Here is a 115,343-nt window from a genome sequence, read left to right as displayed (position 1 = left end):
CTAAGTATCGATCAGCAGCATAACAATCTTTTTATTGCTCATGGCAACCAGGTAAATATATTAAACAAGAATAATGGCGATTCGGTTGGCGTAATTTACAATACACCTGGTGTGCACGGCATTACAATTGCCAATCCATTTGGTAAGGGCTATACCACCAATGGTAAGGCAGGAACCTGCACGATTTTCGACTTGAACAATTTTAAAGTTTTAGGACAGGTTAAGGTAGGGCAGAACCCCGATGCCACCTTTTTTGATGATTACAGCAAGAAAGTAATTGTATTTAATGGCAAAAGTAACGATGCCAGCATTATCGATCCCCAAATGGATAAAGTTATTGCTACGATTGCTTTAGGTGGTAAACCAGAGGCAGGCGTATCAGACGGGAAAGGAAAAGTATATGTAAATATCGAAGATACCGGAGAAATTGTTTGTTTTGATATCACCAGCTATAAAGTTTTATCAAGATATAAATTAAAAGGAGGAGAAGAACCATCTGGCCTGGCTATCGATCGTTTAACATCGCGGCTGTTTACTGTTTGTGCCAACAAGCTGATGTTTATTCTGGATGCCAAAACAGGTAAACAGATTGCTTCGTTACCGATTGGCGATAACTGTGATGGTGTAGTTTTCGATCCGGCTACTAAATTGGCTTATAGTGCGAATGGGGCAGGCAGCATTACTGTGGTGAAAGAAATCTCGGCAAATAAATTTGTGGTGCAGGAAACTGTGAGTACAGCAGTAGGTGCCAGAACTATTGCCATTGATTTGACAAATCACCATCTTTTTTTACCTACTGCAAATTTTGAAAAAAGTATAGATGCAAGCCAACGTCCACATCGCATTGCCGGCAGTTTTAAAATCCTGGAAGTAGGTAAATAAAACTATTGTTTCTAAAATCTGAAGGTGCCGGGAAGCATATGGTGTTTCGCCCGGCACCTTTTTTATTCAATCTGGTCGAGGTTTTTAATGCAATGAGTGAATGAGTGTCTGTAACCACCTCATTATCTTAATGAAATTCTGATGATTTAAAGTGCAGTTCTGATAAACTAAAGCGCGGTTCTGATAAACTAAAGTACAGTTATGATAAACTGAAGTGCGGTTCTAATAAACTAAAGTGCAATTCTGATAAACTGAAGTGCAATTCTGATAAATTAAAGTACAGTTATGATAAAATGAAGTGCAGTTCTGATCATTGCAGGTCCAGGTTTGCAAATCTTGACCCTTCCTAAATAGCTTGACAGTTTTGGTAGTTAATTACTAAGGTTTTTTACACCAATTTATTTGATTTACTGATACAGTATAAGGTTTAAATTTTATTACTTGTAACAGTTCTTTACAATTTGTTGGAAGAACTTGGATATATTAGAATTTTAAAATAAAATGGACTTATTGGAGTTGAAAGATAGACTATATTGGGCTAATGTCCCCGATCGATGGTACTCGTTAAATGAGGGTTTAAAACCTGATGCATGTATCTTATATAAAAATTATTCTAGCTGGGAGTTTTTTTATTTGGACGAAAAAGGAGGAAGAAATGATTTTAAAATTTTTAGTAATGCAGAAGAAGCTTATGATTATCTATGGAGTAAGATGGAGTATTTACTACAGTCTTCTAAGATAGGACCTAGAAAGCCTAGCAGCTAGCTAAATTATTAAGGGTATGTGGAATAAAGTTACAATTTTAAGTAGCAGTTAGTTCATGCTGTCTGCTACTTTTTCTTTTATAAGTCTTGATTTTGATTTTACTCTGTCTGAACTTACCAGTCAAAAATTATCAAATGAATATTTATATCAAATAGCGGGGTTAGCAATAGCATGCGAGGGTCTACGGCATATTAATATTAAATTATTGTGTATAGAACTGGTGGCATTCAACACGCTTGATGAATGCTTTATACAAAGTTGTTTCAAAGTATTTGAAAAATACAAGATTAAGATTATTGATTATTTAATCTGCAATCCAAATAGTTAATTGAGTTTAAAGGAACATTGTAAAGGATAAACTAAAACAAGGTTGCCATGTTTGTGACCACCTTGTTTTAGTACATAACAAAAGCAAACATTTACAAATTAACTCTGCTGAAATTTAGTGCTAAAATATGTTTACGTTGCGGATGATCGTTTTTTAACGATGCTTTAATGTAGTTCTTAACGTCTAATGCAATATCAATTAAGCCTGTTTGTTCAGTATAAAAAATGTTGAATCGTTTTTTGCGTGCATCATCAAGAGGTGTTTTGGCCAGAGCAACAGCTGTAATGTTGGCTTCCATACTCTAAGCAGGCTTTGGAAAGATGCGATATTGATATCAGCTTCTGTAGGCTCGTAAACTTTGCTTGTTATCAATACATCAATATACTGCTTAAAATTTTCTATTCTGCCATCGTAAGATACCTGGGGTTGATGCGGGTATTCGTATCGGCCAGTGTTTTAGCTGTTTGTAGTTCGGCCGGGTTATCAATAGCAACCTTAAGATAATTGTAGCTGCGGGTAATTAAATGGTTAAAAGGTTTAAAAATAAGCTCCTGTTCATCCACAGCTTTGCTGTAAACAGGTAAAACCTGGCTAACAATACGTATGGCCTCATCAGCATTTGTAGATAACTGTTCTAAGTTTTCGATCGAAAATTTAAGTTTGGGTGGCTGGTAGTCTGCACCAAGGGGTTTTAAACGGATAATTAAATCTTTTAAGTTGGCCGCATTTTTTGCGAAGTCGCTTTCGGTTGTTGACATTGGTTTGTTTCTTTAGGTAAATAAAAAAATAGCGCAAAATAGACTGATCATTTTAGCTGCTTATCAAAATAACTTAGGCAAATGCCAAACCAGTTTGTTTTTAGCCAAGTCGTTTTAGCTTTTAAGGTGCGGGAGTAGATATAAAATAATGCTTTATTAAAGCCTTGTTTATCGCCTATAATATCATATGGAAAAATAGATGTTTTCCTCAAACCGGCTATAAATGGGGAGTATGGAATGGGGTTAGATTTTCCCATTTTGTAGAAAGTGGGGAAATATTTCTACAACTATATAGAATATGAGTGGTAAGCGTATTGTCATTGTTTGCAAGCCCGGAAGATTAATAATTCTCTGTGTAAATCGGCTATAAGCTATAAGAGTTAGTGAATATATTTTATCGTTAGTAATGACCGCGCCACTGTAATGTAACCTGATTCGAAACCTTTTAATCAAAAGACTTTCATTAATCACTCTATTTCTTTAAAAACTGATCAACCCAACATTGCAAAGCAGGCAGCTGGTTTATGCTGGAATAAAAAGGCAATGTAAAATTAGACAATCGTTTGCGCTGACATTTATGTTGTTTTGCTCATTTGCTTGTTCTATTTTTAAAAATACAAATCAACAAAACCAAACAGAAGCTTAACCAATGCACATCCCACTGTTTAAAAAAATATTTGCGTTATTGCTGTTAATCAGCCTGTCAGCGGGTAGTTGGGCTCAAAAAGCAACCACCTTTGCTATAGGTGCCGAATCTTTTGAGCTAAATGGCAAGCCTTATATTATCCGTTGCGGCGAAATGCATTTTGCGCGGATTCCTAAAGCCGAGTGGAAAAAACGTTTGCAAATGGCAAAAGCCATGGGGTTAAATACCGTTTGTGCTTACCTTTTTTGGAACATGCACGAAAAACAACCCGATCGGTTTACCTGGACCGGGCAAAGTGATGCTGCCGAATTTTGTAAACTGGCAAAAGAGGTAGGTTTGTACGTAATATTAAGGCCTGGGCCATATTCTTGTGCCGAATGGGAGTTCGGTGGTTTCCCCTGGTGGCTGCTTAAAGATAAAAACATCCGTTTGCGCACACAAAATCCATATTTTTTAGCCCGATCGAAAAAATATCTGCTTGAAGTAGGTAAGCAGCTCGCGCCTTTGCAAGTTAGTAAGGGCGGCAACATTATTATGGTGCAGGTAGAGAATGAGTATGGTAGCTATGGTAACGATAAGGATTATATGAACATTATTAAAGCCAATTTACAAGAAGCTGGCTTTACCGTTCCTTTGTTTCACTGCGACGGACCTACACAATTAAAGAACGACCACCCCGAAGGATTATTTGCCGTGGTAAACTTTGGCAGTGATCCGGAGGCCAATTTTAAAGCTTTAAGGGCTATACAACCAACTGGCCCATTAATGTGTGGCGAATATTATCCAGGCTGGTTTGATAGCTGGGGCAGGCCGCACCACAAGGGTAATACGCAGCGAATTGTTGATGAGCTTAAATATATGCTCGATCATAAGGCATCTTTCAGCATTTACATGGCTCACGGCGGAACCAGCTTTGGTACTTACAGTGGTGCTAATGCACCTCCATACCTGCCGCAAACCAGTAGTTACGATTACGATGCACCTATTGATGAAGCCGGCAATACAACCGAGAAATTTTATGCCATCCGTAAGTTATTTGCAAATTACCTGCAGGAGGGCGAGGTTTTACCTGATGTTCCGCCGGTAAACAAGATCCAGAAATTACAGCCCGTTCATTTCACATCGGTAGCTGTGCTTTCTAAAAACCTGCCAAAAGCTGTTTTAACCGATACAGCATTATTAATGGAAGATTTAAACCAGGATTTTGGTTGTGTATTATACGAAACTACTTTAAAAGCGGGTAAAAAAGCTAACCTGATTTTTAAAGATATACATGATTATGCCTTGGTTTACATAGATGGAAAAAAGATTGGCGAACTGGATAGAAGAAAAGGCCATTTTAACATTGAAATACCTGCAAGGCTAAGTAAAAGCATATTGAGAATATTGGTAGAGGCAACCGGTAGGGTAAACTACGGTTACCAGATGCACGATTGGAAAGGCATACATGGTGCGGTTTACCTTGGCGAAAACGGAAAACAAACTGAATTAAAAGGCTGGAAAAATTATCCGGTGAGATTGGGTGAGGTAAATATCCCGCTTCGGTACGAAAAACTTAATCGCCAGCAAGCAGCTACCGCATTTTACAAAGGCAGTTTTACGGCCGATAAACTAGAAGATACTTACCTGGACATGGGTAAATGGAATAAAGGATTAGTTTGGTTAAATGGGATGTGCCTGGGCAGATACTGGAATATCGGCCCAACGCAAACCATGCTTGTACCAGGCAGCTGGTTAAAAAAGGGTAATAACGAAGTTGTTGTTTTCGACCTGTTCGGTACCTCAACACCGAATTTAAGCTTTTTAGATAAACCTATTTTGGATGTTGTAAACGAAAAGCAACCTCAGTTGCACCGTAAGGCCGGTCAAAAATGGTTGGCAGATGCACAGCAACCATACGCCGAAGGTACTTTTGCAAACGATAACAAATGGCAGACGGTAAATTTTAAACCCGTTACCGCTCGTTATTTCTGTTTGGAAGCACTTACCGAACAAAAAGGACAAGCTTATACATCGGTAGCAGAAATTGTACTGGTTGATGATAAGGGCAATGAAATACCACGTAGCGACTGGAAAGTTGTTTATGCTGATAGTGAAGAGCTAGGTGGCGATGATGGAAATGCAGCAAATGTTTTCGATTTGCAGTTTACCAGTATCTGGCATACCCAATGGGAAAACCAGTCACCAAAACCACCGCACCAGATTGTGATAGACCTGGGCAAAAATTACAGTATTAAGGCATTGAAACTTTTACCAAGGCAGGATAATGCCAATGGCAGAATTAAAGATTACAGATTATATTTTAACCAGAAACCATTTAAAAATTTATAAGCAGGTGCAAGCGAATGAGCTACCGGAAGTTAAGCCAATGTAAACTTAAAAACGGCAAAATAACTGCAAGTAAAACGTTTGTTCAATAACAATTACTATCAATTAAACTTAAATAATAAACATAAAAAACACAAATGGAACGTAGAGATTTTATCAAAAGTGGTGCAGTCACAGCGGCGGGTTTAACCATTCTGCCAACAGGAAGCTTATTTGCATCATCAGACAGTGCCAAAGTAAGAGTAGGCTATATTGGTGTAGGTGCACGTGGTATGAGCCATATTTCTGAGGGTGCATTGAGAGACGATGTAGAAATTGTAGCTATTTGCGATACTCAGGAAAGCTCACTTAAAATTTGCCGCAATTTCATTGCTAAAAAAGGAAGACCTGCAGCTACTGAATATACTGGTGGGGTAGATGCTTATAAAAAACTTTTAGATCGTAAAGATATCGATGCCGTAATTATTTCTACACCATGGCAGTTTCACCGCGATCAGGCAGTTGATGCCATGAAAGCTGGTAAATATGTAGGTTGCGAAGTTATTGCAGGTTTAACCGTTCAAGATCACTGGGATATTGTAAATACTTCTGAGAAAACCGGAATGCCTTACATGACTTTAGAGAATGTTTGTTACCGTAGAGATGTAATGGCAGCTTTAAACATGGTACGTCAGGGTTTATTTGGTGAGTTAGTTCACTTAGAAGGCGGTTACCAGCACAACTTAAGAAACGTATTATTTAATAACGGTAAAGATTATTATGGAGGCGGTGTAGAATACGGACCAAAAGCTTTAAGTGAGGCTCAATGGCGTACGCAATTCAACATCGATCAGGATGGTGATTTGTACCCAACCCATGGTGTAGGTCCAATTATGCAATATGCCAATATCAACAGAGGTAACAGCTTTACCAATCTGGTATCGTTCAGCTCGAAAGCAAGAGGATTGGCCGCATACGTAGAGGAGCTTTCTCCAGGTCACCCAAATGCAAAAATCAATTATAAAAATGGTGATGTTACCACTACCTTAATTAATTGTGCAAACGGTGAAACTGTAATGTTAAGCCACGATACGCACTTGCCTCGTCCTTACTCTATCGGTTTCAGGGTTCAGGGTACAAACGGACTTTGGATGGATGTAAACAAATCGGTACACATCGAACATAAATCGAAAGATCATGCATGGGATAAAGCTGACGAATGGTTCGAAAAATATGATCACCCGCTTTGGAAAAAATATGAAGCAGAAGCTGTAGGCGCAGGTCACGGTGGTATGGATTGGTTCGTATTTAATGGTTTTATTCAGGCGGTAAAACAGAAAAAACAAACGCCAATTGATGTTTATGACTCGGTAACCATGAGTGTAATTACTCCACTTTCTACCAAATCGTTAAAAGAAGGAAATATGCCACAAAAATTCCCTGATTTTACCAAAGGTAAATGGAAAGACCGTAAAAATACTTTCGCTTTAGACGATAGCGGATTTTAGTCCTTTTTGTGGGTAGTACTGCAAGGTATTACCCATATACTTTTAACTAGAACTTTATTCAGGATGGGATTTAATAACCTGCCTGACACACTTATATATATTATTACCATCTTATGTTTCAAGAAGTCTTAGGTGCTTATGGACTTAACGTAGAAAAATTAAAAACAGAACCTTTTGGCTCTGGCCTGATTAACCATACCTGGAAAGTGTATGGCGAAGGTGTTGCCTATATTTTGCAAGAGGTGAATACCGAAGTTTTTAGAGAGCCCCTAAACATAGCCCGGAATATTGAGGCAATAAAAAAATATCTGGATCAAACCGCTCCTAAATATTTATTTGTTGCACCCATCACCGCAAAAAGCGGCGATGATTTTGTAGTGATCGACGATCATTTTTACCGTATTTTTCCTTTTGTAGAAAACTCTTGTTCTGTTGATTTTGTACAAGAACCGGAGCAGGCTTACCACGCCGCAAAGCAGTTTGGTAAATTTACAAGGATGCTTGGCGCCTTTAATGTAAATCAATTAAAAGCTACCATTGAGGATTTTCATAACCTACCCCTGCGTGTTGAGCAGTTTAAAGTGGCTTTAGAAAACGCAAGCGACGCCAGGATTGCAGAAGCGAAATTTCCGATTGAAGAAATTATCAGGCTTTATGAAATAGAAGAACAATATGTACACATGGTTGATAGTGGAGCGCTTAACCTCCGTGTAATACACCACGATACTAAAATAAGTAATGTATTGTTGCAGGTAGAAACAGGTGTGGGCCTTTGCGTAATCGATTTAGATACCGTAATGCCCGGCTATTTCATTAGTGATGTGGGCGATATGATGCGTACCTATCTTTCAGAAGCGAATGAAGAAGAACGCGATTTTAATAAAATAGCGATCAGGGAAGATGTTTTTGCCGCTATACACAAAGGCTATATGGAAGAAATGGATTCGGTTTTAGGCTTTGCCGAAAAACAGTTCTTTATTTACGCGGGTAAGTTTATGATTTATATGCAAGCCGTTAGATTCATTACCGACTTTTTAAATGGCGATGTTTATTATAAAACGAGTTATGCGGAACATAATCTTGTTAGGGGCTTAAACCAACTCGATTTGTTAAATAAATACATGGCTAAAGAAGCCAAATTTGAAGAAATTGTTAAGCAGATTAATGCTGATAGGGTAAACGAACCCAAGATATTAAACTAATAAGGTAAAGGTAAGATGTTCAGTTTTTTATGCTTCATCGTTTGAGCTGGACATCACTTTTTACCTTTGTTGCCTAAATTTTAGCGCAAACGTTTGTTATTTAAGGTAAACGAGTGGTTTGGGCTGCTATTTATTTGTTTTTAAGCCTGTTATTGACGTTTTTTCTGTTAAGTAAGCGTTTCGCCTTCTTCAGCGTATTGGCAACTGATGTTATTTGCCTTAAATACCCAGTATTTCATTAATGGATAGTTAAAACCATAAGATACTATACTATCTATCAATAAGCGGCCAATTTTATAATCTATATTTAAACTGCTGTGGAGCAAATAGGTTCCGGCTGATTTGAGGGAAATGCTGCCTAATACCACCATAAAAAAACGAATAAACTGACTATTGGCCGAACCATGATAACCACCGGTACTTTTAAAGGCCCAAAAACGGTTAATACAAAAATTTACTATTCCACCTATCGTACCCGAAATGATGATGGATATGGTGAAATGAATATGCAGTAATTCAGTTAACAGAATCATCAGGCCATAATCGGTAAGCCCGCCAGAGAATGCAGATACCTGCGCTTTTAAGAAAAGTTTAATCGATTCCCAGGTCATCGGCTTCCTTTATCTGCTTTATCTCTGGCATCGCCATCTTTAAGCAGTTTTAGCGTATCGGTAATATTAATAATCGAAAGCAATACACAAATGGCAATGGCAAAGTAGCCGATTGTTCCGGTAATAATAGTTTCGGCCAGTAGAATTAACGCTATAATTACCCGCAGTTCGGTTGGTCCGAGGCGCCCGGTATCAATCTGGTAAGCACCTGTAATTTTATACCTCAGCAAAGCAATAATCATCGACCAGCCATACAACACCACAAATAAAAAGGCCAGTATTTGTTGCACGTTATTGGCATAAAAATAATAACCCAGGCCAATTAAAACGATACTTAACCAGTCCATAACGATATCGAGGGTAAAACCATACCACTTTCGTGGAATGTTGCGGTAATAGGCTAATCTACCATCCAGCGAATCGCCCAGCCAGTTAATCAACAAGCCCGAAATTCCAGTCAGTAACCAACTAGTGCCGTAAAAGTGAGCCAATATAAATGCTGCGAAAACGAGTACCGAACCAAACATGCCAATACCAGTCATAAAATTAGGCGACACCCATGTTGGGAGTTTTTTAAGCAGAAAAAGGATCAGTTGTTGCTCGCCACCACGTAAAATATTAGTTCTCTCTCTATCGCCAAAAAGTTTGGGGTTGGCAACAACCACTTTTTCTCTTTTAATATTACACTCCATTTAGGCTCCAGCTACAATAAACCCGAATATGATGGCCGTTTCGGGACGATAAAATTTTAAACCAATTTTTTTGGGCGCAGCCTTAACAAAAGTACTGGCGCGCTTTAGCTTCCCTGATCTGACCAGGTAGCTGAAAAGTAAAACAAACAGCATAATTTATTTTACAATTCCGGCAAAGCGTTGATAAAATACAGTAGGGCTGTTTTCGTGCTTTGGTGCATATTTACCGGCAATAATAGGCACATAAATAACACGGCGCCTGCTTTCCTCACCTCTAATAGCCGATTCAGCTACCCGGTGCCAAAGTCTGCCATCGTGTATCGTTAAATCGCCAGCTTGCGGTAGTATCGATACCTCTTGCGCATCGGGCTTGTTATCCAAAAAGTATTTTTTGCGAAAAAGCATCTGGTATATACTTTGCTTGTGTGTACCTGGTATAATCTTTAAACCACCATTTTCAGGTTTTAAACTACTTAAGTGTATCCCTACATTTAGCATTGGATTTAGTTTGGTGCCGTAAAATATATCCCTCAAACCATCCGTATGCCAGCCCATTTTGCTAAACTTACTTTCAGGTCCGTTGATGTAATGGTTAAATACCATGCCATCTTTTTCTTCTGTTCCCAAACGTGCACCTTCGCCTGCCAGCTGAAGCAAGGCATTAAAGCGCGGATCGAGCAGCAAACCGCTTAATGTTTGGTGGTGCTGGTTAATAAAGGCAAAGCGCTGCACAATGGCCGAGCCATCAAGGTCTTTGCCGTATTTAATGGGCACCCCGTTAATTTTCTTAATATCTTGTTGCAGCCATTTTTGTTCCACCTGTTTAGAAGCTTCAACAATGGCAGAAACCGTTTCGGGTTCAATAAAATTTTTGAAATGGATAAATCCATGAGTATTAAAAAAATCGAGCTGTTGTGCTGTTAATTGTTCGGATAGGGTAAAGGTTGGATACGATGTTGCCATGTGTCAAAAAAAATTAAAGGTTTAAGAAAAAGATAAATTGGATTTAGTATTATGCGCAACAACAGCACATTCGCATGGGCGAGTGGTTCGGTACTGGAAGAAAATAAAACAAAAATGTTTTATTCGACATAATCTATAGATTTAGTAGTGTTTAATACAAACGTAATATATTTTTAACATTCCAAAGAATTTTATTTCATTTTTTTATTTTTTTTGTGCTGATTCAGAATCTAATACCGTTTGGTTGGCAGAAAAAGCCTGTTACAGTTGATGATAAAAGGCTCATCATAGGGACGATACTTACCGCTTTGAAAATGGGTTGTGGGCAATTGGCACCCGGAAATTAGGAATTGCAAACTGGTTATTGGTTCATTAATACTGCAAACCGCTAATTGAAAATTGCAAACTGTTAACTGAAAAAACTTAAATACTAGGTTTTATAAATCCCGGCGGCCATTTTCTCAATAAAAGCTTTGGGCAAAATCCTGTTGGCATAAACGCTGATGATATTGGTAAAGCCAGGAATGATTTCTGATTTTTTGGCAAACATGCCTTTGAGCGCAATTTCTGCAACTTCATCGGGTTTCATGTTAAATTTTTCGGCCATTTTGCTAAAGGCATCTAATCCGGCACGTTCGGCAAAGCCCGTATCAACAGGTCCCGGGCTTAAACAAGTAACCGAAACAGGACCAGATTTAAGTTCGAACCTTAAGGCCCTTGTAAACGATAACACAAAAGCTTTTGTTGCCGAATAAATAGCAAGGGTAGGCACAGCCTGGTATGCGGCAGTGCTGCAAACATTCAGGATATAAGCCTGTTTTTGTTTTTGCAGCATTGGAAGAAAATAATGGCAAAGTGAAGTAACCATGTTCATGTTCAACTGGCACATTTCCAATTGTTCGGTCAGGTTAAGTTCTCCGAATTTACCCCACAGGCCGTAGCCTGCATTGTTAATGAGTATCGAAATATTTATCTGTTTATTTACAACCCAATGATAGAGGTCAGGAGCAACGTTTGGTTCGGTTAAATCGATTGCTAAACTATGCACCTTTATCTCATATTTAGCTTGAATTTCCAGTTGCAAATCATCAAGTGCAGTAACAGAACGGGCAACAAGCAGGAGGTTAATTTTTCTCTTTGCCAGGGCAATGGCCATTGCTTTTCCTATTCCTTTACTTGCGCCGGTAATGAGCGCAAAAGTTGGATTTGTTTCAGACATATTGTATAACAGGTAGTTTTTTGGCTAATATCCATAATTAGTGATGAACAAAGGAAATTAAAGTATCTTTTTTATTTTATTATTTTTAACAAGTCTAAATAATGTTAGCTTTGCCGAAATTTAATTTTAATGAAACACACATACCTCAGATTACTCGCGCTAACCCTCTCTATTTTATCAGCATTACCGCTTTTTGCACAAACCGATAAGGGTGCAATCAGAGGCAAAGTAGTAGATTCGTTGGGCAACAGTATTCCATTTGCCAATATTCAGGTTAAAAAACAGAACGTTAAAACTACTTCCGATAAGATTGGGGCATTTGAATTACTGGCGGTACCTGCAGGGAATCAGCAAATCAGGGTTTCGATTACGGGTTATAACCAAATTGAACAAAGTGTATTGGTAAAAGCAAATGATACCACTACAGTTACTATTACTTTAAAGGAGCAACAATCAGATTTAAATGATGTGATTGTTTCGGCCAGCAGAAGACCTGAATCTTTATCACAAACGCCATCATCGGTAACCGTGCTTACCGCTAAAGAACTGGCTACACAATCAACCATTAGCCCTAATTTAGCCAATATACTTTCTTACAGTGTACCAGGATTAGGCTTTTCTACTAATCAAACAGGCAATTCGGGCCAAACTTTACGCGGTCGTAACGTGCTGGTTTTGATTGATGGAATTCCACAATCTACGCCACTAAGAGCAGGTGGAAGGGATATCCGCAGTATCGATCCTTCAGTTGTAGAACGTGTAGAAGTAATTAAAGGGGCAACAGCCATTTATGGTAATGGTGCCGAAGGTGGTTTAATCAATTACATTACTAAAAATGGTGATAAAGGAAAAGCTTTTGGTGGTTATACACAAGCCGGCTTAACCGGAAACCTGAAAGGCGACAGTACCATAGGTTACCGTTTTTCACAACAGTTTTATGGTAAGGTAGCTAAATTCGATTATCTGGTAAGCGGGATGTACGAAAAAACAGGTGTTTACCGCGATGCGGAAGGCTTGGTTATCTCGCCCGAATATGGTCTTGGTGAAACCAAATCTTACAATGGTTTTGTGAAATTGGGTTACAATTTCACCGCAAAGCAACGCCTGCAATTGATGTATAATTATTTCAGCTCGCGCCAGCATTCACTTTACACTACAAAAGAAGGTGTGTTTGGGCAATCTCCTGCCATTGGTGTTTACGGTACGCGTTTAGGCGTTGATGAAGGTACACGCTTTAACCACAATGCCAATTTACAATATACCAGTCAGCAGATTTTTGGTAAAACCGATTTAACAGCCAATGTATATTATCAGGATTTCTATACCATTTATTCTAACTCTGCTTCATTTTTCGGCGGAGGACAGTCGGCCATTACTTCTACTAAAAAGGGAGCAAGGGTAAATTTAAATACACCTTTCAGCATTACAGCAAATGTGCCGGTAACCTTAAACTATGGTTTAGATTTAATGAACGATAAAACGGCCCAGAGCTTAACCGACGGACGTTTATGGGTACCTAATATGAACATGGTTAACTTTGCCCCATACTTACAGGCATCAACCACACTCTTTAACGATTTAACCATCAAAGGAGGTTTAAGGGCCGAGAACATCAATATCGATGTTGATGATTTTAACACCCTGGCCACAGGTGCAAACGGAGCAGGCAGTATTGCTGTACAGGGCGGGAAGTTAAACTATAACGCATTTGTATTTAATGCAGGAGCAAGGTATTCTAAATTCAAATTTTTTAACCCTTTTATCAGCTATGCACAATCGTTTTCGGTTTTCGAACTGGGCAGGGTATTAAGAGCGGCTAAAAGCAATACTTTATCGCAGTTAGAAACAAAACCCATCATTGTAAATAATTATGAAGCTGGTTTTAGCAGTACTGTAGGTAAATTAAACTTCAGTGCAGCTTACTATTACAGCACTTCTAAACTTGGTGCCAACCTGTTAGAAGTAAACGGAACTTATATTTCGCAACGCATTCCGGAACGTGTTTACGGTTTCGAGCTACAGGCTGATTACCAGATACTACGCGATTTGAGCATTGGCGGTAACTATGCACAGGTAGAAGGAAAAGGCGATGTAGATAACGACGGTAATTTTAATGGTGATAAAGATGTGTATTTAAATACTACCCGCATCCCGCCTTCTAAAACAACGGTTTACTTAAAGTATTCGGGTGTTAAAAACCTGACTTTAGATGTAAACTGGATGCGTGTGGGGAACAGGGATCGCTTTAAAACCAATGCAGCAGGTAAATATTTAATCGGCGAGGGACCGGTAAAAGCGTTTAACTTATTTAATTTAGCAGCGGCTTATCAGGTTACCCAGCCATTAAGGTTATCGCTGGGTGTAGAAAATCTGTTAAACAAAGTATATTATCCCGCTATATCTCAGTTTTATGGCAGTAACATAAATTATGTGAGGGGAAATGGACGTCGTTTTAACCTATCGGCTGGTTATGCATTTTAATTGATGAGAAAAAAGAATTTTAAAAATACCATCAGGAACATTCACTTATTGCTTGGCCTGGCAACTGGCCTGGTGGTATTTATAATTAGTATTACCGGATCGATTTATGTATTTGAGGAAGAGATAAGAGAATTTACACAAAAAGATTTCCGCTATGTAGGGCTTCAACAGAAGCCATTTGTGGGTTTAGACCGGGTAATTACTGCTTTTGAAAAGCTCTCTCCCAAAGATCCCATTAGGCTCATCCGTATGGAAGAGGCTTTCCCGAATGCGACCGTTGAAATTACAACTAAAAAAGGAGCCGCTTATTACTTTAATCCTTACAATGCTGCGTTGGTAAAGAAAGGAAAAGAAGATTGGTTGGCTGTGGTAGAGCATATTCATACTTCACTTTTACTGGGTAAAACAGGCGAATTTATCATGCAATGGTCGGTAGTGATCTTTGTAATTATGCTCATTAGCGGTCTTGTACTTTGGTTTCCGGGGCAAATGCGTTTATTAAAGCAATCGCTTACCATTAAACGGAAAGCTTCTTTTAAGCGGTTAAATTACGATTTACATAATGTTTTGGGTTTTTATGCATCAATTGTTCTGCTGGTAACGGCGTTAAGCGGTTTGTACTTTGCTTTTAAAGGTGTTAAAAATGCTGCCAGTTTCTTTACAGGAAGCAAACTAAGCCAGGGCAAAGCGGTGGTGGGACCAAAGATTATTCCTGTCGCTCCATTAGCTATCCGTTACAATAAAATTTATACTGAAGCGAAATCGCAATACCCTGGAGTTGTATCGAGTAGTTTATCGGTACGTGGTAAAGGCGAACTGCGCCTGCGGATGATTTACCCTTATCGCTGGGCACGCAATCAGAATACCTTTTTCTATGATGAGGCTACGGGGGCGATGCTCAGGTCGAAACTTTATGCCGATTTTAATGGTGCCGATTTGATTGAAGCCACCAATTACGACTTGCATACAGGAAGACTGTTTGGTTTACCGCATAAAATTGTATCGTTTTTGGCCAGTTTAATTGCAGCAAGTTTACCGGTTACGGGTTTGATTATCTGGTGGAAGAAAAGGAAGAAAAAACCTAAACAAGTAATGCGTGTTGCTTAGGCTTGAATCTGTATAGGGTATCGTCATCCTGAACTTGTTTCAAGATCTATCAATTTTTTTAACCGCAGAGTACACAGAGAAAAAGCGCAAAGGGCACAGAGCAGGGTGCATGTTGTTTCTCGCAGAAACGATTTGCTCGAATTATCTTCGGACTTTGGACACCGGACCTCCGACTATTTTAACCGCAGAGCACATAGATGAATGCGCAAAGGGCACAGAGCAGGGGGCAGGTTGTTTCCCGCAGATTACGCAGATTACCGCTGAAAGGATTTGTTGGAATTATCTTCGGACCCCGGACTTCCGACTTTTAACCGCAGAGCACACAGAGGAATGTGCAAAGGGCACAGAGCGGGGCGCAGGGTTTTTCCTGCAGAAAGGATTTGTTCGTATTATCTTCGGACCTCCGACCCCGGACTTCTGATTTTTAAATCATCTTCAGACTTCTGACTAACCAGTCTTATTTTTTGTATGATAATCAAGACTTGGCAAACAAAAAGCGTTTCAATATTGTAATAATAATTCCTCTAACACGGGAGTAATTGGAAAGGGATAGCTATGGATGTAGTTATCCTTTTCTTGTTTAATGAACGTAATGGGGGGTAATTTGTTTAGTTCATTTTGTTCAGTATTAGCTTTTCATAGTTGTGCAGGTTGTGTGTTTTTACACAACTATTTGGTGTGCATGCTGTTGTTTAGGTATGGATGATCGGTTGAATTTTATTTTAGGTGTTGTATTTTTATTGGCAGGAGTGATTGTTTTCTATTTCGTTTTTAAACCAGACAGGGAAAAAAAGCGTTAGTATTATTGTTCCATTTTATTTTTTATTACCCTTGTAAAAAATAAAATGGACAAACCACTCATACATATCACCTATTGCCCTAAATGTGGCTGGATGTTACGTTCAGCTTATATGGCACAAGAAATTTTAACCACTTTTGTCAATGAAGTAAAAGGAGTAGCGCTTTTACCTAGCGAAACATCTGGTGTTTTCACTGTATACGTTGGCGAAAAGCTAATTTTTGACAGGAAGCAGATGCAACGTTTCCCTGAAATTAAGGAGTTGAAACAACTTATCCGCGATGAGGTAAATCCTGCAATGAGTTTGGGGCATTCGGATGTTAAGTAGTTATCTGTCTGCCAAAACACAGCTAAGCTTATTCAGTTTTTCTGCTCAAATTACTAAAATAATTGTGGAAATAATTATCCCTAAAAGCTAGAATAAAATATTTTTATCATTAAAGTATAGTAATTCTATAGATTTTGTATATATTTGAATTATCAATGTTATTTTAATACATCAGGCAATAGAAAGTCATGTGGCCGAGTGGTTAGGCAGAGGTCTGCAAAACCTTTTACAGCGGTTCGAACCCGTTCATGACGTCAGGTTTTAAACTTATAAAAGCTCAATGCGTAATTGGGCTTTTTGTTTTTTAGCGTTTCAGTAACAAGAGTTTTATGATTTGCTAAAAAATAAATCCTCAAATTTAAGTTTAAAACAATTGCCTAAGCCAGAAAATATGCTTTTGTTGCGACACCTAACCTTTGATTATGAATAAGTTGATCTCCGTTTTTAGCTGCCTGGCCTTCTTGCTCTTTTTTAGTGGAACAAACCCACAGTTTCCTGCACCAGTAAAGGCACCGAATATTTTGCTAATTATGGCCGATGATATGGGCTTTGCAGATATTGGATGTTATGGCAGTGAGGTGGCTACACCCAATTTAGACCGGCTGGCGGCAAATGGTATCCGTTTCAGACAATTTTACAACAATGCCCGGTGTTGTCCTACGCGGGCATCTTTGCTTACGGGGCTGTACCCGCATCAGGCAGGCATCGGACACATGTCTAACGATCCGGAAGATAGTACCAGCTTCAATTATAACCTGCCGGGCTATCAGGGCAGTTTAAATAATAAATGCGTAACCATTGCAGAGGTGCTAAAAACAAAAGGTTATCAAACTTTAATGAGTGGTAAATGGCATGTTGGTTATCATGGTGAACAGAAATGGCCCATGCAAAGAGGATTTGATAAATATTATGGCTTATTAGCTGGCGCAACCAATTATTTTAATCCTTCTGGCGGGCGCGGATTAATGTTGATGAACGAAAAAATACAACCCGAAGGGGAGCATTTTTACCTTACCGATGCCATTACCGATTATGCAGTTAAATTTTTGGATGAAAATAAAAAAGAAAGTAAAGCGTCTTTCTTTATGTACCTGGCTTACACCAGTCCGCACTGGCCTTTAAATGCTTTGGCTGCCGATGTTAAAAAATACCGTGGCCAATATAAAAAAGGCTGGAAGGTACTTCGCCAGGCCCGTTATGAAAGGATGAAAGCTTTGGGGGTAATTGATCAGAACGCGCTGCTTAGCGCGGCCGACGGTGCAGATTGGGATAAGCTTTCGCCAGCCAAACAAGATGAAATGGATTACCGTATGGCACTTTATGCTGCTCAAATCGATCGCATGGACCAAAACATTGGCCGTGTAATTAAACAGTTAAAAGCCTCGGGCGAACTGGATAATACGTTCATCTTTTTCCTGTCTGATAATGGGGCATGCGCAGAAGGAGGCTTGCTTGGTGGCGGTTTGCCCCAAAACCTGGGCACAAAATTGGGTTATTTGCTCAGTTATGGTCAATCGTGGGCTAATGTTTCAAATACACCCTTTAAAAAATTTAAGCACTGGATTAACGAAGGTGGAATAAGCACGCCGCTGATTATACATTGGCCTAAGGCTATACCTCAGGCGCGTTTGGGAAAATTTACCAATCAGTACGGTTTTTTGCCTGATATTATGGCCACCATCGTTGACGTAAGCAAAGCAAAGTATCCTGCCAACTATAAAGGTAATACTATTATCCCCTTACAGGGAAAGAGTTTGTTGCCATTGATTTATGGAAAAGAAGCTCCCATTCATACAGAACCTATTTTTTGGGAACACGAAGGTAATGCAGCTGTTAGGCTGGGTAACCTAAAGCTGGTAAGTGAGTACCGCACGGGGCTGCCAACCCAATGGGAGTTGTACGATATCAGTAAAGATCGTTCTGAGTTGAACAATCTGGCAGCTACCATGCCTCAAAAAGTTACCGAATTAACCACGGCTTATCAAAACTGGGCCCGGTATGCCGGGGTTGTACCTTACACCGAAATCATTAAAATAAGGGAGGGAAATAAGAACACTCCGAAGGCTGGAATTTAACCCTAAAACCTATTTGTAAGTAGTACTTGTATGGATTAACATACAGCCTAAAACAAGGGCAGACAGTGGGCTTTTTAGGAAAATATGTATATTCGTTTCCTGCCAAGTATATCCAGGTACTGATTTTTCTATGTTCCCTATCCATAAAACTACTATATGCTCCATATTTTACTTATGGCTAAGTATCAGTGTTTGCTTTTCACAAACGCCTGCCTTTACCATAAAATATTTGGGGGTAGAAAACGGATTGTCGAACAACGTAGTAAACTCCTTATATCTTGATGGTTTTGGTTTTATGTGGATGGGCACCTATGATGGCCTGAACCGTTATGATGGTTACCATTTTAAGGTATTCAGAAATGGCTGGGGCGATGAAAACTCGTTAGTTAATAATCACATTACCGTACTTAACGGCGACCAGAAAAACCGCGTTTGGGTAGGCACGCAAAAAGGTATTTCGTATTACGATTACGCCGATTCAAAATTTCATCAGCTATTTTATCAGGAGCGGGGCAAAAGAAATGAAGTAGGCTACTCTATTAATGCCATTGCGGTAAGTAAGGCCACCTCTGTTTATGTGGCTACTGATGAAAAAGGACTTTTTTTACTTAAAAAGGATAGCCCTCTGGCCGAACAAATCCCCTTTGGTAAGAGCTTGAACTATACCGTAAAAGCTTTATATGTTGATGATAAAGAAACCCTGTGGCTTTTTATTAAAGATGTTGGTTTATGCCGGTACAATGCCGGGAGAAATACCATCCGCTTAGTTACCCCTGTATTACGCTCAGTAACCAGCATTACCGCGGGCACTAACCAAACTTTGTGGGTTGGAACAGAACGAGGACTTTTTCAATTTAATCCTATCAGCAATAGTTTAACACGGTTTAGCCAGCATTTGCCCAACGAGAATATTATGGGATTGGTGTTAGATAAACAGCAGAAGCTCTGGATATCGACAGATGGGGGAGGAATAGCGATTTACGATACACGGAGCCAGAAAATAAGCTACCTGGCAGCCGGAAAAGAAAAAGATGTATTGAGCAGTAATTCGGTTGCACAGGTTTACGAAGACCACGAATCGAGAAAATGGATAGCTACACTGCGTGGCGGGGTGAATATTATCGACCAGGAAAACGAACAGTTTAAAACCATAAAACACGATCCCTTAAAAAGCAATTCGCTCATTAACAATTTTGTACTTTCTTTCAGTGAAGATGAAAATAAGAACATTTGGATTGGTACCGATGGGGGCGGTTTAAGCGTTTGGAACCAAAAACAGAATACCTTTACCAATTATGCTAAAACAGCCGATCCGGGATCGTTAACCAGTAATTTTGTAACCAGTGTTTTAAACGATGCCAGTCACAATACCTGGGTAGCCACTTTTAGCGGCGGAATTGATCGCTATGACCGAGCAAAAGGGAAATTTATTCATTACAACTGTTACAACACCGTTAAGGGTGTAGATGAGGTTAACCTTTGGAAATTGTACCAGGATAAACAGCAAAATCTGTGGGCTGGTACTACCAAGGGCGGGGCATTGTATCGTTACAATAAAGCGCTCGATAAATTCGACCTTTTCGATAACCGTCTTAAGGACATTCATACGCTTTTTCAGGATTCGAAGGGAAGGCTCTGGGGTGGCAACTATGCCGAGCTGATTAAGATCGATCCGGTAAATAAAAAACACGAGTACTTTAAGGTTAATTTCGCTATAAGGGCCATTCACGAAGATGTCAGTCACCGGTTATGGGTTGGTACCGAGGGAGGTGGATTACTGCTTTTCGATCCTGAGAGCAAAAAAATAAAGCGCTATATCCAAAGCGATGGTCTTCCCGGTAATTCGGTCTTAAATATCCTGGAAGATAAGCAAGGCAATTTATGGTGCAGCACCTACAATGGTTTATCCAAATTTGATGTTAAAAACAACAGCTTTAAAAACTATTATGCCACCGATGGGCTGCAAAGCAATCAATTTAATTATAATGCAGCCCTAAAATTATCTAATGGAAACCTTTTGTTTGGTGGTATTGGCGGTTTTAACCTGTTTTCGCCCGATAGCATTAAAAAGAACAAGCGGATTCCGAAAATTGTGCTTACCGATTTCAGAATCAATAATGTGCCGCTCGATCAGGATTCCAATTACAGGGATGTTTCGGTCGTTAATCTCGAACGTATTTCCATTCCTTTCAATTCTGCAGTAATTTCGGTTGATTATGCTGCCGTGGAGTTTTCTTTTCAGGATCAAATTTCGTACGCCTATTATCTGGAGGGCTGGGATAGAGACTGGAATTATGTAAATAAATTAAGTACGGCCTATTATTCGAGGTTAAACGAAGGCAAATACAAGTTGCACATTAAAAGTACCGATACCGAAGGCGCCTGGAGCAACAACGAAAAAATTGTAATCATTACCATTTTGCCGCCATGGTACCGTACCTGGTGGGCTTATACCATTTATTTAATTATTGGTTCGTCCTTATTTTATCTGTTCCAAACTTACCGTAACCGCCAAAGAAGGCTAAAACATGAGGTCGAAATTACCAATCTGAAAATGGAACGTGAAAAAGACCTGAACGAAAAGAAGCTTAACTTCTTTACCAATATTTCGCACGAGCTAAGAACACCTTTAACCTTGATTGTTAACCCAATTAAAGATATTCTGTACAAAAAAGAAGCCGGTCAGGAAAAGAACGACCTCAATGTAGTTTACCGTAATTCGAGGCGTTTGTTGAGTTTGGTAGACCAGTTATTGCTTTTCAGGAAAACAGAGAGTGAAAATGATATCCTTAAAATCGTCAGGATTAACCTGTTTAAGTTTACTAACGAAATTTTTCTTTGCTTTAATTACCTGGCCAAGAACAACCACATCAATTATATTTTTGAGTGCGAAGAAGAAGAGCAGGATATTTACGCAGATAAGGATAAACTCGAAATCGTTTTGTTTAACCTGCTTTCTAATGCGCTAAAATTTACACCTAAAGGCGGTTATGTGAAATTTAGCGTTAAAACTGACGGTACACGCGTGCAAATCGAGGTGCGCGATAGTGGTCCGGGTATTCCTGCTGATGTGGGCGAAAAGCTTTTTGATAAGTTTTATAAGGTAATGAACAACGAATCATTAAAAATGGGCTTTGGTATCGGACTTTATTTGGCTAAAAACTTTGTAGAGCTGCACAAAGGTAAAATCTCTTTCAGTGCAAATCCGGGCATGGGTACTACCTTCTTGGTCGATATTCCGGTAGGCGAACCACATTTGCCGCAACACAGTGGTACTTTACAAAATGAGCTTACCTACGTTAACGAACTGATTGCACAGGAGGAAGAAATAGAAAATAACGAAGCCGAAAATGTGGGTAACCTCGAATTATTGATTTCCGACCTACATTCTATCCTCATAATAGACGATAACCCTGAGATTATAGATTATATCAAACATATTTTTCAGGATAGCTTTAAAGTGTATAAGGCCGAAAATGGCACCGATGGATTGCGTTTATGTAAAGAATACCTGCCTGATATTGTGATTTCGGACGTAAACATGGATGGACTTAATGGTATTGAGCTTTGCAGGGCCATAAAAGATGATTCGGCATTGAGCCACATCCCGGTAATCTTGTTAACTGGCGATCCAAGCCCTGAAATTAAGCTAAAGGGTATAGAAGTTGGAGCTTACGATTTTATCAGTAAACCTTTCGATAAGGAGCTGTTTACGGCAAAAATTAACGGTATTATTAAGAACCACACCAATTTGCAATCCTATTTTTATAATGAGATCACCCTGAAATCTGATACCCACAAAGTATCGCAGGAGGATAAAGGCTTTTTACAGAAATGCATTACCATTATAGAAGAAAATTTAATGGAAGATAGTTTCAATGTAAAAACGCTGGCTTCTGATTTGGGGATGAGCCATTCTAACCTCTACAAAAAGATTAAAACTACTTCGGGGCAAAGTATTAACGGTTTTATCCGCTTTATCCGTTTACGCAAGGCAGCCGAGTTGCTTATTAATACCAATTTGAATATAAACGAAGCCGCATTCAGAGTGGGTATAAACGATAGCAAATACTTTAGAGAACAGTTTCAAAAGCTCTTTAAATTAACCCCTTCGGAGTTTATTAAAAAGCACCGCAAAAGTTTTCACAAATATTATAATATCAATGCTACCACATAAAAGTTACGCTAAATTGGGGTTTAAAGGGTGTTTTTCTTAAAACGCCCCCTTCAAAGTATGATTTAGCCCCCTGTTTATGGCGTAAAAAAAGCGGTACTTCGGCATTACCAAATAAAACTGAGCAGCCTAAATCTTTATATGTACCAAGCGCCTTTTAAAAGTATATTTTTTACCTGTTTATGCTTCATTGCAAGTTTTACGTGTTTTGCACAAGAAACGCAGTTGAGTACCATTGCCGCTAATGGCTGGGCCAATAATTCAGTGAATACGGTTATTTTTCGCAAAAACGCACTTGTTACTTTTAAAAATACGCAGTATGCAGCCTATTACGATCAGGAACAATATGTAGTACTTGCCAGCCGCAAATCAGGTACCCAAAAATGGGAAGTACAGAGAACTGCTTATAAAGGAGATGCTACCGATGCCCATAAATCCATTAGTATTATGGTTGATGGTGATGGTTTCCTGCACCTGGCCTGGGGGCAGCACAACAACAATTTAAACTATGCCAAATCTGTAGCAGCAGGTTCGTTAACCATGGGTGATAAAACGCCTATGGTTTCGGCAAAAGAGAATAAGGTGAGTTATCCTGAATTTTATAAACTTGCCAATGGCGATCTGTTGTTTTTTTACCGCGATGGGGGCTCGGGCAATGGAAACCTTATGATTAACCGTTATAGTTTAAAAACTCAAAAATGGACACGTGTACAAGATGGGATGATTGATGGTGAAGGGCAGCGTAATGCTTACTGGCAGGTTGCGGTAGATCAGGCTGGTACCATTCATTTATCGTGGGTATGGCGCGAAAGTTCGGATGTGGCCAGTAACCACGATTTAGCTTACGCCAAATCCACGGATGGCGGCCTTACCTGGTTCAAATCTACCCATGAAAAATATACCCTCCCCATTACAGCCGCCAATGCAGAATATGCACTTAAGATTCCGCAGAAAAGCGAGCTGATCAACCAGACCTCGATGTTTGCCGATGCACAGGGAAAAGTATTTATTGCCGGTTACTGGCGCGAAGCTAATGAAAGTATCCCACAATATCACCTCGTTTTTAAAACGGCAGGAAACTGGAAAGTAAGTAACCTTAATTTTAGGAAAACGCCCTTTAGTTTAAGTGGGGGCGGAACCAAAAAGATTCCCATTTCGCGGCCACAAATTATAGTTTGGCCCAACGGTAAAAATTATGCAGCAGGTTTACTGTTTAGAGATGTCGAACGCGGAAATAAAGCTTCAATTGCTTTAAGCAACAATTTAGGTGAAGCCAACTGGACAATTAAAGACCTCACCGAAACCAGTGTGGGCGATTGGGAACCCACTTACGATACGGAACTTTGGAAAAGCAAAGGCACTTTGAGCTTGTTTTTACAAAATGTAACACAGGTTGATGGCGAGGGTAGGGCCAATCAGGCACCAACCGCCGTCCAGGTATTAGATTGGAAACCCAAAAACAAATAGCGAAGTCAACACATATATGATACATCCCCTTTTAAAATATCTTTCCCTGGCCGGTATAGCGCTGTTGGTTTCGGCCAATAGTGTACAGGCACAAACTAAAAAAAGTGCTGCCAATGCAGCCGGAAACAGCGCCTATCTGTTTACTTATTTCACAGGCAATTCGAAAGCAGAAGAAGCCATTCGTTTTGCCATTAGCAGTGATGGCTATCACTACAGGGCTTTGAACCATAACAATCCTGTAATTTCTTCCGAGAAAATCAGCAGCACAGGTGGCGTGCGCGATCCGCATATTTTGCGCGGGGCCGATAACAAAACCTTTTATATGGTGGCTACCGATATGGTTTCGGCGAAAGGATGGAATTCCAACCGGACGATGGTGCTGTTAAAATCAGCTGATCTCATCCACTGGACCTCCAGTATTGTGAATATTCAGCAACGTTTTCCGAACAACGAAAACCTGTTGCGCGTATGGGCACCACAAACCATTTACGACACCAAAGCGAAGAAATACATGGTGTACTGGTCGATGAAGCACGGCAACGATCCGGACAAGATTTATTACGCCTATGCCAATGCCGCTTTTACAGATTTTGAAACCGAGCCTAAACAGCTTTTTTTCAGTCCAACAAATGGCTCTTGCATTGATGGAGACATTATTTACGATAAAGGCAAGTACAATCTTTTCTTTAAAACCAAAGGGAACGGTAATGGTATTAAAAAAGCAGTTTCCGATCAGTTGACTGAAGGTTATATGCTTCAGGATAACTATTTACAACAAACTACCGAAGCGGTTGAGGGAGCAGGAGTGTTTAAACTCAATCAGGGTGATGCCTATATTTTGATGTACGATGTTTACATGAAAGGCCGTTATCAATTCACCAAAAGTACCGATTTGGAACATTTTACCGTGGTTGATCAGGATATCAGCATGGACTTTCATCCCCGCCATGGTACGGTTTTGCCCATTACGCAATCAGAAGCCAATCGCCTGTTAACCAAATGGTACAACGCTTCGGCGGTATTACAGCATGTCGGAAACAAAGCTGTAAAACAAAATAACATCGTGGTTGATTCGGCTGCCAGAACAGTTTATTTACCGGTTCAGCCGGGTACTAGTTTAAAGGCTTTCAATCCACAGTTTTCAAATGCTTTTGGGGTTGTAGTTTCGCCTGCGGGTAGCGCCGATTTTAGCAAAGGTGCTGTGAAGTACACGGTTAAAGTAGGGGATAAGGCTCCTGAAACCTATTCGGTTAGTGTATCAGCAGATCACAACCCGGTTTTGAACGGATATTACGCCGACCCGGAAATCATCTATTCCAATAAAAACAAAAAATACTATTTATACCCTACCAGTGATGGTTTTACCGGCTGGAGCGGCACTTATTTTAAAACTTTTTCATCAGCCGATTTAGTCAACTGGAAAGATGAAGGTGTGATACTCGATCTGGAAAAAGATGTTTCGTGGGCCAAAAAGAATGCCTGGGCACCCACCATTACCGAGAAAAAGATAAACGGAAGCTATAAATACTTCTATTACTTTACGGCAGCACAAAAAATAGGGGTTGCGGTAGCCGATGATCCCGCCGGACCATTTAAAGACAGCGGGAAGGCTTTAATTTCGAAAAAACCTGCAGGTACACGTGGCGGGCAAGAGATTGATCCTGATGTTTTTACCGATCCAAAGACCGGAAAAAGTTATTTGTTTTGGGGTAACGGCCACATGGCTGTAGCGCCACTAAACGAAGATATGGTTTCTGTAGATACCACTTCCATCAGGATTATTACGCCTAACAGCAGCTTCCGCGAAGGAACCGAGGTTTTTTACCGCAAGGGGAAATATTATTTTCTATGGTCGGAAGATGATACCCGAAGCGAAAATTACCGCGTGCGCTATGGCTATTCCGATTCTTTAGCGGGCAAAATGATTATCCCAACCGATAACCTGATTCTATCCAAAAGGCCCGAAAAGGGGATTTATGGCACCGGGCACAACAGCGTAATCCAGGTGCCGGGTAAAGATGAGTGGTACATGGTTTACCACCGTTTTAACAGGCCAAAAGGAATTACCATGGGCGATGCCGCGGGTTACAACCGCGAGGTTTGCATCGATAAAATTGAATTCAATACCGACGGAACAATTAAAGCCGTAGAACCAACTTTAAAAGGAATAAAACCAGTAAAATAATGAACCTGTTTAAATTATATAGATCAATTTTTGTAGCCCTTTGCCTCGCCTTACTTTCGATAACTGGTTACGCACAAAGCAAAGACGATGTGCTTGCTAAAATTAACCTCGCCAACCAATACTGGCAAGCCAATAATAAGCCACAGGTACGTGCCTTTTGGGATCACGCAGCCTATCATACCGGCAATATGGAACTTTATGCGCTTACTCAGGATAATATTTATCTGAAATATTCGGAAGATTGGGCAGAATACAACCAATGGATGGGCGCAAAATCGACTGATAAAACCAAATGGAAATATAAATACGGCGAAACAGATGAATATGTGCTTTTTGGCGATTGGCAGATTTGTTTCCAAACCTACATTGATTTGTACCACATTAAACCCGAAGCCCATAAAGTAGCCCGTGCCAAGGAAGTAATGGAATACGAAATGAGCACGCCCAGTAACGATTACTGGTGGTGGGCCGATGGACTTTACATGGTAATGCCCGTAATGACCAAGTTATACAAGCTTACGGGCAACAAACAATATTCGGATAAGCTTTACGAGTACTTCACTTACGCCAACAGCATTATGTACGATAAAGAGGAGAAACTCTATTACCGCGATGCCAAATATGTTTACCCGCAACACAAAAGTGTAAACGGTAAAAAAGATTTCTGGGCCAGGGGCGATGGCTGGGTGTTTGCCGGTTTGGCCAAGATATTGAAAGACCTGCCTGCAAACGATCCGCACCGTGCCGAATATGTTACCAAATATAAAAACATGGCCAAAGCCATTATTAAAAGTCAGCAGGCTGAAGGTTACTGGACGCGCAGTATCCTCGATGCAATGCATGCACCCGGCCCTGAAACCAGTGGGACTGCATTTTTTACCTATGGTTTGCTTTGGGGAGTTAACAATGGCTATTTAAAAGAGAGAACCTATTTACCGGCTGCCCAAAAAGGCTGGAATTACCTTACCCAAACAGCTTTACAACAAGACGGTAAGCTGGGCTATGTACAACCCATTGGCGAAAAAGCTATTCCGGGGCAGGTAGTTGATGCCAATTCTACTGCCAATTTCGGTGTAGGGGCATTTTTATTGGCCGGTTGCGAAATGTACCGTTATTTATCAAACAACAAATAAGTTTTATTAGAAATGAAATTCAAAAATATAGCATTAACCTTTACACTCCTTATCGTACTTGGCGCACCTTTAATGGCGCAAAAGAAGGCCAAAAGTGCAAAAGCCGAAGTATTAACCGACAGGCAGTTCTGGTTGCAGCAAATGGATAAAATGGTACGTCCGGTGTTGTACAACTTGGCCAAAGATAGTCTGCGCATTGCCATGCCTAAAGTTACTTCGGTGCACATTGATAACAAGGAACACCGCATTAAAGTACAATACGTAGAAGTTTTAGGTCGCGTTTTGAGTGGTATTGCCCCCTGGTTACAATTGGAAGGAGGTTCGGCTGCAGAAGTAGCCCTCCGTAAACAATACCGCGAATGGGCTATTCAGGGTTTAAAAAACGCTTTAGATTCGAACGCCAAAGATTTTATGAATTTCGATATTGGCGGCCAACAACTTGTAGATGCTTCTTATGTAGCTTTTGCACTGGTACGCGCGCACTGGCTATGGGAAAACCTGGATAAGAAAAACCAGGAGCTGATGATGAAATCCATCGTGACTACCAGACGTTTTAAACCCGTTTTCTCTAACTGGTTGCTGTTTTCGGCCATGAACGAAGCCTTTTTAGCCAAATTTGGTTACAGCTGGGATCCTATGCGGGTAGATTATGCCCTGCAACAAATGGAGCAATGGTACACCGGCGATGGCATGTACACAGATGGTACCTCTTTCGCCTTCGATTATTACAACAGTTACGTAATTCACCCGTATTTAGCCACCCTTGTTGATATTATCGGCGCGAAAACGAATGCTTACAAAGAAATGTTCGACAAAATTAAAAAGCGCAACGAACGTTACGCCATTATTCAGGAGCGTTTAATTAATGCAGATGGTACTTATCCTGCCACCGGGCGCTCTATCGTTTACCGTGGTGCAGCATTTCACCATTTGGCCGATATGGCCTGGAGGAAGGTATTGCCAAAACAATTAAGTCCGGCTCAGGTACGTTGTGCTTTAACGGCGGTAATCAAAAAAACTTTAGAAAGCCCTTCAACCTATAAAAATGGCTGGTTAACTATTGGCCTTTACGGCGATCAGCCCAATCTTGGCGATTTTTACAATAATCAGGGCAGCCCTTACATTGCCTCTAATATCTTTTTGCCATTGGGTTTACCCGAAACTGACGTGTTTTGGTCGGCGCCTGCTGCCAAATGGAGTGCGCAAAAAATATGGAGTGGCGAGAACTTTGAGAACGACCACAGCGCAAGCTTAAAATAAAGGGATAAATTAATTGGTGTATTCCTATTGAAGTCAAATAGATGTTAAGTAAATTACCGTCTTAATAACGTTAAAAAAATATTGGTGAAAATTATGAGTAAGAAAATCAATTTTATAGCCGGATTTATGATCTTCAGCTTAATGCTGAACAGTTATGTTTGGGCACAGCAAACCAACACTTCCTTTACTCCGGGTAAAATCTGGAAAGACGATAAAGGCGTGCACATTAACGCGCACGGAGGCGGCATTGTAGAGCATAAAGGCGTTTATTACTGGTTTGGAGAACATAAAATTGAAGGAGAAAAAGGGAACACCGCGCAGGTAGGTGTGCATTGTTACTCTTCAAAAGATTTATACAACTGGAAAGATGAAGGTATTGCGTTACCTGTTTCTGAGGATTTAACCAGCGATATTGCCAAAGGTTGTATTTTGGAGAGACCAAAAGTGGTGTACAATAAGAAAACCAAAAAGTTTGTGATGTGGTTTCATCTTGAGCTTTTGGGTAAAGGTTATGCAGCAGCCAGATCAGGCGTAGCTGTAGCCGATCGTCCTACAGGTCCATATACTTTTATCAAAAGCTATCGCCCAAATCCGGGTAAAATGCCTTTCTATGCCGAAGGAACTGCCGATAAAGACAAGGTAAATTGCGAAACACCCGCCAATAAAAGCGATGGCTTTTTCTGCAGGGACTTACCAGGTGGACAAATGGCACGCGATATGACTGTTTTTGTAGATGATGATGGAAAAGCTTATCACATCTTTTCATCAGAAGAAAACTTTACCCTGCATTTGGCAGAATTAACCCCTGATTATTTAGGCCATACCGGAAAGTTTATCCGTATTTATGTAGGTCAGCAAACCGAAGCGCCTGCTTTGTTTAAGAAAAATGGTATGTACTACATGGTTGGTTCTGGTTGTACTGGTTGGGCACCAAACCCGGCAAGGTGGTTTAAGGCCAGTTCAATCTGGGGACCGTGGACCTACATGGGCAATCCATGCCAGGGCGAGGGTGCTAAACTTACCTATGGAGGCCAAAGCACGCATGTGTTGCCTGTACCGGGTAAAAAAGGCGAGTTCATATTTATGGCCGATAAATGGGAACCTAAAAATGCGATTGATGGCCGTTATTTATGGTTACCAATTCGATTTGAAAACGATAAAATCACAATAAATTGGCTCGATCAGTGGGATTTGAGCGTGTTTAAAAAGTAGCAAAAAACCGATTTTTTAATATAGAACCAAGATGATGAATTGCGCAAAATGCGCAAAAGGGGATTTTTTTTGCCCAAAAAATCCGATTACTTAAAAACAAAATGTACAAGATGAAAAAGAAATTACTATGGCTGGTGGCGATATGTTTTTCCCTATCTGCTTCGGCGCAGCAGGCAAAACATACCTTTAAACTAGGCGAATCAGACTTTTTGCTAGATGGAAAGCCCTTTCAGATTATATCAGGCGAACTCCATTATCCCCGCGTACCCAAAGAAGCCTGGCGCGAACGGATGAAAATGGCTAAAGCCATGGGCTTGAATACCATCGGAACCTACGTGTTCTGGAACCTGCACGAGCCACAGAAAGATAAATTCGATTTTAGCGGTAATAACAACATTGCAGAGTTCGTAAAAATTGCGCAGCAGGAGGGACTTTGGGTAATTTTAAGACCAAGCCCTTACATATGTGCCGAATGGGAATTTGGCGGCTATCCATACTGGTTACAGAACGAAAAAGGCCTGGTGGTAAGAAGTACCGAAATGCAGTACCTCGAAGAGTACCGGAAATACATCCAGCAGGTGGGTAAACAGCTTGCTCCATTGCAGATTAACCATGGTGGTAATATCATTATGGTACAGGTTGAAAACGAATACGGTTCGTACGCAGCCGATAAAAATTACTTGGATATCAACCGTAAAATGTTTATAGATGCAGGTTTTGATGGGCTGCTCTATACCTGCGATCCTGCACCAGATGTAAAAGACGGACATTTAGCTGGTTTATTGCCTGCAGTAAACGGTATAGATAATCCCGAAAAAATTAGAAAACTGGTAAATGAAAACCACGATGGCAAAGGACCTTATTTTATTGCAGAATGGTATCCGGCCTGGTTCGATTGGTGGGGAACAGCACACCACACGGTACCGGCAGCACAGTACACCAAAAAGCTCGATTCGGTTTTAGCGGCGGGCATATCCATTAACATGTACATGTTTCATGGTGGCACCACACGTGATTTCATGAATGGAGCAAATTATAAAGACATTTCGCCTTACGAACCTCAAACCAGCAGCTATGATTACGATGCTCCTTTAAACGAAGCAGGAAACGCTACGGAGAAGTTTATGCAGTTTAGAAGCGTAATTGAGAAACATTTGCCAAAAGGCCAGACTTTACCCGCAGTACCGGCAGCAAAACCCGCCATGGCCATTGCACCATTTAAATTAAACAGTGTGGTAGCTTTATTTGATGCCTTACCAGCTGCGGTTAAAAATGTTAATCCTTTAACTTTCGAAGACCTGAAACAAGATTATGGTTATGTGCTTTATCGTACTACCATCCAGGGTGGGCGCAAAGGAGCACTGGAGCTGAAGCAGCTGCGCGATTATGCCATTGTGTTTGTTAACCAGAAAAGGGCAGGGTTTTTAGATCGCCGGTTAAATCAGAATACGTTGGAAATCAGCCTTCCTGCAGGAGAAGTACAGCTCGATATTTTTGTAGAAAACATGGGGCGTGTAAACTTTGGCAAGTACCTGTTAGAAAACAAAAAAGGAATTACCGAACAGGTAAACTTTGCAGGAGCCGAAGTTAAAAGCTGGTCGATGTATAGTTTCCCCTTCAGTAACGTCAATAATTTCAAGGCTAGTACTACTGCTACCAAAAAAAGCAGTAATGGACCAACAGTACAAAAAGGATCGTTTACAATTAATGCAGTTGCTGATACTTATCTGGATATGACCGATTGGGGAAAAGGTGTGGTTTGGATAAACGGACATAACCTGGGCAAGTACTGGGCAATTGGTCCGCAACAAACTTTGTACGTACCTAGAGAATGGTTAAAGAAAGGCAAGAATGAGGTAGCCGTTTTAGAATTGCTCAAAACCGATCAGCAAATTTTAAAAGCGATAGACCAGCCGATCTTAAACACGCTTAAAAAATTAAACGTTGATTAAACGTTTAAAAAATCAAAAAATAGGGGTTAAAGGCCAAAATTTAACAAAAAGTAACGATTTAGCCCCTATTTATTACCGTATTACCCCCATTCAGAGCACTGTCTAAGTGCTTACTTTGTTTTTACCAAATAATAAATATATGAGCCAAAGCAGATGAAACGTTTTTACATCCTACCCGAAAATCTTTTGAATTAACTTTTACGCAAAAATCAAAGTAAACTAAACTGTTCCCCTGAACGGCTAACTATTAATCTAACCATTCCATTAGTATGCAAAAAAAATTACTACTGAAACTTTCGGTTGTATTTTTATTGCTGCTTAAACTTATCCCTGTTCGGGCTTCTGTAGTAGATGCCAAACATGCGCTGGGTTTTAAACAGCATATAGATACACTGCAAACAGGCTCATCCCTTTACCTGGTTGATGAAAATCAATTCCCCATCGCAGGTTTAAAACTTTTAAATACCAAAACCAAAAAAACGGCCATTACCGATAACAATGGTATTGCCGAGCTGAGTTACGACGCCGGCGACGTGATAGCGGTTTATGTACAGCAAAGTCTGGTACTTAAAACCGAAATGAGTAAAGACAGAAATGTGATTATGGTGAGTAGCAAAAATCCTGGAGTGGCTGCACTTAGACCAGTAAGAACACTTTTCGATCAAACAGTTAAGTCTACCTTATCAACCATGGCAACAGATGTGGTGTATGGTTCAGACCTCACCAAATCACCGGTAACCTCTGTTAAAGCCGCTATTACAGGCCGTTTATCGGGGATGTTTACCAATCAAAACTCAGGCAGGTTAGGTTCTGAAGGCCGTACCGATGGAACAGCAGCGCTGATTTCTTTAGGCTCACTCGGTTCTGATGCTGTAACTATGTCGTTAAGGGGGCAAAACCCGGTTGTAATTGTTGATGGAATACCAAGGCCGTTAACCATTTTCAATATGGAAGAAATCGAATCGGTAACGGTATTAAAAGATGCGGTTTCTACAGCCATGCTTGGTGTAAAAGGAGCTAGCGGGGCTATTCTGATTACCACCAGAAGAGGCACCAAGGCCAAACAAACCATTTCGTTTACTGCGCAAACAGCCTTTCTGAAATCGCTAAAAGTACCACGGGGTTTAAATGCCTTTCAGTACGCTACACTTAATAACGAAGCCAGAGTTAACGACGGACTGGCCCCGGCTTACACTGCAGCCGATTTGCAGGCTTACCAAAACGGTAGCGATCCGCAGGGACATCCGGATGTAAACTGGAATGATCTGGTTACGAAGCCAACATCGCGATTCAACCATTACACTTTAAACGTGGCTGGGGGTAACGATTTCGGGAAATATTTTGTAGCAGTAGAACATATTAATCAAAATGGCCTTTTCCGCACATCGGATATCAACACTTATGATACAGACAATACCTTTAAAAGTTATGTTATCCGTTCTAATGTCGATTTGCAGATCAATAAAAAGCTTTCGGGCGGTATTAACCTGATGGGGCGGTTAATCAATTCGAACGATCCTGGCTATGGTTCGCAGGCAATATTAAATTCAATTTATGCTACTCCTGCCAATGCTTATCCGATTTTTAATCCAAACGGCAGTTATGCTACCACCTTGTCTTATCAGAACAACATCTATGCACAATCAGTAGGTTCGGGTTACATTGGTACTTATAAACGCGATGTATCGGCGGATTTGTTTTTGAAACGCACTTTCGATGAAATAACCAAAGGTTTGTGGTTAAAAACAAAGGCTTCTATTTACGCAACCTTATCCGAAAATACCTACCGGAATAAAAGCTTTGCTTCGTTTTTCTATAACCCAACAACTAAAGTTTATACCCAGTACGGTACTATTGGTACTCAGAACAATTATACTGGTATCAACTATCAGGGGCATTCAGATTATGAAGAGCTAAGCCTTGGTTATGACCGCAATTTTGATAAACATGGTGTAAGTGCAGTTGTATTGGCTAACCACGATAACTCTTTTACAGGCTCAGATTTGCCTTATACAGTACAGGGGATTTCAGGAAAAGCGTCGTATAATTATGATGAAAAATATGTGGCTGAGTTAGCTTTTGGCTATAATGGTTCAAATTATTATCCACCTGCCGGCGATTACAAATATGGTTTCTTTCCGGCCGTTGCCCTAGCCTGGAATATCAATAAAGAAAACTTTTTAAAAGACAGCAAGTGGCTCAATACCTTAAAATTATATGGTTCTTATGGTAAAACCGGTAACGATAACCCCGGGTATTTTGTTTACATCCAGCGGTATTTTGATGGAACATCTACTTATTTTGGTTCTACACCGGGTTCGAATACCAGTATTTTCGAGCAGGTTTTAGCTAACCCGAATATTACCTGGGAAAAAGCCAATAAATTTAATTTAGGCCTGCAGGGAACTATTTTGGATAACAAATTAGGTTTTACCGTAGAGTACTATCGCGATAAATACTACGATTTGCTGATGCAAAGAGGTAAAAATTCGGCGCTTATCGGCCAGAGTTACCCTTTAGAAAACATTGGTCAGAGCAGGTATACCGGTTGGGATTTTAAACTGAATTTTCAACAAAGCCTAAACGATTTTAGCTATTACATTGCCGCAACAGGTGGTTTACAACAATCGAAAGTGCTTTACCAGAACGAAGTGAACCAGCCTTACCCATGGATGGCCAGAACCGGGCAAGCTGTTGGACAGCGTTTTGGCTACATTGCTGAAGGTTTGTTCCAAAATACATCAGAAATAGCTGGTAGTGCTAAACTGGAAGGTTATACTGCACAACCGGGCGATATTAAATACCGCGATTTAAATGGTGACGGCATTATTAATCAGTTAGACCAAACTGTAATTGGTAATACCAAACCACTTTTTTATTATGGATTAAACCTTGGCTTCCAATTTAAAGGGTTTGATTTTAGTGCATTGCTGCAAGGTGCTTTAAACCGTACCATTTACCTGTCGAATAATACCGAATGGGCGTTCCAGAACAATGGTTTTGGCCAGGCCTGGGAGCACAATTTAGACCGCTGGACACCACAAACTGCGGCAACGGCAACCATGCCACGCTTATCTATTGGTACCAATATCAATAACGAGGCTACTTCTACTTTTTGGCAGCACTCGGGTAATTACCTGCGCTTAAAGAATATTGAAGTGGGTTATACGATCCCTAACAGCCTCACCAAAAGGATCGGCTTGCAAAGTATCAGGGTATTTGGAAATGCTACCAACCTGCTAACATTTGCTGCTTACGATAGGGTAGACCCAGAGGTTTACAACGGAAACTATCCTATCCAGAGATCGATCAATATGGGTATCAACATTAAATTTTAAGGATATGAAAAATTTTAAACAACATATATTCATCGCTTTAATGGGGTTGCAGGTGGCTTTGGCCATTACAGCCTGTAAAAAGGTAGAAACTGAGCCTCGCGACTGGATTCAGGCCGACCTGGTATGGGATACGCAGGATAAAAACGGAACTGTGGCTGGCTTTTTCCTAAACAGTGTATATACTTTTATTCCAGGCGGCTTTAACCGGATAGATGGCGACTTTTTAGATGCTGCATCAGGCGATGCCATTCCATCCAGAAACAATACGCAGGTAGAATATTTTACCAATGGCCGCATCAGTACCTTAAATAATCCAGATCCTTATTGGGGAAACAGTTACAACGGCATTAGGGGAGCCAATATTTTTCTGGCCAATATTAATGTAGTACCGGTTGCTGCATTAACCAAACAATACTGGCGTGCAGAGGCCCGTTACATCAGGGCCTTATTGTATTTCGAATTGGTTAAAAGATACGGAGGTGTTCCGCTGATTGGTGATAAAATTTTTACCCTCGATGATAACCTTGAGTTGCCAAGAAATAGCTTTGCAGACTGCATTAACTACATTGTAAGCGAATGCGATGCGATAAAAGACAGTTTAAGACTGGAAACTGGGGCAAATTATACCACTTCCGATTGGGGACGCATTCCGAAAGGGGCTGCAATTGCCTTAAAATGCAGGGCTTACTTGTACGCTGCCAGTCCGCTATATAATGGTGGTGGGGTAGAAACAAGCGCAAGCTTAAGAGCATTAACCGGTTACCCAGCAGCGGATGCAAGTCGCTGGCAAAAGGTGGTTGATGCTGCGGTTGAATTAAATAGCTTGGGCTATTATCAGTTACAGGGTACTTTTAACAACATTTTTTTAACCAATAAAAACACCGAGGTTATTTTAAGTAAACAGGGCGCTACAAATACGAACATCGAAACTACCAATGCGCCTTCAGGTTATGGTGCGCCAGCCTTAAGTAATGGCAGAACAAGCCCTACCGTTGATTTAGTGAATGCTTTTACCATGCGTAATGGTTTGCCAATTACCGATCCCGCTTCGGGTTACAATGCAGCTGCACCTTATACGGGCAGAGATTTGCGCCTCGATTATACTATTTTTTATAATGGTGTAAACTGGTTAAACAGGCCGGTACAAACTTACGAAGGCGGTTTAGATAAACCAGGCGGAACTACGGTACAAACCCGCACCGGATATTACCTGCGCAAGTTTATGGGCAATTTTGCTACCAACAGCACCTATACCAACCAATCTCACAATTTCATCATTTTCAGGTATGGAGAAATTATTCTGAATTATGCCGAGGCGCTAAATGAGCTTGGCCGTACCGAAGATGCAGTGACACAGATTAAACTGTTACGCACCCGTGCAGGTATAACACCTGGTACCAACTCTCGTTATGGTATTGCCGCTGGCATCAGTCAGACCGATATGCGTACACTGATCATGAACGAAAGAAGAGTAGAACTGGCTTTCGAAGAACACCGCTTCTGGGATATCCGCAGGTGGAAAATTGCACCGGCTGTACTTAACGGACAACTTAACGGCACAAGGATTATCAAAAATGCTGATAACAGTTTGAGCTATACCAATATTCCGGTAGTTACATCCATTTTCACCAATAAGCTTTACCACATGCCTGTACCTTATTCAGAAACAACAAAGAACAGTCAGTTGCTTCAAAATGAAGGTTGGTAGATCGTGTAATTCAAAAAAATAAACAGATGAAACATTTATATAAATACTTACTGGCTTTACTGGTGTTCTTAACCTGCAATTTAGCAATGGCCCAGAACCAGGTTATATCAGGAGTGGTAACCGATGCTACCGGACCAATTTCCGGAGCTTCAGTAAAAGAAAAAGGAATGCCTACCAATGGCGTGGTAACCGATGCAAAAGGAAATTATAGCATCCGCTTAAAAGGTACAAGCGGGGTTATTGTAATTTCGTTTGTGGGTGCCCTGCCCAAAGAGGTTACAGTAGGTACTCGTAAAACCGTTAACGTGCAGTTAGAAGACGATGTGCAAGGTTTGGAGCAGGTAGTGGTAATTGGTTATGGTAAACAGAAAAAAATAACCCTTACCGGTTCCATGAGTACCATTTCGGGTGCAGATATTCGCCAAAATCCATCGGCCAGTTTGCAAAATACTTTGGTAGGACGCTTGCCTGGTTTCTTTTCTCAACAACGTTCGGGTGCTCCCGGATCGGATGGTGCAACATTTTTCATCAGGGGGGTAAGCTCTTACAACGGAGGTTCTACCACGCCTTTAATCATTGTTGATGATATCGAATACAGTCCCGATCAGTTTGCAGCTATTGATGCAAATGAGGTAGAGAACATTAGTATTTTAAAAGATGCCGCAACCACTGCCATTTATGGTATTAAAGGTGCAAATGGGGTAATTGTAGTAACTACCCGGAGGGGAAAATTGGGGGTTCCACAGATTACTTTCAGGAGCGAGTACAGCGTAATGAAGCCAACTGTAATGCCCGAATTTCTGGATGCATACGAATCAGCAAAGCTATATAACCAGGCGCGTGCTAACGATGGTCTTGCACCAAGGTTTACTGCCGATGATTTACAGAAATACCAGGACGGATCTGATCCTTATGGTCACCCGAATAACGACTGGAAAAAAATCCTGTTCAAGGATTTTAGCAACCAGGTTAAGGGTAATTTCGATATTAGCGGCGGTACGGAGAAGGTAAAATACTTTGTTTCTGCAGGTTTCCTTTATCAGGACGGGATGTTGCGCAACTATGGTAAAGAGGAGGGAGTGAACTCTAATTTTTACTACAACAGGTACAATTATCGCTCTAACTTAGATATTAAAGCTACCAAAACGCTCGATCTGCGTATCGATTTATATGGTAACCTTGGCGTAACCAATACCAACAACATTGGTAGTGCTTTCGGCTATAACGATATCTTTTACGATTATGTGAGTTTCCTTTCTCTGGCTCCATTCAACTATCCGGTATATAATCCTGATGGAAGTTTCGGTTACAGCAAATGGCAGCGCGATGAGAATCCGAATTATAACCAGAATAACATTGTTGGACGTATTACCCACTACGGCTACAACCGTAAATATGGCAACAACATGAACCTGGTAGCCAATGCCAATCAGAAATTGGATTTTATTACCAAAGGTTTATCTGTTAAAGGTGTACTTTCTTATGCCAGTACCTACGATTATACACGTAGCATGACAAGGGATCAGTTTCCCTCATTTATTTACGACCCTGTTAACAACTCGTACGAGCCGCGAGATCCGAATATTTACAGGGTAAGAAGATATTTTATCGGTTATGGTCCGGGTAGTACCATCCGCAATTTAACCACACAGGTGGTGTTAAATTACGATAGGAGTTTTAATAGTCACCACGTGTACGGAACCGCTTTAACCAATATCAACACCGTTATAAAAAACAATTCCAATTCGATTTACAACTTTGTGCCGAATAACTTTAAAGGTTACACTGGTCGTGTAGGTTACGATTATAAAGATAAATACCTGTTCCAGTTTAATGCTGCCTACAATGGTTCCGACCGCTTTGTGAGCACCAAAAAATATGGTTTCTTTCCGGCAGCTTCGGCAGGTTGGGTAGTATCGAACGAGAAATTTTTCAAGGATCATGTGTCTTTTATGGATTTCCTGAAATTCAGAGGGTCTTATGGGGTTGTGGGTAACGATCGTATTGGTGATAACTTCAACTATTACTATCAGCAAAACTACAACAACGGTAGCAATGCCTCTTTCGGTTACTCAGATAATACCCAAACTGGTATTTTAGAAGGTACATTAGGCAATAATGAAGTAACCTGGGAGAAAGAAAAGAAAACCGATATAGCCATGGAGTTTGGTCTTTTTGGTAGTAAAATAACCGGGTCAATCGATTTATTCCACAACGTAAGGAGCGATATTTTAACCAGTAGGGGAACTGTTTCGTCTATTTTTGGCGTAGGTTTGCCACCAGTAAACTTAGGCCGTGTACAAAATCAGGGTGGTGAGATCGAAATCAGCTACCGTGATAAAATTGGTAGTGTAGATTTCTCTGTACGCGCGAACTACTCGCTGGCCAAAAACAAAATCCTTTACCAGGATGAGCCACTTGCTGCCTATCCGTATCAGCAGTTTACCGGCAACAGCATTGGTCAGATTTTAACCTACCAGTGGATTGGCTTTTATACTTCGGCTGCCGATATTGCTGCTAGTCCGAAACCGCAAACTACCCCAAGGGTGGGCGATTTGAAATATGCTGATTTAAACAACGACGGCAAAATTGATGGTTACGACATGTCAATTAACGGTTATCCCAACCTGCCCAATACCAATTATGGTTTAGAGTTGCGTGCCAATTACAAAAACTTCGGTTTTAGCTTGTTATTCCAGGCGGCAACCAACTTTAATGTTCGCGGTGTGGCAGAGGCCATTCAGGCTTTTTCTTCAAACCTGACTTCTGTACACCAAAATTCGTGGACACCAGAAATTGGCGATGCAGCCCAATATCCTTTACTTTCACTTTCGCCAGGGCTAAGCAGTCCATCTGCCTATCCGTCTACCTTCTGGTTTATCTCTGGTAATTACCTGCGATTAAAGAATGCGGAGATCAGCTACGCGCTTCCGAAAAAATTGATCGAAAGGTTAAAAGTGCAGAGCATCCGTACCTATATCAATGGTTATAACCTGCTTACCTGGTCTAACCTCAATACCCGGTACCAGTTCGATCCGGAATCTAATTCAGGACAGGACCGGATTAAATATCCACCACAAAAAATGATCAATTTAGGTTTAAGTGTTACGTTTTGATAAATCTTGATATGAAAAGAATAATATTAATGATATGCTTATGTGCAGCAATCGCTGGATGTAAGAAAGGGAGCGATTTTCTGGATAGCAAAGCCGATACGGGTGAAACTGAGGCTACAGTTTTTTCTGACAGCTTAAAATCGATCAGGTTTTTAACCCAGATATACAGCGCTACGAGTTATAGTTTTACCAAGGGACGTTTTAGTAGTCATGGCAATACCGAAATGGCTACCGATGATGCAGAATATGCTTACTCGGGGCCAACTCAAAATGCCGTAATTATGTATAACGGTACACTTTCGCCTACCAATTTCTGGAGTGGCGGCGGTTTACCCGATTTTTGGACCACCCCCTACACCAATATCCGAAGAGTAAACCTCATGTTATCTAAACTGCCGGTTATTCCACTTTCTGATGCTAAAAAGAAACGCATTCAGGGCGAATTGAAATTTTTAAGGGCCTGGTATTACCACTTTTTATTGATCAATTTTGGAGGTGTACCTATAAATGGCGACAGTGTGTATGGCATTAGCGATGTAATTGATTTGCCAAGATCATCGTTCGAAGAAACCGTTAACTACATTACCTCTGAGCTGGATGCTGCAGCGAGTATTTTACCTGTAACAGCCGATTATGCCGAGCAGGATTATGGTCGTGCAACGAAAGGAGCCTGTATGGCACTAAAATCTCGTGTTTTATTGTATGCAGCTAGTCCATTGTTTAATGGAGGAGCAATCGATCAGGCTTCTGGAGCTGTAAAACCTATTGTAAGTTACCCGGCTTATAGCGTTGCCCGCTGGCAAAAAGCCGCCGATGCTGCTGAAGCTTTGATTAATACCGGTACTTACAGTCTTTTTGAAGATAATACTACGGCACCAGGCTATGGTTTTTACAATGTTTTCTTAAAAAGGGTAAATTCCGAATACATTTTTGCCTTTAATCGCCCTGTTAACCGCGATTTTGAAGGTTATTACAATCCTCCTTCAAGGGGTGGCGCTAAAAACTCTACACCAACGCAACAGCTGGCAGAGGCATTCCCGATGAAAAATGGAAAAGCGATCACTGATGCAACCTCTGGTTTTGATCCCGCAAATCCCTATGCCAATCGTGACCCTCGTTTTGGTTACTCAATTATTTATAACCAATCGCTTTATTACAGCACCACTACCAGTTCTAAGATTGTTGTAAATACCTATAACGGAGCACCTACAGATGGTTATACCTCAAACGGGACCGGACCAACCACTACTGGTTATTATGCCCGTAAAATGTGTGATGAGAATATCTCGAGCAACAGCTCATTCAACACTGAAAGAGGATGGCCTTTAATCCGCTACGCCGAAATACTTTTAAATTATGCTGAGGCGATTAATGAAACCGGCCAAACAGCTTTAGCCTACCCAAAACTAGTGGCCATCCGGAAAAGGGCTGGTATAACCGCTGGTGCAGATAATCTTTATGGTTTGAAAGCCAATATGACTGTAGACGAGATGCGTGCGGTAATCCAGAACGAACGTCGAATTGAGCTGATGAACGAAGATCACCGCTGGAACGATATCCGTCGCTGGAAAATTGGTGTTGCTGTAAATAACGGCTACAATAAAGCTATCAACATCACTAAAACTGGTAGCGTTTATACTTATCAAACGGTTAACACCATTCGTTTGCATGTTTTCAACCCACAACATTATTTAATGCCGATTCCGCAATCAGAGGTTGCTAAAATGCCATCAATGCTTCAAAATCCTGGATATTAACCCCGTCCTTTTATATTTATTCTGGCTCCTCAACTGTTTTGTGCGGTTGGGGAGCTTTTTTGTTTTTTAACCGCAAAGCACGCGAAGGTTGTTAACGCTAAAATTTATAAACCACCAAACCGCAAGGAGCCTATTTTTCATGTAGTTAGAAATGTTGCGTCCAGCATTGCTTAGCGTGCGCTGTGCCTTTTCTCTGTTTGCTCTGTGGTTAAATAGAGTATTCCCCTGCCTTCTCTTTGCATACTTTGCGGTTAAATAATTGCCTGCACTGTTGTTAAAAATACCAAATTTAAAGGAAAGCTTCCTGCCATCAGCAGCACCAAATCATAATTTTTTTCACAAAGGTTTAAAAAAGCATTTCAGAAATAGTTTATACCAGCTGATTCCGGAGTCTGAGAAAGACCATTGATACCAGATTAAAACACATCAAACATTAGATCGTTTAGAGCAGTAGATTTTAGTTTTTGAGCACAATCAAACGCTCAAAATCCCAGTTTATGTAGCAGGGAAATTACCGTCATAAGTTTTTGATTATAAACGTATAATTGACGTTTATAAAAATGAATTTTTATTCGAAAAGCGCTAAAAAGCCCAAAAAAGGATAAAAAATAACAATTTGCCCCCTTTTTATTACCGGATTACCCCTCACTAGCAGCCTCTTTTTTATGGTTAATTTGTTAAAACCAAGTATAAGATATAAGCCGATCCAAATTATTCGAAGATTAACTACCTGGGATAATTGATGGTTGTAGCAATTTTAAAAATGAATGTTGCACCCAGTTTTTTCCGAATTCAAACCAAACCTAAAAACTGATCATGAAAAGACAAAGAGCAAATAAACCAGAACATCCTCTTTAAAACAAAATCGCTTGATGATGCTATCCGGTACTCCAGATCTCTCTCTAAAACACCTAAAACAAAATATATGAAGAAAGTTAAACCTACTCCAAAAAACATTTTACAGCTCAGGCAAAAATAACACCGCGCTGATGCTGCTGTAAGAGCAAATCAATTAACTAAGAAAGACCTGGAATTTAGAGCGCAGGCTCTGATTCCAAATATAGCTGACGAAAATATTTTCGATCGGATGAGCAACTTATTGCCTTTACATTTCAGAGAGGGGTAGGAATCCGGTCAAGAATAACTAACCAATTAAACCATTTTATGAAGAAAAAATTACCGAAGAAAATCCCGCTCAGTCAGTGGACGAAGGCTTTAAAGCCGATTTTTCAATTTTTGGTCTACCTCGTAATCACCACCTCATGCCTAACAGCAGCTGCACAAAGCGATATAACTGTTAGAGGGGTGGTAAAAGATACGCTTGGTGGCCTGCCAGGTGTAAACGTTAAGGTATCGGGTACCAACCGCGGTATTTCTACCGACGAGTTCGGACGTTATACCATCAAATTACCCAGAACAGGTAAACTGTTGTTCACATTGGTTGGGTATAAGCCTAAAAATGTGGCTGTTGCCAATTACGATAAAAATGCCGAAGGGATTTATGTAGTCAACATAACCCTATCTTCAGATGAGAGTTCATTAGAAGAGGTAGCCGTTGTAGGTTTTGGTACACAAAAGAAAACAAGTGTAATCAGTTCTATTACGGCAATTAATCCCAAAGAGCTGAAGGGGCCAACCAGTAATTTAACCACCATGATGGCGGGTAGAGTAGCGGGTATGATTGCTTATCAGCGTAGCGGTGAACCTGGGGCTGATAATGCACAGTTTTTCATCCGTGGTTTGGGTACTTTCGGTGCAGGTAAGCAAGATCCTTTGATTTTGATCGATGGTATCGAATCGACCCAAAATGACATGGCACGTTTGCAGCCCGATGATATTTCTTCTTTTAACGTATTAAAAGATGCAACGGCATCGGCTGTATATGGTGCAAGGGGTGCAAATGGAGTAGTACTTATTTTAACCAAGTCGGGTGTTGCTGGTCAAACCAAATTTGGTTTCAGGGCCGAATCTTCTCTGTCATCAAATACCAAAAATTTCCAGTTTGCGGATAACGTTACCTATATGAAACTGGCTAATGAAGCCGCGCTTACGCGTAACAGATTAGCCATATTGCCTTATTTGCAAACCAAAATAGATGCTACTGCTGCAGGTGAAAATGAATTGCTTTATCCAAACAATAATTGGATTGAGCAATTGATTAAAGATTATACCATCAACCAAAGGTATAACCTCAACATTTCGGGCGGTGGTACCAAAGCCAGTTATTACATAGCCGGTACCTATAATATTGATAACGGGGTGTTAAAAGTTGCTGATTTAAATAACTTCAACAGCAATATCAAGTTGAAAAACTACTCGGTTCGTTCTAACGTAAACATTAACTTAACCAATACCACCGAGGCGATTATCAGGGTTTATGGCCAGTTCGATGATTACACTGGCCCGGTAGGTGGAGGTGGCGCAACCTTTAACAGGGCGATATGGTCTAACCCGGTAATGTTCCCTGCAGTTTATCCGGGCAGTTTATCGCCTTTTAGCAATCACCCTTTATTTGGTAACGCCATTTCGCCAAGAGGCGGATTATACATGAACCCTTATGCCGAGATGGTTAAAGGTTACCAGGATAAAAATGCTTCGACGCTGCAAACTCAGATTGAAATTAAGCAGGATTTAAAATTCATTACACCTGGTTTAACCGCGAGGATGATGAGCTATGCCCGCAGGTATTCGTATTTTGATATTTCACGTGCCTATAACCCTTTCTATTATTCGGCTACCGAGCAACCCGATAAATCAATTGGGCTGAGTTTAATTAATGGTGGTGGTGCCTTATCAATTGGTAACGTAGGTACTGAGTATTTGGGTTATTCTGAAGGAACAAAAGATTTAAACTCTACTTTTTATGCAGAGTTTTCTGCCAACTACAACCGTACTTTTAAAGAGAAACATGCTGTAGGTGCAATGCTCATTACCACTATGCGTAATTATTTAGCGGCAAATCCCGGTAGTTTGCAACTTTCACTTCCTTCTCGTAACCAGGGCGTATCCGGTAGGGCCACTTATGGTTACGATAACCGTTATTTAGCTGAATTTAACTTTGGTTACAATGGGTCTGAACGTTTTGCAGAAAATAACCGTTTTGGTTTCTTCCCTTCGTTTGGTTTAGGCTATATCATTTCGAATGAAAATTACTTTAAACCCTTAACCTCAGTAATTAACAGCTTAAAACTAAGGGCAACTTATGGTTTGGTAGGTAACGATCAGATTGGAAACGCTGCCGACCGCTTCTTTTATCTTTCGGAAGTAAACATGAACAACGGCACATTTGGTGCAAGCTTTGGAGAAGATGGTTTATACTACCGAAACGGTATTTCGATATCGCGCTATTCGAACCCTTTAATTACCTGGGAGCGCTCTAAACAAACCAATATTGGTTTAGATATGACCTTGTTCAATAGCTTAAATCTAACCTTCGATATTTATAAAAATGAACGGTCGAACATTTTAACCGACAGGACATTTATACCGAGCTCCATGGGCTTGCAAGCTTCTGTAAGGGCAAATACCAACAAAGCAGAAAGTAAAGGTGTCGATTTTTCGGCCAGCTATAACAAGTCTTTCAGTAGCAACATGTTTTTGCAGTTACGAGGTAACTTTACCTACGCTACCAATAAAATCTTAATTTACGATGAACCTTCTTTTAATGCCAATGAAACTTACCGTTACCACATTGGCTTACCAACTACCCAGGCATTCGGTTACATTGCAGAGCGTTTATTTGTTGATGATGCTGAAGCTAAAAACTCACCGGTTCAGTTTTCGGGCGTACCAGGCTTAGATTATGGTGGTGGCGATATTAAGTACAGGGATGTAAATGGCGATGGTATTATCAGTGATGTAGATCAGGTGCCAATCGGTTTACCTACCAGTCCTGAGATTGTTTATGGTTTTGGTGGTACGTTTGGTTTTAAAGGTTTCGATATATCGGCGTTTTTTCAAGGCTCTGCGAGGTCTTCATTTTTCATCAATCCGGGTAATATTTCTCCTTTTGTACTTAATAACGAATCTGGCAATCCTAATGTTACACAGAACGGATTACTGAAAGTTATTGCCGATAGTCACTGGTCTGAGCAGAATCGCGATAGTTATGCGTTCTGGCCACGTTTAAGCCCTAATTTTGTAAACAACAATACCCGTACCTCAACCTGGTGGATGCGCAATGGTGCCTTCTTAAGGTTGAAAAGTGTGGAGTTGGGCTACAACCTGCAAACCAAACTACAGAAAAGACTGGGTTTAAGCAGTGCCCGTATTTACGCTAACGCCACCAACCTTGGGGCCATAAGTGCCTTCAAACTGTGGGATCCTGAAATGGGCGGAAACGGCTTGGGCTATCCTGTTCAAACCGTATACAATTTAGGTTTAAATGTTTCATTCTAACCATTGAGCTTAAAAATAACAATATGAAAATCAATAATATTTTATTTCGAAAATACATGGCAAAGGCAGGTATGGCCAAACTAACACTGGCTGTACTGGTCATCGTTTTATCGGTGAGCTCTTGCAAAAAATACCTCGATATCGTTCCCGATAATGTGGCTACGATCGATAATGCCTTCACTTTAAGGAACGAAGCCGAAAAATATCTGTTTACCTGTTATTCTTTCTTACCCAAAGATGGAGATCCCTTATTAAATGCTGGTTTTATGGCTGGTGATGAAATCTGGACTTCGCTGGATGAGAGGGAATTTATTTCTTATGGCTGGAGAGCGGCCAGGGGCGGGCAGGGAGCCGAAAATCCATATTTAGATGCATGGAATGGCCGCTATCAGGGCGGTGGTAACGTTTACAACTACAATGATAACCCTGGTGGAGATTATGGTTTGTTCAAAGCCATCAGAAACTGTAATATCTTTTTGGAAAATGTACAGGATCAGAGTAAAATTCCGGATCTGAGTTTAAACGAACGCCAACGTTGGATTGCTGAGGTGAAATTTTTAAAAGCGTATTATAATTTCTACCTGTTACGGATGTACGGCCCGATTCCGATTATCGATACAAACTTAGGCATTAGCGCCAGCGAAGAAGAAGTACGGGTTAAACGTATGCCTTTTGATGAGTGTGTAAATTACGTATCGGGCTTACTGGATGAGGCTATTCCGGGCTTGCCGCAGATTATTACCGATAAAAGCACCGAACTGGGGCGTATTACCAAACCCATTGCATTGGCCATTAAAGCCAAACTTTTATTAACAGCAGCAAGTCCTTTGTTTAACGGAAATACCGACTATAGTAACTTCAGAGATAAAGACGGAGTAATGCTGTTCAATACCGCATACGATGCCAATAAATGGAAAAAGGCTGCTGATGCTGCCAAAGCGGCTATTGATGGTGCTGAAGCTGCTGGCTTTAAGCTATACCAGTTTCCAGGTACTACTTTCAAATTATCTGATACTACACTTAGACAACTTACCATTAAAGGTGCGGTAACAGAGCGTTTCAATGCCAACCTGGAGCATGTTTGGGCAAACCCAAACAGCAGAACTTTTAATATGCAACGGGCAGCAATGCCGCGTTTGGCTTTAACGGTTGTGGTAGGTAGCGCAAGGCAGCAACTGGCCCCGCCGTTAAAAATTGCTGAAATGTTTTACAGCAAAAACGGAGTGCCCATTAACGAAGATAAGACCCTCGATTTTACCAATAAATACACGCTGCGTACAGCAGTTAAAAGCGAACGTTTTTATGTAAAAGAAGGTTATACCACTGCAAGGATCAATTTCGACAGAGAGCCAAGGTTTTATGCCGATTTAGGTTTTGATGGCGGAATCTGGTATAAATACGATAGCCCGACCAATTCCGATGAAGGCACCTTCGTACTGGAAGGTAAATCGAACCAGGTAGCCGGCGCAAACAACTTCGGCTGGTACAACGAAACAGGTTATTTTATCAAAAAACTGGTCGATTGGAATATGATTAACGGTACAAATGGTGCCAGTTACCGCGATTATCCATGGCCGCAGGTAAGAATGGCCGATCTTTATTTAATGTATGCCGAGGCTTTAAACGAAACCCTTGCTGCGCCATCGGTTGATGTTTACGAATACATTAACCGCATCAGAACAAGGGCAGGTTTACCGACCGTACAAAACGCATGGACCAATTTTTCAAACAATCCAGGTAAGTACACCACCAAAGATGGTATGCGCGAAATTATCCAGCAGGAAAGACTGATTGAAATGGCATTTGAAGGAAGTCGCTACTGGGATATTAAACGCTGGAAACGTGCAGCAGAAATGTTTAATCAATCCATTACAGGCTGGAGTGTTTATCAACCAACCGCTTCAGAATATTACCGTGTGAGAACCATTTTTAACCAGAATTTTGTGGCCCCGCGCGATTACTTATGGCCATTAAGAACTTATGATTTAACTGTAAACCCTAAGCTGGTTCAAAACCCAGGTTGGTAGTATTAACTGATGATTAAAAATATTCGATATGAAAAGAATAAATAGAAACCTGTTGTTATTCCTGTTGAGTTTAACAGTAGCCTTTTCGAGCTGTAAGCAGGATGTATTAGGACCGTTAGAAAATAACACCACCCCTCCGGGTAAGGTAGCCAATGTTTCGGTTACCAATGGTCCGGGTAATGCCAGTATTACTTTCAGCTTACCTGCCGATAAAGATTTGTTGTATGTTAAAGCGGTTTATTACCTGGCAAACGGGCAAGAAATGGAAGTGAAAACTTCTTATTATGGCAACACTTTATTAGTAGAAGGCTTTGGCGACACTAATGAACATGAAGTGAAAATTTACGCGGTAAACAGAAGTGAAACGGCTTCTGAACCGACTATTGTTAAGGTTAAACCCCTCGAAAATCCTATTTGGGGTGTTTACCGAAGCCTTAAGGCAGTAGCCGATTTTGGTGGTTTAAACTTTAAAGGAAGTAATCCATCCAAGGCTGATCTGGCAATTGAGGTTTTGGTTTTATCTAAGGGCAAATATGTGCCAACATCGAAAAATATTTATACCGCGGCTATAGATATCGATCAATCGGTAAGAGGACTAGATACCCTGAGCCAGAAATTTGCCATTACCATACGCGATAGATGGTTAAATTATAGCGATACCCTTTTTACTACCTTGAAACCGCTTTACGAAACAGCGCTTCCCAAATCAGGTTACAAAGAAGTTATTCTGCCAACCGATACCCCTCAGGAATATGGTGGTACTGGTGTAGCTAAAATGTGGGATGGTAACATTATCGACTGGCCAAGTGTATGCTTAACCAAGCCATCGGTACTTACCCCGCAATGGGTAACTTTCGATTTAGGTAAAGTGGCAACAATGAGCCGTATTGTGGTTTGGAATTATCCCGAATACTTAAATGCTGGTCGTACCTATTATTATGGCGGTAATTTAAAAGACTTCGAAATCTGGGGAACCGATAATCCACCGGCAGATGGCAGCTTTAACAACTGGGTAATGTTAGGTAAATACAGCTCTACAAAACCTTCTAAAAGTGCTTATGGCGTGCAAACCAGCGAAGATTATGCTTTTGCAAATGCTGGTATCAGCTACAATTTTGCTGTGGGCCTGAAAAAGGTGAGGTACATCCGCATTAAATCCATCAACAATTGGCAGGGTAATACATTCATGAGCGTATCAGAAGTACAGCTTTATGGCGATCCGAGATAATTACTAAACAGAATTTTAGAGATGAATAATCAAAAAACATATATCAGAACCCTAAAACTAGCTTTTATGTTCGCATGGGCAGGCACTTTTATGGCCTGTACCAAATCTGATGATTACAAAAAGTTTACCGAAAAAGGTGAGATTTCTTATACCGGAAAGCTAGATTCGGTAAAAATAATGTCGGGTAGCAACAGGGTGTACATCAGGGGCTTGTTTCTTTCCGACCCGAAAGTAACCCAATGCAAAATATTCTGGAACAACAGGGCCGATTCGGTAGTGATACCTGTAAAGAAAAAATATGCTACCGATACCTTAAAATATTTTGTAGAAAACGTACAGGAAGGCGTGCAGAACTTTCAGATTTATACTTACGATGCAGCCGGAAATAAATCTATTCCGGTATATAAAACCGGAAGATCATATGGCGCAAGGTACCAGTCATCGTTGTTTAACAGGCCTATTGAATCGGCATTTACCAACGCCAGTGGCGCAACTACCATTACCTGGCAAGGTATGGATAGGTTAACCGGAGTATTTGCCACAGAAGTAGAGTACACCAGTTTAACCAATGTAATTAAAAAAATCAGGACCAAAATCGATGAAACCACAACGGCTATACCGGATATTAAACCTGGTACAGGTTTAAGGTACCGTACCCTGTTCTTGCCCGATACCGTTTCTATCGATACCTTTTCTACAGCTTTTCAAACACAGCGTGTAGGAGCTGATATTACGGCAACCTACTTTAAGAACAAGGGAAACCCTTTCATTGCTGCAGCAAGCGGTGGTAGGTGGCGTAATATTGCCGATTGGACTGTTACCGATAACATCCGTAACCATGGCGGTTTAGGTGGTTGGTGCTCTGATCAGGGCGGATGCCTTGCCATGGAAATGGGTTGGGATGGTACTGCACAAATTACCAATGGCAAAATATACCAAACTTTTACGCTTCCGGCAGGTAGCTATAGTTTCGAAATTACCATGGCCAAAAATGAAGCAAAAGATCCGGTTTACATTGTAGCAGCAGCTGGTAATACCCTGCCCGATGTTGCCAATGTGTCCACATCATTAGGCTATACCAACTTCGCCAACAACAAGTTTCAATTTACCTTAACGCAATCAACAACAGTATCAATTGGCTTTCTTGCCACGATGCTGACAGCATCGGGCAATCAGTTTTGGATTGTAAAAGAAGTTACGCTTAAATCTCTCTAATCATTTGTTTTAACATTTAACCATTACAATGGTTAAGTAAATTTATTCCCAGGGCTATCTGAAAAGAAACCCTGGGAATTTTTCTTTAAAAGAATATTAATTTAGTTCCCAAAATCAACTCATGCAAAAACACATTCAAACCTGCCTCATTTTATTATTAACTATTGTTATCCAGTCTTGCGCGGTAAAAAAAGTTAAAGATGTTTCTGCCAAATATGCAACCGAAGGTTATAAATTGGTTTGGAGCGATGAATTTGAAAAAGATGGAGCACCCAATCCAGCCAACTGGACTTACGAAAAAGGTTTTGTACGCAATGAAGAATTACAATGGTACCAGGACGAAAATGCTTTTTGTAAAGATGGTAAGCTAATTATTGAAGCCCGGAAAGAACAAAAGCCTAATCCTTTGTATGTAGCAGGAAGTAAAGACTGGCGCAAAAAGTCTCAAAATATCGAATATACTTCGGCCTGTATCATTACCAAAGATTTGCAAAGCTGGCAATATGGTCGTTTCGAAATGAAAGCTAAAATAGACATTTCAGCAGGCTTGTGGCCAGCATTCTGGACTTTAGGCTTAAAAGGTCGCTGGCCGGCCAATGGCGAAATTGATATAATGGAATATTACAGGGGTAAATTACTCGCAAACATTGCCAGTATGGGTAAAAACGATAAACCCAAATGGTTTAGCAATAGCAAAGCAACCGATTCGCTTGGTGGAAAGAAATGGGCTTCCGAATCTCATACCTGGCGAATGGACTGGGACGAAACAGCTATCAGCCTTTTTGTTGATGATGTTTTAATGAATAAAACCCTACTGAGACAGCTGGAGAATGAAAACGGAACAACGTTCCATCCTTTTAAGCAAAAGCATTATATCCTGTTCGATTTGGCTTTGGGTGGTATGAATGGTGGTGACCTGAATGATACCCGTTTTCCGAACCGGATGGAGGTAGAATATGTAAGGGTTTATCAAAAATAAATATAAAAATGTCGTCATTTCGAGCGAAGTACAACGGAGTCGATAAATCTATTTAAAGATCTCTCCGCTCGCGGCGCTTCAGTCGAGATGACGACTTTTCTATGGAAATTAATTCTGAACCTTAATTTCAGTTCTTCTGTTTATAATTCTGCCTTCTTCGCTGTTGTTGTTGCTAACCGGATTTTTCTCCCCATGGCCAACAACCGCAAAATTAGTTCCGTTTAAACCAGCGTTTACAAAGTAAGATTTTACTGCATTTGCACGGTCAACAGATAATTGCATATTATGTTCCGGCGTTCCTTCTGCCGATGAATAACCGTTAAGTATAAACTTTGTCTCAGGCGATTTTTTCATTTCTGAAACAGCTTTATCTAAGATAGAAAAAGACGATGTTTTTAATACGAACGAATTAAATTCAAACTGAATATTGTCGAGGTTAAAGTTAGGTTTTTCAACTGGAGCAGGTTTTTCTGGCTCTTTTTCAGGTGCCGGAGCTGGTTTTTTCTCTTCAACCGGAGCCGGTTTCTCAACAGGTGCCGGAGCAGGTTTAGCTACCAGTTTTTTTGTTTTGCACGAGTAAAGGCTTAGGGTAAATGATGCAACGAGCGCTGTAAATAAAAGTTTCTTGGTAATGTTCATGTTCTTAGATTAATTTAAGTTTATTGTGTGTTTTGTTGCCAAACATACTAATAAATGATTATAGCTATAACGATGATTTTTAAAAGAACTTATACTACAGCGCCGAAATGCTCAAAAACAAACTGGTTTATACTTTTAAATTGGGCATTAAGTTTAAGAAGGCCTGCGAGTTGGCAGTATATTTCTTTTTATCCAGTTTAAAATAAAATGCCCCTTTTTTCGATCCTGTTTTGTCTTTTTCGGCCAGTTTAATCAGCAAACCTGTTGAAGTAATTTTACGGCTAAAGTTCCGGGTATCGATTTTAGTATCGTTAACTTCTTCAAAAAGAATATGCAGTTGTGGGATGGTAAACTTTTTGGGCAGCATTTCAAACAAAATAGGGTGGAGCGATGCTTTATAGCGCAGCTTTTTCCGTGCATCAGCCACCATTTGGTTATGGTCGAAAATCAGCCTAGGACGTTCGTTAATCAAAAACCACTCTGCTTCATAGTCGTCATTTAACTGCGTTTCATATTTATGGATATCAATCAGTGCAAAATAACCTACCGATAAGGTGCGTTCTATCGGATCGCGCTTCGGCTCACCGTAAATTTGCATCTGTTCCAGGTAAACTCCTTCCAAACCAGTCATTTTTTTCAATACCCGGTTGGCCGCATCATCCGGACTTTCATCTGGCCCAACAAAGCCACCCATTAAACTCCATTTATTTATTTCAGGCTCCAGGCCCCTTTTAACCAATAAAATTTTAAGGTGTTCGCCATCAAAGCCAAATACAATACAATCAACAGCAACAAGGTAATGCTGCTGTCCTGAATATTCAATCATTTCTTAATTCATGTTTTGAACCGTTAATATGTTCAAATTTTCACGAATATAAAAATTATTATTAATTGTCGTTTTGACAATTAATAATAATTTTATAATTTGGCGGCGTAGATAAGTTGTGCTAATCAGGCTGACTGTTCTAACCAATTATATCAAACAAGATGAACCAGACATTCGAACTCGACAGTAATCCGCATACCCGCTTAAATATATTAACGGGCGAATGGATTTTAGTTTCGCCTCACCGTACCAAAAGACCCTGGCAAGGTAAGGTTGAAGATATTACACCTGATAACCGCCCCGAATACGATCCAAAATGCTATTTATGCCCGGGCAATGGCAGGGCAGATGGCGATAGCAATCCCGAGTATACCGAAAGCTTTGTTTTTAATAACGATTTTGCGGCATTGCTTGAAGATACACCTCAAAACGAGATGAACGAGAACGATTTACTCGTAGCCAATAACCAGAGAGGGCTTTGCAGGGTAATCAGTTTCAGCCCAAAACATAACCTTACCTTACCCGAAATGAGTGTTGAGGGCATAACGGCTGTAGTAAATGTTTGGCAAAATGAATTTAATAGCCTGGCCGAAAATGAATGGATCAAATACATCCAGATTTTCGAAAATAAAGGGGAAATAATGGGTTGCAGTAATCCACATCCACACGGACAGATTTGGTCGCAAAGCGATATTCCGCTCGAAATTGCCAAAGAGACCGAACGCCAGAAAACACATTATGCTATCCACAGGAGAAGTTTACTGGGCGATTATTTAAAACTGGAGCTGAAAAAGAATGAGCGTATCATTTTTGAAAATGATCATTTCGTTGTGCTGGTTCCGTTTTGGGCAGTTTGGCCTTACGAAACCATGATTATCAGTAAGCGTCATGTTAACAGCATCAAGTTATTTACGGAGTCAGAAAAGAAATCTCTGGCCGAAGGCATTAAAGTATTAACCACCAAATACGATAACCTGTTCGAAACCTCTTTTCCTTATTCAGCAGGGATGCACCAGGCACCTGTAAATAACGGGTATTATCCCGAATGGCACTGGCACATGCACTTTTATCCGCCATTGTTGCGCTCGGCAACAGTTAAGAAGTTTATGGTTGGTTACGAAATGCTGGCCAATCCGCAACGCGATATTACTGCCGAGTTTGCAGCAAGCAGGTTAAGAGGAATGTCGACCGAACACTATAAAAATATTAAGAAAGATTAAGGAGTGAATTCATGAACGCACAACATTTAAAAAGTACCTTTAAAAAGCTTTTCAATACCGAGCCTATTTTGGTTCGTTCGCCCGGAAGGATTAATATTATTGGCGAGCATACCGATTATAACGAAGGTTTTGTGATGCCTGCGGCCATTAATAAGGCTATTTATGTGGCCATATCGAAAAGAGATGATCACGAAATCCACTTGTTTTCAGAAAGCTATCAGGAATTTGATATTTCATCTGTTAACGATTTAAAGCAATCAGAAAATAGCTGGGCCAATTACATACTGGGTGTGGCCGATCAGTTAAAAGAGCGCGGTTACAAACTGGGCGGATTTAACTTTTACATTGATGGCGATGTGCCTTTGGGTGCCGGTTTATCTTCTTCTGCTGCGGTTGAGTGTGCCACAGGATTTGCCTTAGATCAGCTTTTCTCACTATCAGTACCTAAGATGGATCTTGCCCTGATTGCTCAAAAAGCCGAACAAACTTTTGCTGGCGTTAATTGTGGTATTATGGATCAGTTTGCATCGGTGTTTGGTAAAAAAGACCATGCTATGATGCTCGATTGCCGGTCGATGAAGCACATTTACATTCCTTTAAAACTGGATGGGTATAAACTTTTACTCTTAAATACGAATGTAAAACATGCCCTTTCTGATTCTGCTTACAACAAAAGAAGACAACAGTGCGAGCAGGGTGTAAGTTGGGTAAAGGAACACTATCCTAATGTTAACAGCTTGCGTGATGTAAATTTAGCTATGCTGGAGGAATTTGTGAAGCCAAAAGATGCCGAGGTTTACGCTAAATGCGGCTACGTAGTAGAAGAAATTGGTCGCCTGTTAAATGCAGCTGAGCAATTGGAAAACGGCAATTTAAAAAGTTTGGGTAAACTGATGTTCGAAACGCATGAAGGTTTGAGCGCAGCTTATGAAGTAAGTTGTAAAGAACTCGATTTCCTGGTTGATACGGTTAAACCATTAGATTACGTTTTAGGCGCAAGGATGATGGGCGGTGGTTTTGGTGGTTGCACCATCAATATTGTGAAAGAAGAAAATATCCCTGCCCTGATTGAGGAACTCTCTACTAAATATCAAATGCAGTTTGGACTTAAACTGGATGCTTATACCGTGCAAACTGATAACGGCACCAGCTTGTTTAGCTAAAACAAACCAAATATATAATTACCAATAATTGAATTAAGGGATAAGGCATTTAGTTTTATTCCTTTTTTTATGCCTGGCTTATTGCTCTTTTTCGTTTGCCAGTTTTTTTACCAGCCAGGGTAAACTTAATCCCTGGCCAATTAGCGTAAACAATACCACTGCTACCGAAATAAATATAATGGCATTACGCTGAGGAAAAGCACTTCCATCGGCAAGGGTGGCAGGTAAACCAATGGCAATGGCCAGCGAAACAATTCCCCGCATGCCCGACCAGCTGATGATAAGGCTGTTTTTAAAATCCAGCAATGCAGCTTCCGTAATCCGGTGTTTTCCTTTTTGAAATGCTTTTTGAAGGTTTATTTTTTGCAGAAAAACACGGGCCATCCTCAGCAGCAAAGCAACAATGGTAATCACCAGCGAGTAACCGATGTAAGGTAAAATATAGGCTTGATTGATGCTCTTGTACACATGAGGAAATTGCAGACCAATTAAAATAAAAATCAGTCCGTTTAAAAGGAAAATAATGATATCCCAGATGTTTTTAGATTGGTTTTTTAGCTGCTCGGGGAATACCTGGTTGCTAAACCTCGAAATCCCCAAACCTAAAATTACCACTGCAATAACCCCTGATACGTGAACTTCTTCAGCAATTAAATAAGTTACAAAAGGCATTAACAACATGAAACTTATGGTCGCCAAACGGTTATCATGAATTCTTTTGAGTATAAAAGCTAGAATTCTCGCCATTACCATTCCGGTTATAAAACCACCAGCCATTAAAATAGCGAACGATAACGATGCTTTCCAGAATACAAAAGCAGTTCCGGTTACGGCAGCTACTGCAAAGCGGTAGGCTACCAATGCCGACGCATCATTTACCAGGCTTTCACCCTCTAAAATTGTATTTGTTTTGTGCGATAGGCCAAGGTCTTTGGTAATACTCATGGCTGCAACTGCATCTGTAGCCGATAAAATAGCGCCTAATACAAAAGAAACTGGCCAGCTCATGCCCGGAATCATGTAGTGCGCTACCACTGCAATACCAATTGCGGTAATAAAAACCAAACCAATTGATAGCGTTGCAATGGTGTTAATGTTGGTTTTAAACTCTTTAAAGGAAATGTTAAAAGCAGCATCGTAGAGCAGCGGGGGGAGGAAGATTAAAAAAATAATTTCCGGATTAATATCAATTGGCCGTAAAGCCGGTATAAAACCAACCGCTATTCCTGCAATAATTAATAAAACCGGGTAGGGAATTTTAATATGGTCGGCAACTGATGAAAGGCCAATCATCACAACTAAAATAAATATAACGATGGTGTAATTTTCCATAGCAGGGCTTAACTGGCTTGCAAAATATGGCTTTGAAACTGATTTGCAAAAGTTACAGTCAAAAAACGTTGCGGAGCTTAGGAATATTTAAATGCAACGATTCCTTATTGCAAGGAAAAAGCAGCTATTGCCAGTAAGAAATTCAGTAAGGATATAGAAATGGTGATGCCATACTGTTCAGGTACAATTACAACACGGCTTAATGGTAGGCTAAACAGTTTAGGCTCTGAACAATAAAATTATCGCTGTAAACGTGGTCTTTTGGTTTTAAAAGGTTGGCTTGCTTTTGGCTTAACAGGTTGAGTTTTGTTTTCTTCCTCCGAAATTTTAACCGTTATGATATTGCCTTTAAACGATTCTCCATTTAGGGTAGAAACAATGTTTTTGGCATCTGCAAGACTAAAGATTTCTAAAAAAGCATAGCCTTTGCACTTTCCTGTAGCTCTATCGCGAACAACTTTAATTGTTTCCACTCTGCCATGAAGGCTAACAAAAATTGCCAGATCCATCTCTTGGATGTTGTCAGGGAGGCCACCTATAAAAATCTTAACCATTTGTACTGTTATTTTTCGAACATAGACCAAAACGATTCTCTATCCTGAGCTGTTCTTTTAGGTCTGCAAAATAAGTAAAATGACCCGTTTCCCCAAACTAATTGCTTAAAAACTGCTCGGTTTTAACATTATTTTATAATTGATACTGATAAATATTGGTGTAGAGTATTAGAAAATGTACATTCGTTATCTAATCATAAAAACCCGTCCTGCTATATGAGTCTCAATAAGTTAAAATCCTTATCTTTTATTGCTTTATTGCTGTTTTCTTCGCCTTTAGTACAAGCAAAAATTATTTTGCCTGCGGTATTTAGCGATAATATGGTTTTACAGCAAAAAACAAATGCTGCTATTTGGGGTAAGACCGATGCCGGCAAAGCTGTGAAAATAACCGTATCATGGAATAAAATTAATTACGGTGCCATTGCCGATGCTATTGGAAACTGGAAAATCAAAGTGGCTACACCGGCTTTTGGTGGGCCGTATACCATTACCATTTCTGATGGCGAAACGCTTGTGCTCAACAATGTTTTAATTGGCGATGTTTGGATTTGCTCAGGGCAATCGAATATGGAAATGCCATTAGCCGGCTGGGGTAAAATTTTAAACTATGAAAAAGAAATTGCCGATGCCAAATATCCCAATATCCGCTTATTACAGGCCGATCATATTACCAGCAATGTCCCGTTGAGCGATGCGAAGGTGGCCAATGGGGGCTGGCAGGAGTGCAACCCAAAATATGTTGCAGGATTTTCTTCTACGGCTTATTTCTTTGCCCGCCAGATTTACGAGAAAACTAAAATCCCAATCGGATTAATCCATACCTCATGGGGCGGTACCATTGCCGAAGCGTGGACCAGTGCCGAATCATTAAAAAAGATGCCCGATTTTGCTGCTGCTGTTGATAAAATTCAAAAATCGGTTAAAAATCCGTCGCCGCTTACTTACGAAGAAAAAGTTAAAAACTGGGTTAAAACCATTAATGAAAAAGATACTGGCTACGTAAACGGGGAAGCCAAATGGGCAGTTGCAGATGTAAATGGCTGGAAGAAAATGACCATTCCTACTTTATGGGAAGATGCTTCACTTAAAAATTTCGACGGTATTGTATGGTTTACCAAAAAAATAAACATACCAGAAAATTGGAAAAAAAATGGCACTAAACTTAATTTAGGCACTATTGATGATAACGATATCACTTTTGTAAATGGCGTAAAGGTTGGCGAAACCGAAGGCTACAATGTTGGACGTGTATACACTTTACCTGCCGATTTATTGAAAACAGGCGAAAACACTATTACCGTGCGCGTATTTGACAGCGGCGGTGGTGGTGGCATTTATGGCGAAACCAAAGATTTAAACCTGAGCAATTCAAGCGGTGAGCAAATTGCTTTAACCGGCGACTGGAGCTATAAAGTTGGTCTCGATTTAAAAAAAGCAGAAGCCATGCCTTTCGAAGAAAATGGCCCGAACAGGCCTACGGTGCTTTATAATGCCATGATGCATCCTTACATTCAGTTTGCCATTAAAGGTGCTATTTGGTACCAGGGAGAAAGTAATGCCGACAGGGCTTATCAGTACCGTGAGTTGTTTTCAACCATGATTAAAGACTGGCGTCAAAAATGGGGGCAAGGCGATTTCCCTTTTTATTTTGTACAACTGGCTAATTTTATGCAGGCAGACCAGGTTCCTGTCGAGTCTGCCTGGGCCGAACTGCGCGAAGCCCAGCTAAAAACACTTGCGCTGCCCAATACAGGCATGGCTACCATTATCGATATAGGCGAAGCCAAAGATATTCACCCTAAAAACAAACAAGAGGTAGGTAGGAGGCTGGGATTGATTGCTTTAGCAAAAACCTATGGTCAGAAAATTAACTTTTCAGGACCGGTTTATCAATCGCAAAAAGCGGAAGGAAAACAAATTACATTAACTTTTAGTAATATCGGGAACGGACTTAAAGCCGGCGATGGAGCTGAACTTAAAGGTTTTGCTATTGCTGGTGCAGATAAGAAATTTTATTGGGCAAAGGCTGTAATAAAAGGAAACCAGGTGGTGGTAAGCAGCAGCGAAGTGACCAATCCGGTAGCTGTTCGTTATGCCTGGGGAAATAACCCTGTTTGCAATCTGGTTAGCAACGATGGTTTACCCGCTTCACCATTCAGAACCGATACCTGGCAGGGAATAACTTTTGGAAAGAAGTAACTTTTCGGTTTGCTGTAAATTTGTGCAATTTGTGTGTTTAAAAACGTGCAATTGAGGCAATTATTAAAGAGCCACATTTTTTTGTGGCTTACTTTATATTTTTACAGCATAACCGGAAATTATGCCAAATACTTTATCCGATCAGGAAACCATTCTCCTGATTGCTGATCTCGAAGAAAAATTACTTGATGGAGTTAAAAAAACGGATCTTGGAATATTAGATTTGTTATTTGCCGATGGAATGATTTTTCACGATCACTATGGCAATGTATTAGATAAAGAAATGGATATGGATTCCTATCGCAATGGCCTGGTTTCAATCCATAAAATCAACGTATCCAAGCGCGAGATACGTGTTTTCGACTCTATTGTTGTGGTTTCGGCCAGTCTTTTTATAAAAGGTAAATATGCCAATATACTGCTTAACGGTAAATATCAATGGCTAAGGGTATGGGCAAAGGTACAGGAAGACTGGAAAGTGATTTCGGCCAGCTGTACCAGCATTTCCATTTAATTAATGAGCTTAAAAAAAGAACGGGGAATAACCATTAAGGCTATCCCCCGATTCTAAATTAACGCTCTCTGGTACTAATATAGAACTAATCTCAACTTTCTCCAAAAACCTCGCACACTCCGGGCAACCAGGCAAAGCCTGATGCATCTGGACCTGGTTAATATCCGTGTTTAAGTGTAAACCCTACACCTGCAAGTTGTAAATGTTTTTTTCCATTCTGAATGAGTTTTATTGAAGAGGCTATCTGCAAAAGGAAAAGCTTTCGATCGGAATTATTTTTAAACAGCTTACTAAATCGTTTTAATATTCTGTCAAAATAATTATTTTTATAAAAAAATAGCTAACCAATTAACCGCTTTATGAAAAGAATAGTAAAACCACTTTTTTTCCTAGTTTCCTGTCTATCAATCCATACTTCGCAAGCACAAAGTTTAAACGAGTTTAATAAAGCACCTCTTAAGCAAGATGTTTATGTACAATTGCCAATAGGCAGTATTAAGGCTAAAGGGTGGTTGTTAAAGCAACTTGAGGAGCAGCGCGATGGTGCTACCGGAATGGCAGAAGAACTATATGCGGCAAAAGACGATTTGGGTAAGAATACCGATTGGTTGGGAGGCGATGGCAACAGCTGGGAGCGTGTACCATACTATGTTAAAGGTTTGGTGGCCTTAGCTTATACCCTTGATGATGCCGGCTTGAAAGCAAAAGCACAGAAATATATCGATTGGACATTAAATAGCCAGCAAGTCAATGGTTTGTTTGGGCCGGTTAAAATGAAAGACTGGTGGCCGCGTATGCCCATGATGTATGCTTTACAAAACTATTACGAAGCTACAAATGATAGCAGGGTAGTCCCTTTTTTAACTAAATACTTCAAATATCAGCTGGCCAATCTCGATGCCGAACCATTAAAAGAATGGGCAAAATCAAGAGCAGGAGATAATATGGAAATCGCCATCTGGCTTTATAACAAAACTGGCGATCAGGATTTACTAAAACTGGTAGAAAAACTGAAGCAACAGGCTTACCCATGGATTGACATTTACACCAACAATGGATTTTACTTTTATGGCGATGATTTCCAACCCAAACACATGGTTAATGTGGCCCAGGCGCTAAAGTTTCCGGTGGTTTATGCACAGTTTCACGATAGTCCGGCTAATACTGCTGCCTTTTCTAAAGGGATTGCGCATATCATGCACGATCATGGCCAACCAGAAGGTCTGGGCTCAGGAACAGAATTTCTGGCTGGTACAAGCAGCATCGAAGGAGTAGAAACTTGCACGGTAGTAGAGTGGATGCAAAGCCTGGAAACGGCTGCCAAAATTATCCACGAGGCTAACATTGGCGATCAGCTCGAAAAAGTGGCTTTTAATGCATTACCTGCACAGTTTAGCCGCGATTTTAAAAACCACTCTTATTATACTTTGCCCAACCAGGTTCAGAGTGTACATGGCGAACACGGTTTTAACCAGGATTATGGTTCGGGGATTATTTCAAGTCCATATTCGGGCTACGGCTGTTGTCGCTACAATATGCACATGGGCTGGCCTTATTATGTGAAAAACAGTGCTGTAGCAACTCCCGATAAAGGTATCGCCATTATAACCTACGGACCAATGGAAATAGAGACTTTCGTTAACGGGAACCAAAAAATAAAAATTACCGAAACTACTAATTATCCTTTCGAAGAACAGATTAATTTAAATGTGTCACTTTCATCCGCTGAAACTTTTCCACTGGTATTGCGGGTACCCACCTGGGCTTTAAAACCTGTAATTAAGTTAAACGGAAAGGTTTTAACTGGCGTAAAAGCAGGCGAGATGTTTAAAATCCAGCGCCAATGGCAAAATAACGATCAGCTTGAACTTAATTTCCCGATGGAAGTGGGCAGCGAGCAACAGGTAAATAACGCTGTAAGCATCACGCGTGGGCCAATCGTTTATGCCCTCGAAATTAAATCAGCGAATAAAGTAACCAAAACACATGCTGTTGCAGGTTTCACCGATTATGAAATCCGTCCCGAATCGCCCTGGAATTACGGATTATCACTAAACAATGGTAAACTGGCTAGCAACTTCAGGATTGTAAAATCAGCCATGACCGAAAATCCATTTATTGCATCTACTTCGCCGGTTAAATTAAAAGTGCAGGCCAAAAAGATTCCTTCCTGGGGCTTATCTTATCATAAAATGGCGGCCTTCGATGTACCTTTTAGTCCGGTACTTTCAACAGAGCCTGATGAAGAAGTAACTTTAGTGCCTTACGGATCGGAAAATATCCGTTTAAGTTGTTTCCCAGTAATCGGAACACCAAAAAAAACGACCAAAAGCCTGACCGAAAATTTTGATCAGGGTATGCCTGGTAACTGGGTGTTTTATGGTGGAGGCTGGTTTTGGAAAGATGGCCAGGTTAATGCCGCTTCAAATGCTGGCTCAGGTGGTTTTGGTATAAACGGATCTAAATATGTAGCCAATGGTACCGATTTTAAAGATTTTACCTATCAGGCCGATGTTAAGATCAATACTCTCGGCGATGCTGGTTTAATGTTCAGGGTTTCCGACCCGGCAATTGGTCCCGATGCTTACCAGGGTTATTACGTAGGTTTAGATCAGCCCAATGGCAACGTGATTTTTGGTAAAGCCAATGGCCAAAAGTGGGAACTGCTAAAAACCGAAAAATATCCGGTAGAAATGAATAAAATGTATACCTTAAAAGTAATTGCTAAAGCCGATAAATTTGATATTTTTGTTAACGGTGCTGCTAAACCGGTTCTTTCTGTAACCGATAGCCAGTACCAGTCGGGTAGTATTGGGTTGAGGACTTATAAAGCGTTGGCCAGTTTCGATTCGGTAAAGATTAACGCTTTTTAACATCCTTTAAATCCCATATATAACTTTGCGGCAAGAAATTTGTTAATGTAATTGCTATAAAACAATATAATTATGAAATTATACAAATCAATCCCAATAATGCTTTTTACTGTGGCACTTGCCGCAGGTTGTGTAAGTAATAAGAAATATGCAGAACTTCAGGATACTTACGCTAAGTTGAGAGAAAGAAACCAGGAGTTGAGTAATAAATACCAGGATAGCCAGCGCGAATTGAGCGGAAGCACCAGTAGGGTAAAAAGTTTAGAAGAACAGATCGCTTCAGAAAGGTCGAATGTTAAGGCTTTACAAGATGCCTTAAATAAATGTTTAAATTCGAGTAACCAGGGTAATGTAAATATCTCCAAACTGGTTGATGAGATTAACAGTTCGAATAAATACATTAAGCAGCTGGTGAATGCCAAAAATAAAAGCGATTCGCTTAATATGGTGTTAACTAACAATTTAACCCGTTCATTAAGCCGCGAAGAATTAGGGGATGTAGATGTTCAGGTGCTTAAAGGTGTGGTATATATATCGCTGGCTGATAATATGCTTTATAAATCAGGTAGTTATGAGGTTTCTGATAAAGCAGGCGAAACATTAAGTAAAATCGCTAAAATTATTAAAGATTACGATACCTACGATGTGCTGATTGAAGGTAATACCGATAACGTGCCTATTGCACAAACCAATATTCGCAACAACTGGGATTTAAGTGCCCTGCGTGCTTCATCTGTTGTACAGGTACTGCAAACCAAATACGCTGTCGATCCGAAAAGATTAACAGCAGGAGGACGCGGTGAGTTTAATCCGATTGCAGATAACAGTACGGCAGGAGGTAAAGCGAAGAACAGGCGTACCCAGATCATTATTACACCTAAATTAGATCAGTTTATGGATTTAATTGGTAAAGCTCCGGAGCAATCTCAGAAATAAATTCAGTTTTATAAAATCGATAAAGAGGCAGTCCATTTTTGGGCTGCCTCTTTTGTGTTACAAATTCACCGTAAACCTAATATTTTATTAATTTTGCGGCTCCTTATCAAAAGATCATGAGAAAACGAATTAGGAGGCATTATCGTACCGCAAAATATATAGTTTATAAAGAAACCTTAATTGATTTTAAAGAGCACCTCTGGACATTTATAGGCGCTTTTCTGGGGATTGCCATCATGGGGTTGCTCAATTCTAAATACTATACCGCTTACGATAATCTGTTTATAATTGGTTCTTTCGGCGCATCATCAGTGCTTATTTATGGTATTATTAATAGTCCGCTGGCACAACCACGTAATTTAATTGGCGGGCATGTAGTCTGTGCACTCGTAGGAGTAACCATTCACAAATTGATTCCCGGCGAACTCTGGCTGTCATCGGCACTTTCAGTGGCGCTATCTATTGTATTAATGCAGATTACCAAAACCCTGCATCCTCCGGGAGGGGCAACAGCATTGATTGCCAACATTGGCTCGCCAAAAATCCAGTCGTTAGGCTACCTGTATGTGCTTAGTCCGGTATTAACCGGTGCCTTAATTTTATTACTGGTGGCCATTTTCGTTAACAACAGAACTTCGCACAGAAGTTATCCTAATAATAAAAAATGGTATAGAGTGTGGCACAGGTATCGCCGTTAGGTCAATCTGTACGCCTAATTTTAGAAAAGTACACTGTTCAGTAACCTAAGAATTAGGCACTGAAAGGTTTTTCTTTTGCTGGCTTAAGTAAGCCGTTATTTGCTGTAAAGTAATACATCTGGTTGCTCTTACAGCAGATTTGAGTGCCTCCGAGGAAACACCCAGGCGGTTGGCCCAGTAATTTCGATCTGTTTCTTCCGACAATAAGATAATTTCGTCTTGAATACCAGTGGTTGGGTTGAGATTTTCCATGTTCGCGATAATTAATTTATAAAAACAGTAATAATCAGACTTTGATTTGCATTCGTTTTGGCGTCTTGCTTACACAACGTGCTGTATTCACCCTCGATCGGCACTTAATTGTGTAATCACACACCAATAAAATATAATTGAATACTCAACTGGACATGAATATTGAGCTCAGTTTATTAAGCTGCTTTGATGCGATAAAAGTAATTTATTTTATTGATAATAACAAGCTGTAAAGCAGTTAGTTAAAATATTTTTGGTAAAACGTTTTTCTAATCAGGTTAAATAAATTGCTGATTTTCAGGTGGTAATTTTATTTCTGAACAATGTTTTTAAACTAACCGTACATTTTGGTATTATTAATTCGTTTTAGTAAAAATAAAATAATCAGTACAACGTAAAGTTGTGCAATTTTTATGATTTATGTATTTTTAATGATACGTAAATTAACTATAATTGTTAATTATTTATTGAATTATTCTTTTTTAATGGGCGATAAGAGAAGGGGAGAGATTGTAGAGATTGATTTTGAACAGGGGCTGGGTACCATCATAGATGAAAACGGTCAGGATATTCAGTTTCAGTTAGATGAAATCTCCGATCAGGTTAATCTGAATGCTAAGGTGTTTTTCGAAATTGATTTAGGTCAAAGTGGTTTGGTCGCAATTAAAGTCGAATATGAAAAAGTCGGAATATCCGGCTGATTGTTTAATGCGTGTAAGATAATGTAACCTGTTCTTCTACCGGCAGGCTAAAATAAAACGTAGAACCTTTCCCGAATTTACTTTCTACCCATATTTTTCCCTCGTGCCTTTTGATAATTTCAGCGCAAATGTACAATCCAACGCCAAAGCCTGCAATTGTTTTGGTCACCGCGCTATCTACCCTGAAAAAACGATCGAAAAGTTTTGGTATATTATTTTCTTTAATCCCAATGCCCTCATCTTCTACACTAATAACTACCTGGGCGTCTATTGTTTCACATTTTATGGCAATTAAAGAATCTTTTTTAGAGTATTTGGCTGCATTGCCAATCAGATTACTGATTACATTGCCAATTTTTTCCATATCGGCATTTACAAATGTTTGTTCTAAGCCAATTACCTGTATAAAATGACTGGGTAGAACGAGTCTGTTTTCTTCAGCAATAGTTTTAATTAAGGCAATCATATCGAAATCGGTCTTGTTCAATAAAATCTTGCCCGATTCTAATAATGAAACATTAAGGAAGCCATCAATCATTAGCGACATTCTTTTTAATTGGAGATTTACCTTGTCAAGTGTTTCAATAGCGAAATCATGATTGGTTTCCTTTAGTTTATACTGCAAAAGCTGTACGTAGGCACTTAGCGATGTTAATGGAGTTTTAAGTTCGTGACTAACCATTCCGATAAAATCATTCTTTCTGATTTCATCCTGTTTATGTTCGGTAATGTCTAAAACTGCCCCAGCAATATACACGGGTTTTCCTTCCGCATTATAGTATGCTTTACCGGCAGTTCTTAGCCACTTGGTTTTGTTGGCAGAGCCTTTGATCTTAATCTGGTATTCTACATTAAAGGCTGTTCGGTTGTGCAGTGCTTTACGGATACTGCTCGAAAGGAATTCGATATCTTCTTCTGCAATTAACTCTTTGGCTTCTTCCAACCCCATGCGGTTATTTTCCAATTCATAAATTTGCTGTGCCCGCTCAGATAAAAGTACTTTTTTGCTTTCAAGGTCCACGTTCCACGAACCCATCTCCGAAGCATCCATGGCTAGTTTTAAGATGTCTTTTGCTTTTAAAAGCTCTTTCTTGAAATTTACTTCTTCGGTTATATCTTTAATGATAGCTAAAATCCGTGTAACCTCATTTTTGTCATTTTTCAGGGGTTGGTACAAGGCTACAAAGTACCCGTCAAATACCGCAGTCGAAATTTTTAACTCATTGATTGTTAATGGTGATCCGGTTTTGAAAATCTCTTTCACACGGTTTAATATCTGCCTTTGTTGAGCCAGTTCGGGGCGGGCCTGCTCCTGCGGAATCCCGATTACTTCTTTTCTTGTTTTTCCCCAAAGCTTTAAAATGTTATCGTTGGCATATTCAGTAACAAGATCAGTGCCTCTTAGCACGCACATGCCTAAGGGAGCCTGTTCAAAGAACCCCCTAAACCTGGTTTCGCTTTCTGACAGCTCAAACAAAATATGCTCCAGGTCATTTTCGTTAATCGGGACTTCTTTTAATGAGCAGATAATATATTCGACAGGCTGGCTGTTCTGTAGCACAGGAGAGAATTCCAGCTCCCACTTTACGTTCGGTGAATTAGAATAAATGGGATGTATGACCAGGTTAATTTGTTTTTTTTGTTCACTTACCTGTTGTACCGCATTAATTAACAAATCTCTTTCCTCATCCGATAGAAGTGTTGGTATAATATCTACATCGTAAAATTTTAAATTTCCTCCAATACGTGCAATTAAGGCCCGGTAAGCATCGTTATGTTCTATAACAACCAGTAAAGGCTTAATTTTAAAAATAATTATTGGGTTATGAGCATGTTTTAATAAGGCTTTTAGCAGGGATGAGGTTAAGTCTATCATAATTTGATTCACGCTTATCCAAATATAACCGTTAACCAGCTAATCACCAACCAATTTATATCAATAGCATCATATTATCATTAAATGTGCTTCTAGTAGCAGGGAAAACATGTTTTTCTCATTGACAAATGTTTTTTTAAGGTTCTTTTTTTTACTTTTTTTATTGAAATGATCTTTCGAACAAACAATTTTTATCGATATGTGTTTCATGAAGGGTCGGTGATATGTTGTATATCTCTCACGCGGCAACAATAACATTTAGTTAAGCTAATGAATCCCGAAAAAAAATATACTTTAAATAAGTGGGGGATCTTTAATGGATTTTCGCCATTGATTACAGTCTTTAGGTCATACCATGATTTAACTCCCGAAATAGAGTACTTTATTAATCAGCATACTTTTCCCGTTATTTTTAAAAAAAATAAGTTTATCTCTTCACCCTTGCACCGCAACGAATATGCATATCTCATTGTTAAAGGTGTTGTTCGGGGGTATTTGAAAGATGACAAAAAGGAATTTACAACCTGGATTGCTAAAGAGGGCGAGCTGATTGGCAGCTCATACAGTTTCGGCAATTGGAACAAATCTATTGAAGAATATATTCAGGCTTTAGAAGAAGTGGAGGCTGTTGCTATACCTTACGATATTTATGTACAGCTATACGATATTGATCATATTACCAATTATATCGGACGAAAAATTATCCAGCTCCATTACTTTCAGTCATGCGAAAGGGCATTGATTTCAAGATTGCAAACTGCCGAAAAGAAATACATCCGTTTTATGCAATCTTATCCAGGTTTGGTAAGTAGGGTAGGCTTAAAATATATTGCCTCTTTTCTTGGCATTCGCATAGAAACACTAAGCCGGATCAGATCCAGATTAATAATAAGTACTACTGTTACAACTTAGGCTATTTACTGTTAATTAAGGCTTTATTTTGGTGTTATTTTAAAGTAAAAAAAATGTAAAGAAAACAAAGTAAATCCTTGACTCATTTTTTAGTTGTAGCGCTATATTTCTCTAAATCGACTAATTTGTAATACACATTATTTGAATTTTAAGCCCTAAATGAGTGATTTTTAAGGTTGAAAATGATTTTTGTGTATTTTTTTATAAAATTATTGTATTAATAATCAGCTTGTTATGTTTTATTTTTAATTAAAGAACGTCATTTATACGATTTAACATTTCTTACTTACATTTTTTTAAAAATTTATATATATTTGTTCTTACCCTTTCGAGGGTATGTTTTTCATAGGTAGATGTAGGGTCAGAACATTGTTCTGGCCCTTTTTTATTTTTAATCAATTCAGAAAACCTACTTTTGTTTTATGGTTAAAAAGAAAGTGATAGTGGCGGTTACAGGTGCCAGTGGTTCGGTTTATGCTAAAGTGTTGTTCGGTGAGTTCTTAAAACTGAAAGAGCAGATTAGTGCGGTAGGAGTGGTAATGAGCGATAACGCAAAAAAGGTTTGGGAATACGAGCTTGGAAATCAGGATTACAAACATTTTGCTGATTTTAAATTTTACAGTAAAAATGATTTTAATGCGCCCTTTGCTTCTGGTTCGGCAAAGTACGATACCATGATAATTGTACCCTGCTCAATGGGTACTCTGGGCCGCATTGCGCATGGCATTTCTAACGACTTAATTACGAGGGCTGCTGATGTAATTCTGAAAGAACGCAGGAAACTGATTGCAGTAGTACGCGATACACCTTTTAGTTTAATCCACATCAACAACATGAAAACTGTGACCGAAGCCGGTGGAATTATTTGTCCAGCAAACCCATCGTTCTACAGTTTACCCAAAACAATTGAAGAAGTTGCCGGTACGGTAATTAGCCGGGTTTTGGATTTGGCAGGCTTCGAGCAGGAAAGTTACCGCTGGCAGGAAAAGTAGTTGGCAGTTTGCTAAACTTTAAATATTTTTGACTGATTTAAACCAACATTCATGAAACTATTTTTACGCTCTTGCTTATGCTGCGCATCGTTATGTGCTTTTTTTTTCCAGTGTTAGCGCACAGGATTTTCTGATTACTTCAGAAAATGATACCCTAAGAGGAGAAATTAAGAAGCAATTTATTAGCTTTTACAGATTCAAACCAGAGGGGGCAACTAATTTTAATAAAATTAAGATTAATGAAACTAAAGAATTTTATAAAGCTGAAAAGGAGATTAACTATCTGATTAAACTACGTCCGGAAAAAAGAAGCCCTGATTTTTTACAAAGATTAGTTAGGGGTAAAATTGATTTGTTTGAGTATTACAGGCAGACTGGGAATAATAAGGTTGATATTGTTTGGTATGCTAGTAAAGAAAATGGAGAATTGCTGGAGGTAAAAAGCAATCACGTCTTTGGCGCACGAAGTGAACGCAAAGATAAGTTGTATAGCCTAATCGGTGATAAGCCTGAATTGCTCGAAAAGTTTAAGAAAGATGATAGTTACAGTTTTGATGCTGTAAAAGAATGCATCAAATCATATAATGCAAATTAAATCAATCAATTCCAATGTTTAAGCCTGTTTTTATGCTAGCCATCCTGCTAGCATCTGGTATATTCCTATCTGGATGCGAAAAAAGAGCATGTCCGGAAGGGATGCATGAGCAGCGATTGAAAGATGGTGCTACGATATGTGTTCCAAATAATTTATAGTCTGTATTTTGTCAGTTATTTATTCTCAAATATATTGTCTCGAATCTAATCTCTAAAAATAGTATCTTTGCAGCCTCAATGAAAAAGGTCGCATTTTATACATTAGGTTGTAAACTCAATTTCTCTGAAACCTCTACAATCGGTCGTTTATTTACCGATGCAGGTTATGCAGTTGTAGAATTTCAGGATCAGGCCGATGTTTATGTGATTAATACATGCTCTGTTACCGACCATGCGGATAAAAAATGCCGTAAGGTAGTTAAAGAGGCTTTAAAATATTCGCCAAATGCTTTTGTAACCATTGTGGGTTGCTACGCACAGTTAAAACCACAGGAAATTGCCGAAATAGAAGGTGTTGACATGGTTTTGGGCGCTGCTGAAAAATTCAGGATTGTTGAGTATATCAGCAATTTAACCAAACAGCCTAAAGCGGTGGTGTACCAGCAAAATATCGAAAAGGTAAACCACAATTTTATTGCTTCTTATTCGATTGGCGATAGAACCCGTACCTTTTTAAAAGTGCAGGATGGTTGCGATTACCCGTGTACTTATTGTACCATTCCACTGGCTCGTGGCGCAAGCCGTAGCGATACCATTGAAAATGTGGTTAACCGTGCCAAAATGATTGCCGAAAGTGGTGTAAAAGAAATTGTGTTAACAGGAGTAAATCTTGGCGATTTTGGTATCCGCAATGGCGAACGTGAAGATAAATTCTTTGATCTGGTAAAGGCCCTTGATAAAGTTGAAGGCATTGAAAGGATTCGGATATCATCTATCGAACCCAATTTGTTAAGCAATGAAATTATTGAGTTTGTGGCTACATCGAAAAGGTTTGTGCCGCATTTTCATATTCCTTTGCAATCGGGCTCTGATAAAATCCTGGGCTTAATGCGCCGTCGTTACCGCAGGGATTTATATGTGGAGCGGGTAGCCAAAATTAAAGAAGTAATGCCACATTGCTGTATCGGTGTTGATGTAATTGTGGGCTTCCCTGGCGAAACCAAAGAAGATTTCTTAGATACTTACCAGTTTTTAAACGGATTGGATATTTCTTACCTGCATGTATTTACCTATTCGGAGCGCGAACTAACCGCTGCCGCCGAAATGAAAGGTGTAGTTGCAGGCAGCGAACGAAACGAACGCAGTAAAATGCTTCATATCCTCTCTGATAAAAAACGCAGAGCTTTCTACGAATCGCAGGTTGGCAGTGATGCCGAAGTACTTTTCGAAGCCGATCAAAAATCGGGCTACATGCATGGTTTTACCAAAAACTATGTAAAAGTACGTGCCAAATACGATCCTGTTATGGTTAATGAATTAAAAGCGGTTAAACTTGTAGCCATTACTGCCGATGGGGAAGTGGAAGTAGCCGAACTGGAAACCACCTACGCGCATCATTAAGAAAGTCAGAAGCCCGGCGTCTGAAGCCTGATTGTATATTCTTTTGTATACCTGCTGGAGTTTGTAATCTGTCTTTTTCCATTACAAGGATCGTCATTTCAAGCGGAGCACAGCGTAATCGAGAACCACGCAGTGTTCAGCGAAGCTAAATCTTTTAACTTTAATCTTTGGTTTTTGAGCTTTCTCTTTTAGTCTATAAGCTTTAGTCTTTATCCTTTCACCTTTAGTCTTTCTTTCCTATCTTCGCAACAAATAATTTGTATGTTTCCTACCGTTTCACATTTCTTAGAGTACTTATTCGGAATTAACCTGCCGCTTCCTTTTAACACTTTTGGTGTTTTTGTAGCACTTGCATTTGTAGCTGGCTATTGGGCATTTACAAAAGAGCTTAAACGCAAAGAAGCCTTAGGCATTCTGCAGCCCATCAAAAAAACAATTGTAGTAGGTAAACCTGCCACTACTACCGAGCTGATTATGAATGGTCTTTTTGGCTTTGTAATTGGCTATAAACTGGTTTACGCATTTTTAAACTATAAGCTTTTTGTAAATGATGCACAGTCGGTCTTAATGTCGGCTAAAGGAAATATTATTGGTGGATTATTTTTTGCCGGCTTATTTGCTTATTGGGATTATACCGAGAAAAACAAGCACAAGTTAGATAAACCCAAAGAAACCCAGGTTACCATTCATCCATACCAAATAATGAGCAACCTGATAGTTTGGGCGGCCATTTGGGGTTTTTTAGGAGCTAAATTCTTTGATAATTTAGAGTATTGGGATGATTTTGTACAACACCCTATCGAAAGGCTTTTATCATTTAGTGGTTTAACCTTTTACGGAGGCTTAATTTGTGGTGGTGCTGCGGTATTAATTATCGCCAGAAGAAACGGCATTAAACCTTTGCATATGCTTGATGTAGGTGGACCAGGAATGATGCTGGCCTATGCTGTAGGTCGTATTGGCTGCCATATGGCTGGCGATGGCGACTGGGGCATTGTTAATGCAAATCCGAAACCCTTTTCGTGGCTGCCAGATTGGTTATGGTCTTACAAATACCCAAACAATGTGGTAGGTGAGGGTATTCCGATTCCAGGTTGCGGACCGGGTAAATTTTGCAACGAGCTGGCCCAAGGAGTATATCCAACTCCAATTTACGAAGTAATTATCTGTTTAATACTCTTTGCTTTTCTATGGAGCATCAGAGATAAAATAAAAGCACCAGGTTTAATGTTTGGTATATACATGATATTAAACGGTCTTGAACGTTTCTGTATTGAATTAATCCGCGTAAACTCAAAATACCATGTATTTGGTTTATCGTTTACACAGGCCGAAATGATTTCTACCTTTCTGGTTGTAGGTGGTATAGCTTTAAGTGCTTATGCCCTAAGAAACAAGAATAAACTGGCTTAAATTACTTTCTTTTAAATTCATTTTATACCCAACAACCCATTGCGGTTTTTGTTCAACAGTTATGAATTACGAATTAATATGCAATAAGGTGATCGCTATTGTAAGGCTTACCGGAAATTTTATCCGTAAAGAAGCCATGCAGTTCGATGCAAAAAAAATTGAATACAAAGGTTTAAATGATATGGTTTCTTATGTAGATAAAACTGCAGAACAGAAACTGGTTCAGAACCTCGAAAAACTGATTCCCGATGCTGGTTTTATCACCGAAGAAAAAACGATTAGCAGGGTAGGTAAAACCTATACCTGGATTATCGATCCGTTGGATGGAACTACTAATTTTATTCACGGCATTCCCGCTTACGGGATTAGTGTAGCGCTGTACGAAGATGGCTTACCTGTTGTAGGGGTTGTTTATGAACTGAACAGAGCCGAAATGTTTTATTCTTTTAAAGGTGGTAATGCTTTTTTAAATAAGAAAGAAATTAACGTGTCGGTTAACCCCGATTTAAAATCTAGTTTATTAGCTACAGGTTTTCCTTATTACCAATTCGATAATCAAGAGAAGTATTTGAAATTATTGGCCGAAATGATGCAGAAAAGCCATGGTGTTCGCCGAATTGGTGCCGCTGCGATAGATTTGGTGTACACGGCCTGTGGGCGCTTTGATGCCTTTTTTGAATACAACCTGCAACAATGGGATTTTGCAGCTGGCTGTTTCATTGTGCAACAGGCAGGTGGCGAAGTTTTCGATTTTTCGGGCGGTGACAATTACTTTGAAAAGAGAGAAATTCTGGCTACCAACGGCAAATTAACAGCAGAAATGCTGGAAGCCATTAAAAGGCATTTTTAGTAATTTACTCACCATCGTCAGCCTGAATTTATTTCAGCGTCTCATACGAATTAAAGAGATGCCAAATAAATCTTATAGCTACCAGATCAGCAAGACCTGAAATTTTAAATCTGCTACTAAATCCTTGCTATCTGCGAGAAATAATAGCTGTCTTTAAAATAGCTTAAAAACAAAAGAGGGTTCACTAATTAGCGAACCCTCTTTGTTTATGTATAATGAAAAATGCACAAATTTAAAGCGCTTCCGAAACCACTTCGGTTACTTCAGGTACCATGCGTTGTAACAGGTTCTGGATACCCGATTTAAGTGTAATAGTAGAAGACGGACAACCACTACACGAGCCACGTAATTCTACAGTAACCACACCTTCATCAAATGATTTATAGGTAATGGCACCGCCATCCTGCTCAACCGCCGGGCGCACGTAGTCATGTAAAATCTGCTGGATTTTAATTTCAGTTTCTGTACCCTCAAAAGTTGGTACTTCATCAGCAGTTGCTTCTTTAATTTTTAATTCAGATTCAACAGCTCCCTTGACAAACTCTTTTAAAATGGCTTCAATATCTGCCCATTCTGCGTCGTCTGTTTTGGTAACCGTAACAAAGTTACTGGCGAAAAAAACACCAGAAACAAAGCTGAATTTAAATAACTCCTTGGCAAATGGCGAGTGTTCTGCACTTTCTTTAGTGGCAAAATCTTCGCTACCATTTATTAATAGCTTATTTACCATGAATTTCATGGTTGCCGGGTTTGGAGTTTGTTCTGTATATACGTTAATCGTCATGTCCTAATCAATTTGAATAAACAAAATTAACAATTCGTGTTTAATAAAGCGTGGCGTAGCTGTCTGCTTAGCGTCAATTTAATTTGACTAGAAAATACCAGTGTAGTTAAACGGCGTAATTGTTCTCAACTGAGCTTTTACTTCTTCCTTTACCGCTAAGCCCTCAATAAATTCGGCAATACTTGCTGCGTTAATTTTTGAGTTCGTACGTGTTAGTTCTTTTAAAGCCTCGTAAGGGTTAGGGAAATTTTCTCTGCGCAATACCGTTTGTATAGCTTCGGCAACTACGGCCCAGTTTTCATCTAAGTCGGCCGCTAATGCAGCTTCGTTAAGTAAAATTTTGTTAAGTCCCCTTAATGTTGCGTTAATGGCTATTAAAGTATGTCCAAACGGAACACCCACATTTCTTAAAACGGTTGAGTCAGTCAAATCCCTTTGTAAACGCGAAATAGGTAGCTTCGCTGCAAAAAACTCGAATAAAGCATTGGCAATACCGGCGTTACCTTCCGCATTTTCAAAATCGATCGGGTTAACCTTGTGTGGCATGGCCGACGAACCGATTTCTCCTGCTTTTATTTTTTGTTTGAAATAATTTTTAGAAATGTAAGTCCAGATGTCGCGGTCTAAATCGATAATGATATTGTTAATGCGTTTTAAAGCATCACATTGCGCTGCAAACTGATCGTAGTGCTCAATTTGTGTGGTGTGTTGCGCGCGGCTTAAGCCCAGGGTTTCGTTTACAAACTGGTTTGAAAAATCAACCCATTTCACCTCAGGGTAAGCAATGTGGTGTGCATTGAAGTTTCCGGTAGCACCACCAAATTTGGCGCTGTTAGGGATAGCTTTTAAATTTTCTACCTGGATGCTTAAACGCTCGGCAAAAACCAAAAACTCTTTACCCAGTTTGGTTGGAGAGGCCGGCTGACCGTGGGTATGCGCCAGCATCGGTACTTCTTTCCATTCCGTAGCTAATGCATTTATTTTGGCAATCAGTTCGGTAATTGCAGGATAATAACTTTCGTTCAAAGCCAGCTTAATCGAATAAGGGATGGCAGTGTTGTTAATGTCTTGTGAGGTTAAGCCAAAATGGATAAACTCTTTATAATTTTGAAGCGATAGGCCATCAAATTTACTTTTGATGAAATATTCAACCGCTTTAACGTCGTGATTGGTAACTTTTTCAGTCTCTTTAATTTCTAAAGCATCAGCTTCCGAGAAATTTTCGTGTATTTTACGTAATTCGGCATAAAGATTTTTATCAAAGTTTTGCAAGCCAGGCAGGTTGATATCGCAAAGCGCGATAAAATATTCGATTTCTACAAAAACACGGTATTTAATCAGTGCTTCTTCTGAAAAGTAAGCAGCTAAATTTTCGGTAGTTTTTCTGTAACGACCATCAACAGGTGAAATAGCTTGTAGTGATGTTAAATTCATTATACGGATTATATTTTTGCCGCAAATTTACTACAATTGATGGATTTTAAGGGATTTAAAAGCTAAAGAATTCAGATTAAAAGCAAAAAAGGCTTCAGTTTTACCTGAAGCCTTTTATTAGGTTAACTGAAGCTACTATTTTTTAGTACTATCTTTTGCTAAAGTATCTTTAACTGTAGAATCTTTTACTGTAGTGTCTTTTACAGTTGTATCAACTACTGTAGAGTCTACTTTAGAAGAATCTGCTGCGCCATCTTTCTTTTCTGATTTACAGGCAACAACTGATAGAGATAAAGCAAGAGCTAGAAAGCCTAATTTGAATGCATTTTTCATGTTTTTTTAATTTGTAGTGGTTTTTGAAATTAATTACTTACTAATTTATACAAATAACCTAAAAAAGTAACCCGCTTTAAATAAAAAAAAAGCTTTGATCGAAAAATCAAAGCTTTTTTTGTGTTATTTTAGAAATATACTAGTGTTTTACCTCTGTTGTGGTAGTTGTGGTTTTAACAGCAGTGTCTTTAACCGTCGAATCTTTTACTGTAGTGTCTTTTGCGGTAGTATCAGTTACAATTGTTGATGAATCTGTAACGGCGGTATCGCTGGTACCTTCTGCTTTTTTTCCTGATTCGCCGCAAGCTGCAATGGTAAGAGATAAAGCCATGGCTAAAAAGCCTAGTTTAAATGCATTTTTCATGTTGATTTTGTTTTTAGGGTTAATACATACTTTTAATGACCCGAAACCGGAAAAGGTAACCCGTATTAATTAAAAAAGCCCTTGAAAATAAATTCAAGGGCTTTTTGTATAGGTAAAGTTAAAACTAGTGTTTAACTTCAGTTGTAGTAGTTGTAGTTTTTACAGCTGTATCTTTAACTGTAGAATCTTTAACTGTAGTATCTTTTGCAGTAGTGTCAGTAACGATAGTTGAAGAATCAGTTACAGTAGTATCAGCGCCTTCAGCTTTTTTTTCTGAGTTACAAGCAACAACTGATAAAGATAAAGCTAAAGCTAAAAAGCCTAATTTGAATGCATTTTTCATTTTTGAAGTTTTTTTTAAGTAATTAATTAATTCGTACTTAATACGTGAAACCAAAAAAGGTAACCCAATAAATTGAAAAAAAATGAAATAAAATTAAAAATGGCCTTAAAAATTAATTTAAGACCATTTTTTGTATGTTAAAGTTAAGACTAGTGTTTAACTTCAGTTGTAGTTGTAGTAGTTTTTACAGCAGTATCTTTAACTGTTGAATCTTTAACTGTAGTATCTTTTGCAGTAGTATCAGTAACGATAGTAGAAGAATCAGTTACAGTAGTATCAGCGCCTTCAGCTTTTTTTTCTGAGTTACAAGCAACAACTGATAAAGATAAAGCTAAAGCTAAAAAGCCTAATTTGAATGCATTTTTCATTTTTAAAGTTTTTTAAGTAATTAATTAATTTACATATTAATACAGTTAATTAAAAAAGGTAACCTGATAAATTGAAAAAAAAATGAAATAAAATTAAAAAAGGCTTTGAAAGTTAATTCAAAGCCTTTTTTTTTATGTTAAAGTTAGACTAGTGTTTAACTTCAGTTGTAGTAGTTGTAGTTTTTACAGCTGTATCTTTAACTGTAGAATCTTTAACTGTAGTATCTTTTGCAGTAGTATCAGTAACGATAGTAGAAGAATCAGTTAAAGTAGTATCAGCACCTTCAGCTTTTTTTTCTGAGTTACAAGCAACAACTGATAAAGATAAAGCTAAAGCTAAAAAGCCTAATTTGAATGCATTTTTCATTTTTTGAATTTTTTTAAGTAATTAATTTCCTGTTAATGCCGCAAAGGTAAAAAGGTAACCCGATAATATGAAAAAAAGTTAAAATATTTTTTTTCGCAGGGTTTGGGTTACCCCTGGTACCAAGATTGTATTAAGCAGGATAGTAGCTATAAATATTTTTTTGTCTAATATTGGGTTACTATTTATAGAAAAATGTATTAACTAGTGAATAACAGTTTAAAGAGTTCAGTTCCAACAGATAGAGAGGTTATTTTAGGTATTCTAAATAACTCAACAGATACGCTTAACAAGTTATACAAAGGCTATTATGCAATGGTTTTGCAGTTTATCCTCAATAATAACGGGGATGAAGATGATGCAAAAGATGTATACCAGGAGGCCATCATTATTTTGTATAACAAAGTTAAGGAAGGCAATTTTGAATTGAGCAGTAAGCTTAAAACATATATTTATTCGGTATGCCGGCGCATTTGGTTAAAGAAACTTAACCTTAACAGCAAAAAAGCCGGTAACATTACTGATTATGAAGATGTGTTTGCTGTAGAGGAGGATGTAGAACAACATGAAGAGAAAGACCTTCAGTTTGTAAAGATGCAATCTGCACTCGAACACCTGGGCGAACCCTGTAAAACCATTATTCAGGATTTTTATATCCACAATTTATCCATGCAAGATATTTGCGAAAAGTTTGGCTATACCAATACGGATAATGCCAAAACACAGAAATATAAATGCCTGCAGCGGTTAAAGAAATTATTTTTTCAACACTAGTAATTGAAATGAGAAACGATTTGGAGTTAGATGCAATTATTGAAGATTATCTTTTAGGTAAACTTAATCCCCAGGAAACTGAGGCCTTTGAACAGTTACGTCAAAATGATGCCACTGTAGATCATAAGGTGGTTTCGCATAAATTCTTTTTAGAATCTATGGAAGCTTTTGCAGGACAGGTACGTTTAAGAGAACAATTAAATCATATCCATGCCGAAATTGATGTGGAAAGCCTTGCTGATGCACTTAGGCCTCATCCATCGCGTGTGGTGCAGTTATGGCGTAAGCATAAATCTGCGATAGCTGTTGCTGCATCGTTTATCGTACTTTCACTGGTTTCTATTTATTCTATACAGCATAACAGCAAGCAGGTAGAAAGGTACAGGCAATTAAGCAATCAGGTAAATAATGCCATTAAAACCCAAAACAGTTTAATCAGGAAGATTAACCACAATAATACAGCCTCTAATAAAAGCAGTGTACAAAATAGCTTTGGAGGAACGGGTTTTGCGATTTCTACAAATGGTTATATTTTAACCAACCTGCACATTATTAATGGAGCCGATTCTCTTTATGTGCAGAACAATAAAGGAGAATCTTTCAAGGTAAAATCTGTTTATACTGATTCTCAGAACGATATTGCCATATTAAAAATCAGCGATAAGCATTTCAGTAATCTATCAGCGATACCTTATACTATTAAAAGCAATATGAGCAGCATAGGCGAAATTGTTTACACTTGGGGTTATCCTAAAGATGATGCCGTATTGGGAGAAGGTTATGTGAGTTCGAGAAATGGATTTATTGGTGATACTACTCAGTATCAGGTAGCCATTTCGGTTAATCCTGGTAACAGTGGTGGACCTGTTTTAGATAATAACGGAAATTTGGTCGGTATTATCAGTGGTAAGCCCGATCAGACAGAAGGTGCTGCATTCGCCATTAAGTCAAAATACATTTTGGAGGCTATTAGGGCTATCCCACAAGATTCTTTAGGTTCAAATAAACTTACTGCCAATAAAAGAAGCCTGCTTTCGGGATTGAAAAGAACGAAACAAATCGAAAAAATACAGGATTATGTATTTATGATCAAAGCTTATTAGTTAGCCATACCCCAAATAAATTAATATACTCAAACCCTGCTGATTCATTTCTGCAGGGTTTTTTTATTTGAATTGTAATTTAGATGTCTGAAAATAATATTATGTCTATGTATTTACTATAGTATTGTTTAGATTTGTTTTAATCAACTTTTAAATATTATTGTTATGAGTATAAGACTAGGCGATACCGCGCCAAACTTTCAGGCCAATACCTCAATTGGCGAAATAGATTTTTATGATTTTTTAGGTGATAGCTGGGGTGTATTGTTTTCACACCCGGCCGATTATACACCGGTTTGTACTACTGAACTGGGCAGAACGGCTGCTTTAAAGGGCGAGTTCGAAAAAAGAAATGTTAAAGTACTGGCTTTGAGTGTCGATTCTGCAGAATCTCATAAAGGCTGGATCAGCGATATTAATGAAACCCAGAACACATCTGTTGAATTCCCGATTATTGCCGATCCGGATAGGACAGTGGCTAATTTATACGATATGATCCACCCGAATGCTTCTGAAACCTTAACGGTAAGGTCGTTATTTGTGATCAGTCCTGATAAAAAAGTAAAATTAACCATTACTTATCCTGCATCTACAGGCCGGAATTTTAACGAGGTATTGCGTGTAATCGATTCTTTGCAACTTACAGCTAATTACAGTGTGGCTACGCCTGCTGATTGGAAAGATGGCGAAGACGTAATTGTAGTAAACAGTATTAAAACAGAAGATATTCCGGCTAAATTTCCTAAAGGACACCAGGTGATTAAGCCTTATTTGCGTACTACACCACAACCAAATAAGTAATTAAACAAAGTTTTTTGTGCTTACGCAACTTTCTTGTTGAATAGCTGATTTGGGCTTGCATTACATCGGCAAATTATTATATTTGGTAGTTTTGTTTCAATATTAACGCTTTATCTGATTGTTTTATTAATGATAATGATCGATTGGTTAAATTAAATGCGAATCAAAGCATAAGGGTTTATTTATTTTATACAATTTTTTATTTTTTTATGGCAACCGGAAAAGTTAAATGGTTTAATACGCAAAAAGGCTTTGGATTTATTGTGCAAGAAGACAATAAAGACTTATTTGTACATTTTAAAGATGTTTTAGGTGGAATCGAAAGCTTGAAAGAGAACGATGCAGTAGAATTTGAAGTAGCTGAAGGCAGAAAAGGTTTACAGGCAGTAAACGTTAAGAAAGTTTAAGCGATACAATATTTATATCTTCATCCCCTGCAAAAAGCCTTTCCCTAAAGAAAGGCTTTTTGCATTTTAAGTAATCGTTACCCTCATCCGATGACTATCGGATTTATTTCAGGGTCTCTGAATATGTACCCAGATGCTCATTTGATTTAAAGGCTGGCTGTATAGGAGAGGCGAAAAACAAAGTTTTATCTTTAAAAAAACTAAGGTAGAAAAACACTCCCTGGTTTTAAAGAGGTGCTGAATAAGTTCAGCATAACGACAGAAGTCTAGGTTAGTAATACTGTATAATCGAAGCTTTTAAGATCACATTATCTCCGTTTGCTACCTTCGTAAATATTAAAAACTGGTCCTTGTCGGATTTAATTTTGTATTTCTTTATCAGATCTTCGGGTTTTGCAGGATAATTTCTAACAATCACATTTCCGGTTAAATTTCCTGCTTTTTTAAGCGCAGTAGTAGTAAGGATCTCTGTTAGCTGAAATATCCGGCCGGGAAAAGCTTTATTGATCTCAGCAGAAGTGTAGAGCTGCGTTTGGGGATGTAATTTTAACAGTCCATAAGTTGAACCAATTAAATTGAAAGCACCTGATTTCAATAAGGCGGCATCGGGTTCATAGAGATAATGGGAAGAATTGAGCGTACCAGAAAAGCGTACCGGAGATTGGATCGATGATTTTTTAAATGAAAATTCCTTTTCTGCTTCATTTAAAGTTACTGCAATAATCTGCGTATCCTGATTACATACACGGTCTATTACCCACAAAAGCTCCTTACATTCGTTTTTTACGCTCACAATATGGATTTCGTTTACCTGCTTCAACTCCGCTAAACCGGCAGAAATATCAAGCAAGGGGGCCGTTTTGATAATAATTCGCTGTGCTTTTTCTAATAAGGTATTGATTATGCTCACCACATCGGGTGTACAATCTTTAAGCATAAAAACCTTGCCTTTTTCAGCCCTTCTTGCCGGGTCAACATAAATGGTATCGAATTTTTTTTCGCTTGCATTTAAGTAGTTGATGCCATCGGTTGCCTCAAAAGTAATATTACGGGCATTTAAGGCCTCTGCGTTGTAGCTAGCAATTGTAGAAAGTTCGTTGTTGATTTCGCAATGGGTAACATTAGTTACTTGTTTGGAGAAATAATAACTATCCACTCCAAAGCCCCCGGTAATATCGATTAAGCTTTCACCCTTAGCTAATTTTGATTTATATTTGGCCGTAGTTTCTGAAGAGGTTTGCTCGATAGACAGAACAGGGGGATAGTAGATTTCGGCCGTTTTGAACCAGGTTGGCAGTTTCTTTTCCGATTTCTTTTTTGCTGTAATCTGGGTAGCGAGTTCAGCCGATGTAATTCCCTCAAATGGACTTTTAGCCAACGCAATCTGATTCACATCTGCACTTAGGTTTGCATTGATGTATTGTTGTACGGCTGTTGCTAAAAGGTTGTTGTTCATTATCAAGTTCGAGTATCAAGTATTGCGTATCAAGTAGCAAGTATTGACGGGGGCAATCTTGCTACTTAATACTTGCTACTTATTCTTCATCACCATTTGACAGGTATGGCGGCTTTTCACTTCCAATAAAATATCTTTATCAACGGTTACCCGATCGATGGTGTGCTGATTGTAATAACGGATGGTTACCAGTTCCAGTCCCTTGTTGTATTTTACGGTAAACTCTTCTGACAGATCTTTAATTAGTCTTTCAATTTGAGTAGGATGATCATCGACACTTACTGAAAAACTAATGGCAGAGTTGAGCATGGTATTGATTTTGATCTTATGGTTATGGAAAAGTTCGAAAATATTGCTCAGGTTTTCTTCAATAATAAAAGAATAATCTTTAGGGAAGATCGAAATCAACGCCTGGTTAATCTTAAATATGAAAGAAGGTATAGGTAAAGGGTTGTTTTCTTTTGTAATGGCTGTTCCTTCACCTTCTGGTGTAAGAAATGATCTCACAAACAACGGAATTCCTTTATTTTGCAAAGGTTTTATGGTTTTAGGGTGGATTACTGTAGCGCCATAATAGGTTAGCTCAATAGCATCGTGATAAGAAAGCTGTGCAATTTTCTCAGTCTCATCAAACCATTTAGGATCTGCATTTAATACACCTGGAACATCTTTCCAAATGGTTAGCGCAGTAGAGTTGAGGCAGGAAGCAAATATGGCTGCAGAATAATCAGAGCCTTCGCGACCTAAGGTAGTGGTGTAATTTTCGCTGGTTCCACCAATAAACCCTTGTGTAACGATAATATTTTCGTCTAACAAAGGAACCAGATCTTTTTGTATAATCTGATTGGTTTTTGCCCAGTCTACCTTTCCTTCCCGGTAGGTATTGTCGGTTTGGATATAGTTTCTGGCATCTGCCCAAAGTGCTTTATTGCCCGTTTCGTTAAGCCAGGCTGCTACAATTTTGGTCGAAACTACCTCGCCAATCGATACAATCTGATCGTAAATGTAATCGTGGTCGTTGTCGGGCTCATCTTCAATCAGCCAATCAATTTCCACAAAAGTATTGGCCACATCATCGTAAACCGAATTGGGTTTGCCCTGAAAAAGTTCTTCAATAATGTTAAAGTGAAAATGCTTTACCTCATCAAAAATTGCGTATGCATCTTCGCTATGTGATAAGTAGGCCTGCGTAAGTGCCTCCAGCTTATCGGTCATTTTGCCCATTGCCGAAACCACAACAAGCAGGTTGCCTTTCTTGTAATCGCGTACAATATTGGCCAGATTTTTTACTCCCTCAGCATTTTTTACCGAAGCACCACCAAATTTAAAAATATCCATACTAAAATGCCTTGATTTGTTCTTTAGCTAAAGCTGCGTTTAGCCAGCCACTCTCTAATTGTGCCTGGTATTTGTTGTAGAAATTAATAGCCGGTTCGTTCCAGTCTAAAACCTGCCAAACCATGCCACTGTAATTGCCGTTTTTAGCTTCTTCTATTACTTTTTCGAATAATATTTTGCCCAGACCTTTGCCCCTGAAAGCTTCGGTTACGATAAAATCTTCTAAGTACAACCGGCATCCTTTCCAGGTAGAGTAGCGGGTATAATATAAAGCAAAGCCTACAACAACATCATCCACCTCTGCTACAAAAGCTTTCCAAACGGGGTTTTTACCAAAACCGGCATCTACAAAATGCTCCAGGGTTACGATAACCTCTTCGGGGGCACGTTCGTAAACGGCCAGTTCGTTAATTAATTCTAATAACCGTGAGCAATCTTCAGCTACTGCGAATCTGATATTTAAATTCATACTAATTAGCTGAAATGTCCGATTTAAAATGTTTAATAACCCTTTTTCCGAAAATACTGCTGCCTATGCGCACCATGGTACTTCCTTCTTCAATGGCTATTTTAGAATCAGCACTCATGCCTGTGGAGATTTCTTTAAAGGCTTCATCTTTACGGAAGAAGCTCACTTTAATGCCATCAAAAAATACTTTAAGCTCGTGAAATTCTATTGCAATCTGTTTTTCGTTTTTGGTATTGGTAGCAATGCCCATTAAACCAACTATGCGGATGTTTTTTAATTCAGGATAGGTTTCATCGCGTAAAAGTTCTACTACCTCGTCAAAGCCAAGCCCGAATTTGGTGTCTTCATCTGCAATGTAAACCTGTAACAGGCAATCGATTACCCGATTATGTTTGGCGGCCTGTTTGTTAATTTCCTGAAGGAGTTTAATGCTGTCTACACCATGAATCAGCTGAACAAAAGGTGCAATATATTTTACTTTATTGGTTTGTAAATGGCCAATTAGGTGCCATTCAATATCTGCTGGAAGTTGTGCCTGCTTATCAACCATTTCCTGTACATGGTTTTCGCCAAAAACACGCTGTCCGGCGTTGTATGCTTCTAAAATCGACTCAACGGGCTGCGTTTTTGAAACGGCAATCAGTTTCACGCCATCTGATTCGACTTCTTTTTTATATTGTTTAAGATTATCAGCTATGCTCATTTATAACTATTTTTGGTAAAATTAATAACCTTGCCGCAATTTGGGCAAAAAATAATACTTTAATTCAGCATGAAGAGACTAATATGGGTTTTAATGACCTCGGTATTATGGTTTGGTTGTAAGCCAGGCATACCCGACGATATTATAAAACCCGATAAGATGGAAAAGATTTTGTACGATATGCACATTGTAGATGGTTACCTGTCTACCATTTACATTCCCGATTCGGCCCGGAAAGTGGCCGCGGGTTATTATAAGGGAATTTATAAAAAATTTGAAACTGATTCGGCGCAATACAATAAAAGCCTGAAATGGTACAATGTTAACCCCAAAGAGCTGGATGCGATGTACAAAAACATCCAGAAAATGTTGGCTGCGCAGAAGAAAGGAACTGCTTTGGCCGATAAATTAATTAAAGAGAAAATATTTAAAACCGATTCGATAGCCATCAAAAAGAAATTTAAGGCCGATTCGCTTGCCATCAGGAAAAAGATGAAACCCGATTCATTATCGAAGGTTAAAGCGGTAGCCGAAATTGCTAAAAAGAAAAAAGCGGCCGATTCGCTGATTAAAATTAAAAAGACCGGGGCTTTAGAAGTAGCTCCGGCAGTACTATAAAATATGTTATATCCCGAAAACTGTTTAGAACGTTTAGGTTTTGTAGAGATAAGGCAACTGATAAGCAAACATTGTTTAAGCCCAATGGGGCAAACGATGGTGCAGAAGATGCAGGTGATGAACCGTTTTGATCAAATCGATAAATTTTTACGCCAAACCAACGAATTTAAAAGCATTCTGCAAAACCAGGAACCTTTGCAGATCAATACTTTTTTTGATATTAAATCGCTGGTCGAAAAAATCAGGGTAGAAGGAACCTATCTGTTAGAGGATGAATGGTTTCAGGTATATACCTCACTGCAAACGGTTTTTTCGGTACTTCGTTTTTTTGAAGAAAGGGCAGAAGTTTACCCAACCCTCGAAGCTTTATTTGAACATTTGCCTATTGAAAAAAATATCCTCCGTAAAATAGAAACAGTAATCGACCCGAAAGGAAAGATTAAACCGAACGCTTCCAAAGAACTGCAGGAAATTACCACGGCTATTTCGAGAACGGAACAAGATGTGCGCAAGCGCATGGATTCTATTTATAAGCAGGCTATTGCCAATAACTGGGTAGCTGATGGTAGTTTAACCGTGCGTGATGGCCGGATGTGTATTCCGGTTTTGGCAGAGAATAAGCGTAAGCTGAAAGGTTTTGTACACGATGAATCGGCAACCGGGCAAACGGTGTACATTGAGCCAGAAGAGGTATTTACCTTAAATAACAAGCTGCGCGATTTGGAATTCGACAAGCGCAGGGAAATTATTAAGATCCTTATTGCATTAACCGACGATTTGCGCCCTTATTCGCCTTTGTTGCTTTCTTATCATGGCTTTTTAACCAAACTGGATTTTGTGCGCGCGAAGGCCTTATTTGCCATGGATATAGAAGCTGAAATGCCAGGCCTGCTAAAAGAACCGAAAACAAAACTGATTAATGCAAGGCACCCCTTGTTATCGATCTCTTTTGCAGCCGAAAAGAAAACCGTTACGCCTTTAAATATTCATATCGATGCAGAAACGCGTGTGGTATTGGTTTCAGGACCAAATGCAGGCGGTAAATCGGTTTGTATGAAAACAGTTGGCTTACTGCAGATTATGTTACAAACGGGCTTGTTAATTCCGGTTGATGCGAATAGCGAATTAGGTATTTTTGAAAACATTTTTGCCGACATTGGCGATGACCAATCGATTGAGAGTGATTTAAGTACCTACAGCGCACACCTCAAAAAGATGCGCTACTTTGTAGAGCACGCTTCGCCCAAAACAATGGTGCTGATTGATGAGTTTGGTACAGGTACCGATCCGCAATTTGGCGGACCAATGGCTGAAGCTGTTTTAGAGGTGTTGAACAATAAGAAAGTAAGAGGAGTAATTACTACACACTATTCCAACTTAAAGCTGTTTGCCGGCAATACACCGGGACTTGAAAATGCATCGATGCTTTTCGATAATGCTAAAATGAAACCGCTTTACGTTTTGGAGATGGGCAAGCCGGGTAGCTCTTATGCTTTCGAAATTGCACAGAACATTGGCTTACCCAAAGAAGTGATTGCATTGGCAAAAGAGAAAACAGGCTCCAACCAGAACCGGGTTGATACCATGCTGGTAGACCTGGAGCGTGAGAAAAAAAATGTTTACGATGCAAAGGTGAGTTTAGCTAATCAACAGAACAAGGCAAAGAATCTAGTTGCCGAAAACGAGAAATTAAAATCGTTTTTAGAAGAGAACCGTAAGGTATTGATTAAAGAAGCGAAGCAGGAAGCACAAAATATTATTAAAAATGCCAATAAACTGGTAGAAAATACCATTGCCGAGATTAAGGAAAAGCAGGCTGATAAAGAAGTAACGAAAGAGCTGCGTCAGAATCTTCAAAAAGAGTTGATTAAAAATACTGTACCTAAGGAACGTCAGAAACCAGTTCAAGTGGTTTTAGGTGGAGAAATTGAAATAGGCGATCTGGTTAAATTTACAGATAGTGAAACCATTGGTCAGGTTTTAGAAATTAACCGCAATGAACTGGTTTTAGCTATCGGCGATTTACGTTCGACCGTTAAAAAGAACCGCGTGCAGAAAGTAAGTAACCGCGAAGCTAAAAAAGTAATTCAGAGTAGTGCAAATTCTTTTGCCGGCCGGATGAATGATGCCGTTTCTGGCTTCAGGGCCGAGTTAGACCTTCGTGGCAAACGTACCGAAGATGCTTTATTCGAAGTTGAAAAATATTTAGATAAAGCAATTATGTTGGGTTTCCCTTCAATTAAGCTAATCCACGGTAAAGGTGATGGTATTTTGAGAAAGATGATCAGGGAGTATCTCCGTAAATACAGTCAGGTGAACAGGATGGAAGATGAACATGCAGATAGAGGTGGAGATGGAATTACCTATGTTTATTTGAACTAGAGAAGATGGATGATGGAAAATGGATGACGGATGATGGTGGGATTTGAGATGTAAGTTGCCATAGGCACAGTTATCTCGACCAGCGTATGTTTGTAAAGGTAGAAATAATGGAAATTTAAATTATGGATTTCTCGACTACGTTGCACTTCGCTCGAAATGACGTAATGCGATAAACAAAACTTTATCACCGTAACGTTGTTATTTTTAAAACGTTACGGTGATGAAAAGAATCTTGATCTGCCTTTTTGTGGTTCTGCTGTCCACAACATGCAAAAAGAATGGTGACGACAACAATGAAGAACCTGGCGATTTGCCTGATGTAGATTTAAAGGCAAAAGTTGTGGCTTCGGGTTTAAGTTTGCCATGGGAAATGGTTTACGGGCCAGACAATTATATCTGGTTTACCGAAAAGGTAGGTAAAATAAGCCGGTTAAATCCATCGACCGGTCAGGTTAGTTTACTTCTAACCATAAACGAAGTACGTACCAATGGCGAAGGAGGCTTGTTGGGTATGACCTTACATCCCAATTTTGTATCTAATCCCTACGTTTATGTAGTTTATGGTTATGGAAGTTCCTATAAAGCTAAAGTTGTAAGGTACACCTATTCTGGAAGTAGCTTAACCAGTCCTCTTATCCTTATCGATCAGATTCCGGCAGCATCTATACACAATGGTTCGAGGTTGCTGATTAGTGGGGATAAATTGTTCATTAGCACTGGCGATGCCTCAGACCAGTCGACTCCTCAGAACATAAACTCTTTGGCCGGGAAAATTTTGAGAATTAATTTAGATGGTTCTATCCCTGCTGATAACCCTTATCCTAACAATCCGGTATGGTCGATAGGGCATCGCAATGCGCAGGGATTGGTTCAGGTAGGCAATAAAATATTTTCTTCAGAGCATGGACCCGATTCTGATGATGAAATTAATATTATTGAAAAAGGACGGAATTACGGCTGGCCAAACATTAAAGGCTTTTGTAACGAGACTGGCGAACAATCTTTCTGCTCAAGCAATAATGTTGCAGAGCCACTAATTAATTGGACACCAACCATTGCACCAAGTGGTTTAGCTTATTATAATTCGGATTACATTCCGCAGTTTAAAAATTCTTTACTACTGGCTGTGTTAAAAGGAACGAAACTAATGCAGTTGCACTTAGATGCAGCACAGACTAAAATTACAGGTACAAAAGATTTTTATGTGAATACTTATGGTAGAGTAAGAGCTGTTTGCCAATCTCCGGAAGGAAAGGTTTACATCTGTACCAGTAACGGAACTGACGATAAAATTGTGGAAATAGCGAAGTAGTAGTTTATTTTTTTCTACCAGGACATTTTTTGCAGCGTTTCCCTTTTTTAAACTTTTCGCAGCATTTTTTGTGCTCGGCAGTACAGCTGAATATAAAGCCCATCCCTTTTTGAAATTCAGGATCGGTGGGCAGTATAAATATATTTTCTTCTCTCTCGTAAATCATTGCAGCACAAAGGTAATAGTTATTTAGATTAATTCCAATCAATAAATTTACTTAGCCGATTTAAAAATTATATTGTCGCTATTTTGATGGCAATTTGTAATTTAGCCGAACTAACCAATAATTCGTAAAATGATAAATAAAGTGGTATCTGGGGCCGAAGAAGCCATCCGTGATATATCTGACGGCGCAACCATTATGCTTGGTGGTTTCGGGCTTTGTGGCATTCCTGAAAATTGTATAAATGCTTTGGTAAAGAAGCAGGTGAAGCAACTAACTTGTATTTCGAACAATGCCGGGGTTGATGATTTTGGTATTGGATTGATGTTGAAACAACGTCAGGTTAAAAAAATGATTTCTTCTTATGTAGGCGAAAACGCAGAATTTGAAAGGCAGTTGTTGAGTGGTGAACTGGAGGTTGATCTTATCCCGCAGGGTACTTTAGCTACCCGTTGCCTGGCGGCGGGCTATGGAATGCCAGCTATTTTTACACCTGCTGGTGTGGGTACCGAAGTTGCAGAGGGTAAGGAAATCCGCAATTTTAACGGCAAAGATTACTTGATGGAATATGCCTTTGATGCCGATTTTGCTATTGTAAAAGCCTGGAAAGGCGATACTGCGGGAAATTTGATGTTCCGTTCTACCAGCAGAAACTTTAATCCGGTAATGGCCATGGCGGGTAAAGTTACCATTGCCGAAGTAGAAGAATTGGTAGAAGCGGGTGAGTTGGATCCCGATTATATCCATACGCCAGGTATTTATGTACATCGCATTTTTCAGGGAAAAGATTACGAGAAGCGAATTGAACAGAGAACGGTTAGAAAATCTGGTGTATGAAGCCAGTAGTCGAATAACAGATTAGAACATTCATTTATTCAATCAATCATTTAATCAATTCTACCATTCAAGATTCATTTATTTACAACTTTATGTTTTCAAAAGAAGAAATAGCACAACGCATTGCTAAAGAAATAAAAGACGGCTACTATGTAAACCTTGGGATTGGTATTCCAACGTTGGTAGCCAATTATATCCCGAAAGGAATAAACGTGGTACTGCAATCGGAAAATGGTTTGCTGGGCATGGGCCCTTTTCCGTTTGAAGGGGAGGAGGATGCCGATTTAATTAATGCGGGTAAACAAACCATTACCACTTTGCCGGGTTCATCTATTTTCGACTCAGCCATGAGCTTTGGAATGATCCGTGCACAAAAGGTTGACCTGACCATTTTAGGAGCAATGGAAGTATCAGAGAATGGTGATATTGCCAACTGGAAAATCCCTGGAAAAATGGTAAAAGGTATGGGAGGCGCAATGGATCTTGTAGCTTCGGCTAAGAACATTATTGTGGCCATGCAGCACATTAACAAAGCCGGCGAAAGTAAATTATTGCCGAAATGTACTTTGCCATTAACAGGCGTTAAATGTATTAAGAAAATTGTAACCGAGCTTGCAGTGCTCGATATTTTGCCCGAAGGTGGTTTTAAACTGTTAGAACGTGCGCCCGGCGTAAGCATTGAATTTATACAGCAAAGTACCGCTGGTAGATTGGTTGTAGAAGGAGAGATCCCAGAGATACGGTTGGATTAGGGAGAAATACAGTTCGTGAAGACACAAACCATGGCTGTTTAGAAATAGGGTTCGACTCCGCTCAGTATAACTAAATTTTTACTTAAAAGAGAAGTCAAGTTTAAACGGCATTGCGCTATAAAACTTGACTTCTCCCGTATTTATTTATCCTCTAAAACAGTATTTCTCAAATCGTTCGAAATGGCCTCGGTTATGGCAATAATTTCATCTGGCTCATTTGTGTTGTTCATTACTATCTTATGGCATTGATTGCGGTAGGGTAGCAGATATTCTTTATAAGCCGGTACCACATGGTTATGCCATTTGTAAAGCACATCGTCTTCCGGATAGCCACGTTCCAGTCCATCGCGTTTTATGCGGCGGTCTAAAGCAATTTCCTCATCGGCATCAACAAAAATAGTATGATCTAACAGTGCTGCAATTTCTTTAAAGTGAAGAATAAATAAGCCTTCAACAATAATAATAGGCGCCGATTTAATTTCAAGGATTTTTACAACAGCCACTGGGTTATTAAAGTTGTATTCCTTTTTATAAACCACTTCGCCGTTAATAAGCTGTTTAATGTCTCTTAAAAACTGTTCACTATCAATGGTTGAGGGCAGATCGAAGTTGTACAACTTATTTTCTTCCTGGGTCATTTCACCTGCCGGAATGTAATAATCATCCTGTGATACAAGTGTTACTTCATCCTGTTTAAAATGGTGAAGAAAACAATTTAAAAAAAATGTTTTGCCAGATCCGCTACCACCGGCAATACCAATTATAAATGGTTTTTTGTTTAAACTCATTGAGCGCTATAGGTTAAATTGCAGAAAAAACGTTTGTCTAAAGCGCCTAAAGAATCGGCTACAGCTTTAGTCATTACAATGATAACATCTTTTGTGGATTCGTTCTCTGTAAATTTACCAACAACTTTTGCAAAGGTGGTACGGTTGGTCATGGGGTTAGTAATCTTAATTACCCTTCCAACAGGTGCTGTACGGTGTAAAACCAGCATTTTTGTGCCATCAAGGTCCTGGTCGGCAATCCAAACGGCAGTACCTTTTTCTTCAATCTGGCTTAAGCCATAAACACTTGGGTCGCGGCGTAGTTTAGGATCTTTTACCATCGTACTGTCTGGCTCATTTTGCTGATCTTCTTTCGACGCATCATTTACTGATTTAGGTTGCGGTGGTTTAGGGATAATCAGTTTCTGATCTACCTTAATGTTATTATCATCCAATTTATTTGCTGTTCTGATCTGATAAGCTGTTAAATTGTATTTTTTTGCAATAGAAAAGATATTTTCGCCTGTAGCTACCGTATGGATAAAACTTTCTTCCTTAGCAGCCTGCACTTCTTTTTCTTTAGTTCTGGTGTTTTCGGCCTGTTTTTCTTTAGGTACCTGTACATCGGCAATAATGCCTCCCGGTACTTTTAAAACCTGCCCAATAGCGATGGCATTATCAGGTAAATCGTTCAGCTTTCTGATCTGGTAAGCAGTTACACCATATTGCTTGGCTATGGTAAAAATGGTCTCGTTTCTTAATACGGTATGAGTGCCGGCAGCATCTGCTGATTTATTTTCCTGAACTGGTTTTTCTTCAGCTGCAGCAACTACTTTATTTTTGTCGATGTTTTTGGTAGCCGGTATTTTAAGTTTCTGTCCAACACGAAGGTTATTGCCGGATAGGTTATTGGCTTTTTTTACTTCTTCTATGGTAGTGCCATATTTTTCGGCAATTTTACCCAAAAATTCTTTAGGTTTTACCTCGTGCTCAATCATCGTTCCACTATCTGCCGGCTGGTTATTTACTACCGGATTTTGGGTGTTGTTTTTTACTGGTTGAGCTGGTTCTACTGTTTGTGATGCATTTTTTGCCGGTATTTTGATCACCTGACCAATGCTTAAATTGCTGCCCGTTAGGTTGTTTAACGCTTTAATTTCGTTAATTGTTGTGCCGTATTTTTCAGCCAGCATATTCAGATTTTCTTTAGGCTTAATGGTATGCTCGATTACATTACCGGTTTGGGTCTCTTGTGCATTGCTTGCAGATCCTGTACCCGTGAAAGGAATGTTAGTAGGCACCTTAATAATTACCCCAACTTGCAGGTATTTATTATCGTTAAAAGCCATAATGTCTTTTGGTGCTACGTTATATCTTCGCCCGATAGAATAATAAGTGTCTTTGGCTACAGTTTGGTGAACGATGAGTTTTTTGCCTTTATTGTTTTCTACACCGATAGAATCTCTTGCTGTACTGGCTTTGGCCTTCGCCACATTTAAAGCCAATAACACTACAGCAGATAAATATATTTTATGCATTTATTTTTATATAAATTTCTAAGTCAAAGGGAGCAATTATACGAATAATATTGTTAACCATCTTCAGTTCTACTGCTCGTTTTTAAGTAAAAATAAGATGACTATACTATTCTAATAAGTATATCCTGTTCATTAACAAATGTTTGTGAAATCGTTAATTTAAAGAATGTCGAATATAAAACGAACTTATAAATCAGGTATTGTTCAAAAGCAATTATTGCCCAAAACTTTTGTCCGATTGGCTTGTTAATTAGGCATTAAAGTATACTATAAAACAAAACAAAAATGGACGGAAAAGAAATAAGCTTAAATGAAAAAGAAGTAAAGCCTGTAGTAGATCTTTTGAACGATTACCTGGCCAATTACCATATTCACTATCAAAAATTAAGGGGCTGCCACTGGAACATTAAGGGGCAAAACTTTTTTACCCTTCACATTAAGTTTGAAGAATTATATACCAATGCGCAGCTTACTATCGATGAAATAGCCGAGCGGGTACTAACCTTGGGAAAACCGCCGCATAGCCGTTTTGCCGATTATATTAAAGAATCTCAGATAAAAGAAGTTAATACTATTGGCATGAAAGATTTAGACATGGTAGAGGCTATTTTAGCCGATATGGCTACACTGATTGAAATTGAACGCGAAGTAATGGAAGCTTCTGATAAGGCTGGTGATGATGGAACCAATGATATGGTGAACAAATTTATGCAGTTTAAAGAGAAAAATACCTGGATGCTAAGGTCTTTCGCTGGGAAAAAATAAGCTTATTGGTCACTGGTTCATTCAAGGACAGTGATTTTAAGTTCGTAGATAAATAGAAATATGTAAAATCTGTTTATCTACGGGCTTTTTTGTTTTAATAGATGCTTAAATATTTATCTTTGGCCATGGCATATAAAAGTTTAGCAGCGTGTGTATCCGATCTTGAAAAGCATGGTCATTTAATCAGAATTAAAGAAGAAGTAGATCCTTATTTAGAAATGGCTGCCATCCATTTACGGGTTTATGAAAATCAGGGACCGGCTATTCTTTTCGAAAAAGTAAAAGGAAGTCCTTTCCCGGCAGTTTCTAATTTATTCGGGACACTCGAAAGGTCTAAATTTATTTTCAGGGATACTTTACCTAAAGTACAGCAATTGGTTTCGTTACGTAACGACCCAATCAAAGCTTTAAAAAATCCTTTTAAGTATGCAGGTTCTGCCATGTCGGCATTATCGGCACTACCACTTAAAACACCATCTGCTAAAAGTAAATTCTTAAAAACGAGTATCAGCAAGTTACCACAAATTGTAAACTGGCCAATGGATGGTGGTCCTTTTGTTACCATGCCACAGGTGTATACAGAAGATATAGATAAGCCCGGAGTACTAAATGCCAATTTGGGTATGTACCGGATTCAGCTGGCTGGTAATGATTACATACAGGATAAGGAAATTGGTTTGCATTACCAGATCCACAGAGGGATTGGTGTACACCAATCAAAAGCCAATGCTTTAGGACAGCCCTTAAAAGTAAGCATTTTTGTAGGCGGTCCACCATCGCACCCGCTTGCTGCTGTTATGCCATTGCCTGAGGGTTTATCAGAAATGACTTTTGCAGGTGCACTGGGCGACAGGCGCTTCCGTTACTTTTATGATGATGAAGGTTTCTGTATCTCTGCCGACGCTGATTTTGTGATTACCGGCAAAGTTTATCCGAATGAAAATAAGCCGGAAGGACCTTTTGGCGATCATTTGGGCTACTACAGCTTAACGCATCCATTTCCCTTAATGAAAGTACATAACGTGTACCATAAAAAAGATGCCATCTGGTCGTTTACGGTTGTTGGTCGGCCGCCACAGGAAGATACCAGTTTTGGTGCGCTGATACACGAGATAACAGGTTCGGCTATACCTCAGGAAATACATGGTTTAAAAGAAGTACATGCTTTAGATGCTGCAGGTGTGCACCCGCTATTGTTTGCCATTGGCAGCGAGCGTTATACCCCTTATTTAAAAGAACGTCGTCCACAGGAAATTTTAACCATTGCCAACCATATTCTGGGTAAAAACCAGCTGAGTTTGGCTAAATACGTATTTATTGCAGCAAGAGAAGACGATGAACAATTAAGTACACACCATATCGACGGTTTTTTAAGCCATATTTTAGCACGCATAGATTTTACCCGTGATATTCATTTTTATACCAATACCACCATCGATACACTCGATTACAGCGGCGATGGTTTAAACAGTGGTTCGAAAGTGGTGATTGCTGCTGCAGGAAACGTAAAACGCGAACTTTGGGATAGCATTCCGGATGGATTGCAACTAGCCGATGGCTTTTTGAAGCCTCAAATTGCTATGCCTGGAGTAGTTGTATTGCAAGCCAATGCCTATTTAAATGCCGCAAAAACAGCAGCTGAAATTGCACTGCTAAATATGGCTTTAATTGACCAGGATTTAGCAGGTTTGCCCTTAATTGTATTGGCAGATGATGCAGCATTTACGGCGGCAAACATCGATAACCTGGTTTGGGTGGCCTTTACAAGGAGTAACCCTGCTGCTGATATTTATGGCATTAACGATTTTACCGAAAATAAACACTGGGGCTGTAAAGGCTCGCTTATTATCGATGCACGGAAAAAGCCTCACCACGCACCCGAGTTAATTAAGGATGCAGCGGTAGAGGCTAAGATTGATGAAATGGCGAAAGTGGGTGGCGCGCTTTATGGGGCGGTCAGCCAATAAGTTTTTGCCACGGAAGCACGGAATTCACAGAATTTCATCTGTCGGAATACCTTTATTACTTCAATACCTGTGTAAGATTTAGCGAATAGCCCAACTGTATTAGAGAAAAGGCTTGAGTTTTATCCTTTACCAGTGCGATAGTTTTCTTCATGCTTTATGTGCTTGCTCTAAGCACCATGGATGCAGAAACAGCTATCATCAAAATGATTACCAATGGGGCACGGGGTTATGTGTTAAAAGATGCTGAGCCCGAAGAGTTGAAACGTGCTTTTGATGAGGTGATTAGTAAAGGGTATTTTTATAATGATCTGGTTACACGAAAAGTAATGCAGTCGTTAAATTCGTTATCGGCTAATTCCGATATTTCAAGCTTTGTGAAACTCACCGAACGGGAAATGGAATTTCTTAAATATACCTGCACCGAAAAAACATACAATGAAATTGCCGCCGAAATGTTTGTAAGTCCACGTACTATTGATGGTTACAGGAACGCTTTGTGTGAGAAATTACAATTAAAGAGCCGAACGGGTTTGGCCCTTTATGCCATAAAGAATGGAATTGTTAAAATTTAAAAACTATATACCCTAAATAAAGCCGATGCTCATTTCAGGATTTATAATTTTTTGAATAATTAAAATAAAAAGCTGATTTTTAAGCATACATATGTTATGCTTTCAACATCCCGTTTAATTACTTTTTTATTGGTGCTACTTTGTGTAATGGCAAAGGCGCAAGACCATAAACTCGATAGTGTGGCAACAAACCTGAACAATTATGGTTTAAGTACCGCTCGTTCTAACCTCTTTGTACATTTTGATAAGAACGTGTACACCAATAACGATCAGGTTTGGTTTACAGGTTATTTGCTTAAAGCGGTAACTGATATGAAACAATACCATACCCTTTACTTATCACTGGTTAACAACAGAGATAGTAGTGTGGTATATCAGGGAAATTTCTTAATAGATAAGGGCTTTTGCTATGGTGCACTGAATCTTCCTGATTCTTTGCTGGGCGGGGCTTATCGCTTTGTCGTGAACACCAACATCACTTTAAATGGCAAACCCGACGCCGAATTTATTCAGCCCGTTACAATTAAATCTACGACATTAAATTCTTTGGTTGACCAGGTATCTGTTTTTAAAACTTATGATGAACATACGGGCAACGGTACTGTTTTATTGAAAATTTTAACCAGCGAAAACCGCTTTGTAGAAGATGCTCAAATCAAATATCAGATTGGGCGAGGTAAGCAGGTTTTAAAATCGGCAGTAGCCAAAAGCAGTGTAATTGGCGAATTAATGATCGATTATCCTGCCGATAAAATTACAGCGGCAAACAACCTGTTAGCCATTAGCATTAAAAAGGGAAGCCATACCCGCTACGTTAAATTTGAACTTCCGGTAAGGAATAAGCCAAAATACGATGTAAGGTTTTATCCAGAGGGGGGCTACCTGATTACTGATTTATTAACTAAAGTGGGGTTTGAAATAAAAGATGGAACAGGGGCAGGCATAAAGGCCCGTGGCATATTGTATGAGGATGATGCCGCAACTGATACCATTGCGACAAGCTCGATGGGAATAGGTACTTTCTTTATGATGCCTAAACCATTAAAGCGCTATACTGTAAAACTTCTTGCAGATGGCCAACAAGGTACAATTTACGATTTGCCGCTTGCGTTAAATAAAGGTGTGGCTTTAAGCACTGCATCGGCCATTGGCAACAACGAGTTTAAAACACAGCTTGAAACTAATTTCAATACTAAGGTGCATGTGTTGGTGCATAATTTTTCAGATATTTTTCTGCAGACTACTTTAGCTTTAGCAGTAGGTAAAATGCAAAGCATCAAATTTAATTTAGATTCGGTGCCGGTTGGTTTGCACACCATAACTGTTTTAGATAGTAATTACAAACCACTGGCCGAAAGGATCTTCTTTGCGCATTATGATCAGATTAACACGGTATCGGTTGAACCCGATAAAAATGAATACAGTACACGGGAACGAGTAGAATTAAAACTGAACATAACAGATAAAGATAATAAGCCGGTAACCGGACTGATTTCGATAGCCTGCGTGCAGGCAAACAGATTGCTGTTAGGCAATAATACTACCATTGTGGATAGTTTTTATTTAAATGATAATCTTCCAGATTTTCCAAATAATAGCTTTGGGCTAAAATATGGCAATAAAAACTATTTAAATGATGTGCTTTTGGTAAAAGGCTGGCGGAGGTATAAGTGGCCGGAGGCTGAATTGGTTAAATCCGAAACAACTAAACTACTTTCCAGCCTGGAATACGAAGGGAGCATATTGAAGAAAAAAAAGCCCCTGGATGCACCGATGAGCTTAACCACCATTGCAGGCACCAACTTGAACTTTTTAAGCACTGACAGTAGCGGAAAGTTCAGCGTTCCGTTTGCTAACCTGCTTACCAAAGAAGTAAAGCCAAATGTATGGCTAAGCATGGCTACCGCTAAGCACGAAAATTACGAACTTAAGATTAACGAACCACAAAAGACAATTAAAACTTATCTGGGACAGCAGGACTTTGTACAACCAGTAAGTAAAACTGGGGTAGCAGATGAGTATGCACAAAGTATTACCTCAACTGCCGGAATTAAGCTGAAAGAGGTGGTAATTAACAATACTAAAGATAATAGTACCAGTTTTAGTAGGAAAGGACATAACAGGTGTGGCGATTATGTTTGCAGATACAATATTTTAAACTGCCCAAACCATTTTGGAGATTTTGATAGCCATGAGCCTGTTAAAGGCAAATCCTATAAAGTTGGCGGAACAGGTGGTTTGGTTGTTTATCAGGGCTGTACTGATGAAGAATCCAAACCTAATCTGGTTATATTAAAAGGAATTAACCTGCCTAAAGAGTTTTACATTTCGGATGTACTGAACAAGAACGAGCCCATCAATTTCGCTACGGTTTACTGGAACTACCAGGTACTGGTAAATGGCGAAACCCCGCTAAGTTTTAATACTGGCGATATTACCGGCAAGTTTAAAATTATAGTTCAGGGGGTAACAGATAAGGGAGTGGTTTATGGTGAAAAAGAAATTACCGTAACAGTAAATAGTAAATAAGAGAGATTTATACTAGCTGTTGGTGTCTCCCTACGGCAGAAATCTAAATATTCAACAATTACTTCAGCACAGACTCTTCGATTCAAAATTTTAACTGATCGGTTAAGCAAAATCTTAATTTATTAACGTATTTGTGACGATTGTAACATTTGTGTTAATTTATGGTTGATACGAGTTAAAATCATCGTTCAATTTGGTTTTTGAGAAGACTAATTTTGGTCTGACTACTAACTAAATCGAATGCAATGACCAAATTAAAGATTACCTTGTTCACTTTGACCATGCTCTGTTTCATGCAGATTTATGGTCAAACGTCGCTCATTAGCGGCAAAATTACCGACGCTTTGGGGCAACCAATCCCAGGTATTTCGGTAAAAATTAAAGGAACCACAATTGGAGCCTCTTCCGATGCGAAGGGGATATTTTCTATTAAAAGTGCAAACCCTGCCACATTGGTTTTTAGTGGAATTGGCTACGCAACAAAAGAATTTGCCTATAGCGGGCAAAGCAACATAACCATTACGTTAAGCGAAGATCAGCAAAACCTGAACGAAATTGTGGTGACTGCATTGGGTGTGAAACGCGATAAGCGAAATTTAACCTACAGCTCGCAAGAGGTAAAAGGCGATCAGATTACCCAGACGAAAGAGCCTAACCTCGTAAATGCATTGGCAGGTAAAGTTTCAGGCGTTCAGATTACCAGTTCATCGGGTACTCCCGGAAGTTCATCGCGTATCGTAATCAGGGGGGCCAACTCTCTTTATGGTAACAACGAGGCTTTGATGGTAATTGATGGTATTCCGGTTAACAACGATGAAACTGGTAACCTCAACACGGGGCCAGGCACCAATCGTATTGCCGATCTTGACCCTAATATTATCGAAAGCATTAACGTGTTAAAAGGTGGTGCAGCAACAGCTTTATATGGATCAGATGGTGCGAAAGGCGTGATTATTATCACCACTAAAGCCGGCAGTTTGAATAAAAAGCCTTCAATTAGTTTTTCTTCTTCTTTTTCAATGGAGAAACCATTGTTGCCGGAGATCCAGAATAAATATTCACTTGGTTCTAATGGGGTGTATTTTGATGGCGTAAATCAAAAAACAAGTACTTCGTGGGGGGCAAGAATGGATACCTTAAAAATTAACGGCCAGCCTGCGCAGGTATATGATCAGTCTGATTTATTCTTTAAAACCGGAAAAACATATACCAACACAGTAGCCATAAATGGGGGCGGGGCTTACAACTCTTATTTTCTATCTTATACCAATTTTGCACAGGACGGAACAGTACCAACTTCTTCTTTCGACAGGAACACTGTTTTCGGGAAATTTACTACACAAATTGTAAAAGACCTGAATGTTACTTTCTCCTTAAATTATGCCAATACCAAAAACCGCAGACTGCCTGAAGGTTATGCTTTGGAAAGTCCGGTGTGGACCATTTTTTCTGCCCCGGTTTCTTACAATCTGCAACCTTCGGTAAACCCAGATGGGAGCCAGCGTTTATACCGTTTTTCGCGTAATAATCCTTATTGGGTGCTAGATAATATCAGTAATACGTCAGTTGTTAACCGTTTCCTGCCCACGTTTACAGCCGATTATAAACCCTTAAGCTGGTTAACGATTACCGAACGTTTTGGTGCCGATGTTTATGTAGAACAAGGCAAATACACCGAGTCTTTACTGTCAGTTTCTAATCCTAACGGAAGAATTGTAAATAACAATACCAATTTCAGGCAGTATAATAATGATTTGATATTGAATGCCAATAAAAGTTTTGGCGATTTTAATGTCGAAGCCTTATTGGGTAACAACCTCATTTCTACTTATTCGCAAAACGGCTATGCCAATGGTTTGGGGATTACGATTCCGGGCTTTAATAATATCGGCTCGGCTTCGACGGTTAAGTTTACAGAAACCAGTTACCTTACCCGGAAAATGGGCTTTTATCTGCAATCAAATATCGATTATAAAAAATTCATTATCCTGTCTTTAACCGGCAGATACGATGGTACTTCGGTATTGGCTAAAGATAATAGGTTTTATCCTTATGGCTCGGCGGCAACAAGTTTTATTTTCTCTAATTTCTTCTCAAAAGGCCTTTCTGAGGTGATGAATTTTGGAAAGTTAAGGCTTTCTTACAGTACTGTGGGTAATGCAAGTATTGGTCCATATAGCTTACTTACGCCCTACGAATCGCAAACAATTAGAAATACTACCTTTCCTTATCAGGGGCAATCAGGTTTCTTAATCAGCCAAGTACTTAGCGATCCGAACCTGAAAAATGAGCGTATTAACGAGTTTGAAGTTGGATTAGAAACTGGGTTTTTTAAAAACCGTTTAGGCATTGAGCTTACCTATTTCGATAAGCGGACAAAAAATGGCATCATCCCATCGGTGGCTTTGGCACCATCTACAGGTTTTAACGCAACAAGTGTAAATTCTGCAGCCATGCGCAACCGGGGTATTGAGGTGTTGTTAAATGCTAAACCAATTTCGACCCAGGATTTTAGCTGGGATTTAACAATTAACTATAGCAGAATCAGAAACAAAGTACTTTCTATATATAAAGACCTGAAACAGGTTGGTAATGGTTTCACTTTTATTTTTGTTAACCAGCCTTACGGCGTAATTTATGGTACACGATATGCCAGAAATGCAGCAGGTCAATTGCTTACTGATAACGGAGGCCTTCCTTTTGCAGCCGACGAGCAAGGCATTATCGGGGATATTAATCCAGATTGGATGGGCGGTATTGTTAATAATTTCAGGTATAAACAGTTTACGCTTAGTTTCTCTTTTGATATGAAAAAGGGCGGCGATATTCAGAATAACGTAGATGGTTATGGTTATTTCTATGGTACACCTAAAGTTACCGAAGATCGTGGACCACGTGTAGTTGAGGGCGTTAATGCAACGACTGGCTTGCCCAATACAGTTTCAGTTTTAGGACAAGCTTATTATCAGCGTGCCAACAGCGTTCTCGAATCGGTAATCCAGGATGGAACCTATGTGAAATTGCGAAATGTAAGTCTCGGTTATAATGTTAAACCAACTTGGTTGCAAAAAACACCTTTCAAAACTATCGGATTTCAGGTAACCGGCCGGAACCTTTGGATTTATGCACCACACTTTACCGGTGGCGATCCGGAAGTAAGTTCGTTTGGCTCATCAAATGGTTCGCAAGGGATTTATTCGTTCTCAACGCCTACATCAAGATCTCTTGATTTTAGTTTGAAACTTACCTTATAGCCCTAACAATTAGAAAGAAATAACATGAAAAAGATATATTTTATTTTAGGCTTTGCACTGATGGTAGCATTAGCCGGATGCAAAAAATACCTGGACGTAAATGAAGATCCAAACAGACCGATTGATGTTAAAGAATCGCTGATGTTACCGCCTATACAAATGCTGATTTCGCAAAATATCAATGCATCGGGCGATGGAAATTTAAGTGTGGTGCTGCAGCAATATTTGCAGGTAATGGCACTTAACCAGGTGGCACCAAATTTTGGTACTTACCTGATGTATAACATCGATATGGATGGCGACTGGAATAATGTGTATGTAAGAACATTGAACAACCTTAATTTATTAAAAATTAAAGCTGCTGCCAATGGCAATTCTAATTATGGGGCTATTGCTAAAATTCTTACAGCCTATACCTTGGGTTACGCAACAGATGCCTGGGGTGATCTTCCTTACAGTCAGGCTTTTTTAGGTGTAGGGCAGCCAACCCCGGCATACGATAGTCAGCAGCAGATTTATGTTCAGATTCAAGCTTTACTGGATGACGGAATAGCCGATATTGCGAAAAATGCCGGCCTTAAGCCCGGAAACGACGATTATGTTTACGCAGGGGATATGGCAAGATGGAGAAAACTAGCTTATACTTTAAAAGCACGTTATTACCTGCACCTGAGTAAAGCGCCCGGAAATACAGCTTCTGCGCAGGCACAGCTGGCTTTAACTGCACTAACTAATGGTATGCAAAGCAATGATGATGATGCCAAAATTGCTTTCAGCGGTGCAGCGGGGTCAGAAAATCCATGGCAGCAGAATTTTTTACCGGGCACTACATTTGTGCTTGCTAATACTTTTGTTGATGCTTTTACAACACGTAACGATCCAAGATTAAGCAAAATGGTTAAACCCGCCAAGCAAACCGGTTTATTTATGGGCCGGCAGATTGGATTAGATGAGATTGGAAGTTTAGAGGCTTACTCAATTCCTGCTGATTTTTATGCAGGTGCCAATGCCAATAACTACCTGGTAAATTATACAGAGGCATTATTCATAAAGGCTGAAGCTACACTTGTATTGTCGGGTTTTGCAGGTGCACAACCTTTTTATCAGGATGGTATCAGGCAGCACATGATTAAAGTAGGCGTGAACACAGCTGATATGAATAGCTACATTGCTTCGCGGGGGACACTTAGCAGTACAAATGCACTCCGTTTAATTATTGAAGAAAAGTCGGTTGCGAATTTTCTTAATGCCGAAAATTATACAGACTGGCGCCGTACCGGATTTCCGGCTTTAACCAAAGTGAAGAATGCACTTTCCGAAATACCAAGAAGGGTACTTTACCCAAATACCGAAATTACAGCAAACCCACAGCCACAACAAAAGGCTAAAATTACCGACAGGTTGTGGTGGGATATGAATTAAATAAATACGGTTAGTAAATAGTGATGAGGGTACCCAGGATTGGGTATCCTTTTTTTGTTGTAAAAAAGAAAGCGTCAGTTCTCAAATTGAAAACTGACGCTTTTTATTATTTAATAATCTGTTTTTATTAAAATCTTACGCCAAATGTTAAGAATACATTGTTTCTGTTACTTTTAACATCCGCTACTGGTTCTGAGTAATCATTCAATTCGTAAGGACTTGAGCTGAAATTGTTTTTATAATTCTGATAAGCTAAATCAAAATAGTAATTGTCTACTCTATAGCCAATTCCCCCTGTATAATACTGACCTTGATAGAATTTGTTGTCTCCGCCTTTAATACCGCTTCCATTTACACCGTAACCACCTCTTAAACTAATTTCATTGGTTACTTTCACTTCAGCGCCAAAACGATAGTTAACAGTTTCCTTGTAAGAATTTTTGATAAAATCGTTCGAGCTGTTAATGGTTGAGATATCTGAATTATTATCAGCAGAAAAACGCATCGATGAATAATCAACATAATCAACATCAGCAGATAGTAATGCAGTACCAGCTATAACATAACTTAAACCAGCAGATGCCTTAAGTGGAGTGCGTAAATTGTAACTGAAGGTGTAATATCTACTTGGGTTGTTTGAGTTTGAAGGTGAATTTGTTGCGTTTCCAGCCAGTTTCGCTTGTAAAGTTTCAGAAGTATTATCTTCCAGGTTCATCCATGTTGGTGTTTGGAAATTTAATCCGATCCTCAGTTCATTAACCGGTCTGAAAATCATTCCCAGTTTTAGGTTAAAACCCCCACCTTTTGTTTCTTGATTTCTGAAATGGGTAAGTGAATAATTTTCATTACCAGTATATTGAGGTGGCGTCAAGCTATCATCAAATGTATTAACGATACCTGATTCAGTAAAGGTAGCATCGCTGGTGTACTTTACATTCACGAAACTAGCCGTGGCTCCAATGTAAACCTTGTTGCCAAAATTAAGTGCTCCTGCAACATTAAATTCTGAGGTAGACCCTAAACGTGCCTCATCCCAGTTTTGCTTAAAATTAGCATTGTTATAAGGCTCTGCAGAGTATTGATTTGGAAAAGTTGGTGTATTTTTATTGATTAAATAGCTACTGTATGCATCACCTGCAACAGTATTATTTATCCCTGAACTGTTAGCCTGGTCAACATATGCATCTCTTATTGAGCTGTTTGTATTGGTTCCGTTATAACTGATGTTATTTAAGAAATCATTATTTCTGGTGTAACTTAAACCAAAAACACTGCTAACTAAGCCTTTGCTTACATCGCTACCTTTCATTCTGGCAGCAGGGCTGTAAAAAACTACTCCCAGATTATTCAGGTTAATCTGGTTTTTATTTGCTTTGATGTTATTGCCTAAGAAAGCACTTTGATTGGAAACGCTATTAAATTCTGGTGTAATGCTAAATTCTGATTTGGTAAACAAGCCTAAGCCCGCAGGGTTGGCATTGATAGAACCAATATCTCCACCTACACCAATTTGTGCACCTCCCATGCCTTTAAACCTGGCAGAAGAACCGTAATTGGTTTGAGAGAACCGATAAGCATCAGGCGCATAACTTTGGGCGTAAGCCGTTCCCATAGTAGCTACTGTAGCTACTAGTGAAGCTAAAATATATTTTTTCATCTTGTGTGTTTAAAATTGATTAACCTCTTCCTGCTCTTGATGGGCGTGAACCGCCGCCACCACCGCCGCCGCCAGTTGAACCGCCACCGCCGCCACTTGATGGTGGTGGAGAATAACTAGGTCTGCTTTCTGTTCTTGCAGGAGGACTGTAGCTCTCATTCCTTGTCGGTCTGCTGCTTTGAGTTCCTTGTTGAGGTGAATAGTTGTCGTTTCTTGTTGGTCTGCCACTTTGTGCGCCCTGGTTTTGGGTATATCCTCCATTTGCCTGATTTCTAACCGGTCTGCCAGCATTATTATTAGGTGCGTAAGAAATACCACCATTTTGATTAGCTATGCCCGATCTGCCAGGTCTGCCACTGTTTCCAGCACTGCCTCCATACCTTGGTACACCGCGGTCATCACTTCCTGGTCTTGCTCTATAATTTCCTCTATTCGAATAAACGCCGCCACCACCATAATAGCCGCCACCCCAGCCACCGCCGTAGTATCCGCCGCCGCCCCAACCGTAACGGTCGTAGTAGGAGTTAGGTCCCCACGAGTTCCAGCCCCATGGGTTGTTCCAGCCATAGCCGAAATTACCATAGTAGAATGGGTTGTTCCAGATGCTGCCGTAACCCCAGCCACCGCCGTAGTATCCGCCGCCCCAGCCACTTAAACCGTAACCATTACTCCAACCTAAGCCAATACCCAGGTAGTTTGATGGGCCATAGCTACTGCCATAGTAGTAATTATCGAAATAGGGGTCATAATAGCCCTGAAAGCTGTAACCATTATGAAAACGGTTTATCCTTGATGAGTAATCCATATCATAATAAGGATTACTGGTGCCATAATATTCGTCATATTCCTGGTTGTCATATTGTCCCTGGTTACGCGCCTGTTGTTGGGGTTGAACCTGAACAATTTCTACCTCTCTGGCCTTCGCCACAGAATTATAAACATCATCATAAGACTTGTTCTGAGCCAATTTTGATGTAGAGCATGATGCCACCAGCCCTGCGGCAGCAATCATTACAATGGGTAATAATTTAATTGGTTTCATTGTGTTTATATTTAGTTGTGTGTGTGCATGGGATGTAATGAATATATTCAAATATAACTATTTAATTAGTCGCATAAAACAACAATTAAATAAATGATAATATTTTGTTAAACTTTTGTAGGCATAAATTTATAAATTTGCCATCTAATTTTACAGTTTTTAACACACAAATTACGTTCCAAATACATAAGATGAGCAAAGAAATTACAAGCCGGGAAGCCGATTATTCTCAATGGTATAATGATATTGTATTGAAAGCAGACCTTGCCGAGCACTCAGCTGTGCGCGGATGCATGGTTATTAAGCCCAATGGCTATGCCATATGGGAAAAAATGCAGGCAATACTGGATAAAATGTTTAAGGATACTGGTCACCAGAATGCTTATTTTCCATTATTCATTCCAAAGTCATTTTTCTCGAAGGAAGCTTCTCATGTTGAAGGATTTGCGACAGAATGTGCGGTTGTAACGCACTACCGTTTAAAAAATGACGGAAATGGAAACATCGTAGTGGATGAAACGGCTAAACTGGAAGAAGAGCTGATTGTACGCCCAACTTCAGAAACCATTATCTGGAATACCTACAAAGGCTGGATCCAGTCGTACCGCGATTTGCCTATTTTAATTAACCAATGGGCTAATGTGGTAAGATGGGAAATGCGTACGCGTTTGTTTTTACGTACTGCAGAGTTTTTATGGCAGGAAGGTCACACGGCACACGCTACAGCTGAAGAAGCGATTGAAGAAACGGAACGTATGTTACACGTTTATGCCGATTTTGCCGAAAACTGGCTGGCTGTTCCGGTAATCAGAGGACGTAAATCGCCAAATGAGCGTTTTGCAGGAGCTTTGGATACTTATTGCATTGAAGCATTAATGCAGGATGGTAAGGCACTTCAGGCAGGTACATCGCACTTTTTAGGACAGAACTTTGCAAAAGCCTTTGATGTTAAATTTACAGGTAAAGATGGTAAATTAGATCACGTATGGGCAACTTCATGGGGTGTGTCTACCCGTTTAATGGGCGCTTTAATTATGGCGCATAGTGACGATTCAGGTTTAATTATCCCACCAAAACTTGCACCAATCCAGGTAGTAATTGTTCCGATTTATAAAAGTGATGAAGACCTTGCTAAAATCTCGGCATACGTAAATGAGTTAAGCATGCGTTTAAAAGGTATGGGCATTTCAGTAAAATATGATGATAGGGATACGCAACGTCCGGGCTTTAAATTTGCCGATTACGAATTAAAAGGTGTACCTGTTCGTATTGCTATTGGTGGTCGCGATTTAGAGAATAAAACGGTAGAAATTGCCCGCAGAGATACTAAAGTAAAACAAACCGTACCTCAGGAAGGCCTTGATATTTACATTGCTAAATTATTGGAAGACATACAGCAAAGTATGTTTAACAAAGCTTTGGCTTACCGCGATGAGCACATTACAGAAGCCAATTCTTACGAAGAGTTTCAGCAGTTGTTAGATACCAAAGCAGGTTTTATTTCGGCGCACTGGGATGGAACACCAGAAACGGAGCAAAAAATTAAAGAAGAAACAAAAGCAACTATCCGTTGTATTCCTTTAGATAATAAACTGGAAGATGGTGTTTGTATTTATTCGGGCAAACCATCCATACAAAGAGTGTTGTTTGCAAGAGCATATTAGAATAGTTCTGAGTCGTGAGTTTGGAGCCGTAGGTCTCCCTGCCAATGGCCAGAATTAGTCTTGTTTTGTTTTTTGCAATAGTTTAAATTAATCGTTAGTTGGGAATCTCATTATCCTTGCTAACGATTTTAAATTTTAATGTAAAATAGTATCGCGGAAACAGATGTTTTCAAATCTTATTTCGATACTTGTTAATCATCCTAGTTATTAGAAAAAATGAAATTCGCAACTAAAGCTATACACGCGGGTCAGGAGCCTGATCCAACTACAGGTGCAGTAATGACACCGATTTATCAAACGTCAACCTATTGGCAAAAATCGCCCGGTGATAATAAGGGGTACGAATATTCGAGAGGCACAAATCCTACGCGTAAGGCTTTAGAAGATTGTTTGGCTGCTTTAGAAAATGCTAAATATGGTCTGGCTTTTTCGAGTGGGATGGGTGCTACCGATGCAGTATTAAAATTATTGCAGCCAGGTGATGAGGTGATTACCGGAAACGATTTGTATGGAGGATCTTACCGTATTTTTACTAAAATTTATACGAAGTATGGCATTAAGTTCCATTTTCTGGATCTTTCTAAGCCTGAAAACATATTGCCTTACATTAACGATAAAACTAAGCTGGTTTGGATAGAAACACCTACCAACCCAACCATGCAGATTATCGATATTGAAGGGGTAGCTAAAATTACCAAAGAGAAAAATTTAATTCTTACTGTTGATAATACCTTTGCATCGCCATATTTACAAAACCCGATTGATTTGGGCGCTGATATTGTAATGCACTCGGTAACCAAATACATTGGCGGCCACTCTGATGTGGTAATGGGTGCTTTGGTAACCAATAACGAAGCATTGTACAAAGACCTTTGGTTTATATACAATGCCTGTGGAGCAACCCCCGGACCTCAGGATGCTTTTCTGGTTTTAAGGGGGATTAAAACACTTCATTTAAGGATGAAGGCGCATTGCGAAAATGGCGAGCGTATAGCGCGTTATTTAAAAACGCATCCAAAGGTGGATAAGATCTACTGGCCGGGCTTTGAAGACCATCCGAACCATGATGTGGCCAAAAAGCAAATGCGGGGTTTTGGCGGCATGATTTCAATTACCTTGAAAGGTGCCGATTTACAGGAAACTTTTAGGATTTCATCAAATTTTAAAGTATTTACACTGGCTGAGTCGCTCGGTGGAGTAGAATCGCTGATTAACCATCCGGCTACGATGACGCATGGTTCGATACCGAGAGAAGAGCGTGAGAAAGTAGGGGTAACCGATAATCTGTTGCGTTTAAGCGTTGGGGTAGAAGATATCGACGATCTTTTGGAAGATCTGGAACGTGCGTTGGCTTAAAAAATAGAATTCCGTCATCTCGACTGAAGCGCAGCGAAATGCCTGCCCGTACAGGCGGGGAGAGATCTATCCAGGCAGATTTCTCGACTTCGCTGCGCTCCGCTCGAAATGACGGTTTTGAAGAGGACTTATCTAAACGTACATCAACTTGCATAATAACCTGCGGGTTTGAAGGCGGTATAAATAAAGTCTGTCATTCCCAATTATTCTTGAACGCCACGCTCACCTGTACTAATTTAATAACATGCAATTCCTCGAACTAAAAAAATTTCTCGATCATAAAGTAGAACAATACAACCAGCCTAATTTTATTGTGAATGATCCGGTTTGTATTCCACATTTGTTTGAAAAAAAACAGGATATCGAAATTGCGGGTTTCTTTGCTGCAGTACTCGCCTGGGGGCAGCGCAAAACCATTATTAATAAATGTAGGGAGTTGCTTAACCGGATGGATAATGCGCCTTACGATTTTGTGCTACATCATAACGATGGGGATCTAAAACGCTTACTGAACTTTAAACACCGCACTTTTAACGATACTGACCTGCTTTATTTTATTTCGTTTTTTAAAATGCACTACAACCATTTTGATAGTTTGGAGCAAGCCTTTGTGCCAAAGCAAGATGTTTTTCTTGATGCATATCTGGAAGTATCTAGTGCAGGAAGCGAACCATTTAATACATCTGGGGTTTGTTTAACAGGTCAGCTGCAGATTTCTATAGAACAATGCCTTAATTATTTCAGGCAGTACTTCTTTTCGTTGGATGATTTTCCATATCGCACGAAAAAGCATATTTCTTCGCCAAAGCAAAAATCAACCTGTAAGCGTTTAAACATGTTTTTAAGGTGGATGGTAAGGGCTGATGATAAAGGCGTTGATTTTGGGCTCTGGGATACGTTAAAACCTAAAGATCTGGTTTGCCCTTGCGATGTGCACGTAGACCGGGTGGGACGCCTTCTTGGACTAATTAACCGCAAGCAAACCGATTGGTTAACGGCGGTAGAATTAACCAATCACTTAAAGGAGTTCGATCCCTTAGATCCGGTTAAATACGACTTTGCTTTGTTTGGCCTTGGCGTAGAAAAGGTATTTTGATGTTAAAGTGAGAAAATTCAAAAAAAACCTTCTTTTTTAGAATCAATCTTCCTATTATTACGTAGTGTTTCTACTTTTTAGTGTAGATACTGTCTATTCCAACAGCAATTTCTATGATCGCAGTTAACTTATCTGATGAGGACAGGTGGAAGAAATACAACAATTTTTCGCCTTTAATCTCCATTTTTAAAAAGTTTCATCCACTCAACGATGAAATTGAAAAACGCATTAACCAGCATACCTTTCCGATTAGCTATAAGAAGAATAAATACCTGGTTTCGCCGGTTGACCGCAATAAATTTCTCTTTTTGATTGTAAAAGGGGTAGTAAGGGGATTTATTAAGGATGGAAATACAGAAATTACCACCTGGATTGCGAAAGAAAATGAAGTGGTGGGAACCATACGTAATTTATGGGTAGAAGGCGATTCGGAAGAGTATTTGCAGGCATTGGAAGACGTAGACTTAATTGCCATCCCACATGTATTATCAGAATACTTGTATGAAAATTTTACTGAGGCCAATATTGTTGGGCGAAAAATGATGGAGCAATATTACCGCTCCGCGGAAGAGCGCGCCTATCTCTGCAGAATCTCTTCAGCTGAAAAAAGATATAAACGATTTTTGGTTTCATTTCCCGATCTTATAAACCGGGTTTCTTTAAAACACATTGCTTCATTTCTGGCGATCAGGCTGGAAACATTGAGCCGGATACGGGCTAAAATCTAAATCAGTTTTATTATTGCTTCCTGGTTTTTACAACTAACGGAATAGAGGATTATAACAAACCTTTATTCCGTTTTTTATTATCAAAATATTTCTTTTTTGCTCTAAAATTGTATTATAAATAATACATGTTAGAACATAGTTGTTGATTATTGTCAAAAAAACATCTTTTTAAACACCCTCATGACTAGATGTACAAAATCATATTATCTTTTTTTGTTTACTTTGTAGTATTCAAAAGACAGTTTTTGATTGATTATGTTTGATTAATTTTTGCTTCTCAATCTCCAAAAACAAGATTTTAAATAGTATCTATCCCTTCAAGATTGTTTTGTTTTCAGTGATGACAAACTGATTCGGCTAACATTAACGCAAAGGATTTATTCTTCAGAAACTGCCTTTTAAAAAGATGTTGTGCTCATCGGATGAGAAATTATTAAGTAATAATTACCCTATTATTTCCAGGTGGAAAATGAATAAATTGATACAGCTCCTCTTCTCAGGTTACCTTAAAGAAAATTATCTTAAACTAATGATTTTGTCGTTGTTTTTGATGTTTTCTGCCTCTTCAGTTACTGCACAAACCTATAAAACGCATTATATTGCCCCTGCGCCGTGGCAGTATTGGAGTAGTGCAAACGAAATCATTGTATCTACAAACGTTGCTGGTACTTCGGCAACTGTGAAGAAGAGTGATGGTACTTTAATTACAACATTAACGCCCACACCTGGAGCCCCCGCAGTTTACAGGTTTTCGGGCGATCCGGTTGGATTGGCTAAAAACAGCCTTAATACTATTTTAAATAGCGCAGGGATTATTGTAACCGGTAATAATCCGATTGCTGTAAATGTTAGAAACATTGCTTCTGATGATATTCCGTCAGGATCATATAGCTCAACAAATGATCAGTATATTAAAGGAAATGCATCGCTGTTTAGCTTTGGCGATGCGGCTATTGGTAATACTTTTAGGGTAGGTTACTACCGCGATGGGGATTTGAATGGTGTGGCTGCTTCGGTTTCGACCATCAGACCGGTTTACAGCGTTTTAGCTATCGAGAATAATACCACTGTTAAACTAAATGGTACTGCAATTACCACCTTAAACGCAGGTCAGAGTTATATTTTGCAGGCTGCCATGGGTAGTTTGGTAGAAACATCTGGTCCGGCGGTAATGAATACGGGTATTAACGTAGATGCGCCAGAGGCTTGTGGCGACGGGGCCTACAACCCTGTTCCGCCGGTTAGCTCGCTGGGTAATGAGTATGTGGTAATTAGGGGAAAGGGAAATAAAACGGCCGAACAAACAACTGTAATTGCAACCGAAGCCAATACAAACGTAACCGTAATGAATTTTGATCACAACGGTGTGCTTCAATCTACCAATACTTATAATCTGATTGCCCAGGGCAGTTTTATTACTTTTCCCAATGGTGTAGAAACAGGAACAGGAACGGGTAACGTGCAAGTAGGGGATCCATTTTCGGGATCGAGGATTGTGGCTACAAAAAATGTGGTGGCTTATTCTGGAACTGCAAATCAATGCGAAGTAGATATTGCTACCCTTGCGCCTTTAAATTCGTGCGGGGGCTCGTTAAAAGCAGAAACGGCTAAGTTCAGAGCCAATAATTTAACCGATTTGCCTTATTTTGCTTATCTGGTTACCAAAAGTCCAACTGATAAAATTTACTTAACCACCACTGGTGGTTCTCCAGCTTTTACGAATACGGATATTGAAACCATTTCGGGTGTTGGTACGCGTAGGCAGCTGGGAAGTACCGGGGCGTATGCGGTTGATTTTGATAACACAAATATAGGTAACCCCAGTTCGTTTTTTATCACCAGTAACAGCAGACTTACTGTTGCTATGGTACAATCGGGAGGCGGTTTTTCGATGTCAAACTTTCTTTCTCCGTTTCCGGAGAAAGCTGGTAAACCAACTTATGTACAGTCTGACTGTGCTTCGGCCTTATTGAGTGCCGATCCAAATAGTACGGCTCCATATCAATGGTATTTTAACGGCGTTGCCATAGCAGGAGCCAATTCATCAACCTATCGTGCTGCGGTATCGGGTTCGTATACCATTACTTCGATGCTGGATTGTGGGGTGAGTTCGCAATCCCTACCGGTAACCATTGCTTTATGTAATATTGATTTGGTACTGAATAAAACGGTTGACAATGCATCACCTGCAAAAGGTGCGACAGTTAATTTTACCATTACCGTAAAAAACTCGGATGTAGCATCGGGAGTAGTTTCGGGTACCGGTAATGCAATTGGTGTTTCAGCAACAGATATCCTTCCTTCAGGTTATACTTATGTTTCGAATACAACAACAGCCGGAACAAGCTACGATCCAACAACCGGTTTATGGTCGATTGGAAGTATGGCCTCCGGCCAAACGGTTACATTAACCATAAAGGCCACTGTAAAAAGTTCGGGTAGCTATACGAATACGGCTACAGTAACCGGTCCGCAAAACGATCCGGTACCATCCAATAATACAGCTTCGGCGAGTGTAACCCCGGTTGATATTGTATTAACATCGGGAGCAGGAACAGATGCACAATCGATTTGTGTTGGTGGTACCACCACGGCCATTACTTATTTAATTACCGGAACACCTGTTGTACTGGTTACTGGCTTAGGTGCTTCGGGTTTAACTTATGGTACTACTACATCGGGCGGGAATACCATTTTAACAATTAATAGCGGTACGGTATCAACAGCAGGAACCTACAATTACACCATAACGGCAACTTATGCTTTACCATCTACCACTATTACTACGGCTAATGGATCGATAACGGTGCGCCCGGCGGTAACAACGCCAGTATTTGCTGCAGGTGCTACTTCTACACGTTGCCAGGGAGCTGCTGTGCAAAGTTATCCGGCCACTGCAAATAATACTACTGGAATTACTTACAGCATTAGTCCGGCTAACTCAGGTGTTATTAATGCTTCAACAGGCGAGGTAACCTGGTCGGCTAATTATAATGGAACTGCAACCATTACTGCTGTGGCGGCCAGTCCTTGCGGAAATAAAACCGCAACACATACGGTAACCATTAACTCTACCGGTACTATTTCGGGGGCTGCAACCGTATGTTCAGGATCGAATGGAACATTAACTTTAACAGGTGCACCGGCAACTGTGGTACGTTGGGAATCATCAACAGATAATATCAACTGGACAACTATTGCCAATACTACTGCGACTTTAAACTATACCAACATTGCGGTTACGACTACTTATCGTGCAATTGTTTCGGGCAATGGTTGTACCAACGCCATTTCGGGAACAGCAACCGTAACGGTAAACCCACGCCCGGTAATTGCTAACCAAGCTTACTATATCTGCAAAACGGGCAGCTTTAATTTTAGCCCGGTTGATGTACCAAACGGAACAACTTATACCTGGTCGGCTCCGATAACTTCTTCGGCCAATATTAGCGGAGGAACTGCTGGTACAAGTCAGTTGGCTGTAAATCAAACCCTGAGTAATTCGGGTACTACACTCGAAACTGCTACCTATGCGGTTACACCAACTTATTCGGGATGTGCGGGCAATGCTTTTACCATTACGGTTTATGTAGTGCCAACAATAACAGCGAGCGCTACAGGAACCACTGCCTGCTCGGGTTCAGCATTTAGTGTAACACCGACGAGTAATGTTAGTGGTACAACTTACACCTGGACAGCAGCTTTATTTAGCGGAACCGCTACCGGATTTTCTAATCAGGCTTCAGCTGTTTCGGTACCTATTTCTCAGATTTTATCAAATACCTCTGGTGCCGATGCAACAGTTAGGTATACCGTTACGCCAAACTATAATGGTTGTACCGGTGCAACATTTACTTTTGATGTTTTAGTTAGAACTGCAACACCAGCACCAACAGCGAGCAACCAAACTTTCTGTGAAATTGCCAATGCCACTGTAGCCAGCTTAGTAACTAC

86 protein-coding genes and 1 tRNA gene (1 of these 87 running past the window's edge) are annotated in these 115,343 nt (G+C 39.6%); 59 read left to right on the top strand and 28 right to left on the bottom strand.

The window, feature by feature from the left end; translation table 11 throughout:
• Window positions 1–882, top strand: partial view of a YncE family protein gene (locus DBR40_RS08470; protein ID WP_124559304.1) — the 3' portion only. It extends 126 nt beyond the left edge of the window; the window shows 882 of its 1,008 coding nt (coding positions 127–1,008); its start codon lies off the left edge, out of view; it ends in the stop codon at window positions 880–882.
• A gap of 1,184 nt (window positions 883–2,066) precedes the next feature.
• Here the strand turns inward: DBR40_RS08470 and DBR40_RS08465 are convergent.
• The 3 genes from DBR40_RS08465 to DBR40_RS08455 form a co-directional block, all read right to left on the bottom strand.
• Window positions 2,067–2,273: a hypothetical protein gene (locus DBR40_RS08465; protein ID WP_124559303.1), complete on the bottom strand. Its 207-nt coding sequence runs from the start codon at window positions 2,271–2,273 to the stop codon at window positions 2,067–2,069.
• 100 nt (window positions 2,274–2,373) lie between these two features.
• Window positions 2,374–2,733, bottom strand: a complete 360-nt coding sequence (locus DBR40_RS08460) for a hypothetical protein (protein ID WP_124559302.1) — start codon at window positions 2,731–2,733, stop codon at window positions 2,374–2,376.
• Between the two features lie 47 nt (window positions 2,734–2,780).
• On the bottom strand, window positions 2,781–2,990 hold the full coding sequence (locus tag DBR40_RS08455; RefSeq protein ID WP_124559301.1) for a hypothetical protein: 210 nt from the start codon (window positions 2,988–2,990) through the stop codon (window positions 2,781–2,783).
• A gap of 392 nt (window positions 2,991–3,382) precedes the next feature.
• Between DBR40_RS08455 and DBR40_RS08450 the strand changes: the two genes are divergently transcribed.
• From DBR40_RS08450 to DBR40_RS08440, 3 genes are all read left to right on the top strand, one after another.
• Window positions 3,383–5,710 carry a beta-galactosidase gene (locus DBR40_RS08450; RefSeq protein ID WP_124559300.1) on the top strand — a complete coding sequence of 776 codons (2,328 nt, stop codon included), beginning with the start codon at window positions 3,383–3,385 and terminating at the stop codon, window positions 5,708–5,710.
• A gap of 134 nt (window positions 5,711–5,844) precedes the next feature.
• The gene (locus DBR40_RS08445) at window positions 5,845–7,194 is read left to right on the top strand and encodes a Gfo/Idh/MocA family protein (protein ID WP_124559299.1); all 1,350 of its coding nucleotides are present in this window, start codon (window positions 5,845–5,847) and stop codon (window positions 7,192–7,194) included.
• A 113-nt stretch (window positions 7,195–7,307) separates the two neighbouring features.
• The gene (locus DBR40_RS08440; RefSeq protein ID WP_124559298.1) at window positions 7,308–8,396 is read left to right on the top strand and encodes a phosphotransferase enzyme family protein; all 1,089 of its coding nucleotides are present in this window, start codon (window positions 7,308–7,310) and stop codon (window positions 8,394–8,396) included.
• A 167-nt stretch (window positions 8,397–8,563) separates the two neighbouring features.
• Here DBR40_RS08440 and DBR40_RS08435 read toward each other — a convergent pair whose 3' ends face one another.
• The 4 genes from DBR40_RS08435 to DBR40_RS08420 all read right to left on the bottom strand — a co-directional run bounded on the left by DBR40_RS08435 (window position 8,564) and on the right by DBR40_RS08420 (window position 11,881).
• Window positions 8,564–9,007, bottom strand: a complete 444-nt coding sequence (locus DBR40_RS08435) for a GtrA family protein (protein ID WP_124559297.1) — start codon at window positions 9,005–9,007, stop codon at window positions 8,564–8,566.
• Window positions 9,004–9,699 (bottom strand): CDP-alcohol phosphatidyltransferase family protein, encoded by a 696-nt coding sequence (locus DBR40_RS08430; RefSeq protein ID WP_124559296.1) that lies wholly within the window; start codon window positions 9,697–9,699, stop codon window positions 9,004–9,006. Before DBR40_RS08430 ends, DBR40_RS08435 begins: the two co-directional genes overlap by 4 nt.
• A gap of 156 nt (window positions 9,700–9,855) precedes the next feature.
• Window positions 9,856–10,662 carry a phytanoyl-CoA dioxygenase family protein gene (locus tag DBR40_RS08425; RefSeq protein WP_124559295.1) on the bottom strand — a complete coding sequence of 269 codons (807 nt, stop codon included), beginning with the start codon at window positions 10,660–10,662 and terminating at the stop codon, window positions 9,856–9,858.
• A gap of 430 nt (window positions 10,663–11,092) precedes the next feature.
• Window positions 11,093–11,881: an SDR family NAD(P)-dependent oxidoreductase gene (locus tag DBR40_RS08420; protein ID WP_124559294.1), complete on the bottom strand. Its 789-nt coding sequence runs from the start codon at window positions 11,879–11,881 to the stop codon at window positions 11,093–11,095.
• 129 nt (window positions 11,882–12,010) lie between these two features.
• Here DBR40_RS08420 and DBR40_RS08415 point away from each other — a divergent pair, with 129 nt between their 5' ends.
• The 21 genes from DBR40_RS08415 to DBR40_RS08315 all read left to right on the top strand — a co-directional run bounded on the left by DBR40_RS08415 (window position 12,011) and on the right by DBR40_RS08315 (window position 51,820).
• Window positions 12,011–14,362 carry a TonB-dependent receptor gene (locus DBR40_RS08415; RefSeq protein WP_124559293.1) on the top strand — a complete coding sequence of 784 codons (2,352 nt, stop codon included), beginning with the start codon at window positions 12,011–12,013 and terminating at the stop codon, window positions 14,360–14,362.
• Between the two features lie 3 nt (window positions 14,363–14,365).
• Window positions 14,366–15,469 (top strand): PepSY-associated TM helix domain-containing protein, encoded by a 1,104-nt coding sequence (locus tag DBR40_RS08410; RefSeq protein ID WP_124559292.1) that lies wholly within the window; start codon window positions 14,366–14,368, stop codon window positions 15,467–15,469.
• Between the two features lie 845 nt (window positions 15,470–16,314).
• Window positions 16,315–16,596, top strand: coding sequence for a SelT/SelW/SelH family protein (locus DBR40_RS08405; protein WP_124559291.1), 282 nt, complete (start codon window positions 16,315–16,317; stop codon window positions 16,594–16,596).
• Window positions 16,597–16,780: 184 nt separating this feature from the next.
• A tRNA-Cys gene (locus DBR40_RS08400) sits at window positions 16,781–16,851 on the top strand.
• A 167-nt stretch (window positions 16,852–17,018) separates the two neighbouring features.
• Window positions 17,019–18,671: an arylsulfatase gene (locus DBR40_RS08395; protein ID WP_124559290.1), complete on the top strand. Its 1,653-nt coding sequence runs from the start codon at window positions 17,019–17,021 to the stop codon at window positions 18,669–18,671.
• 229 nt (window positions 18,672–18,900) lie between these two features.
• Window positions 18,901–22,848 carry a two-component regulator propeller domain-containing protein gene (locus DBR40_RS08390; RefSeq protein ID WP_158674012.1) on the top strand — a complete coding sequence of 1,316 codons (3,948 nt, stop codon included), beginning with the start codon at window positions 18,901–18,903 and terminating at the stop codon, window positions 22,846–22,848.
• Between the two features lie 222 nt (window positions 22,849–23,070).
• Entirely contained in the window at window positions 23,071–24,312 is a 1,242-nt protein-coding gene (locus DBR40_RS08385; RefSeq protein WP_233603835.1) for a BNR repeat-containing protein, read from the top strand.
• 16 nt (window positions 24,313–24,328) lie between these two features.
• Window positions 24,329–26,497 (top strand): family 43 glycosylhydrolase, encoded by a 2,169-nt coding sequence (locus tag DBR40_RS08380; protein WP_124559287.1) that lies wholly within the window; start codon window positions 24,329–24,331, stop codon window positions 26,495–26,497.
• Window positions 26,497–27,630 carry a glycoside hydrolase family 88 protein gene (locus tag DBR40_RS08375; RefSeq protein ID WP_124559286.1) on the top strand — a complete coding sequence of 378 codons (1,134 nt, stop codon included), beginning with the start codon at window positions 26,497–26,499 and terminating at the stop codon, window positions 27,628–27,630. The genes DBR40_RS08380 and DBR40_RS08375 overlap by 1 nt, the downstream gene beginning before the upstream one ends.
• A 12-nt stretch (window positions 27,631–27,642) precedes the next feature.
• Window positions 27,643–28,890 carry a DUF2264 domain-containing protein gene (locus DBR40_RS08370; protein ID WP_124559285.1) on the top strand — a complete coding sequence of 416 codons (1,248 nt, stop codon included), beginning with the start codon at window positions 27,643–27,645 and terminating at the stop codon, window positions 28,888–28,890.
• Between the two features lie 93 nt (window positions 28,891–28,983).
• Window positions 28,984–30,102, top strand: coding sequence for a glycoside hydrolase family 43 protein (locus DBR40_RS08365; protein ID WP_124559284.1), 1,119 nt, complete (start codon window positions 28,984–28,986; stop codon window positions 30,100–30,102).
• A 110-nt stretch (window positions 30,103–30,212) separates the two neighbouring features.
• Window positions 30,213–32,054 carry a glycoside hydrolase family 35 protein gene (locus tag DBR40_RS08360; protein ID WP_124559283.1) on the top strand — a complete coding sequence of 614 codons (1,842 nt, stop codon included), beginning with the start codon at window positions 30,213–30,215 and terminating at the stop codon, window positions 32,052–32,054.
• Window positions 32,055–32,323: 269 nt separating this feature from the next.
• Window positions 32,324–35,392: a SusC/RagA family TonB-linked outer membrane protein gene (locus tag DBR40_RS08355; RefSeq protein WP_124559282.1), complete on the top strand. Its 3,069-nt coding sequence runs from the start codon at window positions 32,324–32,326 to the stop codon at window positions 35,390–35,392.
• 4 nt (window positions 35,393–35,396) lie between these two features.
• Window positions 35,397–37,100: a RagB/SusD family nutrient uptake outer membrane protein gene (locus DBR40_RS08350; RefSeq protein WP_124559281.1), complete on the top strand. Its 1,704-nt coding sequence runs from the start codon at window positions 35,397–35,399 to the stop codon at window positions 37,098–37,100.
• 26 nt (window positions 37,101–37,126) lie between these two features.
• Entirely contained in the window at window positions 37,127–40,216 is a 3,090-nt protein-coding gene (locus DBR40_RS08345; RefSeq protein ID WP_124559280.1) for a SusC/RagA family TonB-linked outer membrane protein, read from the top strand.
• 11 nt (window positions 40,217–40,227) lie between these two features.
• On the top strand, window positions 40,228–41,973 hold the full coding sequence (locus DBR40_RS08340) for a RagB/SusD family nutrient uptake outer membrane protein (RefSeq protein WP_124559279.1): 1,746 nt from the start codon (window positions 40,228–40,230) through the stop codon (window positions 41,971–41,973).
• Window positions 41,974–43,137: 1,164 nt separating this feature from the next.
• Window positions 43,138–46,371 (top strand): SusC/RagA family TonB-linked outer membrane protein, encoded by a 3,234-nt coding sequence (locus DBR40_RS08335; protein ID WP_124559278.1) that lies wholly within the window; start codon window positions 43,138–43,140, stop codon window positions 46,369–46,371.
• A 23-nt stretch (window positions 46,372–46,394) separates the two neighbouring features.
• Complete coding sequence (locus DBR40_RS08330) at window positions 46,395–48,398, top strand: RagB/SusD family nutrient uptake outer membrane protein (protein ID WP_233603834.1); 2,004 nt, start codon at window positions 46,395–46,397, stop codon at window positions 48,396–48,398.
• A gap of 28 nt (window positions 48,399–48,426) precedes the next feature.
• The gene (locus tag DBR40_RS08325; RefSeq protein WP_124559277.1) at window positions 48,427–49,626 is read left to right on the top strand and encodes a DUF5000 domain-containing lipoprotein; all 1,200 of its coding nucleotides are present in this window, start codon (window positions 48,427–48,429) and stop codon (window positions 49,624–49,626) included.
• 21 nt (window positions 49,627–49,647) lie between these two features.
• Window positions 49,648–50,841 carry a DUF4998 domain-containing protein gene (locus DBR40_RS08320; protein WP_124559276.1) on the top strand — a complete coding sequence of 398 codons (1,194 nt, stop codon included), beginning with the start codon at window positions 49,648–49,650 and terminating at the stop codon, window positions 50,839–50,841.
• Window positions 50,842–50,962: 121 nt separating this feature from the next.
• Window positions 50,963–51,820, top strand: coding sequence for a family 16 glycosylhydrolase (locus DBR40_RS08315; RefSeq protein ID WP_124559275.1), 858 nt, complete (start codon window positions 50,963–50,965; stop codon window positions 51,818–51,820).
• Between the two features lie 108 nt (window positions 51,821–51,928).
• On the opposite strand, the gene DBR40_RS08310 is transcribed toward DBR40_RS08315, so the two are convergent.
• Both DBR40_RS08310 and DBR40_RS08305 read right to left on the bottom strand, forming a co-directional pair.
• Window positions 51,929–52,459: an OmpA family protein gene (locus DBR40_RS08310; RefSeq protein ID WP_124559274.1), complete on the bottom strand. Its 531-nt coding sequence runs from the start codon at window positions 52,457–52,459 to the stop codon at window positions 51,929–51,931.
• A 127-nt stretch (window positions 52,460–52,586) separates the two neighbouring features.
• The gene (locus DBR40_RS08305) at window positions 52,587–53,285 is read right to left on the bottom strand and encodes an NUDIX hydrolase (RefSeq protein ID WP_124559273.1); all 699 of its coding nucleotides are present in this window, start codon (window positions 53,283–53,285) and stop codon (window positions 52,587–52,589) included.
• Between the two features lie 161 nt (window positions 53,286–53,446).
• On the opposite strand from DBR40_RS08305, the gene DBR40_RS08300 reads away from it, so the two are divergent.
• Together DBR40_RS08300 and DBR40_RS08295 are read left to right on the top strand one after the other, a co-directional pair.
• Window positions 53,447–54,505 carry a UDP-glucose--hexose-1-phosphate uridylyltransferase gene (locus DBR40_RS08300; protein ID WP_124559272.1) on the top strand — a complete coding sequence of 353 codons (1,059 nt, stop codon included), beginning with the start codon at window positions 53,447–53,449 and terminating at the stop codon, window positions 54,503–54,505.
• Window positions 54,506–54,516: 11 nt separating this feature from the next.
• Complete coding sequence (locus DBR40_RS08295) at window positions 54,517–55,668, top strand: galactokinase (protein ID WP_124559271.1); 1,152 nt, start codon at window positions 54,517–54,519, stop codon at window positions 55,666–55,668.
• A 78-nt stretch (window positions 55,669–55,746) separates the two neighbouring features.
• Here the strand turns inward: DBR40_RS08295 and DBR40_RS08290 are convergent, their stop codons facing one another.
• Both DBR40_RS08290 and DBR40_RS08285 read right to left on the bottom strand, forming a co-directional pair.
• On the bottom strand, window positions 55,747–57,000 hold the full coding sequence (locus DBR40_RS08290) for a Na+/H+ antiporter (RefSeq protein ID WP_124559270.1): 1,254 nt from the start codon (window positions 56,998–57,000) through the stop codon (window positions 55,747–55,749).
• A gap of 239 nt (window positions 57,001–57,239) precedes the next feature.
• Window positions 57,240–57,554 carry an RNA recognition motif domain-containing protein gene (locus tag DBR40_RS08285; RefSeq protein WP_233603833.1) on the bottom strand — a complete coding sequence of 105 codons (315 nt, stop codon included), beginning with the start codon at window positions 57,552–57,554 and terminating at the stop codon, window positions 57,240–57,242.
• Between the two features lie 216 nt (window positions 57,555–57,770).
• Here DBR40_RS08285 and DBR40_RS08280 point away from each other — a divergent pair, with 216 nt between their 5' ends.
• From DBR40_RS08280 to DBR40_RS08260, 5 genes are all read left to right on the top strand, one after another.
• Window positions 57,771–59,756 (top strand): sialate O-acetylesterase, encoded by a 1,986-nt coding sequence (locus DBR40_RS08280; RefSeq protein WP_124559268.1) that lies wholly within the window; start codon window positions 57,771–57,773, stop codon window positions 59,754–59,756.
• Between the two features lie 121 nt (window positions 59,757–59,877).
• Complete coding sequence (locus DBR40_RS08275; protein ID WP_124559267.1) at window positions 59,878–60,270, top strand: nuclear transport factor 2 family protein; 393 nt, start codon at window positions 59,878–59,880, stop codon at window positions 60,268–60,270.
• 359 nt (window positions 60,271–60,629) lie between these two features.
• Window positions 60,630–63,143 (top strand): beta-L-arabinofuranosidase domain-containing protein, encoded by a 2,514-nt coding sequence (locus DBR40_RS08270; RefSeq protein ID WP_124559266.1) that lies wholly within the window; start codon window positions 60,630–60,632, stop codon window positions 63,141–63,143.
• 72 nt (window positions 63,144–63,215) lie between these two features.
• Window positions 63,216–64,079 carry a flagellar motor protein MotB gene (locus DBR40_RS08265; RefSeq protein WP_124559265.1) on the top strand — a complete coding sequence of 288 codons (864 nt, stop codon included), beginning with the start codon at window positions 63,216–63,218 and terminating at the stop codon, window positions 64,077–64,079.
• 116 nt (window positions 64,080–64,195) lie between these two features.
• On the top strand, window positions 64,196–64,777 hold the full coding sequence (locus DBR40_RS08260; RefSeq protein ID WP_124559264.1) for an HPP family protein: 582 nt from the start codon (window positions 64,196–64,198) through the stop codon (window positions 64,775–64,777).
• Between the two features lie 45 nt (window positions 64,778–64,822).
• Here the strand turns inward: DBR40_RS08260 and DBR40_RS08255 are convergent, their stop codons facing one another.
• On the bottom strand, window positions 64,823–65,029 hold the full coding sequence (locus tag DBR40_RS08255) for a DUF3606 domain-containing protein (RefSeq protein ID WP_124559263.1): 207 nt from the start codon (window positions 65,027–65,029) through the stop codon (window positions 64,823–64,825).
• A gap of 431 nt (window positions 65,030–65,460) precedes the next feature.
• Here DBR40_RS08255 and DBR40_RS08250 point away from each other — a divergent pair, with 431 nt between their 5' ends.
• Entirely contained in the window at window positions 65,461–65,730 is a 270-nt protein-coding gene (locus tag DBR40_RS08250) for a hypothetical protein (RefSeq protein WP_124559262.1), read from the top strand.
• A gap of 4 nt (window positions 65,731–65,734) precedes the next feature.
• On the opposite strand, the gene DBR40_RS08245 is transcribed toward DBR40_RS08250, so the two are convergent.
• Window positions 65,735–67,606, bottom strand: coding sequence for an ATP-binding protein (locus tag DBR40_RS08245; protein ID WP_124559261.1), 1,872 nt, complete (start codon window positions 67,604–67,606; stop codon window positions 65,735–65,737).
• Window positions 67,607–67,876: 270 nt separating this feature from the next.
• Between DBR40_RS08245 and DBR40_RS08240 the strand changes: the two genes are divergently transcribed.
• From DBR40_RS08240 to DBR40_RS08215, 6 genes are all read left to right on the top strand, one after another.
• Window positions 67,877–68,518 (top strand): Crp/Fnr family transcriptional regulator, encoded by a 642-nt coding sequence (locus DBR40_RS08240; RefSeq protein WP_124559260.1) that lies wholly within the window; start codon window positions 67,877–67,879, stop codon window positions 68,516–68,518.
• Window positions 68,519–68,940: 422 nt separating this feature from the next.
• Window positions 68,941–69,510, top strand: coding sequence for a UbiX family flavin prenyltransferase (locus DBR40_RS08235; protein WP_124559259.1), 570 nt, complete (start codon window positions 68,941–68,943; stop codon window positions 69,508–69,510).
• A 94-nt stretch (window positions 69,511–69,604) separates the two neighbouring features.
• Window positions 69,605–70,105: a hypothetical protein gene (locus DBR40_RS08230; RefSeq protein ID WP_124559258.1), complete on the top strand. Its 501-nt coding sequence runs from the start codon at window positions 69,605–69,607 to the stop codon at window positions 70,103–70,105.
• Window positions 70,106–70,341: 236 nt separating this feature from the next.
• Window positions 70,342–71,664 carry a tRNA (N(6)-L-threonylcarbamoyladenosine(37)-C(2))-methylthiotransferase MtaB gene (gene mtaB, locus DBR40_RS08225; RefSeq protein WP_124559257.1) on the top strand — a complete coding sequence of 441 codons (1,323 nt, stop codon included), beginning with the start codon at window positions 70,342–70,344 and terminating at the stop codon, window positions 71,662–71,664.
• A 261-nt stretch (window positions 71,665–71,925) separates the two neighbouring features.
• A complete protein-coding gene (locus DBR40_RS08220; RefSeq protein WP_124559256.1) occupies window positions 71,926–73,077 on the top strand; it encodes a prolipoprotein diacylglyceryl transferase in 1,152 nt (383 codons plus the stop codon).
• A 61-nt stretch (window positions 73,078–73,138) separates the two neighbouring features.
• Complete coding sequence (locus tag DBR40_RS08215; RefSeq protein WP_124559255.1) at window positions 73,139–73,927, top strand: inositol monophosphatase family protein; 789 nt, start codon at window positions 73,139–73,141, stop codon at window positions 73,925–73,927.
• A gap of 232 nt (window positions 73,928–74,159) precedes the next feature.
• Here DBR40_RS08215 and DBR40_RS08210 read toward each other — a convergent pair whose 3' ends face one another.
• The 7 genes from DBR40_RS08210 to DBR40_RS08180 all read right to left on the bottom strand — a co-directional run bounded on the left by DBR40_RS08210 (window position 74,160) and on the right by DBR40_RS08180 (window position 77,920).
• Window positions 74,160–74,711: a NifU family protein gene (locus tag DBR40_RS08210; RefSeq protein WP_124559254.1), complete on the bottom strand. Its 552-nt coding sequence runs from the start codon at window positions 74,709–74,711 to the stop codon at window positions 74,160–74,162.
• Window positions 74,712–74,798: 87 nt separating this feature from the next.
• Entirely contained in the window at window positions 74,799–76,145 is a 1,347-nt protein-coding gene (gene purB / locus DBR40_RS08205; RefSeq protein WP_124559253.1) for an adenylosuccinate lyase, read from the bottom strand.
• 135 nt (window positions 76,146–76,280) lie between these two features.
• Window positions 76,281–76,478 (bottom strand): hypothetical protein, encoded by a 198-nt coding sequence (locus DBR40_RS08200; protein WP_124559252.1) that lies wholly within the window; start codon window positions 76,476–76,478, stop codon window positions 76,281–76,283.
• Between the two features lie 139 nt (window positions 76,479–76,617).
• On the bottom strand, window positions 76,618–76,842 hold the full coding sequence (locus tag DBR40_RS08195; protein WP_124559251.1) for a hypothetical protein: 225 nt from the start codon (window positions 76,840–76,842) through the stop codon (window positions 76,618–76,620).
• Between the two features lie 124 nt (window positions 76,843–76,966).
• On the bottom strand, window positions 76,967–77,185 hold the full coding sequence (locus DBR40_RS08190; RefSeq protein WP_090770975.1) for a hypothetical protein: 219 nt from the start codon (window positions 77,183–77,185) through the stop codon (window positions 76,967–76,969).
• A 149-nt stretch (window positions 77,186–77,334) separates the two neighbouring features.
• Window positions 77,335–77,553: a hypothetical protein gene (locus tag DBR40_RS08185; RefSeq protein ID WP_090770975.1), complete on the bottom strand. Its 219-nt coding sequence runs from the start codon at window positions 77,551–77,553 to the stop codon at window positions 77,335–77,337.
• 148 nt (window positions 77,554–77,701) lie between these two features.
• Window positions 77,702–77,920: a hypothetical protein gene (locus DBR40_RS08180; RefSeq protein WP_039482470.1), complete on the bottom strand. Its 219-nt coding sequence runs from the start codon at window positions 77,918–77,920 to the stop codon at window positions 77,702–77,704.
• A gap of 204 nt (window positions 77,921–78,124) precedes the next feature.
• Between DBR40_RS08180 and DBR40_RS08175 the strand changes: the two genes are divergently transcribed.
• The 4 genes from DBR40_RS08175 to DBR40_RS08160 all read left to right on the top strand — a co-directional run bounded on the left by DBR40_RS08175 (window position 78,125) and on the right by DBR40_RS08160 (window position 81,002).
• Entirely contained in the window at window positions 78,125–78,691 is a 567-nt protein-coding gene (locus tag DBR40_RS08175; RefSeq protein ID WP_124559250.1) for an RNA polymerase sigma factor, read from the top strand.
• Between the two features lie 8 nt (window positions 78,692–78,699).
• A complete protein-coding gene (locus DBR40_RS08170) occupies window positions 78,700–79,794 on the top strand; it encodes a S1C family serine protease (protein ID WP_124559249.1) in 1,095 nt (364 codons plus the stop codon).
• A 165-nt stretch (window positions 79,795–79,959) separates the two neighbouring features.
• Complete coding sequence (locus tag DBR40_RS08165) at window positions 79,960–80,595, top strand: peroxiredoxin (protein ID WP_124559248.1); 636 nt, start codon at window positions 79,960–79,962, stop codon at window positions 80,593–80,595.
• A gap of 209 nt (window positions 80,596–80,804) precedes the next feature.
• Complete coding sequence (locus tag DBR40_RS08160; protein WP_115401531.1) at window positions 80,805–81,002, top strand: cold-shock protein; 198 nt, start codon at window positions 80,805–80,807, stop codon at window positions 81,000–81,002.
• A gap of 271 nt (window positions 81,003–81,273) precedes the next feature.
• Here DBR40_RS08160 and DBR40_RS08155 read toward each other — a convergent pair whose 3' ends face one another.
• From DBR40_RS08155 to DBR40_RS08140, 4 genes are all read right to left on the bottom strand, one after another.
• Complete coding sequence (locus DBR40_RS08155) at window positions 81,274–82,458, bottom strand: THUMP-like domain-containing protein (protein WP_124559247.1); 1,185 nt, start codon at window positions 82,456–82,458, stop codon at window positions 81,274–81,276.
• A gap of 75 nt (window positions 82,459–82,533) precedes the next feature.
• Window positions 82,534–83,796, bottom strand: a complete 1,263-nt coding sequence (locus DBR40_RS08150; RefSeq protein WP_124559246.1) for an aspartate kinase — start codon at window positions 83,794–83,796, stop codon at window positions 82,534–82,536.
• Between the two features lies 1 nt (window position 83,797).
• The gene (locus DBR40_RS08145; RefSeq protein WP_124559245.1) at window positions 83,798–84,265 is read right to left on the bottom strand and encodes a GNAT family N-acetyltransferase; all 468 of its coding nucleotides are present in this window, start codon (window positions 84,263–84,265) and stop codon (window positions 83,798–83,800) included.
• A gap of 1 nt (window position 84,266) precedes the next feature.
• Entirely contained in the window at window positions 84,267–84,968 is a 702-nt protein-coding gene (locus tag DBR40_RS08140; RefSeq protein WP_124559244.1) for a YggS family pyridoxal phosphate-dependent enzyme, read from the bottom strand.
• Window positions 84,969–85,037: 69 nt separating this feature from the next.
• On the opposite strand from DBR40_RS08140, the gene DBR40_RS08135 reads away from it, so the two are divergent.
• From DBR40_RS08135 to DBR40_RS08115, 5 genes are all read left to right on the top strand, one after another.
• Window positions 85,038–85,586 carry a DUF4296 domain-containing protein gene (locus DBR40_RS08135; protein ID WP_124559243.1) on the top strand — a complete coding sequence of 183 codons (549 nt, stop codon included), beginning with the start codon at window positions 85,038–85,040 and terminating at the stop codon, window positions 85,584–85,586.
• 3 nt (window positions 85,587–85,589) lie between these two features.
• Window positions 85,590–87,968 carry an endonuclease MutS2 gene (locus DBR40_RS08130; protein ID WP_124559242.1) on the top strand — a complete coding sequence of 793 codons (2,379 nt, stop codon included), beginning with the start codon at window positions 85,590–85,592 and terminating at the stop codon, window positions 87,966–87,968.
• Window positions 87,969–88,188: 220 nt separating this feature from the next.
• Window positions 88,189–89,280: a PQQ-dependent sugar dehydrogenase gene (locus tag DBR40_RS08125; protein ID WP_124559241.1), complete on the top strand. Its 1,092-nt coding sequence runs from the start codon at window positions 88,189–88,191 to the stop codon at window positions 89,278–89,280.
• A 295-nt stretch (window positions 89,281–89,575) separates the two neighbouring features.
• Window positions 89,576–90,280: a CoA transferase subunit A gene (locus DBR40_RS08120; RefSeq protein ID WP_124559240.1), complete on the top strand. Its 705-nt coding sequence runs from the start codon at window positions 89,576–89,578 to the stop codon at window positions 90,278–90,280.
• 92 nt (window positions 90,281–90,372) lie between these two features.
• Window positions 90,373–91,032 carry a CoA transferase subunit B gene (locus tag DBR40_RS08115; protein ID WP_124559239.1) on the top strand — a complete coding sequence of 220 codons (660 nt, stop codon included), beginning with the start codon at window positions 90,373–90,375 and terminating at the stop codon, window positions 91,030–91,032.
• A 140-nt stretch (window positions 91,033–91,172) separates the two neighbouring features.
• Here the strand turns inward: DBR40_RS08115 and DBR40_RS08110 are convergent, their stop codons facing one another.
• Together DBR40_RS08110 and DBR40_RS08105 are read right to left on the bottom strand one after the other, a co-directional pair.
• Complete coding sequence (locus DBR40_RS08110) at window positions 91,173–91,820, bottom strand: uridine kinase (protein WP_124559238.1); 648 nt, start codon at window positions 91,818–91,820, stop codon at window positions 91,173–91,175.
• Window positions 91,817–93,337, bottom strand: a complete 1,521-nt coding sequence (locus DBR40_RS08105; protein ID WP_124559237.1) for a LysM peptidoglycan-binding domain-containing protein — start codon at window positions 93,335–93,337, stop codon at window positions 91,817–91,819. The genes DBR40_RS08110 and DBR40_RS08105 overlap by 4 nt, the downstream gene beginning before the upstream one ends.
• A gap of 285 nt (window positions 93,338–93,622) precedes the next feature.
• Between DBR40_RS08105 and DBR40_RS08100 the strand changes: the two genes are divergently transcribed.
• From DBR40_RS08100 to DBR40_RS08075, 6 genes are all read left to right on the top strand, one after another.
• Complete coding sequence (locus tag DBR40_RS08100; RefSeq protein ID WP_124559236.1) at window positions 93,623–94,102, top strand: Dps family protein; 480 nt, start codon at window positions 93,623–93,625, stop codon at window positions 94,100–94,102.
• 125 nt (window positions 94,103–94,227) lie between these two features.
• Window positions 94,228–96,069: a UbiD family decarboxylase gene (locus DBR40_RS08095; protein WP_124559235.1), complete on the top strand. Its 1,842-nt coding sequence runs from the start codon at window positions 94,228–94,230 to the stop codon at window positions 96,067–96,069.
• Between the two features lie 176 nt (window positions 96,070–96,245).
• Window positions 96,246–96,641, top strand: coding sequence for a response regulator transcription factor (locus DBR40_RS08090; protein ID WP_199748301.1), 396 nt, complete (start codon window positions 96,246–96,248; stop codon window positions 96,639–96,641).
• Window positions 96,642–96,737: 96 nt separating this feature from the next.
• A complete protein-coding gene (locus DBR40_RS08085; RefSeq protein WP_124559233.1) occupies window positions 96,738–99,170 on the top strand; it encodes a hypothetical protein in 2,433 nt (810 codons plus the stop codon).
• A 245-nt stretch (window positions 99,171–99,415) separates the two neighbouring features.
• Window positions 99,416–102,424, top strand: a complete 3,009-nt coding sequence (locus DBR40_RS08080; protein ID WP_124559232.1) for a SusC/RagA family TonB-linked outer membrane protein — start codon at window positions 99,416–99,418, stop codon at window positions 102,422–102,424.
• Between the two features lie 24 nt (window positions 102,425–102,448).
• Window positions 102,449–103,846, top strand: coding sequence for a SusD/RagB family nutrient-binding outer membrane lipoprotein (locus DBR40_RS08075; RefSeq protein ID WP_124559231.1), 1,398 nt, complete (start codon window positions 102,449–102,451; stop codon window positions 103,844–103,846).
• A gap of 127 nt (window positions 103,847–103,973) precedes the next feature.
• Here the strand turns inward: DBR40_RS08075 and DBR40_RS08070 are convergent, their stop codons facing one another.
• Window positions 103,974–105,503, bottom strand: a complete 1,530-nt coding sequence (locus DBR40_RS08070; protein WP_124559230.1) for an OmpP1/FadL family transporter — start codon at window positions 105,501–105,503, stop codon at window positions 103,974–103,976.
• 19 nt (window positions 105,504–105,522) lie between these two features.
• Window positions 105,523–106,545: a hypothetical protein gene (locus DBR40_RS08065; RefSeq protein WP_124559229.1), complete on the bottom strand. Its 1,023-nt coding sequence runs from the start codon at window positions 106,543–106,545 to the stop codon at window positions 105,523–105,525.
• A gap of 191 nt (window positions 106,546–106,736) precedes the next feature.
• Between DBR40_RS08065 and proS the strand changes: the two genes are divergently transcribed.
• The 5 genes from proS to DBR40_RS08040 form a co-directional block, all read left to right on the top strand.
• Entirely contained in the window at window positions 106,737–108,209 is a 1,473-nt protein-coding gene (gene proS / locus DBR40_RS08060) for a proline--tRNA ligase (RefSeq protein WP_124559228.1), read from the top strand.
• Between the two features lie 216 nt (window positions 108,210–108,425).
• Entirely contained in the window at window positions 108,426–109,565 is a 1,140-nt protein-coding gene (locus tag DBR40_RS08055) for a cystathionine gamma-synthase (RefSeq protein ID WP_124559227.1), read from the top strand.
• A 244-nt stretch (window positions 109,566–109,809) separates the two neighbouring features.
• On the top strand, window positions 109,810–110,661 hold the full coding sequence (locus DBR40_RS08050) for a TIGR02757 family protein (RefSeq protein ID WP_124559226.1): 852 nt from the start codon (window positions 109,810–109,812) through the stop codon (window positions 110,659–110,661).
• A gap of 113 nt (window positions 110,662–110,774) precedes the next feature.
• Window positions 110,775–111,389 carry a Crp/Fnr family transcriptional regulator gene (locus DBR40_RS08045; RefSeq protein ID WP_124559225.1) on the top strand — a complete coding sequence of 205 codons (615 nt, stop codon included), beginning with the start codon at window positions 110,775–110,777 and terminating at the stop codon, window positions 111,387–111,389.
• A gap of 469 nt (window positions 111,390–111,858) precedes the next feature.
• The coding region (locus DBR40_RS08040) for a PKD-like domain-containing protein (RefSeq protein ID WP_158674011.1) at window positions 111,859–115,343 on the top strand (3,485 nt) is incomplete at its 3' end.

It is taken from the genome of Pedobacter sp. KBW01, from assembly GCF_003852395.1.
Taxonomy (GTDB): Bacteria; Bacteroidota; Bacteroidia; order Sphingobacteriales; family Sphingobacteriaceae; genus Pedobacter.
The sequence above is the reverse complement of the archived record's forward strand: the minus strand, read 5'-3'. Positions and strand labels throughout refer to the sequence as shown.

Excerpts from the sequence above, each read along its gene's own strand:
- DBR40_RS08100 (WP_124559236.1), top strand. The coding sequence starts at position 93,623 with ATGGACGGAAAAGAAATAAGCTTAAATGAAAAAGAAGTAAAGCCTGTA.
- DBR40_RS08235 (WP_124559259.1), top strand. The coding sequence starts at position 68,941 with ATGGTTAAAAAGAAAGTGATAGTGGCGGTTACAGGTGCCAGTGGTTCG.
- DBR40_RS08415 (WP_124559293.1), top strand. The coding sequence starts at position 12,011 with ATGAAACACACATACCTCAGATTACTCGCGCTAACCCTCTCTATTTTA.
- DBR40_RS08140 (WP_124559244.1), bottom strand. The coding sequence starts at position 84,968 with ATGAGCATAGCTGATAATCTTAAACAATATAAAAAAGAAGTCGAATCA.
- DBR40_RS08295 (WP_124559271.1), top strand. The coding sequence starts at position 54,517 with ATGAACGCACAACATTTAAAAAGTACCTTTAAAAAGCTTTTCAATACC.
- DBR40_RS08065 (WP_124559229.1), bottom strand. The coding sequence starts at position 106,545 with ATGAAACCAATTAAATTATTACCCATTGTAATGATTGCTGCCGCAGGG.
- DBR40_RS08120 (WP_124559240.1), top strand. The coding sequence starts at position 89,576 with ATGATAAATAAAGTGGTATCTGGGGCCGAAGAAGCCATCCGTGATATA.
- DBR40_RS08320 (WP_124559276.1), top strand. The coding sequence starts at position 49,648 with ATGAATAATCAAAAAACATATATCAGAACCCTAAAACTAGCTTTTATG.
- DBR40_RS08145 (WP_124559245.1), bottom strand. The coding sequence starts at position 84,265 with ATGAATTTAAATATCAGATTCGCAGTAGCTGAAGATTGCTCACGGTTA.
- DBR40_RS08180 (WP_039482470.1), bottom strand. The coding sequence starts at position 77,920 with ATGAAAAATGCATTCAAATTAGGCTTTTTAGCTTTAGCTTTATCTTTA.
- DBR40_RS08150 (WP_124559246.1), bottom strand. The coding sequence starts at position 83,796 with ATGGATATTTTTAAATTTGGTGGTGCTTCGGTAAAAAATGCTGAGGGA.
- DBR40_RS08440 (WP_124559298.1), top strand. The coding sequence starts at position 7,308 with ATGTTTCAAGAAGTCTTAGGTGCTTATGGACTTAACGTAGAAAAATTA.
- DBR40_RS08045 (WP_124559225.1), top strand. The coding sequence starts at position 110,775 with ATGATCGCAGTTAACTTATCTGATGAGGACAGGTGGAAGAAATACAAC.
- DBR40_RS08070 (WP_124559230.1), bottom strand. The coding sequence starts at position 105,503 with ATGAAAAAATATATTTTAGCTTCACTAGTAGCTACAGTAGCTACTATG.
- DBR40_RS08340 (WP_124559279.1), top strand. The coding sequence starts at position 40,228 with ATGAAAAGAATAATATTAATGATATGCTTATGTGCAGCAATCGCTGGA.
- DBR40_RS08085 (WP_124559233.1), top strand. The coding sequence starts at position 96,738 with ATGCTTTCAACATCCCGTTTAATTACTTTTTTATTGGTGCTACTTTGT.
- DBR40_RS08185 (WP_090770975.1), bottom strand. The coding sequence starts at position 77,553 with ATGAAAAATGCATTCAAATTAGGCTTTTTAGCTTTAGCTTTATCTTTA.
- DBR40_RS08430 (WP_124559296.1), bottom strand. The coding sequence starts at position 9,699 with ATGGAGTGTAATATTAAAAGAGAAAAAGTGGTTGTTGCCAACCCCAAA.
- DBR40_RS08310 (WP_124559274.1), bottom strand. The coding sequence starts at position 52,459 with ATGAACATTACCAAGAAACTTTTATTTACAGCGCTCGTTGCATCATTT.
- DBR40_RS08355 (WP_124559282.1), top strand. The coding sequence starts at position 32,324 with ATGCAAAAAAAATTACTACTGAAACTTTCGGTTGTATTTTTATTGCTG.
- DBR40_RS08170 (WP_124559249.1), top strand. The coding sequence starts at position 78,700 with ATGAGAAACGATTTGGAGTTAGATGCAATTATTGAAGATTATCTTTTA.
- DBR40_RS08135 (WP_124559243.1), top strand. The coding sequence starts at position 85,038 with ATGAAGAGACTAATATGGGTTTTAATGACCTCGGTATTATGGTTTGGT.
- DBR40_RS08210 (WP_124559254.1), bottom strand. The coding sequence starts at position 74,711 with ATGACGATTAACGTATATACAGAACAAACTCCAAACCCGGCAACCATG.
- DBR40_RS08160 (WP_115401531.1), top strand. The coding sequence starts at position 80,805 with ATGGCAACCGGAAAAGTTAAATGGTTTAATACGCAAAAAGGCTTTGGA.
- DBR40_RS08380 (WP_124559287.1), top strand. The coding sequence starts at position 24,329 with ATGATACATCCCCTTTTAAAATATCTTTCCCTGGCCGGTATAGCGCTG.
- DBR40_RS08050 (WP_124559226.1), top strand. The coding sequence starts at position 109,810 with ATGCAATTCCTCGAACTAAAAAAATTTCTCGATCATAAAGTAGAACAA.
- DBR40_RS08105 (WP_124559237.1), bottom strand. The coding sequence starts at position 93,337 with ATGCATAAAATATATTTATCTGCTGTAGTGTTATTGGCTTTAAATGTG.
- DBR40_RS08165 (WP_124559248.1), top strand. The coding sequence starts at position 79,960 with ATGAGTATAAGACTAGGCGATACCGCGCCAAACTTTCAGGCCAATACC.
- DBR40_RS08335 (WP_124559278.1), top strand. The coding sequence starts at position 43,138 with ATGAAGAAAAAATTACCGAAGAAAATCCCGCTCAGTCAGTGGACGAAG.
- purB (WP_124559253.1), bottom strand. The coding sequence starts at position 76,145 with ATGAATTTAACATCACTACAAGCTATTTCACCTGTTGATGGTCGTTAC.
- DBR40_RS08075 (WP_124559231.1), top strand. The coding sequence starts at position 102,449 with ATGAAAAAGATATATTTTATTTTAGGCTTTGCACTGATGGTAGCATTA.
- DBR40_RS08220 (WP_124559256.1), top strand. The coding sequence starts at position 71,926 with ATGTTTCCTACCGTTTCACATTTCTTAGAGTACTTATTCGGAATTAAC.
- DBR40_RS08155 (WP_124559247.1), bottom strand. The coding sequence starts at position 82,458 with ATGAACAACAACCTTTTAGCAACAGCCGTACAACAATACATCAATGCA.
- DBR40_RS08360 (WP_124559283.1), top strand. The coding sequence starts at position 30,213 with ATGAAAAAGAAATTACTATGGCTGGTGGCGATATGTTTTTCCCTATCT.
- DBR40_RS08095 (WP_124559235.1), top strand. The coding sequence starts at position 94,228 with ATGGCATATAAAAGTTTAGCAGCGTGTGTATCCGATCTTGAAAAGCAT.
- DBR40_RS08450 (WP_124559300.1), top strand. The coding sequence starts at position 3,383 with ATGCACATCCCACTGTTTAAAAAAATATTTGCGTTATTGCTGTTAATC.
- DBR40_RS08370 (WP_124559285.1), top strand. The coding sequence starts at position 27,643 with ATGAAATTCAAAAATATAGCATTAACCTTTACACTCCTTATCGTACTT.
- DBR40_RS08195 (WP_124559251.1), bottom strand. The coding sequence starts at position 76,842 with ATGAAAAATGCATTTAAACTAGGCTTTTTAGCCATGGCTTTATCTCTT.
- DBR40_RS08090 (WP_199748301.1), top strand. The coding sequence starts at position 96,246 with ATGGATGCAGAAACAGCTATCATCAAAATGATTACCAATGGGGCACGG.
- DBR40_RS08315 (WP_124559275.1), top strand. The coding sequence starts at position 50,963 with ATGCAAAAACACATTCAAACCTGCCTCATTTTATTATTAACTATTGTT.
- DBR40_RS08080 (WP_124559232.1), top strand. The coding sequence starts at position 99,416 with ATGACCAAATTAAAGATTACCTTGTTCACTTTGACCATGCTCTGTTTC.
- DBR40_RS08410 (WP_124559292.1), top strand. The coding sequence starts at position 14,366 with ATGAGAAAAAAGAATTTTAAAAATACCATCAGGAACATTCACTTATTG.
- DBR40_RS08375 (WP_124559286.1), top strand. The coding sequence starts at position 26,497 with ATGAACCTGTTTAAATTATATAGATCAATTTTTGTAGCCCTTTGCCTC.
- DBR40_RS08300 (WP_124559272.1), top strand. The coding sequence starts at position 53,447 with ATGAACCAGACATTCGAACTCGACAGTAATCCGCATACCCGCTTAAAT.
- DBR40_RS08345 (WP_124559280.1), top strand. The coding sequence starts at position 37,127 with ATGAAACATTTATATAAATACTTACTGGCTTTACTGGTGTTCTTAACC.
- DBR40_RS08265 (WP_124559265.1), top strand. The coding sequence starts at position 63,216 with ATGAAATTATACAAATCAATCCCAATAATGCTTTTTACTGTGGCACTT.
- DBR40_RS08455 (WP_124559301.1), bottom strand. The coding sequence starts at position 2,990 with ATGGGAAAATCTAACCCCATTCCATACTCCCCATTTATAGCCGGTTTG.
- DBR40_RS08445 (WP_124559299.1), top strand. The coding sequence starts at position 5,845 with ATGGAACGTAGAGATTTTATCAAAAGTGGTGCAGTCACAGCGGCGGGT.
- DBR40_RS08275 (WP_124559267.1), top strand. The coding sequence starts at position 59,878 with ATGCCAAATACTTTATCCGATCAGGAAACCATTCTCCTGATTGCTGAT.
- DBR40_RS08330 (WP_233603834.1), top strand. The coding sequence starts at position 46,395 with ATGAAAATCAATAATATTTTATTTCGAAAATACATGGCAAAGGCAGGT.
- DBR40_RS08435 (WP_124559297.1), bottom strand. The coding sequence starts at position 9,007 with ATGACCTGGGAATCGATTAAACTTTTCTTAAAAGCGCAGGTATCTGCA.
- DBR40_RS08115 (WP_124559239.1), top strand. The coding sequence starts at position 90,373 with ATGTTTTCAAAAGAAGAAATAGCACAACGCATTGCTAAAGAAATAAAA.
- DBR40_RS08270 (WP_124559266.1), top strand. The coding sequence starts at position 60,630 with ATGAAAAGAATAGTAAAACCACTTTTTTTCCTAGTTTCCTGTCTATCA.
- DBR40_RS08350 (WP_124559281.1), top strand. The coding sequence starts at position 35,397 with ATGAAAAATTTTAAACAACATATATTCATCGCTTTAATGGGGTTGCAG.
- DBR40_RS08260 (WP_124559264.1), top strand. The coding sequence starts at position 64,196 with ATGAGAAAACGAATTAGGAGGCATTATCGTACCGCAAAATATATAGTT.
- DBR40_RS08055 (WP_124559227.1), top strand. The coding sequence starts at position 108,426 with ATGAAATTCGCAACTAAAGCTATACACGCGGGTCAGGAGCCTGATCCA.
- DBR40_RS08125 (WP_124559241.1), top strand. The coding sequence starts at position 88,189 with ATGAAAAGAATCTTGATCTGCCTTTTTGTGGTTCTGCTGTCCACAACA.
- DBR40_RS08405 (WP_124559291.1), top strand. The coding sequence starts at position 16,315 with ATGGACAAACCACTCATACATATCACCTATTGCCCTAAATGTGGCTGG.
- DBR40_RS08420 (WP_124559294.1), bottom strand. The coding sequence starts at position 11,881 with ATGTCTGAAACAAATCCAACTTTTGCGCTCATTACCGGCGCAAGTAAA.
- DBR40_RS08325 (WP_124559277.1), top strand. The coding sequence starts at position 48,427 with ATGAAAAGAATAAATAGAAACCTGTTGTTATTCCTGTTGAGTTTAACA.
- DBR40_RS08240 (WP_124559260.1), top strand. The coding sequence starts at position 67,877 with ATGAATCCCGAAAAAAAATATACTTTAAATAAGTGGGGGATCTTTAAT.
- mtaB (WP_124559257.1), top strand. The coding sequence starts at position 70,342 with ATGAAAAAGGTCGCATTTTATACATTAGGTTGTAAACTCAATTTCTCT.
- DBR40_RS08280 (WP_124559268.1), top strand. The coding sequence starts at position 57,771 with ATGAGTCTCAATAAGTTAAAATCCTTATCTTTTATTGCTTTATTGCTG.
- DBR40_RS08425 (WP_124559295.1), bottom strand. The coding sequence starts at position 10,662 with ATGGCAACATCGTATCCAACCTTTACCCTATCCGAACAATTAACAGCA.
- DBR40_RS08395 (WP_124559290.1), top strand. The coding sequence starts at position 17,019 with ATGAATAAGTTGATCTCCGTTTTTAGCTGCCTGGCCTTCTTGCTCTTT.
- proS (WP_124559228.1), top strand. The coding sequence starts at position 106,737 with ATGAGCAAAGAAATTACAAGCCGGGAAGCCGATTATTCTCAATGGTAT.
- DBR40_RS08190 (WP_090770975.1), bottom strand. The coding sequence starts at position 77,185 with ATGAAAAATGCATTCAAATTAGGCTTTTTAGCTTTAGCTTTATCTTTA.
- DBR40_RS08285 (WP_233603833.1), bottom strand. The coding sequence starts at position 57,554 with ATGGTTAAGATTTTTATAGGTGGCCTCCCTGACAACATCCAAGAGATG.
- DBR40_RS08290 (WP_124559270.1), bottom strand. The coding sequence starts at position 57,000 with ATGGAAAATTACACCATCGTTATATTTATTTTAGTTGTGATGATTGGC.
- DBR40_RS08200 (WP_124559252.1), bottom strand. The coding sequence starts at position 76,478 with ATGAAAAATGCATTCAAATTAGGCTTTCTAGCTCTTGCTTTATCTCTA.
- DBR40_RS08460 (WP_124559302.1), bottom strand. The coding sequence starts at position 2,733 with ATGTCAACAACCGAAAGCGACTTCGCAAAAAATGCGGCCAACTTAAAA.
- DBR40_RS08255 (WP_124559263.1), bottom strand. The coding sequence starts at position 65,029 with ATGGAAAATCTCAACCCAACCACTGGTATTCAAGACGAAATTATCTTA.
- DBR40_RS08130 (WP_124559242.1), top strand. The coding sequence starts at position 85,590 with ATGTTATATCCCGAAAACTGTTTAGAACGTTTAGGTTTTGTAGAGATA.
- DBR40_RS08250 (WP_124559262.1), top strand. The coding sequence starts at position 65,461 with ATGATACGTAAATTAACTATAATTGTTAATTATTTATTGAATTATTCT.
- DBR40_RS08110 (WP_124559238.1), bottom strand. The coding sequence starts at position 91,820 with ATGAGTTTAAACAAAAAACCATTTATAATTGGTATTGCCGGTGGTAGC.
- DBR40_RS08245 (WP_124559261.1), bottom strand. The coding sequence starts at position 67,606 with ATGATAGACTTAACCTCATCCCTGCTAAAAGCCTTATTAAAACATGCT.
- DBR40_RS08365 (WP_124559284.1), top strand. The coding sequence starts at position 28,984 with ATGAGTAAGAAAATCAATTTTATAGCCGGATTTATGATCTTCAGCTTA.
- DBR40_RS08215 (WP_124559255.1), top strand. The coding sequence starts at position 73,139 with ATGAATTACGAATTAATATGCAATAAGGTGATCGCTATTGTAAGGCTT.
- DBR40_RS08465 (WP_124559303.1), bottom strand. The coding sequence starts at position 2,273 with ATGGAAGCCAACATTACAGCTGTTGCTCTGGCCAAAACACCTCTTGAT.
- DBR40_RS08305 (WP_124559273.1), bottom strand. The coding sequence starts at position 53,285 with ATGATTGAATATTCAGGACAGCAGCATTACCTTGTTGCTGTTGATTGT.